The organism is Bacillus sp. BB081 (assembly GCF_008368895.1).
Lineage (GTDB): Bacteria > Bacillota > Bacilli > Bacillales > Bacillaceae_G > Bacillus_A > Bacillus_A wiedmannii.
In genome coordinates this window covers 1-115343 of record NZ_QOZX01000005.1, presented here as the reverse complement: position 1 = coordinate 115343, position 115343 = coordinate 1, and the positions used below count along the sequence as shown (strand labels likewise).

127 protein-coding genes, 19 tRNA genes, 1 rRNA gene and 5 riboswitches (1 of these 152 running past the window's edge) are annotated in these 115343 nt (G+C 36.2%); of the genes, 41 read left to right on the top strand and 106 right to left on the bottom strand.

The genetic code is table 11. The annotated features are described in order from the left end of the window. A protein-coding gene (locus DN394_RS03590) for a YheC/YheD family endospore coat-associated protein (RefSeq protein WP_097917964.1) crosses the window boundary here: on the top strand, positions 1 to 1199 show its 3' portion. Its footprint begins 262 nt before the window's first position; the window shows 1199 of its 1461 coding nt (coding positions 263-1461); its start codon lies off the left edge, out of view; its stop codon occupies positions 1197 to 1199. A gap of 16 nt (positions 1200 to 1215) precedes the next feature. Here the strand turns inward: DN394_RS03590 and DN394_RS03585 are convergent, their stop codons facing one another. After that, a complete protein-coding gene (locus DN394_RS03585; protein WP_000510464.1) occupies positions 1216 to 1461 on the bottom strand; it encodes a hypothetical protein in 246 nt (81 codons plus the stop codon). 441 nt (positions 1462 to 1902) lie between these two features. Between DN394_RS03585 and sasP the strand changes: the two genes are divergently transcribed. Then, positions 1903 to 2106, top strand: a complete 204-nt coding sequence (gene sasP / locus DN394_RS03580) for a small acid-soluble spore protein, SasP family (protein WP_000013339.1) — start codon at positions 1903 to 1905, stop codon at positions 2104 to 2106. A 51-nt stretch (positions 2107 to 2157) separates the two neighbouring features. Here sasP and DN394_RS03575 read toward each other — a convergent pair whose 3' ends face one another. The 5 genes from DN394_RS03575 to DN394_RS03550 form a co-directional block, all read right to left on the bottom strand. Then, a complete protein-coding gene (locus DN394_RS03575; RefSeq protein ID WP_000623593.1) occupies positions 2158 to 2892 on the bottom strand; it encodes an amino acid ABC transporter ATP-binding protein in 735 nt (244 codons plus the stop codon). A gap of 28 nt (positions 2893 to 2920) precedes the next feature. Next, positions 2921 to 3619 (bottom strand): amino acid ABC transporter permease, encoded by a 699-nt coding sequence (locus DN394_RS03570; protein ID WP_033657688.1) that lies wholly within the window; start codon positions 3617 to 3619, stop codon positions 2921 to 2923. Beyond that, a complete protein-coding gene (locus tag DN394_RS03565; protein WP_097917963.1) occupies positions 3606 to 4403 on the bottom strand; it encodes an amino acid ABC transporter substrate-binding protein in 798 nt (265 codons plus the stop codon). The genes DN394_RS03570 and DN394_RS03565 overlap by 14 nt, the downstream gene beginning before the upstream one ends. 271 nt (positions 4404 to 4674) lie before the next feature. Next, positions 4675 to 6675, bottom strand: coding sequence for an ABC transporter ATP-binding protein (locus tag DN394_RS03555; protein WP_097917962.1), 2001 nt, complete (start codon positions 6673 to 6675; stop codon positions 4675 to 4677). After that, complete coding sequence (locus DN394_RS03550; protein WP_098208761.1) at positions 6672 to 8432, bottom strand: ABC transporter ATP-binding protein; 1761 nt, start codon at positions 8430 to 8432, stop codon at positions 6672 to 6674. The genes DN394_RS03555 and DN394_RS03550 overlap by 4 nt, the downstream gene beginning before the upstream one ends. Positions 8433 to 9055: 623 nt before the next feature. On the opposite strand from DN394_RS03550, the gene gapN reads away from it, so the two are divergent. The 5 genes from gapN (at position 9056) to DN394_RS03515 (ending at position 14942) form a co-directional block, all read left to right on the top strand. Further along, entirely contained in the window at positions 9056 to 10495 is a 1440-nt protein-coding gene (gene gapN / locus DN394_RS03535; protein WP_087979566.1) for an NADP-dependent glyceraldehyde-3-phosphate dehydrogenase, read from the top strand. A gap of 178 nt (positions 10496 to 10673) precedes the next feature. After that, positions 10674 to 10860, top strand: a riboswitch (Lysine riboswitch). Between the two features lie 146 nt (positions 10861 to 11006). Continuing rightward, complete coding sequence (locus DN394_RS03530) at positions 11007 to 12431, top strand: amino acid permease (RefSeq protein WP_149293612.1); 1425 nt, start codon at positions 11007 to 11009, stop codon at positions 12429 to 12431. 60 nt (positions 12432 to 12491) lie between these two features. Then, positions 12492 to 13691, top strand: a complete 1200-nt coding sequence (locus DN394_RS03525) for an ABC transporter permease (RefSeq protein ID WP_149293611.1) — start codon at positions 12492 to 12494, stop codon at positions 13689 to 13691. A gap of 277 nt (positions 13692 to 13968) precedes the next feature. Continuing rightward, complete coding sequence (locus DN394_RS03520) at positions 13969 to 14484, top strand: type 1 glutamine amidotransferase domain-containing protein (RefSeq protein ID WP_098208763.1); 516 nt, start codon at positions 13969 to 13971, stop codon at positions 14482 to 14484. A gap of 254 nt (positions 14485 to 14738) precedes the next feature. After that, positions 14739 to 14942: a hypothetical protein gene (locus DN394_RS03515; protein ID WP_098208764.1), complete on the top strand. Its 204-nt coding sequence runs from the start codon at positions 14739 to 14741 to the stop codon at positions 14940 to 14942. Positions 14943 to 14992: 50 nt separating this feature from the next. Here DN394_RS03515 and DN394_RS03510 read toward each other — a convergent pair whose 3' ends face one another. Continuing rightward, a complete protein-coding gene (locus DN394_RS03510) occupies positions 14993 to 16255 on the bottom strand; it encodes an MDR family MFS transporter (protein ID WP_149293610.1) in 1263 nt (420 codons plus the stop codon). Between the two features lie 105 nt (positions 16256 to 16360). Between DN394_RS03510 and DN394_RS03505 the strand changes: the two genes are divergently transcribed. Then, positions 16361 to 18100: an SgrR family transcriptional regulator gene (locus tag DN394_RS03505; protein ID WP_149293609.1), complete on the top strand. Its 1740-nt coding sequence runs from the start codon at positions 16361 to 16363 to the stop codon at positions 18098 to 18100. 180 nt (positions 18101 to 18280) lie between these two features. After that, positions 18281 to 18799, top strand: coding sequence for a general stress protein (locus DN394_RS03500; RefSeq protein WP_097917956.1), 519 nt, complete (start codon positions 18281 to 18283; stop codon positions 18797 to 18799). Between the two features lie 54 nt (positions 18800 to 18853). Here the strand turns inward: DN394_RS03500 and DN394_RS03495 are convergent, their stop codons facing one another. Next, on the bottom strand, positions 18854 to 19402 hold the full coding sequence (locus tag DN394_RS03495) for an NAD(P)H-dependent oxidoreductase (protein WP_098208766.1): 549 nt from the start codon (positions 19400 to 19402) through the stop codon (positions 18854 to 18856). 19 nt (positions 19403 to 19421) lie between these two features. After that, the gene (locus DN394_RS03490; protein ID WP_098208783.1) at positions 19422 to 19961 is read right to left on the bottom strand and encodes an ester cyclase; all 540 of its coding nucleotides are present in this window, start codon (positions 19959 to 19961) and stop codon (positions 19422 to 19424) included. Positions 19962 to 20130: 169 nt separating this feature from the next. On the opposite strand from DN394_RS03490, the gene DN394_RS03485 reads away from it, so the two are divergent. Beyond that, positions 20131 to 20469 (top strand): winged helix-turn-helix transcriptional regulator, encoded by a 339-nt coding sequence (locus tag DN394_RS03485; RefSeq protein ID WP_001059466.1) that lies wholly within the window; start codon positions 20131 to 20133, stop codon positions 20467 to 20469. Positions 20470 to 20502: 33 nt separating this feature from the next. On the opposite strand, the gene DN394_RS03480 is transcribed toward DN394_RS03485, so the two are convergent. From DN394_RS03480 to DN394_RS03460, 5 genes are all read right to left on the bottom strand, one after another. Continuing rightward, positions 20503 to 21705 carry an MFS transporter gene (locus tag DN394_RS03480; RefSeq protein WP_098628806.1) on the bottom strand — a complete coding sequence of 401 codons (1203 nt, stop codon included), beginning with the start codon at positions 21703 to 21705 and terminating at the stop codon, positions 20503 to 20505. 211 nt (positions 21706 to 21916) lie between these two features. After that, positions 21917 to 22495 carry a TetR/AcrR family transcriptional regulator gene (locus tag DN394_RS03475; RefSeq protein WP_149293608.1) on the bottom strand — a complete coding sequence of 193 codons (579 nt, stop codon included), beginning with the start codon at positions 22493 to 22495 and terminating at the stop codon, positions 21917 to 21919. Between the two features lie 151 nt (positions 22496 to 22646). After that, positions 22647 to 22961, bottom strand: coding sequence for a DMT family transporter (locus DN394_RS03470; RefSeq protein ID WP_000539670.1), 315 nt, complete (start codon positions 22959 to 22961; stop codon positions 22647 to 22649). 2 nt (positions 22962 to 22963) lie between these two features. Beyond that, positions 22964 to 23308: a DMT family transporter gene (locus DN394_RS03465; RefSeq protein WP_000796014.1), complete on the bottom strand. Its 345-nt coding sequence runs from the start codon at positions 23306 to 23308 to the stop codon at positions 22964 to 22966. Positions 23309 to 23725: 417 nt separating this feature from the next. Continuing rightward, entirely contained in the window at positions 23726 to 24082 is a 357-nt protein-coding gene (locus DN394_RS03460; RefSeq protein ID WP_098953809.1) for a MerR family transcriptional regulator, read from the bottom strand. A 137-nt stretch (positions 24083 to 24219) separates the two neighbouring features. Between DN394_RS03460 and DN394_RS03455 the strand changes: the two genes are divergently transcribed. Next, a complete protein-coding gene (locus DN394_RS03455; protein WP_098953810.1) occupies positions 24220 to 24990 on the top strand; it encodes an SDR family NAD(P)-dependent oxidoreductase in 771 nt (256 codons plus the stop codon). A gap of 68 nt (positions 24991 to 25058) precedes the next feature. Here DN394_RS03455 and DN394_RS03450 read toward each other — a convergent pair whose 3' ends face one another. Both DN394_RS03450 and DN394_RS03445 read right to left on the bottom strand, forming a co-directional pair. Further along, positions 25059 to 25514, bottom strand: coding sequence for an N-acetyltransferase (locus tag DN394_RS03450; protein WP_073518840.1), 456 nt, complete (start codon positions 25512 to 25514; stop codon positions 25059 to 25061). A 128-nt stretch (positions 25515 to 25642) separates the two neighbouring features. Further along, positions 25643 to 26137 (bottom strand): Lrp/AsnC family transcriptional regulator, encoded by a 495-nt coding sequence (locus DN394_RS03445; RefSeq protein WP_098208768.1) that lies wholly within the window; start codon positions 26135 to 26137, stop codon positions 25643 to 25645. Positions 26138 to 26342: 205 nt separating this feature from the next. On the opposite strand from DN394_RS03445, the gene DN394_RS03440 reads away from it, so the two are divergent. Then, positions 26343 to 27254 carry a DMT family transporter gene (locus DN394_RS03440; RefSeq protein WP_097917948.1) on the top strand — a complete coding sequence of 304 codons (912 nt, stop codon included), beginning with the start codon at positions 26343 to 26345 and terminating at the stop codon, positions 27252 to 27254. Positions 27255 to 27287: 33 nt separating this feature from the next. Here DN394_RS03440 and DN394_RS03435 read toward each other — a convergent pair whose 3' ends face one another. The 9 genes from DN394_RS03435 to DN394_RS03390 all read right to left on the bottom strand — a co-directional run bounded on the left by DN394_RS03435 (position 27288) and on the right by DN394_RS03390 (position 35287). Beyond that, positions 27288 to 27773 (bottom strand): PRK06770 family protein, encoded by a 486-nt coding sequence (locus tag DN394_RS03435; protein ID WP_097917947.1) that lies wholly within the window; start codon positions 27771 to 27773, stop codon positions 27288 to 27290. Beyond that, on the bottom strand, positions 27773 to 28174 hold the full coding sequence (locus tag DN394_RS03430) for a nuclear transport factor 2 family protein (protein ID WP_149293607.1): 402 nt from the start codon (positions 28172 to 28174) through the stop codon (positions 27773 to 27775). The genes DN394_RS03435 and DN394_RS03430 overlap by 1 nt, the downstream gene beginning before the upstream one ends. 156 nt (positions 28175 to 28330) lie before the next feature. Continuing rightward, positions 28331 to 28735 carry a DoxX family protein gene (locus DN394_RS03425; RefSeq protein ID WP_001077749.1) on the bottom strand — a complete coding sequence of 135 codons (405 nt, stop codon included), beginning with the start codon at positions 28733 to 28735 and terminating at the stop codon, positions 28331 to 28333. Between the two features lie 160 nt (positions 28736 to 28895). After that, complete coding sequence (locus DN394_RS03420) at positions 28896 to 29960, bottom strand: DUF871 domain-containing protein (RefSeq protein WP_097917945.1); 1065 nt, start codon at positions 29958 to 29960, stop codon at positions 28896 to 28898. Positions 29961 to 30008: 48 nt separating this feature from the next. Next, complete coding sequence (locus DN394_RS03415) at positions 30009 to 31373, bottom strand: PTS transporter subunit EIIC (protein WP_000711311.1); 1365 nt, start codon at positions 31371 to 31373, stop codon at positions 30009 to 30011. A gap of 23 nt (positions 31374 to 31396) precedes the next feature. Continuing rightward, positions 31397 to 32281: an N-acetylmuramic acid 6-phosphate etherase gene (murQ, locus tag DN394_RS03410; protein ID WP_097917973.1), complete on the bottom strand. Its 885-nt coding sequence runs from the start codon at positions 32279 to 32281 to the stop codon at positions 31397 to 31399. Between the two features lie 296 nt (positions 32282 to 32577). Next, positions 32578 to 33441, bottom strand: a complete 864-nt coding sequence (locus DN394_RS03400; RefSeq protein WP_061677853.1) for a MurR/RpiR family transcriptional regulator — start codon at positions 33439 to 33441, stop codon at positions 32578 to 32580. Between the two features lie 17 nt (positions 33442 to 33458). Further along, a complete protein-coding gene (locus tag DN394_RS03395) occupies positions 33459 to 33788 on the bottom strand; it encodes an outer surface protein (RefSeq protein ID WP_097917944.1) in 330 nt (109 codons plus the stop codon). 275 nt (positions 33789 to 34063) lie between these two features. Next, positions 34064 to 35287 carry a cation:proton antiporter gene (locus tag DN394_RS03390; RefSeq protein WP_149293637.1) on the bottom strand — a complete coding sequence of 408 codons (1224 nt, stop codon included), beginning with the start codon at positions 35285 to 35287 and terminating at the stop codon, positions 34064 to 34066. A gap of 180 nt (positions 35288 to 35467) precedes the next feature. Here DN394_RS03390 and DN394_RS03385 point away from each other — a divergent pair, with 180 nt between their 5' ends. Then, positions 35468 to 36871 carry a branched-chain amino acid transporter BcaP gene (locus tag DN394_RS03385; RefSeq protein ID WP_097917943.1) on the top strand — a complete coding sequence of 468 codons (1404 nt, stop codon included), beginning with the start codon at positions 35468 to 35470 and terminating at the stop codon, positions 36869 to 36871. Positions 36872 to 36899: 28 nt separating this feature from the next. On the opposite strand, the gene DN394_RS28865 is transcribed toward DN394_RS03385, so the two are convergent. The 4 genes from DN394_RS28865 to DN394_RS29285 all read right to left on the bottom strand — a co-directional run bounded on the left by DN394_RS28865 (position 36900) and on the right by DN394_RS29285 (position 40314). Then, complete coding sequence (locus DN394_RS28865) at positions 36900 to 37070, bottom strand: hypothetical protein (protein ID WP_001174855.1); 171 nt, start codon at positions 37068 to 37070, stop codon at positions 36900 to 36902. A 12-nt stretch (positions 37071 to 37082) separates the two neighbouring features. Then, positions 37083 to 37286, bottom strand: coding sequence for a hypothetical protein (locus DN394_RS03380; RefSeq protein WP_000391504.1), 204 nt, complete (start codon positions 37284 to 37286; stop codon positions 37083 to 37085). Positions 37287 to 37366: 80 nt separating this feature from the next. Beyond that, a complete protein-coding gene (locus tag DN394_RS03375) occupies positions 37367 to 39829 on the bottom strand; it encodes a LamG-like jellyroll fold domain-containing protein (protein ID WP_149293606.1) in 2463 nt (820 codons plus the stop codon). A gap of 287 nt (positions 39830 to 40116) precedes the next feature. Continuing rightward, positions 40117 to 40314, bottom strand: coding sequence for a hypothetical protein (locus DN394_RS29285; RefSeq protein ID WP_240515144.1), 198 nt, complete (start codon positions 40312 to 40314; stop codon positions 40117 to 40119). Here DN394_RS29285 and DN394_RS03370 point away from each other — a divergent pair. Continuing rightward, positions 40220 to 40609: an S-Ena type endospore appendage gene (locus DN394_RS03370; protein ID WP_252197123.1), complete on the top strand. Its 390-nt coding sequence runs from the start codon at positions 40220 to 40222 to the stop codon at positions 40607 to 40609. The genes DN394_RS29285 and DN394_RS03370 overlap by 95 nt on opposite strands. Before the next feature lie 57 nt (positions 40610 to 40666). Here DN394_RS03370 and DN394_RS03365 read toward each other — a convergent pair whose 3' ends face one another. The 4 genes from DN394_RS03365 to DN394_RS03350 form a co-directional block, all read right to left on the bottom strand. Continuing rightward, positions 40667 to 41011, bottom strand: a complete 345-nt coding sequence (locus tag DN394_RS03365) for a DUF3992 domain-containing protein (RefSeq protein ID WP_000525802.1) — start codon at positions 41009 to 41011, stop codon at positions 40667 to 40669. 20 nt (positions 41012 to 41031) lie between these two features. Next, positions 41032 to 41400, bottom strand: coding sequence for a DUF3992 domain-containing protein (locus DN394_RS03360; RefSeq protein ID WP_001277528.1), 369 nt, complete (start codon positions 41398 to 41400; stop codon positions 41032 to 41034). Between the two features lie 110 nt (positions 41401 to 41510). Beyond that, positions 41511 to 42116, bottom strand: a complete 606-nt coding sequence (locus DN394_RS03355; protein WP_098092197.1) for a DedA family protein — start codon at positions 42114 to 42116, stop codon at positions 41511 to 41513. Positions 42117 to 42133: 17 nt separating this feature from the next. After that, entirely contained in the window at positions 42134 to 42415 is a 282-nt protein-coding gene (locus tag DN394_RS03350) for a YkvA family protein (RefSeq protein WP_000733844.1), read from the bottom strand. Positions 42416 to 42753: 338 nt separating this feature from the next. On the opposite strand from DN394_RS03350, the gene ku reads away from it, so the two are divergent. Next, on the top strand, positions 42754 to 43566 hold the full coding sequence (gene ku / locus DN394_RS03345) for a non-homologous end joining protein Ku (protein WP_060629664.1): 813 nt from the start codon (positions 42754 to 42756) through the stop codon (positions 43564 to 43566). Positions 43567 to 43583: 17 nt separating this feature from the next. Here ku and DN394_RS03340 read toward each other — a convergent pair whose 3' ends face one another. Then, complete coding sequence (locus DN394_RS03340) at positions 43584 to 44363, bottom strand: DUF2935 domain-containing protein (RefSeq protein WP_098208772.1); 780 nt, start codon at positions 44361 to 44363, stop codon at positions 43584 to 43586. 14 nt (positions 44364 to 44377) lie between these two features. Continuing rightward, positions 44378 to 44791, bottom strand: coding sequence for a VOC family protein (locus DN394_RS03335; RefSeq protein ID WP_098208773.1), 414 nt, complete (start codon positions 44789 to 44791; stop codon positions 44378 to 44380). A gap of 48 nt (positions 44792 to 44839) precedes the next feature. Between DN394_RS03335 and DN394_RS03330 the strand changes: the two genes are divergently transcribed. The 4 genes from DN394_RS03330 to brnQ2 all read left to right on the top strand — a co-directional run bounded on the left by DN394_RS03330 (position 44840) and on the right by brnQ2 (position 47443). Continuing rightward, a complete protein-coding gene (locus tag DN394_RS03330; protein WP_046957262.1) occupies positions 44840 to 45055 on the top strand; it encodes a spore coat associated protein CotJA in 216 nt (71 codons plus the stop codon). An 8-nt stretch (positions 45056 to 45063) separates the two neighbouring features. Further along, the gene (locus tag DN394_RS03325; protein ID WP_000194492.1) at positions 45064 to 45327 is read left to right on the top strand and encodes a spore coat protein CotJB; all 264 of its coding nucleotides are present in this window, start codon (positions 45064 to 45066) and stop codon (positions 45325 to 45327) included. A 12-nt stretch (positions 45328 to 45339) separates the two neighbouring features. Further along, complete coding sequence (cotJC, locus tag DN394_RS03320) at positions 45340 to 45909, top strand: spore coat protein CotJC (RefSeq protein WP_098705641.1); 570 nt, start codon at positions 45340 to 45342, stop codon at positions 45907 to 45909. 217 nt (positions 45910 to 46126) lie between these two features. Beyond that, positions 46127 to 47443 carry a branched-chain amino acid transport system II carrier protein BrnQ2 gene (gene brnQ2 / locus DN394_RS03315; protein ID WP_098705642.1) on the top strand — a complete coding sequence of 439 codons (1317 nt, stop codon included), beginning with the start codon at positions 46127 to 46129 and terminating at the stop codon, positions 47441 to 47443. A gap of 44 nt (positions 47444 to 47487) precedes the next feature. Here the strand turns inward: brnQ2 and DN394_RS03310 are convergent, their stop codons facing one another. The 3 genes from DN394_RS03310 to DN394_RS03300 form a co-directional block, all read right to left on the bottom strand. Next, entirely contained in the window at positions 47488 to 48492 is a 1005-nt protein-coding gene (locus DN394_RS03310) for an ABC transporter permease (RefSeq protein WP_098208774.1), read from the bottom strand. A gap of 1 nt (position 48493) precedes the next feature. Further along, positions 48494 to 49360 (bottom strand): ABC transporter permease subunit, encoded by an 867-nt coding sequence (locus DN394_RS03305; RefSeq protein WP_060487606.1) that lies wholly within the window; start codon positions 49358 to 49360, stop codon positions 48494 to 48496. 88 nt (positions 49361 to 49448) lie between these two features. Further along, positions 49449 to 50183, bottom strand: coding sequence for a YwaF family protein (locus tag DN394_RS03300; RefSeq protein WP_149293604.1), 735 nt, complete (start codon positions 50181 to 50183; stop codon positions 49449 to 49451). 211 nt (positions 50184 to 50394) lie between these two features. Between DN394_RS03300 and DN394_RS03295 the strand changes: the two genes are divergently transcribed. From DN394_RS03295 to entC, 4 genes are all read left to right on the top strand, one after another. Then, positions 50395 to 51498, top strand: a complete 1104-nt coding sequence (locus DN394_RS03295) for an efflux RND transporter periplasmic adaptor subunit (RefSeq protein WP_097917934.1) — start codon at positions 50395 to 50397, stop codon at positions 51496 to 51498. After that, positions 51495 to 52169 (top strand): ABC transporter ATP-binding protein, encoded by a 675-nt coding sequence (locus tag DN394_RS03290; RefSeq protein ID WP_000609098.1) that lies wholly within the window; start codon positions 51495 to 51497, stop codon positions 52167 to 52169. Before DN394_RS03295 ends, DN394_RS03290 begins: the two co-directional genes overlap by 4 nt. A 26-nt stretch (positions 52170 to 52195) precedes the next feature. Beyond that, positions 52196 to 53347: an ABC transporter permease gene (locus DN394_RS03285; protein ID WP_416241297.1), complete on the top strand. Its 1152-nt coding sequence runs from the start codon at positions 52196 to 52198 to the stop codon at positions 53345 to 53347. A 447-nt stretch (positions 53348 to 53794) separates the two neighbouring features. Continuing rightward, positions 53795 to 55204: a cell wall-binding protein EntC gene (gene entC / locus DN394_RS03280; protein ID WP_149293603.1), complete on the top strand. Its 1410-nt coding sequence runs from the start codon at positions 53795 to 53797 to the stop codon at positions 55202 to 55204. A 270-nt stretch (positions 55205 to 55474) separates the two neighbouring features. On the opposite strand, the gene DN394_RS03275 is transcribed toward entC, so the two are convergent. From DN394_RS03275 to DN394_RS03245, 7 genes are all read right to left on the bottom strand, one after another. Beyond that, positions 55475 to 56560 (bottom strand): DUF871 domain-containing protein, encoded by a 1086-nt coding sequence (locus tag DN394_RS03275; protein WP_149293602.1) that lies wholly within the window; start codon positions 56558 to 56560, stop codon positions 55475 to 55477. Then, positions 56550 to 56828 (bottom strand): hypothetical protein, encoded by a 279-nt coding sequence (locus tag DN394_RS03270; protein WP_046957271.1) that lies wholly within the window; start codon positions 56826 to 56828, stop codon positions 56550 to 56552. Before DN394_RS03270 ends, DN394_RS03275 begins: the two co-directional genes overlap by 11 nt. Further along, positions 56804 to 58114 (bottom strand): PTS sugar transporter subunit IIC, encoded by a 1311-nt coding sequence (locus DN394_RS03265; RefSeq protein WP_001013048.1) that lies wholly within the window; start codon positions 58112 to 58114, stop codon positions 56804 to 56806. The genes DN394_RS03270 and DN394_RS03265 overlap by 25 nt, the downstream gene beginning before the upstream one ends. 82 nt (positions 58115 to 58196) lie before the next feature. Then, positions 58197 to 58502: a PTS sugar transporter subunit IIB gene (locus tag DN394_RS03260; RefSeq protein ID WP_000275649.1), complete on the bottom strand. Its 306-nt coding sequence runs from the start codon at positions 58500 to 58502 to the stop codon at positions 58197 to 58199. Between the two features lies 1 nt (position 58503). Beyond that, a complete protein-coding gene (locus DN394_RS03255) occupies positions 58504 to 58824 on the bottom strand; it encodes a PTS lactose/cellobiose transporter subunit IIA (RefSeq protein WP_046957273.1) in 321 nt (106 codons plus the stop codon). Between the two features lie 110 nt (positions 58825 to 58934). Continuing rightward, complete coding sequence (locus DN394_RS03250) at positions 58935 to 60875, bottom strand: BglG family transcription antiterminator (RefSeq protein ID WP_097917929.1); 1941 nt, start codon at positions 60873 to 60875, stop codon at positions 58935 to 58937. Between the two features lie 76 nt (positions 60876 to 60951). Beyond that, on the bottom strand, positions 60952 to 62040 hold the full coding sequence (locus tag DN394_RS03245; protein ID WP_098208777.1) for a DUF871 domain-containing protein: 1089 nt from the start codon (positions 62038 to 62040) through the stop codon (positions 60952 to 60954). Positions 62041 to 62358: 318 nt separating this feature from the next. Between DN394_RS03245 and DN394_RS03240 the strand changes: the two genes are divergently transcribed. Together DN394_RS03240 and DN394_RS03235 are read left to right on the top strand one after the other, a co-directional pair. Next, on the top strand, positions 62359 to 63561 hold the full coding sequence (locus DN394_RS03240; RefSeq protein WP_141503312.1) for an MFS transporter: 1203 nt from the start codon (positions 62359 to 62361) through the stop codon (positions 63559 to 63561). 332 nt (positions 63562 to 63893) lie between these two features. Further along, positions 63894 to 65549 (top strand): Na/Pi cotransporter family protein, encoded by a 1656-nt coding sequence (locus tag DN394_RS03235; protein WP_149293601.1) that lies wholly within the window; start codon positions 63894 to 63896, stop codon positions 65547 to 65549. A 35-nt stretch (positions 65550 to 65584) separates the two neighbouring features. Here the strand turns inward: DN394_RS03235 and DN394_RS03230 are convergent, their stop codons facing one another. Then, positions 65585 to 66583 (bottom strand): YhdH/YhfP family quinone oxidoreductase, encoded by a 999-nt coding sequence (locus DN394_RS03230; protein WP_097917926.1) that lies wholly within the window; start codon positions 66581 to 66583, stop codon positions 65585 to 65587. A gap of 314 nt (positions 66584 to 66897) precedes the next feature. On the opposite strand from DN394_RS03230, the gene DN394_RS03225 reads away from it, so the two are divergent. Together DN394_RS03225 and DN394_RS03220 are read left to right on the top strand one after the other, a co-directional pair. Then, a complete protein-coding gene (locus DN394_RS03225) occupies positions 66898 to 68106 on the top strand; it encodes an LCP family protein (RefSeq protein WP_097917925.1) in 1209 nt (402 codons plus the stop codon). Positions 68107 to 68254: 148 nt separating this feature from the next. Beyond that, the gene (locus DN394_RS03220; RefSeq protein ID WP_000642361.1) at positions 68255 to 68695 is read left to right on the top strand and encodes a hypothetical protein; all 441 of its coding nucleotides are present in this window, start codon (positions 68255 to 68257) and stop codon (positions 68693 to 68695) included. A gap of 33 nt (positions 68696 to 68728) precedes the next feature. Here DN394_RS03220 and DN394_RS03215 read toward each other — a convergent pair whose 3' ends face one another. The 11 genes from DN394_RS03215 to DN394_RS03165 all read right to left on the bottom strand — a co-directional run bounded on the left by DN394_RS03215 (position 68729) and on the right by DN394_RS03165 (position 76426). Further along, entirely contained in the window at positions 68729 to 69493 is a 765-nt protein-coding gene (locus DN394_RS03215) for a sulfite exporter TauE/SafE family protein (protein ID WP_000060746.1), read from the bottom strand. 33 nt (positions 69494 to 69526) lie between these two features. Further along, positions 69527 to 70006, bottom strand: a complete 480-nt coding sequence (locus DN394_RS03210; protein WP_149293600.1) for a DsrE/DsrF/DrsH-like family protein — start codon at positions 70004 to 70006, stop codon at positions 69527 to 69529. A gap of 72 nt (positions 70007 to 70078) precedes the next feature. Next, complete coding sequence (locus tag DN394_RS03205; protein ID WP_149293599.1) at positions 70079 to 70375, bottom strand: rhodanese-like domain-containing protein; 297 nt, start codon at positions 70373 to 70375, stop codon at positions 70079 to 70081. Positions 70376 to 70389: 14 nt separating this feature from the next. Then, positions 70390 to 70749, bottom strand: a complete 360-nt coding sequence (locus DN394_RS03200) for a rhodanese-like domain-containing protein (RefSeq protein WP_001092310.1) — start codon at positions 70747 to 70749, stop codon at positions 70390 to 70392. Positions 70750 to 70779: 30 nt separating this feature from the next. After that, the gene (locus tag DN394_RS03195; protein ID WP_046960279.1) at positions 70780 to 71010 is read right to left on the bottom strand and encodes a sulfurtransferase TusA family protein; all 231 of its coding nucleotides are present in this window, start codon (positions 71008 to 71010) and stop codon (positions 70780 to 70782) included. A 27-nt stretch (positions 71011 to 71037) separates the two neighbouring features. Next, positions 71038 to 72168: an MBL fold metallo-hydrolase gene (locus DN394_RS03190; RefSeq protein ID WP_046960278.1), complete on the bottom strand. Its 1131-nt coding sequence runs from the start codon at positions 72166 to 72168 to the stop codon at positions 71038 to 71040. A 38-nt stretch (positions 72169 to 72206) separates the two neighbouring features. Further along, positions 72207 to 72782, bottom strand: coding sequence for a sulfurtransferase TusA family protein (locus DN394_RS03185; protein WP_149293598.1), 576 nt, complete (start codon positions 72780 to 72782; stop codon positions 72207 to 72209). A 73-nt stretch (positions 72783 to 72855) separates the two neighbouring features. After that, on the bottom strand, positions 72856 to 73119 hold the full coding sequence (locus DN394_RS03180) for a metal-sensitive transcriptional regulator (RefSeq protein ID WP_000456206.1): 264 nt from the start codon (positions 73117 to 73119) through the stop codon (positions 72856 to 72858). Between the two features lie 130 nt (positions 73120 to 73249). Continuing rightward, positions 73250 to 74914, bottom strand: a complete 1665-nt coding sequence (gene cdr, locus DN394_RS03175) for a CoA-disulfide reductase (RefSeq protein WP_149293597.1) — start codon at positions 74912 to 74914, stop codon at positions 73250 to 73252. Positions 74915 to 75122: 208 nt separating this feature from the next. After that, positions 75123 to 75707: a DUF3238 domain-containing protein gene (locus DN394_RS03170; RefSeq protein ID WP_149293596.1), complete on the bottom strand. Its 585-nt coding sequence runs from the start codon at positions 75705 to 75707 to the stop codon at positions 75123 to 75125. 134 nt (positions 75708 to 75841) lie between these two features. Beyond that, positions 75842 to 76426 (bottom strand): DUF3238 domain-containing protein, encoded by a 585-nt coding sequence (locus DN394_RS03165; RefSeq protein ID WP_149293595.1) that lies wholly within the window; start codon positions 76424 to 76426, stop codon positions 75842 to 75844. Between the two features lie 84 nt (positions 76427 to 76510). Here DN394_RS03165 and DN394_RS03160 point away from each other — a divergent pair, with 84 nt between their 5' ends. After that, a complete protein-coding gene (locus DN394_RS03160; protein WP_097917917.1) occupies positions 76511 to 76981 on the top strand; it encodes a MarR family winged helix-turn-helix transcriptional regulator in 471 nt (156 codons plus the stop codon). Between the two features lie 121 nt (positions 76982 to 77102). Here DN394_RS03160 and DN394_RS03155 read toward each other — a convergent pair whose 3' ends face one another. The 3 genes from DN394_RS03155 to DN394_RS03145 all read right to left on the bottom strand — a co-directional run bounded on the left by DN394_RS03155 (position 77103) and on the right by DN394_RS03145 (position 80564). Beyond that, the gene (locus DN394_RS03155) at positions 77103 to 78365 is read right to left on the bottom strand and encodes a neutral/alkaline non-lysosomal ceramidase N-terminal domain-containing protein (RefSeq protein WP_098208782.1); all 1263 of its coding nucleotides are present in this window, start codon (positions 78363 to 78365) and stop codon (positions 77103 to 77105) included. Between the two features lie 108 nt (positions 78366 to 78473). Next, on the bottom strand, positions 78474 to 79889 hold the full coding sequence (gene spoVR, locus DN394_RS03150; RefSeq protein ID WP_001202707.1) for a stage V sporulation protein SpoVR: 1416 nt from the start codon (positions 79887 to 79889) through the stop codon (positions 78474 to 78476). Between the two features lie 114 nt (positions 79890 to 80003). Further along, the gene (locus tag DN394_RS03145) at positions 80004 to 80564 is read right to left on the bottom strand and encodes a nitroreductase family protein (RefSeq protein ID WP_097917972.1); all 561 of its coding nucleotides are present in this window, start codon (positions 80562 to 80564) and stop codon (positions 80004 to 80006) included. A gap of 237 nt (positions 80565 to 80801) precedes the next feature. Here DN394_RS03145 and DN394_RS03140 point away from each other — a divergent pair, with 237 nt between their 5' ends. The 9 genes from DN394_RS03140 (at position 80802) to DN394_RS03100 (ending at position 87507) form a co-directional block, all read left to right on the top strand. After that, positions 80802 to 81398, top strand: coding sequence for a hypothetical protein (locus tag DN394_RS03140; RefSeq protein ID WP_141475224.1), 597 nt, complete (start codon positions 80802 to 80804; stop codon positions 81396 to 81398). Positions 81399 to 81523: 125 nt separating this feature from the next. Beyond that, positions 81524 to 83041: a spore germination protein gene (locus DN394_RS03135; RefSeq protein WP_097917914.1), complete on the top strand. Its 1518-nt coding sequence runs from the start codon at positions 81524 to 81526 to the stop codon at positions 83039 to 83041. After that, complete coding sequence (locus DN394_RS03130; RefSeq protein WP_097994537.1) at positions 83038 to 84120, top strand: Ger(x)C family spore germination protein; 1083 nt, start codon at positions 83038 to 83040, stop codon at positions 84118 to 84120. Before DN394_RS03135 ends, DN394_RS03130 begins: the two co-directional genes overlap by 4 nt. 16 nt (positions 84121 to 84136) lie before the next feature. After that, the gene (locus DN394_RS03125) at positions 84137 to 85246 is read left to right on the top strand and encodes a GerAB/ArcD/ProY family transporter (RefSeq protein WP_097917912.1); all 1110 of its coding nucleotides are present in this window, start codon (positions 84137 to 84139) and stop codon (positions 85244 to 85246) included. Between the two features lie 45 nt (positions 85247 to 85291). Beyond that, the gene (locus DN394_RS03120) at positions 85292 to 85801 is read left to right on the top strand and encodes a PCYCGC domain-containing protein (protein WP_088294119.1); all 510 of its coding nucleotides are present in this window, start codon (positions 85292 to 85294) and stop codon (positions 85799 to 85801) included. Between the two features lie 120 nt (positions 85802 to 85921). Further along, complete coding sequence (locus DN394_RS03115; protein WP_001195461.1) at positions 85922 to 86170, top strand: YhdB family protein; 249 nt, start codon at positions 85922 to 85924, stop codon at positions 86168 to 86170. 164 nt (positions 86171 to 86334) lie between these two features. Next, a complete protein-coding gene (locus DN394_RS03110) occupies positions 86335 to 86754 on the top strand; it encodes a disulfide formation protein C (RefSeq protein ID WP_000532270.1) in 420 nt (139 codons plus the stop codon). 12 nt (positions 86755 to 86766) lie between these two features. After that, positions 86767 to 87219 (top strand): thioredoxin family protein, encoded by a 453-nt coding sequence (locus DN394_RS03105; RefSeq protein ID WP_098706845.1) that lies wholly within the window; start codon positions 86767 to 86769, stop codon positions 87217 to 87219. Between the two features lie 72 nt (positions 87220 to 87291). Continuing rightward, positions 87292 to 87507, top strand: a complete 216-nt coding sequence (locus DN394_RS03100; protein WP_001115398.1) for a DUF1540 domain-containing protein — start codon at positions 87292 to 87294, stop codon at positions 87505 to 87507. Between the two features lie 33 nt (positions 87508 to 87540). Here the strand turns inward: DN394_RS03100 and DN394_RS03095 are convergent, their stop codons facing one another. From DN394_RS03095 to DN394_RS03085, 3 genes are all read right to left on the bottom strand, one after another. Next, positions 87541 to 87792: a hypothetical protein gene (locus DN394_RS03095; protein ID WP_000834190.1), complete on the bottom strand. Its 252-nt coding sequence runs from the start codon at positions 87790 to 87792 to the stop codon at positions 87541 to 87543. Between the two features lie 102 nt (positions 87793 to 87894). Further along, entirely contained in the window at positions 87895 to 88659 is a 765-nt protein-coding gene (locus tag DN394_RS03090) for a L,D-transpeptidase (protein WP_046960268.1), read from the bottom strand. Between the two features lie 68 nt (positions 88660 to 88727). Then, the gene (locus DN394_RS03085; RefSeq protein WP_088082147.1) at positions 88728 to 89594 is read right to left on the bottom strand and encodes an SDR family oxidoreductase; all 867 of its coding nucleotides are present in this window, start codon (positions 89592 to 89594) and stop codon (positions 88728 to 88730) included. A 201-nt stretch (positions 89595 to 89795) separates the two neighbouring features. On the opposite strand from DN394_RS03085, the gene DN394_RS03080 reads away from it, so the two are divergent. Next, positions 89796 to 91097: an NCS2 family permease gene (locus tag DN394_RS03080; RefSeq protein WP_149293594.1), complete on the top strand. Its 1302-nt coding sequence runs from the start codon at positions 89796 to 89798 to the stop codon at positions 91095 to 91097. Positions 91098 to 91208: 111 nt separating this feature from the next. Here the strand turns inward: DN394_RS03080 and DN394_RS03075 are convergent, their stop codons facing one another. Next, positions 91209 to 92063: a patatin-like phospholipase family protein gene (locus tag DN394_RS03075; RefSeq protein WP_097917911.1), complete on the bottom strand. Its 855-nt coding sequence runs from the start codon at positions 92061 to 92063 to the stop codon at positions 91209 to 91211. Positions 92064 to 92191: 128 nt separating this feature from the next. Next, positions 92192 to 92641, bottom strand: coding sequence for a MarR family transcriptional regulator (locus DN394_RS03070; RefSeq protein ID WP_002006951.1), 450 nt, complete (start codon positions 92639 to 92641; stop codon positions 92192 to 92194). A gap of 152 nt (positions 92642 to 92793) precedes the next feature. On the opposite strand from DN394_RS03070, the gene DN394_RS03065 reads away from it, so the two are divergent. After that, complete coding sequence (locus tag DN394_RS03065; protein WP_097994538.1) at positions 92794 to 93975, top strand: MFS transporter; 1182 nt, start codon at positions 92794 to 92796, stop codon at positions 93973 to 93975. Between the two features lie 22 nt (positions 93976 to 93997). Here DN394_RS03065 and kdpDN read toward each other — a convergent pair whose 3' ends face one another. The 19 genes from kdpDN to tenA form a co-directional block, all read right to left on the bottom strand. Continuing rightward, positions 93998 to 95152, bottom strand: coding sequence for a KdpD-like non-kinase potassium sensor (kdpDN, locus tag DN394_RS03060; protein ID WP_149293593.1), 1155 nt, complete (start codon positions 95150 to 95152; stop codon positions 93998 to 94000). Positions 95153 to 95208: 56 nt separating this feature from the next. Further along, a complete protein-coding gene (gene kdpC, locus DN394_RS03055) occupies positions 95209 to 95790 on the bottom strand; it encodes a K(+)-transporting ATPase subunit C (protein WP_098705560.1) in 582 nt (193 codons plus the stop codon). 16 nt (positions 95791 to 95806) lie between these two features. Further along, positions 95807 to 97897, bottom strand: coding sequence for a potassium-transporting ATPase subunit KdpB (gene kdpB / locus DN394_RS03050; protein WP_141475228.1), 2091 nt, complete (start codon positions 97895 to 97897; stop codon positions 95807 to 95809). A gap of 13 nt (positions 97898 to 97910) precedes the next feature. Further along, the gene (gene kdpA, locus DN394_RS03045) at positions 97911 to 99578 is read right to left on the bottom strand and encodes a potassium-transporting ATPase subunit KdpA (RefSeq protein WP_097917906.1); all 1668 of its coding nucleotides are present in this window, start codon (positions 99576 to 99578) and stop codon (positions 97911 to 97913) included. A 19-nt stretch (positions 99579 to 99597) separates the two neighbouring features. Continuing rightward, the gene (kdpF, locus tag DN394_RS03040) at positions 99598 to 99678 is read right to left on the bottom strand and encodes a K(+)-transporting ATPase subunit F (RefSeq protein ID WP_046960258.1); all 81 of its coding nucleotides are present in this window, start codon (positions 99676 to 99678) and stop codon (positions 99598 to 99600) included. Then, a complete protein-coding gene (locus DN394_RS03035) occupies positions 99675 to 99779 on the bottom strand; it encodes a SipW-dependent-type signal peptide-containing protein (protein ID WP_046960257.1) in 105 nt (34 codons plus the stop codon). The genes kdpF and DN394_RS03035 overlap by 4 nt, the downstream gene beginning before the upstream one ends. Before the next feature lie 94 nt (positions 99780 to 99873). Beyond that, a riboswitch (cyclic di-AMP (ydaO/yuaA leader) is annotated at positions 99874 to 100019 on the bottom strand. Positions 100020 to 100119: 100 nt separating this feature from the next. After that, entirely contained in the window at positions 100120 to 100251 is a 132-nt protein-coding gene (locus DN394_RS29280; protein ID WP_076535694.1) for a hypothetical protein, read from the bottom strand. 26 nt (positions 100252 to 100277) lie between these two features. After that, the gene (locus tag DN394_RS03030; RefSeq protein WP_046960256.1) at positions 100278 to 100508 is read right to left on the bottom strand and encodes a hypothetical protein; all 231 of its coding nucleotides are present in this window, start codon (positions 100506 to 100508) and stop codon (positions 100278 to 100280) included. 15 nt (positions 100509 to 100523) lie between these two features. Beyond that, a complete protein-coding gene (locus DN394_RS03025) occupies positions 100524 to 100910 on the bottom strand; it encodes a hypothetical protein (protein WP_046960255.1) in 387 nt (128 codons plus the stop codon). A 93-nt stretch (positions 100911 to 101003) separates the two neighbouring features. Beyond that, positions 101004 to 101151, bottom strand: a riboswitch (cyclic di-AMP (ydaO/yuaA leader). 85 nt (positions 101152 to 101236) lie between these two features. Continuing rightward, on the bottom strand, positions 101237 to 102058 hold the full coding sequence (gene thiD, locus DN394_RS03020) for a bifunctional hydroxymethylpyrimidine kinase/phosphomethylpyrimidine kinase (protein ID WP_098109820.1): 822 nt from the start codon (positions 102056 to 102058) through the stop codon (positions 101237 to 101239). A 6-nt stretch (positions 102059 to 102064) separates the two neighbouring features. Next, entirely contained in the window at positions 102065 to 103084 is a 1020-nt protein-coding gene (gene thiF / locus DN394_RS03015; protein ID WP_098705562.1) for a thiazole biosynthesis adenylyltransferase ThiF, read from the bottom strand. Further along, positions 103077 to 103847, bottom strand: a complete 771-nt coding sequence (gene thiG / locus DN394_RS03010; protein WP_000931990.1) for a thiazole synthase — start codon at positions 103845 to 103847, stop codon at positions 103077 to 103079. The genes thiF and thiG overlap by 8 nt, the downstream gene beginning before the upstream one ends. Before the next feature lie 2 nt (positions 103848 to 103849). Continuing rightward, positions 103850 to 104053, bottom strand: a complete 204-nt coding sequence (gene thiS / locus DN394_RS03005; RefSeq protein ID WP_001049512.1) for a sulfur carrier protein ThiS — start codon at positions 104051 to 104053, stop codon at positions 103850 to 103852. Positions 104054 to 104068: 15 nt separating this feature from the next. Next, positions 104069 to 105178 carry a glycine oxidase ThiO gene (gene thiO, locus DN394_RS03000; RefSeq protein ID WP_149293592.1) on the bottom strand — a complete coding sequence of 370 codons (1110 nt, stop codon included), beginning with the start codon at positions 105176 to 105178 and terminating at the stop codon, positions 104069 to 104071. Continuing rightward, entirely contained in the window at positions 105171 to 105791 is a 621-nt protein-coding gene (tenI, locus tag DN394_RS02995) for a thiazole tautomerase TenI (RefSeq protein ID WP_087985841.1), read from the bottom strand. Before tenI ends, thiO begins: the two co-directional genes overlap by 8 nt. Positions 105792 to 105801: 10 nt before the next feature. Next, entirely contained in the window at positions 105802 to 106803 is a 1002-nt protein-coding gene (locus DN394_RS02990; RefSeq protein WP_098110422.1) for an ABC transporter substrate-binding protein, read from the bottom strand. Further along, on the bottom strand, positions 106800 to 107555 hold the full coding sequence (locus tag DN394_RS02985; protein WP_176542354.1) for an ABC transporter permease: 756 nt from the start codon (positions 107553 to 107555) through the stop codon (positions 106800 to 106802). The genes DN394_RS02990 and DN394_RS02985 overlap by 4 nt, the downstream gene beginning before the upstream one ends. Next, positions 107552 to 108301 carry an ABC transporter ATP-binding protein gene (locus tag DN394_RS02980; protein WP_001256807.1) on the bottom strand — a complete coding sequence of 250 codons (750 nt, stop codon included), beginning with the start codon at positions 108299 to 108301 and terminating at the stop codon, positions 107552 to 107554. The genes DN394_RS02985 and DN394_RS02980 overlap by 4 nt, the downstream gene beginning before the upstream one ends. After that, on the bottom strand, positions 108270 to 108965 hold the full coding sequence (gene tenA / locus DN394_RS02975) for a thiaminase II (RefSeq protein WP_098110423.1): 696 nt from the start codon (positions 108963 to 108965) through the stop codon (positions 108270 to 108272). The genes DN394_RS02980 and tenA overlap by 32 nt, the downstream gene beginning before the upstream one ends. Positions 108966 to 109047: 82 nt before the next feature. Continuing rightward, a riboswitch (TPP riboswitch) is annotated at positions 109048 to 109150 on the bottom strand. 60 nt (positions 109151 to 109210) lie between these two features. Then, positions 109211 to 109322, bottom strand: a riboswitch (TPP riboswitch). 269 nt (positions 109323 to 109591) lie between these two features. Between tenA and DN394_RS02970 the strand changes: the two genes are divergently transcribed. Together DN394_RS02970 and DN394_RS02965 are read left to right on the top strand one after the other, a co-directional pair. Continuing rightward, positions 109592 to 110746 (top strand): SH3 domain-containing protein, encoded by a 1155-nt coding sequence (locus DN394_RS02970; protein WP_046960248.1) that lies wholly within the window; start codon positions 109592 to 109594, stop codon positions 110744 to 110746. A gap of 5 nt (positions 110747 to 110751) precedes the next feature. Further along, on the top strand, positions 110752 to 111090 hold the full coding sequence (locus DN394_RS02965; RefSeq protein WP_149293591.1) for a hypothetical protein: 339 nt from the start codon (positions 110752 to 110754) through the stop codon (positions 111088 to 111090). A gap of 228 nt (positions 111091 to 111318) precedes the next feature. On the opposite strand, the gene DN394_RS02960 is transcribed toward DN394_RS02965, so the two are convergent. The 22 genes from DN394_RS02960 to rrf all read right to left on the bottom strand — a co-directional run bounded on the left by DN394_RS02960 (position 111319) and on the right by rrf (position 115254). Beyond that, positions 111319 to 112470 (bottom strand): DUF3965 domain-containing protein, encoded by a 1152-nt coding sequence (locus DN394_RS02960; RefSeq protein WP_046956752.1) that lies wholly within the window; start codon positions 112468 to 112470, stop codon positions 111319 to 111321. A 296-nt stretch (positions 112471 to 112766) separates the two neighbouring features. Beyond that, positions 112767 to 113186, bottom strand: a complete 420-nt coding sequence (locus tag DN394_RS02955; protein WP_000199000.1) for a CBS domain-containing protein — start codon at positions 113184 to 113186, stop codon at positions 112767 to 112769. Positions 113187 to 113316: 130 nt separating this feature from the next. Next, positions 113317 to 113388, bottom strand: a tRNA-Glu gene (locus tag DN394_RS02950). Between the two features lies 1 nt (position 113389). Further along, a tRNA-Asn gene (locus tag DN394_RS02945) sits at positions 113390 to 113464 on the bottom strand. 8 nt (positions 113465 to 113472) lie between these two features. After that, positions 113473 to 113549 (bottom strand) — tRNA-Ile (locus DN394_RS02940). An 88-nt stretch (positions 113550 to 113637) separates the two neighbouring features. After that, positions 113638 to 113710: transfer RNA gene (locus DN394_RS02935), tRNA-Thr, on the bottom strand. Between the two features lie 9 nt (positions 113711 to 113719). Next, positions 113720 to 113795 (bottom strand) — tRNA-Phe (locus DN394_RS02930). An 8-nt stretch (positions 113796 to 113803) separates the two neighbouring features. Beyond that, a tRNA-Asp gene (locus DN394_RS02925) sits at positions 113804 to 113879 on the bottom strand. A 3-nt stretch (positions 113880 to 113882) separates the two neighbouring features. Continuing rightward, positions 113883 to 113959 (bottom strand) — tRNA-Met (locus DN394_RS02920). A gap of 23 nt (positions 113960 to 113982) precedes the next feature. After that, positions 113983 to 114075 (bottom strand) — tRNA-Ser (locus DN394_RS02915). A 58-nt stretch (positions 114076 to 114133) separates the two neighbouring features. Then, positions 114134 to 114226, bottom strand: a tRNA-Ser gene (locus DN394_RS02910). A gap of 20 nt (positions 114227 to 114246) precedes the next feature. Continuing rightward, positions 114247 to 114319 (bottom strand) — tRNA-Ala (locus tag DN394_RS02905). A 15-nt stretch (positions 114320 to 114334) separates the two neighbouring features. Next, positions 114335 to 114408: transfer RNA gene (locus DN394_RS02900), tRNA-Pro, on the bottom strand. A gap of 10 nt (positions 114409 to 114418) precedes the next feature. Then, positions 114419 to 114492, bottom strand: a tRNA-Arg gene (locus DN394_RS02895). 3 nt (positions 114493 to 114495) lie between these two features. After that, positions 114496 to 114584: transfer RNA gene (locus DN394_RS02890), tRNA-Leu, on the bottom strand. A 16-nt stretch (positions 114585 to 114600) separates the two neighbouring features. Continuing rightward, positions 114601 to 114675: transfer RNA gene (locus tag DN394_RS02885), tRNA-Gly, on the bottom strand. A gap of 29 nt (positions 114676 to 114704) precedes the next feature. Next, positions 114705 to 114785: transfer RNA gene (locus DN394_RS02880), tRNA-Leu, on the bottom strand. Positions 114786 to 114799: 14 nt separating this feature from the next. Next, positions 114800 to 114875 (bottom strand) — tRNA-Lys (locus tag DN394_RS02875). 4 nt (positions 114876 to 114879) lie between these two features. After that, positions 114880 to 114954 (bottom strand) — tRNA-Gln (locus DN394_RS02870). An 11-nt stretch (positions 114955 to 114965) separates the two neighbouring features. Continuing rightward, positions 114966 to 115049, bottom strand: a tRNA-Tyr gene (locus DN394_RS02865). Between the two features lie 8 nt (positions 115050 to 115057). Then, positions 115058 to 115133 (bottom strand) — tRNA-Val (locus tag DN394_RS02860). Between the two features lie 5 nt (positions 115134 to 115138). Continuing rightward, positions 115139 to 115254: ribosomal RNA gene (gene rrf / locus DN394_RS02855) — 5S ribosomal RNA — on the bottom strand. Positions 115255 to 115343 lie beyond the last annotated feature (89 nt).

Below are 115343 nucleotides of genomic sequence, written 5' to 3'. Positions count from 1 at the left end.
TCGGGATTTTTACAACTGGTTTTAACGATGACTCTTCTAATCCTTTAGGAAACCGTTCAACTTCTCTTGGCGAGTTACTAACGCCACCATTCACCTTGCGACCATTTGTATTCGTTTTTGGTGTGCAACATATAAACTGGGAAGACGAAACAATTGAAGGATATTTCTTTCAAGAGGAACAGTGGATAAAGAAAAAAGTCCCTTTACCGAATGTCATTTACGATCGATTACCAAATCGTAAAGCCGAAAATTATAAACCGATCGTAAGAGCAAAAAGAAAGTTAGAGCATGACTACTCCATTCCTTGGTTTAACCCAGGCTTTTTCAATAAATGGGAAGTGCATCAACTTCTTGTGAAAGATGAATCCATTATGCCTTTATTACCAAACACAGAAACATTTCAACACTTCGAACAAGTAGAACGATTTCTCGGTACGTATAAATCTGTTTACATGAAACCGATTCACGGCAGCTTCGGTAGAAATATTCATCAACTATTTTATTCTCAAACAGAGAATTGCTACTACTGTCGTTATCGCGAAAATGAAGAAAATAAACTAAGAAAGTACCAATCGTTAGAAACACTTCTGAACCATGTGTTAAAAGGACATGATTTAAAAAAATTTATCGTACAACAAGGTATTTCCTTACTTCGCTTCGATGGGCAACCTGTTGATTTTCGCATTCATACAAATAAAAATCATTTCGGCCAATGGATGGTCAGTGCAATCGTTGCAAAAATTGCTGGCAAAGGTAGCTTAACAACGCATGTAAATAGCGGTGGCGATACAAAATTACTGCAAGAACTTTTTCCAGATTCAACGAAACAAGTTCAAATTGAAAATAAATTAAAACATACAGCCTTACAAATCAGTTACGCGCTCGATGAACAAGTAACCGGAAATATTGGAGAAATTGGTTTTGATATCGGTTTAGACACGCAGGAAAACCCGTGGCTCTTTGAAGCAAACTCTAAACCTGGGCGAACTGTATTCCAAGATGAAAAGTTAAAAGAACAAAGTGAACTGACGCGCCAATTATTTTACGAATATGCCATCTACTTAACTGAACATTCTTTGCGCGATGCAAAAGAAAAAATGTCTCAAATAAAATCCGGAACTCCATCAAACACCGAACATATCCCATCCCCTATGATTCACTCACAAATACAAAAACAAAAACTTCCACCTCATTCATAAGGTGGAAGTTTTCTATTTACACAAGTTTCACTACAACCTCTGTTTCCACATTACACATCACGCAATAAAAAACATGATTGCAGTACTCTTGTGAATTACTATGTGTTAAACCATCTACTGCACTTAATAATTCTTGATCCATATACGCACTATAATCGTCTATGTAATCTACAGTTTTTCCATAATCTTGGAGTATACCTTGGCAATTTTGACAAGAATATGTTTGTGATTCTAATGCGTTGCAAAGCGGGCAAATTCCCATCACGATTCCTCCATACGTTATCATTTACAAGCAGATTGAAGAGAGCATCTAGCCGTGCATAGGAGCGTCCTGTCCCACCCCTACTTAAAATAGAACTATAAAATTGCTGCCGATTTAATTTTAGTAAGTCATAAATAAGAAGTTAATGATTTGCCCCACAATAGCGGGATACAAAAAGAAAAACATATTTCATATCGCTCTTAGTTTAGCCTTCTTTCTAAAAAATACAACGATTACTCTTATTTCATAATTTACGAAATCACTAAGATTTTTTTACAAAATTTACAAATTATTATTTCGTATATCTTTCTAGGTAACATCCATACTATGAGTACAAACTTAATTACCGATGGATTAGCGCCAAACGGGGCGATAATCTGGTTCAAATCCAGCTAGTCCAACCAAAAAAAATTTTTATAACTCTAAGGAGGATATATTCCTATGGCAAACCAAAATTCTTCAAATCAATTAGTAGTACCAGGAGCAACAGCAGCAATCGACCAAATGAAGTACGAAATCGCTCAAGAATTTGGTGTACAATTAGGAGCAGATTCTACGGCTCGTGCTAACGGTTCTGTTGGTGGAGAAATTACAAAACGTCTAGTTGCAATGGCTGAGCAAAGCCTTGGCGGATTCCAAAAATAAATATATATGGCAAAAAGGTCTCAAGGCATATGCCTTGAGACCTTCCTTCATTTATTGCAACATTTGTAAAAACTTCTTCGTACGTTCTTCTTTTGGATTTGTAAATACATCTTCTGGTGTACCTTGTTCGACAACGACACCGCCATCCATAAAAATAACACGGTTCGCAATTTGATGTGCAAAGCGCATTTCGTGCGTTACAATAACCATCGTCATGCCTTCTTTAGCAAGTTCTTTCATGACTTTCAGAACTTCTTGAACAAGTTCAGGATCAAGTGCTGACGTCGGTTCATCAAATAGTAATACTTCCGGCTCCATCGCAAGCGCGCGAGCAATTCCAACGCGCTGTTGTTGTCCGCCTGATAATTGGAACGGATATAAGTCTACTTTATCCGCAAGACCAACTTTTTCAAGGAAATAGTTTGCTTTTTTCTTCGCTTCTTCTTTCCCCATCTTTTTCACTGTAACGAGCCCTTCCATTACATTTTGAAGTGCTGTTAAATGAGGGAATAGATTATGGTGCTGGAATACCATACCTGTTTGCGTACGAAGATTGACAATATCTTTCTTCGATACTTTTTGAGAGAAGTCGAGCTCTTTATTACCGATGCGAATATTACCAGCGTTCGGCGTTTCTAACACGTTGAGACAACGCAGGAATGTCGTTTTACCAGATCCCGATGGCCCGATAATAACAACAACCTCCCCCTTCTCAACTGATAAATCTATATGTTTTAGTACGGTATTATCTCCGAAACTTTTTTGTAAATGTTGAATTGAAATCATAAAAACAAAAACTCCTTTTATGAAAGGGTTATTTTAGAGTGTAACGTTCTGAACGTTTTTCTAATATTTGTTGCACAATAGATAATAAGAAGCAAATTGCCCAATAAATTAGACCTGCTTCGAAATAAACAATTAAAAACTCATAGTTCATTGCCGCAATTTCCTGCGCTTTTCGGAACATTTCTGTTACTAAAATTAACGATGCTAATGAAGTATCCTTCACTAAACTAATAAATGTATTCGAAAGCGGCGGAATAGATACACGCGTTGCTTGCGGTAAAATAACACGTTTTAATGCTTGCGGGTATGTCATCCCAATTGTGTAAGCTGCTTCCCACTGCCCTTTCGGGATTGAAAGGATAGAAGCACGAATAATTTCAGATGCATACGCACCAACATTTAATGAAAATCCAATAACTGCTGCTGTATATGGCTCAACTTCAATATTAAGAGTTGGAAGACCATAGAAAATAATAAATAACTGTACAAGAAGTGGCGTTCCGCGAATGATAGATACATAGATACGAGCAATCCATTGTAAAATACGACTACCTGAAATACGTGCAAGCGCTGTTAACGTCGCAAGTATAATCCCGATAATAAATGTAATAAGCGTTAATGGAATTGTCGTAAATACAGCTTCCTTCAGCATAGGCATGAAGGAAGACTGCATAATATCTATCCAAGTAGACAATCGATCTGAAACCAACGCACTACTTAGATACATTTTCACCGAACCATTTTTTCGCTATTTTATCGTACGTACCATCTTTTTTCATATCTTCTAACGCTTTATTTACTTCTTGTACTACCTTGTCGCTACCTTTACGGAATAAGAATCCACTTTGTGACGCTTCTTTTTCTGTATCTACAATTTTAATTTTTGCATCTTTTTTCGTTTCTAAATAGTTTAGCACTGATAATTTATCATTAATTGTGAAATCAACGCGTCCAGTATTTAATAATTCTGCCGCTTGACTAAAGCCTTCTACATTCGTAATTTCTGCACCATTTTTCTTAGCGATATCTGCATAGTTACTTGTTAAAGATTGTGCTGCTTTTAATCCTTTTACATCAGCAAATGTAGCAGGTTTATCTTTATCCTTCGCAATAACTAATACCGCTGAAGATGAAACATATGGGCTAGAGAAGTCATATTTCTTTTGACGATCTTCACGAATACCAACTTCATTCGCAACCATGTCGAAACGTTTTGCATCTAAACCAGCAAGTAAGCTATCCCATTGTGTTTCTTTAAATACAGGTTTTACACCTAAACGTTTTGAAACTTCTTCTGCTAATTCAACGTCAAATCCAGTTAATTTATTACTTGAATCGTGGAATGTGAACGGTGGATATGTACCTTCTGTTCCAATTACAAGTTCACCACTTTGTTTTATCTTTTGTAACGCATCTTGACTAGCTGTATCTTTTTTCTCTTCTTTACCGCAGCCCGCTACAATCCCGATCGCTAATGTAGTTACTGCAAGTACTGAAAATAATTTTTTCATAATGGTAATCCTCCAAGTATTCTGATAGGAATTTAAAAACTATATTGATTGTATGCAATCTTGAACAATTTTTCAATGAAAATGTTCTTATTTAGTTTATCCTTTTTCTTCATAATCAAACAAAAGGGGAAAATAACGCTACATACAAAAAATAAGTAACATTTTTTAATATAGCATTTATAAAGAAAAAGGTAAAACAATACTTCTTATTTAACTGCCCTGATTCACTAAAAAAGAACTTGTGAAAATCACAAGTTCTCCTCCATACATATTAAGCGCTCTGGTTTCCTTCCATTTGCGTTTTATACATATCATAATAACGCCCACGCTTTTTCATTAGTTCATCATGAGAGCCTTTTTCTAAAATTGTTCCTCTATCAAGTACAATAATTTGATCTGCACTTTTAATTGTTGAAAGACGGTGAGCGATAATAAATGTCGTTCTTCCTTTTTTCACAACTTCTAACGCTTGTTGGATCATCGCCTCTGTTTCTGTATCAATACTAGACGTTGCTTCATCTAAAATTAAAATGGCTGGGTCAAAAGCGAGTGCCCTAGCAAACGAAATAAGCTGACGTTCTCCAGTGGAAAGCGTGCTTCCCTTTTCTGTAATTTCTTCATCTATATTGTTCGCAAACCGTTCCGCACCAACATCACGCAATGCTTTTACGATGCGATCTTTTGAAATTTTTTCGTTCTCTAAGCTTACATTAGAAGCGACCGTCCCGCTAAATAAAAACGGATCTTGCAGTACGATTCCCATATGTTCACGCGTTGCTTGTTTCGGCATCGCTTTTACATCGTGACCATCAATCGTAAGCTTCCCTTTTTCAAACTCATAAAACTGGAAGAGTACATTCATAATGGAACTTTTTCCTGATCCAGTATGACCGACAAGTGCCACTGTCTCCCCTTGTTTCGCTTCAAAAGAAATATTTTTTAGTACTTCATCTTTTCCATTGTAAGAAAATGACACATTATCAAACTTCACATTTCCTTGTAAGCGAGGCATACGTTCCTCTTCTACTGCTTCCCCTTTTTCCTCTAACAATTCAAAAACACGTTCTGATGCAACACGCGATTGTTCTAAGTTAGCAAGCTGATTTACCATATTTGTAATTGGTGAGAACAATCGTGTTAAATAATCAACGAACGCATACAGTATCCCTAGAGAAATGACGCCTGAAGCACTTAATGAAGCACCACCGAAATACCAAATCACACCTGTGAAAGCAATATTTCTTAATACAGACACTAAGTTATGAGAAGTTGCTGCATTTAAATTCAAAATTTTATTTTGATATTTAAAATAATCGCCATTTAATTCTTCAAACTCTTTCTTCGTTTCACGCTCTTGACGAAACGCTTGAATAATCGGCATCCCTTGAATAGATTCATTCACTGTTCCGTTAATATCAGATAAACGTGAGCGCATTTTATGATTGTATACAGACGCATACTTTCTATAAAGAATCGCCCAAACAATTAAAATCGGGATGATAAGTAAACATAACGTCGCCAATTTTACATCGAGTAAAAATAGCGCAGCGAATATCCCGATAATATAAATGATACTAGAAACGAATGTCGCCAGTACCGTTACGTATAAATCACGAATGGCTTCCGTATCATTCGTAACACGCGATACAATTTTCCCTGCTGGTAAATGATCGAAATAACGAATCGGCAACGTTTGAATATGAGAAAACACATCTTCCCTCATAATTTGAATAATTTTGTTCGCTGCCTTCTGTAGGAAAAATTGCTTTCCGTATGCAAATAATGAGACAACTACTAATAAAGCGAAATAACCACCACCAAGTAATAATAGGGGATTTATTTCTGGTTTATAAAACGCAAACACTTCTTCTTTCGTTAATGCTTTTGCTTTATACACTTGCACCGCCTTACCATTTTGAACGGTAATCATATCACCTTTTACAGTACGTGATCCTTCCAGATTTACTTTATTCGGTACAAAATAATATTGAAAACCAACTTGCATCACACGTACTTCTTTTCCTTTTTTCTCCCCTTCTCCAAAGCGATCACTTCGCTTATAGAAGGTGCCATTATACGAAACAGCCTCTTCACTCTTTTCTGTTTCATACCACGGTTTCTCTATTCCAACGATATGATCGTCAATCATCGTTTTCGCGACGAAAGGACCAGCAAGCTCTGCGATGACGAAAATAAATAACATTAGCATCGCTGCAAAAATCGTCCCTTTCACTTTCATCGCATATTGAAACAATCGTTTTGAAACACTCATATTTTCACCCCACTATCCGCACTTTCACTTTCACCTTGTTGTCTTTCAAACTGCTCCGCATACCAGCCTCCGCTTTTGATAAGCTGATCATGCGTACCTTCTTCTATTACTTCACCTTCATCCATAACGAGAATCCAATCCGCATGTTGTACGGCAGATAAACGATGCGTCGTAATAATTGTCGTCTTTCCGCTTCTTTCTGTTCTTATATTTTCAATGATTGCTGCTTCCGTACGAGCATCAACAGCTGATAAAGAATCGTCCAAAATTAATATTTCCGGATTTTGAATAACAGCTCGCGCAATCGAGATCCTTTGTTTTTGCCCTCCCGATAAAGAAACACCTTTCTCTCCAACGAGCGTTTCTAACCCTTCTGGTAAAAACTCTAAATCCTTTTTAAACGCCGCGATTTCAATCGCTTTCTCGAGTTCTTCTTCCGTCGCTTCCCTATTTCCGAATAAAATATTTTCCCTCGCTGTTTTTGAGAACAAAATATGTTCCTGAGGTACATACCCAATCCAGCCGAGTACATTTTCATTCGTCATTTTATCTAACGTCACATCAGAGACTGCAATATCCCCATCTCCAAGCGGATATTGACGAAGAAGCTGACGTACGAGCGTCGTTTTTCCGCTTCCTGTTTTTCCAACAACCCCAAGCGTTTCCCCTTGTTTTAATGTAAACGAAACCTTTTTTAAATTTTCTCCAGTCGATGAAGGATATGAAAAGGAAACATCCTCAAACTGAATATAATCCGGCTCTTGTACAAGCTTTGGATTTTCCGGATTCTTTACATCCGGTTCGTACGCTAACGTTTCATTCACACGGTCTAACGAAGCGTTTCCTCTTTGCATAACATTAATTAATTCGCCAATTGCAAACATCGGCCAAATCATCATCCCTAAATACACGTTGAAAGAAACGAGTTCGCCAAGTGTTACCTTTGATTGAAATACAAGATACGCGCCGTACACTAAACCAATTAAATAACTAAGGCCAACAAGCATTTTCACCGTCGGCTGGAATAATGCATCAATTCTCGCTACTTTCATATTTTTTTCGTAGACGTCATCTCCTAAATGATGAAACCTTCCCACATCTGCATTTTCCTGTACGTATGCACGAATAACGCGCACACCAGCGATCGATTCAAGTACTTTATCATTCATATCTCCGAACGCATCTTGCGCAACTGTAAATCTCTCATGCAATTTCTTTCCATATATGTTCATCGCATACGCCATAATCGGAAGCGGTATAAGCGCCGCAAATGTAAGCTCCCAACTGATTGTAAATCCCATCATAAAGACAATCGTAAGCATATATAAACTCGAATCCACGAGCGTTAATATACCGAAACCAGCTGTCATAGCAATTGCTTTTAAATCATTTGTCGCTCTCGCCATTAAATCACCAGTACGATTTTTATGATAAAACGTCGGTGTCATCTTAAGTAAATGCCCCATAAATTTAGAGCGCATCGTCCTCTCCAGTACGAATGCACCACCAAACAGCTGATGTTGCCAAACGAAAGTAAGACCATATCCAATTACCGTAACCCCTATTAAAATGAGAATAAATTGCATAATCGCTGCATTCGTTAACGTTCCTGTTTTTATATTATCAATCGTAACCCCTAACACCTTCGGGGGAATAACTTCAACTATATTCACAATTAAAAGAGCTCCAATGGCGATACTATATCTCTTCCAATGCTCTTTAAAAAACCATTTTAACTTAAGTAATACTGATAACAATGTAACCTCTCCCTTCTCGTTCTCGTTTCACTCTCATTTCTTTACCCACTATCCAGATCCATCACATTTACATTTCGTAATCCATACAATCTCATCACATTTTTCCACCTTCCAAATTTTTATATAGTAACGTGGAAAATAAACAAAAAAAAGCATACCGCCGCTTGACGATATGCACAAAAATGCATAAAAGCGTACGTTACGATATACGCAACGTACGCTTTTTATAAGACAAAGATGCCTTATATATCCGCACGGGTTGCGTAATGATATGAATGTTTTCTGCCATTTGACAGAGCTAAGCCCATTACATTTACGATTACAATCATTACGCACACCCCCTTCATTTATTTTCCATTTATAATCTTACAACTTTATTGAGTATTCTGTCAATTGTTTTTTTAGCTATAGAATAAAATAATCTTTTATCACAAAAAAATGAAGGGGATTCATAATACGATACATCCGTTTGAAATAAGGGAATCTTCTGTAAGAAAGGGCATACAAAATAAAAAAAGAATAAGAAATCGTTTTCACAAACATTTCATTTGAAAAATGTTATCAAACCCCCTACAATCACCTTATACTCACTCTTACAAGTTGCTATTTTAGGAGGACTAATCATGACAACTAGCAATACGTACAAATTTTATTTAAACGGAGAATGGAGAGAAACCTCTTCAGGAGAAACAATCGAAATTCCATCTCCATACTTACACGAAGTAATTGGACAAGTACAAGCAATTACTCGCGGAGAAGTAGATGAAGCAATTGCATCTGCAAAAGAAGCTCAAAAATCATGGGCGGAAGCTTCTCTACAAGATCGCGCAAAATATTTATATAAATGGGCTGATGAGCTCGTAAATATGCAAGATGAAATTGCCGATATCATTATGAAAGAAGTCGGTAAAGGATATAAAGATGCGAAGAAAGAAGTTGTTCGTACAGCTGATTTCATTCGTTACACAATTGAAGAAGCTTTACATATGCACGGAGAAAGCATGATGGGCGATAGCTTCCCTGGCGGAACGAAGTCTAAACTTGCGATCGTCCAACGCGCACCACTTGGTGTTGTATTAGCAATCGCACCATTTAACTACCCAGTAAACTTATCTGCTGCAAAACTTGCACCAGCATTAATTATGGGTAATGCTGTTATTTTCAAACCAGCAACTCAAGGTGCAATTAGTGGTATTAAAATGGTTGAAGCACTTCATAAAGCTGGCCTTCCAAAAGGTCTTGTAAACGTAGCTACAGGACGCGGTTCTGTAATTGGTGACTACTTAGTAGAACACGAAGGTATCAATATGGTATCGTTCACAGGTGGTACAAACACAGGTAAACATTTAGCGAAAAAAGCTGCAATGATTCCACTTGTATTAGAACTTGGTGGTAAAGACCCTGGTATCGTTCGTGAAGATGCTGACTTACAAGATGCTGCAAACCATATCGTAAGCGGTGCATTCTCTTACTCTGGTCAACGTTGTACAGCTATTAAACGTGTACTTGTACACGAAAACGTAGCAGACGAGCTTGTTAGCTTATTAAAAGCGCAAGTAGCTGAACTATCAGTTGGATCTCCAGAACAAGACAGCACAATCGTTCCGTTAATCGACGACAAGTCTGCTGACTTCGTTCAAGGCTTAGTTGACGACGCTGTTGAAAAAGGTGCAACAATCGTTATCGGTAATAAACGTGAGCGTAACTTAATTTACCCAACATTAATCGACCACGTAACAGAAGAAATGAAAGTTGCTTGGGAAGAGCCATTCGGCCCAATCCTTCCAATCATCCGTGTTTCTTCAGATGAGCAAGCAATTGAGATTGCTAACAAATCAGAGTTCGGTCTACAAGCAAGTGTCTTCACAAAAGACATTAACAAAGCATTTGCAATTGCTAACAAAATCGAAACTGGTTCTGTTCAAATTAACGGACGCACAGAGCGCGGCCCTGACCACTTCCCATTCATCGGTGTAAAAGGTTCAGGTATGGGCGCACAAGGTATTCGTAAGAGCCTTGAGTCTATGACACGTGAAAAAGTAACAGTATTAAACTTCGTTTAATCTTATATGTAGAAGCTGATCTAGTTTTAGATTAGCTTCTTTTTATATCAAATAATTACTCATTCCTAATAACAAACTCTTCTCTATAATCTGATTATTACTATATCCATTGACGTATAAAAATACATTTGTTACTCTTAACTACGTTAATTTAATATTTAAATCCTCATTCGTATCTCGGTGAGGTAGAGGTTGCAATCATTAAGAGTATCGTTTCAGGAGATGTAGTGGCATTGATGAAGGAATGAGAAAGGAATGATTGCCGAAGTAAGTCGTGTCCACCATGCACGCTTGCTGGGTCTGCATTTAATAAGTGCAGAACTGTCACAAACGAAACGTTTCGTTTGTGGAGAGCTATCGAGAGGTATGTCGTGGGTTTCTTATAAGATAGAAAGCATGTAGCGGCAAATTACGTGCTTTTTTTGTTTTGTTTGGAACTTTTCTTCTCTACTAGGAAGACATACATATCTCCTCGCTTGACTTGGTTATACTAACTTTGGAGGTATTTTCTATGCAACAAAAAAAATGGGGCTTTTGGGTACTAACAGCTTTCGTTGTCGGTAACATGGTTGGCGCTGGTATTTTTATGGTGCCAAGTACGTTAGCACAAACAGCAAGCCCTCTCGGTGTCACTTTAGCTTGGTTAACAACAGGGTTTGGTGTTTTAATGCTAGCTCTTGTTTTCGGTAATTTAGCAATTCGTCGTCCTGATTTAACGACAGGACCACAAAGTCATGCATATGCTTTATTCTCATCACCAAAAAAGAAAAAAATGGCTGGTTTCAGTATGGTATGGGGATATTGGGTTGCAAACTGGGCAAGTAACGTTGCCATCATTACGTCTTTCGCGGGGTATTTATCACTCTTCTTCCCAATTATGAAAGATACACGACTACTATTTTCAATCGGTTCTTTTAACATAGAAGTCGGAAAACTAATTACATTTACTATTTGTTCCATCTTACTTTGGGGAACTCATATTATATTAACAAACGGTGTAAGCGGAGCTGGAAAGCTAAACTTCTTAGCAACAACAACGAAAGTAACTGGATTCCTTTTATTCATCGTCGTTACGTTATTTGCATTCGAAGCTTCTAAGTTTGGACAATGGTACACACCGATGATCGATAAATCAGGTGTATCACACGGCCTTCTTTCACAAGTAAATTTAGCCGCTCTTACAACGCTTTGGGCATTTATCGGAATTGAATCAGCAGTACTTTTATCAAATCGTGCTACCTCTCCTAAAACAGTAAAACGTGCAACAGTTGCTGGATTACTTATTACAGTTGCGATTTACTTAGGAATTACAATTTTAACAATGGGTGTACTTCACGTTGATAAATTACAAGCTTCTGAACGTCCATTAGCAGACGCATTAAACGCTGCAATGGGGCATGGCGGCGGGAAACTGATGGCATTACTTGCTCTTACTTCCCTATTCGGTTCTATATTAGGCTGGATTTTATTAAGCTCAGAAGTACCATATCAAGCTGCAAAAGAAGGTTTCTTCCCTTCCTTCTTCACGAAAACAAATAAAAAAGGAAGTCCAATTTATTCATTACGATTAACAAACATTATGTCGCAAGTGTTCTTATTCTCAACATTATCAGGAACCATTGCGGAAGCTTATACATTCGTTATTACCGTATCAACACTAGCCTACCTCATTCCATATCTCGTTTCACCAGTCTTCCAGTTAAAACTAGTCGCAACTGGTGAAACATATAAAAATGAAATGCGGGCAAGAATTACAGATGGTATAGTCGCAGTAATCGCACTTTGCTACGCACTATGGGTTATTAAAACCGGCGCAGCCGATATAAAAACGTTCCTTCTCGGAATTGGTTTATTCGTAATCGGATTTGCTTTCTATCCATTAATGAATCGTGATGAGAAAAAAAATAACGAAAAGAAAAACGGGCAAGTTGCATAACGCAATTTGCTCGTTTTTTCTTTTATAAAACATATATAATAGAACAAAGAGGTGAAAAACATGTCAATTGAATCACTATGGAGCAGCCGCTTCCAACAACATATTCAAAATATCATTACATACTTTGCACGTATGATTAACGGTTTACTATATAGCTTTATCTTCGTTGCCTGTATAGGTGCTTACTATTACGCAAAGTTTCTTAAGACAGCGCCTTCTAAAGGACTATCTTTATTACTTATTACAATCGTCCTAACAGCGATTATAACGAGATGCCCTATCCGTACATTTATTCAAAAACCTGATGCTGTCTATTTGCTTGCATTAGAAGAGAAACTAACATCTTATTTTAAAAAATCTCTTCTATATAATTACATCATTCAGCTTTTCCCATTATTATTTACGTTCCTTATTCTCGTTCCACTTGCAATGCAATCATTACAATTAACTGTACCTTTTTTATGTACAATCTTTATCGTTTTAATGATTACGAAAGCTTGGAATATATACACACATTGGATGTGGCGTGATGGTCATGAAAAAAACATATGGTTAATTATTCGTATTGCTTGTAACGCCTTAATCATTTACATGCTGTTTTACTCGGCACATGTTCTCATATTAGGCGGATTGCTCTTACTACTTGCTTTCCTACTTCTATACACGAAAAAACAGCCTACAAAACGAATACCGTGGGATTACATAATTGAACAAGAAGAAAAAATGGACGTTCGTTTTTATCAATTTGCTAGCATTTTCACCGATGTTCCGCAACTGAATAAGCAAGTAAATAAAAGAAAATGGCTTACAAATTGGATTGAACCTTTATTACATAAAAAAGGAGCAACTTTCTTCTATTTACATACACTAGCATTTTTACGCGGGAATGATTATTTCGGTATATATATTCGTTTAGGGTTGATCGGTACCTTCGCCTTATATTTTATACCAAACATATACGTAAAAGGTGCTATCGCTTACATCGTCCTATATATGATCTCTATGCAGCTCCGTTCCCTGTGGAAATATTTTTCGGGAAATATTATCGTAGCATTATATCCCATTGATACTGAGAAACGAATGAATCAATTTCTTCGCTTAATCTTTATATTACTAAGCATTCAACTCATTGTATTTTCAATTGTTATACTCATTGCTACAGGACAATTTTTACATAGCCTTATCATTATGATTATCGGGTTACTCTGGATCAAATTTATTATTGTACCAAAAACGAAGCAACGCGTTTCTTCGTTTTAACGAAAAGAATTATCTTAAAAGCCAAGGAGAAAATAAATTACCTCCTTGGCTTTTTTATTTTTCTTCCTCAAACAAGAATCACTGAAACAACCGATATTTTATGATTTTCACATACAAAAGCGATAATACATGTTTACGTCCTAATAAAAAGGGTATGTATTAAATTAACAGGGCAAAGAAACTGGAGGGAATGAAAAAACATGAATTAAAGTTGCACTTTATAAAAGGCATTACCCAAAGATGATTCTGGAACCGATAATATAAGGAGCTGATTGCAATGAGTAAAAAAATCGCTATTTTAATAACGGATTATTTCGAGGATACAGAATACACAGAGCCAGTAGAAGCTTTTAATCAAAGGGGATATGAATTAACAACTATTGAAATGGAAAAAGGTAAAACGGTACACGGTAAACAAGGAAAAAGTGAAGTCGTAATTGATAAAAGTATTGATGATGTTTCTCCAGAGAACTTTGATGCCCTCTTCATACCAGGCGGATTTTCCCCAGATATACTTCGTGCAGATGAGCGTTTTGTTCACTTTAGCAAAGCATTTATGGATGCGAAAAAACCTGTTTTTGCTATTTGTCACGGCCCCCAATTGCTCATCACTGCACAAACACTTGAAGGACGCGATGTGACTGGATATAAATCCATTGCGGTCGATTTGAAAAATGCCGGTGGAAATTTTCATAATAAAGAAGTGGTTGTATGCCAAAATCAGCTAGTAACAAGTAGACAACCAGAGGACATCCCAGCGTTTATTGAAGAATCGTTGCGTATATTAGGATAGTTATTATAGGTTAACCAAAGTAGCTAAATAACTACTTTGGTTAACCTTTTTATTTATAAAAATCGAAATTAACACCATATGAAATATTTCTTCATCTTTAATAATTTTTCGAGACACCTTCTTGTCTCGCCCCAAAATTTCTAATCACTTTTCATAGGCAGTTCTCATATAGTGAAAATGACTATATAATTCCTATCCATAAGTTAAATAATGATTTGACACATATATAAATACAAAAGATGGGAGCCTTATTTATGAATAACAATCCACCTTCAATGCCCCCAAATCCAACGGAAACGAATAATAATGAAGTGAGCTTACAAACGTTACGCGTCATTGGGCTTATTGTACTGATTAGTGGCTACATATTAGTAGCTCTTTCTGAAGTAGGAACGTTAAAAAATCTTTTACTACAACCTAGCACTACTCCAAATTTAGCTGAAGTTGATCCGTTCTAAAAATTATATAAAAGCGAGTCCAAATATAACTGATTCGCTTTTATATAGTTTCATCCAATCTGAGAAACATTTCTCTCATCCTCATACTTCTCTTTCCCTATCGCCTTCATAAATAATAAAATACTGCTCATACCAACGATAAAGTACAGAGCACTCATCCCCCAAGATGCAATAAATGAACCTAACATAACACCCAATGCTCCGTTCATTTTTGCCATTTGAAAGACCATCCCGTTAATCGCCATATAAGAACCTCTTGCCTCATTTGGCACCATATCTGCCATAATAGATTGACGAACCGGTACATACATCATCTCACCTACCGTTTGGAAAAGCCCTGCAATTAATAAGATCCATAAACTATTGCTCGTTCCGAGTATTGTAAATCCAATTGTGTAAATGAATAAGCCTACATATAAAATTTTCAAATCGTTGAAGCTTTTTAGTATTTTAATAAGAAGTGCTGAACATAACACAACTAAAATTGTATTTTCCGCTGATATCCAGCTCAGCATTCGAATACCTGTTAAATCAAACGTAAAACCATTCCCGAATAAAAAGTGCACCGTTTCAAATTCCTGCTGCAAACGTACCCCTAAATAATTATTAATTTGAAACTCTAAAGATAATGTACATATACTTGCTGCGCAAAAAATTAAAAACGTTCTATCTTTCATCACGACTTTATAACTATCCGCCATATCTTTTAATACATTTTTCTTCTCTACTACTTTTCGTGCTACATACACTTCTTCCATATATACAGCCATCACATATAAAGTAATAACTGCAATAACTGTTAATCCGATAAACAATTGTAATCTATAGTTTTCAAATAGTAATCCGCCAAATATCGCTCCAATTGCAATAGATAAATTAATCGCCCAGTAGTTAATGCTGTACATCACTTTTCGATTTTCAGGTGTACTCACATCGATTAACATCGCTTCCGTCGCTGGATTCATAAGTCCAGACCCTAAACTATTCACTAACATAAACACAAATGTTAGCCACGGCGAATCTACATAATCCGAATTTGCAATCCCCATACAAGCGATGGAAATGGCTTGTATACTTTGACCGATAATCATTACTTTTTTACGACCGAGCCGATCCCCAACATACCCACCGTATAGACCAATTACTAATGAAGCTATTACATTAATGAGTAGTAACGCACCAGCCATCGCACTACCTAACTTTATTGAAAAATAAATCGCCATAAACGGAAAAATCATCGTGGACACAGTACGTGTTAAAAACGAAGTTATAATTCTAATTTTTATATTTCGATGCATACTCCAAAATCCCATTGTTTCCCCCTCCTTATGCTTACTTATTTTACTTTGAAAAAAAGGAAGAAAAAGGTTAGAATATTCTAAAGAGTTTCCCCTTTTATTATAGAAGGAAGTGTATATATGAAAATTATGGACTATTACATTCGGTTAAGATTACATGCGCAAGATCAGCAACATATACGAAATAGCTTACAAGAGTTAGCAGATATTTTATATTGCAGTACGAAAAACGTAAAAATTTTATTAAAGAAGATGAGTGAGGAGAAATTAATTCGCTGGACTCCCGGGCGAGGCCGCGGGAATAAAACGGAAATCCTATTTATACATAATTTCGTAGAAGCGATTGAGTCCTATACAGATGAACTGTTAACGCAAGAAAAGTTAAAGGATATTTTTCTTCTTTTAAAAGAGCCCCTACCCTTTGCACTTCAAAAAAAAATAGAAAATAAACTACATCATCATTTTGGATACGAACCTTCAAATGATATGTATGACATATTAAAGATTCCTATATCAAGAAAGATATTCCCATTAGATCCGGCTTTTGTCGCTGTAACTACAGAGAGCCATCTTACGAGTCAAATTTTTGACACGTTAGTCGTTTATAACGATGTTACTGAAAAAATGGAACCACACATTGCACATACGTGGGAATTAAGTGAAGACGGGCTTACGTGGACCTTTTATTTACGAAAAGATATATATTTTCATAACGAAACAATTTTAACTTCTAAAGATGTACAATTTTCATTTGAAAGACTAAAAGAAGTTCACTCTCCTTTCGAATGGTTAACAGAAGAAATTGTTCAAATCGAAACACCATCACCACTACAAATACGGTTCCATTTAGCAAAACCCAACTTTTTTTTCTTACATTATGTAAGTTCCATGCAACTGGCAATTTTGCCGCGTGATGCTAGTATTCAAAATCATCACTACATAGGAACAGGACCTTTCAAACTTGCTCATTACTCTGAAGATAATATCGTCCTCGAAGCGTTCACCTATTATTTTAAAGAGCGCGCGTTATTAGACCGTATTGAATTTTGGGGTATTCCTGATCATGTGCAAATAGATGCTGATTATGAACTACCAAATGAAGAAGAAAATGAAAGGCATGATATACAAATAGAAGAAATAGGTTGTATTTATGCTAGCTTCAACTTAAAAAAACCTGGTCCTCATCATGACATATACTTTCGAAAAGCTTGGAGAGAACTATATGACGTTGAAACGATACTTCGTAGCATAGAGGGTAGACGGACAATTGCTGCATCAAGCTTTTTCCCTGAAAGAAGCCGCAAAGCTACTAAAAGGTCCTACTCTTTAGAAAAAGCGAAAGAGTATTTAAAAAAGAGCACCTATAATGGCGAAACGATACATATTTACTTCTTCGCATTTAAAGATAGTGCAAATGACGCACATTTCCTAAAGGAACGTTGCGAACAATTAGGAGTACACGTAGAACTTCATCCATTTCTCGTTTCAGATTATATGGATCATTCTATTGATAAACACGCCGATATTATTTTCATGGGAGAAGTGTTTGCTAGCGATCATGAACTTGCATTCTTAAATGTATTTAAAAATAAAAGTTGCTTCGTAAACCGGTTCATGGACCCGCACTATGCAAAACAAGTTAACTGTTTACTTGATACCTTTTTATTAGAAGAAAATAAAGAAAAACGCTATGAGCTCATGTATGAGATCGAAGAATTTGTACAAGCAGAACACATCATTTTATTTAACTATCACGTTTTAAAAAGAAAAACATATCCCTCTTCCTTAAAAAATGTAACAATTGATTCATTCGGCTGGGCAAATTTTGCGAAGTTATGGATACAGCCATCCACGTATTAAAATGTGAGTTTTTATAAAGTGAAACTTTAATCAGTGGGGTTTTGTTCATCCCCACTGATTATTAGTTGAACCAATCGGGCTTTTACGGGCAGTTGATCCCCCACCTAACTTCTTTGCTTCCGCTGAATTTTGAGGTGGGGGTCTTACTGCCCGTTAATGCGGGGTAAAAGGAGATGAACCATGAAACACACCCTAGAAAAAAGACTTTCCTATCTATACACAGGTGAGTTATTTTCAATCATTACTTTTATTTTCACAAGTTACTTACTTAATCATGCTTATCCTACGTTACATTTATATTCCCTATATTCTTTTTGGGTCTCATTTCTTCTTTTAGAGTTTATCTTATTACAAGGAACAATTTACTGGTACGTAAAGTGGAAACGACTAAAAAAAGAGAAAACATCTATTACACCTATTAGGATGCTTCAATATTTAAAAATACTTAAAAAGATAAATATAGCATTGATGATCACGGGATTAATTACGTTTACTATCGATTTTGTAATTTGGTATTCCCACTTACCTTTAGGCGGGCTATCATTCACTCTATTTATTTATATTTTTGCATTACTTGAGTACATTAACTATTATCATACTCAACTTTCATACGATAACATCTCTGATATTAAGCATTTAATCAAATCAAAAAAACTAAAACAGTCCTGTATAAATAAAGATTTTCAACGTATTTCATGAAAGAGAAGGTACTACATCCTTAGTAGTACCTTCTTCGCATACAGGTGCAAACTACTATTTAATTACTCCATCTAAATGATCTCTCAAGTTCAATAAATACTGCTCAATATTCGGATGCTTCACCACATCATAACAAGCAAAACTCTTTAACGGACTCATGCCAAGAAACTTTTGCACGCGGTGTAAATGGCTAAGCGCTGATTCTAAACTTTCCCCTTCAAAGAACTTCGTCTTATCTCCAAATGCCTTTTCAGGTGCATTCCAAGTTGTAGAAAACATATACTGCTTCTCTTTTAATAAACCACCTGTTCCATATTCATCAACACCTTTAAAGAACAAACCGTATTCATATACTTCATCCATATATGTTTTAAATAGTCCAGGTACACTAAACCAATAAATCGGTGTTTGATAAATCACAACATCAGCCCATAAAAATTTATCTTGTTCTTCTTTAATATTGTAACCATCTTGAATGGTTGTTGTTTTCACATGATGCTTCTCGCTTAATACAGTTATCATATAATCAACTAACGTTTTATTTAATCTGCCTTCCTTTGTACCGTATTTTTCATGTCCATTTATAATAAATATATTTTTCATCGCTTTTCTCTCCCTTATTTTACTCCTCAGCTATTAACCCCAGTTGCTGTTTCAGCGTAAGATTATCTTCTAAATGCCAGTCTTCTGTGATTTTTCCATCTTTCACATGTAAAATATCAATTGCAAAAAAATTGATTTTCTTATCCTTATGCGTTCCTGTAAAAGAAAGACGAGCTGTTACTTTATCACCGACGACTAATAAATCTTCAATCTCGCAATGTATATTAGGAACGACTTTACGAAAATTTTGCGCTGCAAAATTTAATCCTTCAGTTCCTTGCGGTCGCCCTTTCGGCAATGTATTATCGGAAAAATTTTTAGAAACAGTTTGCAGAATAAGTTCCTCCTTACCTGTATCCCAAAATGCATAAAAACGCTGCGCTGCATGAACCATTTCGGTCGCTTCCTTTTTACTTAGTGAGGGATCGATTGTCATTGCTTTTGGCTTCGGCATTTCTTTTAATAACTGGACTTCCGTTTTTTCTTCCACACCGCATGCTACAAGTACAATACAAACAACAAATAAACTAAGGAATCCAAACAACTTTTTTATCCCTATGAAAATCACCTCCTCCTTCATACAAACCCTTTATATTTCATATTACTATTGTATATGCACTAACTTCCTTTATGGAAGTAGTGATATTTTTTTCATATAGTTACCAAAAGTATAGTTTTGTGATACTATAAAGCAAATTCATCAAAAAAATTTTATGGAGGCTAGTTCCATGAACAATATAGATCCAGTTGAACTAACGAAAGGTTTACCAGGCATACCTTGTCCTATCGCTAAAACCCTTGATGTAATTCGTACAAAATGGACATTTTTAATCATTCGCGACCTTCTTATCGAAGGAACATTACGCTTTAGTGATTTACAAAAATCAATGGACGGGATTAGTCCGAAAACATTATCACTTCGCCTAAAAGAATTAGAAGCACAAGGGATTATAACGAGAAAAGTATATCCAGAAGTTCCGCCTCGTGTAGAGTACACATTAACGGATAAAGGAAAGCAATTAGAGGGGATTTTCATTGAATTAAAACGGTTTGGATTAAGCTTATAAAACAAAACCCCCTTACCGTCGTAAGGGGATTTATTACTTCGCAAAACTTTCAGCTAGCTGTTTCTCTCTCCACATAAATGTAATGCCGAGACCAACTATTAAAACAACTCCTGAAAATGCATATGGATAATGAATATTCATATCAAATAATATTCCGCCCATCGCTGGTCCTGCTATATTTCCTAAACTCGTATAAGTCGAGTTCATACCAGCAACGAATCCTTGCTCTTTTCCAGCTGCTTTTGATAAAAACGTCGTTAAAGCTGGACGAAGCAAATCAAATGCAAGGAAAATGAAACAAGTAACGAGAAGTACAATCCAATAATTAAAGACTACAGTTGAAACGAAAGCTAATACTGCACCTACAATTAAACATATTTGAATTAATACTTTTTCCCCGAACATATCAACCAATTTACCAAACATAAATACTTGCACAACTACCCCAAAGATGGAGCTAATCGTAATAATTGCCGCAATATCTTTCGGTGTAAATCCAAATTTATGATCAGAAAATAGACTAAACACAGTTTCATACGCTGATAATCCGAATGCGAGTACAAATACGATAATAAATGCAATTGCATACATTGGATGTAATGATTTCTTTAAATCACCAATAAAACTTGATTCTTTCGTGTTAGCAGAAATCTCTGCAAGTTCTTCTTTCGTTAACGGTTCTTTTAAAATAAAGATCGAAATTACACATGCTATAAAGGCAATTGCTGCTGCAACGAAAAACGGCACACGTATACCATACTCTGCAATAAACCCGCCAATTCCAGGCCCTATAATGAATCCAGTACTAATCGCTGCTGATAAATACCCCATCGCCTTTGGACGTTCCTGCATAGAGGTAATATCCGCAACATATGCCGTAACACCAGGCATAATAAACGCGGCACTAATTCCGCCTAACACCCGTGCTGCATAAAGCATCCACACATCTTTTCCTAATCCAAAAAGAAGTTCTGAAACACCAAAAATAAATAATCCAATGATGATCATTTTCTTCCTACCGTAAAGGTCAACCCACCGGCCTGTAATAGGTGACGTAATGAGCTGAGCCATTGCAAATACTGCAACGAGATAACCCATCGTCTTCCCTGTTAAACCCATATCATTCATAAAGGACGGCATAACCGGAATGATTAATCCAATCCCTAAAAAAGCGATAAATATATTACTCAAAAGAATGACCAATACCATCTTTTGTTCTTTTATTGGTTTCTTCACTTTTTAACACCTCTTCCCGTAAGTTCCTCAAAAAAATAATGCCCAAGAAGCTTTTTCTTTATCCTGCTATTTGTGGGCTAATCATGAGTAAAGATGCCTCCACTCATTAGAATTTCACTCTATCCTTCCACACATACATAAGTATTAGATGAATGACTATCATTCAGTTTTCCTCAAAAATGAACCTACCTTTTCAGACAGGTTCACCTTACTACTTGTTGATATGTAATGCATGTGTTAAAAAATCTAGTACTTCTGCCTTTTGTAGCTCGACTTGCTCATCATCTTTATGATCATATAAATAAACTTGTTCCGCTGCTGATTCAACAAGAGCGATAAATAACTTCGCTGTTCGCTCTGCATGAACCGAATCACGAATTTCACCAGCTTCTTTCGCCTCATTTAAAAACTCGCTTAGCCACATATAAAGAGGCTCATACACAGCTTCCCATTCTTTTATATGTTCTGTAGATGCAAGACCCGCATACATTAAAGCTTGTATTTCACGATATTCCGCTATAAAGTGAAACACCGCATCTATTACTTGCGTCACTTTACTTGAGAAAGGCGCATCATTTTGCACTTTTTCTTTCACTGCAAGTATCATCTTTTCAACCATTACTTCTGCTATTGCAGGCATAACAGATAACTTAGAAGGAAAATATAAATAGAAAGTTCCTTGTGCAATGCCAGCCAATTTCACGATATCAGAAATCTTCGTTTTTTCAACGCCCTTTTCCTGAAACACTTCAATAGCTGCATAGACAATTTTTTCTTTTTTATTCATCATCTAAACCCTTTCACACACATATTGAATGACTGTCACTCATTTTATAAGATAATCGATTGTACTGTCAATGATAGTGAACTCTAAGAGGAAATCATTTTTTAATAATAAAAATCTCCTAATAAACCATTAGGAGATAAAATACAATATATCTTTAAGAAAGAGCCTTTAATCCTGTCACTCCACATACAATAAGAGCCACACTAATGATACGTGCCTTACTTTTCGACTCACCAAACAGGAACATGTTTAATAAAACGGCACCTGCTGTTCCAATACCAATCCAAACCGCATACGCGACACTTACTTGTAAAAATAAGAAAGATGTATACAAGAATGCAAAGGATGTAGCAAATCCACCTATATAAATCGCACCATTTGCTAATGTCTTATCTTTACTATACATTTTAAGACCGATCACACCGACTATTTCACTAATTGCAGCACAAAATACGAAAAACCAACCCATCTTTAAGCAGCTCCTTCCACAGTTTCTTCTTTATTATCAGCTAGCTTTAAACCGATAACGCCGGCTACAACCATCACGATAAAGAATAATTTCCCTACACTGAAACTTCCACCGAAAAGGAATACATCCATTAAGAAAGTACCTACCGTACCGGCTCCGGCAAAAATGGCATATACAGTGCCTGTCGCAAGATGTTCACATGCTTTAGAAAGGAAGTGAAAATCAACAGCGATAACTCCTAAAATAATAATCCAATGCCACCAAGTATCGGCTGTATTAAAACCAAACACCCAAAAAATTTCAAAGATACATGTTAATATGACATATAACCAAGCTCTATTTTTCATACCTCTCACCTCTTATGACTGACTATCAGTCATTTTTGTTTTAAAAAAATATACTCTTTCATCACTACTATATATAAAACAACTATCATCCTCATTTACCATTATATTTGTTCCATTTCCAAGCTAACTACATCCTTTTATAGAAAATGACTGAATGTCATTCATAAACATTGTACATGAATATTTTAAAAACTGTCAATGTCGAAAAGTTATTTAAAATTTATTTCCTCCAATTTGTATATTTCCTAATAATCTGCCAATACTGCTAGTAACATAATATTTTCTCCACTCCCCCTTGGAGAGATCCCTTTAATAGAGCAGTTAGCTTTTGCTAGCTGCTCTTTTTTATTTGCCGGCACACTATGAGATCAAATCCAGTTTTATCATAAATAATTAAGAGTCGGATTATGTTTTCTATTAACTTTCCAAAGAGGCCTTATATGCAATAATTTTATTCTCAAGCATCTTTTCTGTAATGACTAAGTTTTCTCTTTGCATCTGAATAGATTTTCTATGATCTTCTAGGAGCTGTAAACGAGCTTCGGTTGTATGCTCCCCTTCTAAATATAACCTAGCGTATTCTCTTATTTTCGCTATTGGCATTTGCGTTTGTTTTAATTTCATGACAAACTGCAACCACTTTATATGTGACTCTTCATAAAGTCGATTCCCATTTGTATCACGATTTGCAATTAATATATTTTCCTTTTCATAATAACGCAGTGTATGTGTGCTCACTCCTATTAATTTAGCCACCTCACTAATTGTGTACATACTTTAACTCCCTCCACGTGCTTACCCTCATACATTTTATAGCCTTATCAAATTGATAAAAAACATTTGACTTAGAGTATACTCTAACAAATAAAATCTAACCATAATACATTTATTTGAACTTAGGAGGATTTTATATGAAATACACAGTTATTACTGGTGCTAGTTCTGGAATTGGCTATGAATCGGCTTTAGCCTTTGCATCTCGCGGAAAGAACTTAATACTTGTAGCTCGAAGACAAGAAGAATTAGACGGATTAAAATTAAAAATTAACGAAATGAATCCAGAATTGGATGTTGTTATTCGAAGAACAGATTTATCTATTACGGAAAATGTTTATAAACTTTATGAAAGCCTACAAGGCTTTCAAATTGAAACGTGGATTAACAACGCAGGGTTTGGTAATTTCGCCTCAATTGCTGAACAAAATTTAAATAAAATAGAAACGATGTTACATGTAAATATAGAAGCACTAACAATACTCTCTTCTCTCTTCGTTCGAGATTATTCCACGGTTGATGGCACACAACTTATTAACGTTTCATCAGGCGGTGGATACACAATTGTTGCTGATGCTGTTACGTATTGCGCTACGAAATTCTATGTAAGTGCATTTACAGAAGGTTTATCACACGAACTGAAAGAACAAGGCGCGAAACTGCAAGCAAAAGTTTTAGCTCCTGCTGCAACTGAAACAGAATTTGCAAAACGTTCATTTGATATTGATGAGTTCCAATACGATAATGTTGTACCGAAATTCCACACTGCAAAACAAATGGCACAATTTATGCTTGATCTTTACGACAGTGATAAAGTTGTAGGGATTGTCGATGGTTATACTTATAACTATGAGCTTAAAAATCCCATTTTTAATTTTGCAGTGAGAAAAACGAATTCAAGTTCTTAATTTCCCACTAAAATATAGAGTCCCACTATTACGTAAATAATAGTGGGACTTTTTTCTCTCTGAAAATTTCACCCAACATACCGAATCATCGCCACCTCATCACAATAATCAACCTTTGGACAATGTCTACAATCAATCCATACTTTCTCTGGTAACGCCTCTCTATTCACAAAATCAAACCCGCACTTTTGAAAAAATTCCGTTTCATATGTTAAAGAAATGACTCTATTCACTTTTATTTTCGCTGCCTCATTTATTACATGGTTCACTAACATGCGACCGATTCCTTTCCCTGCATATGTATGCGAGACGACTAACGACCGGACTTCTGCAAGGTCCTCCCCTAACACATGTAAACCAGCAACTCCAACGATTTCTTCCCCTTCTTTCATAACATATAAACATTGTAAATATTGATAGAGAGATAAAAGAGAACGTGGTAAAACTACTCCTTCTTTTGCATAAGCTTCAATAAGACTATAAATTTCTTTCACATCACTCGTAACCGCATTAAAGATTTTCATATTATATCCCCTTGTCCCCGATATTAATATTTACAACCTAAATTGAATTTTAATACATAATTTTATATAATAATACCTCTCTCCTTTCCCCTCGTCAATCACTTTATACAAACAAAAAACCAAGCAATCTAATCGATGCTCGGTTCCCCATTTCGTATAGGTAATACTGTCGAATATTTAATTTCACGAAGTGCTAAACTCGTCTGTATCCTTGTAATACCCAGCTTATTCAACTTTCTAATAAACTGCTCCAGCTCTTTACGATCGCGATTTGCAACCTTTAATAAATAATCATACTCCCCTGTTAAACAGTGACATTCTAACACTTCCGGCATCGATTCTAATTCTTTTTCCAACACGTCAAGTTTATCCGATTGATGAATATTCGTACTCATAAAAATGAAGCATAACAAATCAAAACCAAGCTTTTCTTGATTTAAAATGGCTACTTGCTTATCAATGAACCCTTCTCCATCTAATCTTTTTATTCTTGCATGCATCGCAGCTGGTGATAAATTAACGCGTCGCGCAAGCTCAGCATTACTTACTTGTGATTCTTTCTGCAATATATCTAAAATTTTTACATCTAAATCATCCAACACTTTAATAACAGACGACTCCATTACAATTCCCCCTTTTTTCTTACCGATGATTATTCGAAAAAACACGCCTTAAATTACATAAAACTGAATATTTTTCTGTAAATAGTATTAATAACAAAACATTTTATCTACTTTTATCCATTATACAAAATAATATATTGCACAATAAAGAAAAATGCTAAAATTATTTACAATTCGTATCGATTACAACAAAGGGGATTTTAGTATGCCTTATTTTTATGTCTTTTTACTATTACTAACGAGCTTATTATGGGGAGGAAATTTCGTCGTTGGAAAATCGCTCGTTGATCACGCGTCTCCGATGACACTTACAAGTTTAAGATGGATGATTGCGATCGTTTGTTTATTACCGATCGTATGGTTTAAAGAAAAGAAAATCATTCCACCTCGTGCCGCAATACTTCCGTTAATACTAATGGGGATCTCAGGGGTCGCTCTTTTTAACATCTTTCAATTTTTAGCACTAGAAAAAACATCCGCAACGAATGTAGGGCTTATTTCTACATTAAATGCGATTTCAATTGCATTATTTTCTGTTTTATTTCTAAAAGAAAAAGTAAATACACTTCAAATCCTATCCATGGTTCTTTCATTCTTTGGGGTTATTCTTGTCCTATTAAAAGGTAACTTTGCACTTTTATTTTCACTACATTTTAATAGCGGCGATTTATGGATGATTGCGGCTGTTTGTATTTGGGGAATGTATTCTGTTTGTAGTAAATGGGCAACAAAAACAACGACACCACTCATGGCAACATTATACTCAGGAATTTTCGGCGTTATTCTATTACTGCCCTTTAACATAGGGAGCTTCACTGTTACAAACATAAATACTTCTTTCCTAACATCACTTTTATATACTGGGCTTATTTCCACAGTTCTTTGTATGGTGTTTTGGAATATTGGCGTACAAAAATTAGGTGCAACTACATCTGGTATTTTTCTAAACTTCAATCCGATTTTTACAGCTATTTTAGCATTCCTTTTCCTCGGAGAAGAACTAACGTGGATACAAATTTTCGGGACAATGATCGTTGTGACAGGATGTTATTTATTTTCTCATTTCAAAACGGTTACTGTTCAGCCAACTGGAGCTTTAATACGAAAGCATTCTTAATGAAAAAACATCGTCATCCAAGTGGCGATGTTTTTATTTACTCTTCATTTCTCTTATATACTGCTTTTCCTCTTCTGGTGTTAAACGTTCCGTCGCCTTGCCAGTATCTCCACCTTGAAGGCTCCATAAAAAGTTATGCTCCTCAACAGTTTGAGAAAAATCTCCTTTTCCCCATCTATTTACAATAGAAAATAACTTCATTTTATATTGAAAACCTGTACTATTTTCAATATCTCTTTTCACATTAGAAATTTCCTTATTCGTCATTTCTACAAATCCCCATTTTTCAGAGGATTTTACCTTTTGATGCACCATTTTATGCATAGTAGAAATAATTTCACCTTCACTAATTTGTGGAGCTTCTTCTGCAACTTTCTTCTCTTTTTCATTTGCCGCTTGCTGGGTTTGAATATTTTTATTTTCTTTTTCCACATATGCAAGCAATGTCTTTCCGCCAACTATAGACGAGATAATTACTATAATTGTAATGCATATACCTACGATCCATTTAAAAAGCATTAGCTTTTCATCGCTTCCCTAACAATATGACTATCTACATACTGCTTAAACTTCACAATTTTTCCGTTCTCAAGCTGCCATACATGAACAAACTCTGCTTCAAATGATTTTCCCGTTTCTTTATAAACTCCTGAATAAACACCTTCAACAATAATTACACCTTTTTCGTTTACTTCATGATACATATTTACACTCGCTTTATAATCATCCCATTCTGATCCTAATCGGCTAAATACATTTTCCATTATTGCTTCTACACCTATATAAGTTCCCCCGTACGGGAATCCTTCTGCCTCTGTCCATTCTACTTTTTCAGAGAGGGCTTCTACTAAATGTTTTGCATTTGAAGAAGCTGACCCTTCATACGTGCTTCGAATAATTTCTAAATTTGATTTAAGCATATTAACTTCCTCCCGTTTTATTTATTTTTTACACAAGTTGTAACTATCACCATTACAACTCGTGCAAAAAAATATTTAAATTGTTTTATTCTTAATCCAATAGTTGTAATCATTATAGTTACAATAATGATTCAAGTCAACAATTTATAAATAAGTTTACTTCGCTTTCATTACTTTCTCTTTTACGAAACGGTCTACATATCCTTCTGCTTTTACAACAAATAAATACGCACCCATTGCTAATAATGCAAGATCTAATTCATATCCTGGATTCTTTCCATCTCCTAATAAACCTGCTGCTCCATTTACCTTTACGATAGCTCCAGCTAAAATAAGAGCGAATAACAATCCTACATATCTTACGCCTAAACCGATAATTAATAATATACCACCAACTAATTCAACTGTTGCTACGCCGTATGCAAGACCGCCTGGTAAGCCGATGCTTGTAAACCATCCCGCTACGTTATCGATACCTGATTGAAACTTCGCTAAACCGTGTGCAAAGAACGTTACTCCTAACACGATACGAATAATTAAATTCCCAATATATTGGTTCATTTTGAACTCTCCTTTTTGTTTTGTTATGGTAAACTTTTATTCACAAGTCAAAACAATACGGTATTTCATTTCATTCGTCAAATACTTTTTTTAAGAAAACAAAAAACATTATCCCTTTTACGGATAATGTTTTCTTACAAAATAGCGCTAATTCAAGCTTTTACTCTATCGCACAAAAAAGTTGAAACATTTTTCCAGCGCCAACATACGGCAATAAAGACAAGTCCTCTTCTACAACCATTCCAACAACATTCACTTTCTCATCCTTAGGCAAATCATGTGTGGCAACTTGCATCTCTCCTGCATATCTACCGTACAATTCATTATCAATTGTAATGCTGCCTTTCTTTCTTGCAATTGTATGCATTGGCTGTAACACGACTTTATTTTCTTCTCGTGATTCTACAGAACGAATGACATCACGGGCTGGATCTAGTCTATTTGTATGCACTTGTTCTACCATTTTTAACACTTCACTTTTCTCTATCAATGGCTCGTATCGCAGCGGAATAATCCCTCTACTCGCACTCGCTATCTCTTGTACACTTTCTATACTTCCGCTTATATCCCCGATTAACACCTTATCAACACCACAATCTTGTACAAGTTCTAAGTACGCTTCAAGTGGGCGCATATTGCGGTGCTTTTCTAACGTTGGTAAACCTTCACATAGCGGACCACGTTTTTCACCATCTCCCGGAATAAATGCCATCGTTTTTATTCCGCACTCATGTAAGTATTCGTTTTGTTTTTGTAAGAAGGACTTTGCTAGTCCTGTTTCTGGACGCGGATAAAAATTATGCCAAGCTTCTACATTCTCTACTTTTATATTTTCTATGATTAACTCTTTCCAAAATGAATCTGTAATCGTACTCGCATTTAAAGCTACTTTCATTTTATGAGATACGCGTGCGATTTCTTTCGGCGTGATGCCATAGTCCATTCGTAAACCAGTAATGCCCCATTCCACTAACTCTTCTACATTTTCGTAAGTTATCCCTAAATGGTGTAACGATTTTGGAGAAACATCGACCATTAATTCCATTTCATATTTGAGCGCTTGTTTCCCAAGTATTTGAATTAGCTCTTTATACGTACCAGGATCATCTTCAGGAATGTGAAGTGATGTAAAAATAGATGAAAACCCATTTTCCTTCGCTACTTTTAACCACTCTTCTTGCTTCTTTACTCGTTCTTTTGAAAGATAAATTGAAACTCCTATCATATGAATCTCCCTTTCTATGAATAGAAAAAGAGAAAGGAATCCCTTTCTCTATATGTTTTCTGCCATTTCTTCTTTAAAGCCAAAGAAGTACGTAAAAATGAATCCGAAAGTATATGCCACTACTAATCCAAGGAAATATAATAAATATTTATTATCAGCAATTAACGGAATTAATGATAATCCTGATACACCGATTCCGAGTGCGGCTGTTTTCATAACTGCTTGGAATGCACCGCCAACTGCTGCACCTAAACAAGCTGTAAGAAACGGTTTCCCAAGTGGTAATGTAACCCCGTATAATAACGGTTCGCCAATTCCTAAAAATCCAACTGGTAATGCACCTTTAATTACGTTACGAAGTCGTTTGTTTTTTGTTTTTACATAGATGGCAATCGCTGCTCCTACTTGCCCAGCGCCAGCCATTGCTAGTACTGGTAATAAAGGCGTTACGTGCGTTTGATTAATAAACTCCATATGAATTGGTGTTAAACCGTGATGCAATCCGACCATAACGAGAGGTAAAAATGTTCCCGCAAGCACTGCTCCAGCAAATGCGCCGCCAATACTTAAAATACCATTAATTCCGCTTGTAATTCCTTCAGATAAGAAACCTGCTACCGGCTGAATGGCTAACATCGTTACAATACTTACGACTAACACAGTAATGAGCGGTGTCACGATAATATCAACTGCATTTGGCACTGCTTTTCGAACTTGTCTTTCTACTACAACCATAAGCCATGCTGCAAAAATAACTGCAAACAATCCGCCCCGTCCGGGTACGAGCGCTTCACCAAATAATTTTACATTTGCCATCGCCGGGTTAAAAATTAAAATACCCGCAATCGCCCCAAGAACTGGTGTCCCGCCAAATTCTTTCGCTGTATTCCAGCCGACTAAAATTCCTAAGAATGTAAAGATACCGCCACCAATGAGTAGTAGCATTTGTAGCCACGTTGCATTCGGATCAGCACCTGCGTTTTTGGCAAAGTTAGCGACCCCGTTTATAATTCCTGAGGCAACAAGACCTGGAATTAACGGAATGAAAATACTTCCTATTTTTCTTAAAAAGTTTTTCACTGGTGTATTATTTTTCTTCTTAATCTCTGACTTCATTTCTTGCCCAAGGTCTTCAAGGTGATGATCTGCCACCTCACCGATTCGCAGTCCCGTTAAACCTTCCATTTCAGCTGCGACTTTATTTACCGTCCCTGGGCCAACAACAACTTGAAGCGTCTCATCTTCAATAACGCCCATAACCCCTTCAACCTTTTTCAAAAGGTCCATATTCACTTTACTTTCATCATGAAGCGTTAATCGCAGCCTCGTCATACAATGAGCAATGCCGCGAATATTTTTTACTCCCCCAAGTTGCTCCGAAATTTCTTTGGCCATTCTCTCTTCTTTCTTCATAATAGAATCCCCCTCCCTATTACTTATAACGCCTTCTTCACAAACCCTTTCGCTTCTTTTAGTTTCTCCAGTGCTTCCCCATACTCACACTGCAACAACACCATAACAATCGCAGCTTTCACATTACGTTCTGCTTTTTCATAACACTCTGCTGCTATTTCATAGCTCACACCTGTTGCTTCCACAATAATGCGTTTTGATCGTTCTACTAACTTTTCATTTGTAGATTGAACATCTACCATTAAGTTTTTATATACTTTCCCCACACCAATCATAGAAGCTGTTGAAATCATATTAAGTACTAATTTTTGCGCTGTACCAGCTTTCAAACGCGTTGAGCCTGTTAAAATTTCTGCGCCTGTTTCTACTTCCACATTTAGTTTTGCATATTTACTTATTTCAGCATTTTTATTACAAGAAATACTCGCCGTGCTCGCTCCCACGCTAGCCGCGTACTTCAAACCGCCAATTACATAAGGAGTTCGACCACTTGCCGCAATTCCAATCAATGTATCTTTCTCGTTTAATCCAATACTTTTTAAATCTTCTTCTGCTAACTCTTCGCGGTCTTCTGCACCTTCCACCGCCTTAGTAAACGCTTTCAATCCACCTGCTATAAATCCTTGTACCATTTTATCATCTGTGCCAAATGTCGGCGGACATTCCACCGCATCCAAAATACCTAAACGGCCACTCGTACCAGCCCCAATGTAAATTAATCGTCCCTCATCTTCAAAGGATTTAATGACAATCTGTACAACCTTTTCAATTTCTTCTATTTCATTTTCAACTGCTAACGCAACAGTTCGATCTTCTTCATTCATACTTTGTAACACTTCTTTTATACTCATCTCATCTAAATTCATCGTCTTCTCATTACGATGTTCTGTCGATAAATTTTCTAACATATTATCACCTGCTTTGAAATTTAATTTCATACTTTCATTATATCTCCAAGAAATTTAAAATCAATATTACTTTATTATTTTATGAAATTTTATTTCTTTTCATGACGAATTTATCCCACTTTAACTGGCAGTAAGACCCCCACCTCAAATTCAGCGAAAGCAAAGAAGATAGGTGGGGGATCAACTGCCTGTAAAATTCCGATTGGTGAGGGCTGATAATAAGTGGGGGATGCCCCCCACTTATTAAAGTTTCACTTTATGTCAGTACGCAAAAAAAGATGGGTTTCCCCATCTTCTCATTTTAACTTCCGTAACCGTAGAGCTTCTTCCCTTGTCTCCATAAATTGATCCAGCACTTTATTACCAATACGATTAAAAGTAATCACATATAAAGCATCTATCATATTCAGTTGAGTCATTCTCGAAGCAATACTTGCAATGCGATGATCTTGTTCTACATCTGGCATACAAAGACGAATATCCGCCTCTTTATATAACGGTGATGATTGATCAAGCTTCGTAATTGCAATAACTGTTGCTCCTTGTCTCTTCGCATATTGCGCCATTTCAAGTACATCTTTCGTACGACCAGATGTTGAAATCGCAACAAATATATCGCCCTCTTTTAAATTCGTCACAAGCGGCAACATCATATGAAAATCAGATAGCATCATCGCTGTAAATCCGAGCCTTGTAAATTTATAAGCCCCGTCCATCGCTGGAGTAGCTGATCCGCCTACTCCGTAAAATATAATTTTATCCGCATTTACAATCAGGTCTGCTGCTTTTTCAAGTTCTTTTTTATCTATCGCCGTAACACTCGCCTCAATTGCAGCTTTATTCACATATGTAACTTTATTAAACAAATCGTACGGGCCATCTTCCGTATTCATCACTGAAAAATCGTTAATATTATAATCAGCAATCGTTAATTCACGAACGAGCGCGATTTTAAATGCTTTAAAGCTTCCAATTCCAATCGATTTACAAAAGCGAACAACACTCGCCTCACTTGCGCCTGCATTCGTTGACACTTCTTTCGTCGTTAAGTTCGGAACAATCTCTGCATTCCCCATTATGTACATGGCAACCTTCTTTTCAGCTGGTGAAAATTGATCCATATTACTTTCAATTTTAAATAGTAACGTTGAAGCTTTCACTATTTAACCTCCACTTCTTACGGTTGCGTATATTCTCCACTATCATTTACACCATATAGATAAAAACCATCATTACCAGGTGGATGGTGAACAATTACAGTTCGATCCCCTTTTTTATATGACGTTATTTCACCTTCAGATCGCTGCTTTTCCCATCCATGTATCCAAATCGCAAAGTCAGGTACAAAAGCAGTGTATTGATAGTCTTTCGGGTTTTCGTCTTCTACATAGGAAGAAAAAATAGAAACTGGAAAATCTTTCACTTTTGACTCTTTCCATGCAACAAATGGTATACATAATGCAATAAGTATGATTACACCTATAAGCTTCCCCTTCGTAATCCTCACACATTTTCTCTCCTCAACTTATCATATACGTAGATTTTACCATAATTACAACCTATTCACGCTATATGACTATTGCTTTTCCAATAAAGTGAAACTTTAATCAGTGGGGGGTTTTGTTCATCCCCACTGATTATTAGTTGAACCAATCGGACTTTTACGGGCAGTTGATCCCCCACCTACCTTCTTTGCTTTCGCTGAATTTGAGGTGGGGGGCTTACTGCCAGTTAAAGCGGGATAAAAAAAGAGCTTACCTACATTAGATAAGCCCTTCCTCACTATACAAAATACTTCTTCAAAAGCGGTGGTGTAATAATCGTCGTTAATATAACAACAATAACAATCGCTGTGAAATTTTCTTTCGCCAATAAATTCGCTGTAAGTCCATTCGCTGCGATGATAAGCGCCACTTCTCCGCGTGAAACCATCCCCGCACCAATACTAATAGAAGATTGAAGGTTGAACCCTGTCAGTCTTGCTCCTAAACCTGATCCGATTAACTTTGTAAAAATTGCAATAAGCGTCATGATGATAATGAACCAAAGCTGGCTTCCGATACCTTGAAATGTAATTTCCATTCCGATACTTACGAAGAACACCGGTACAAATATTGCATAAGCAATCGGTTCAATTTTATGTTCTACTTCGTGCTTATACTCTGTTTGCGAAATGGCAATTCCGGCTGCAAATGCCCCAATAATACCTGCGATCCCCATCATTTCACTGTAATACGAAAATGAGAAACAAATAATAAGAGCTGCACTAATTAACGCTTCTGTTACGCGAAGTGGTACGAGCATTTTCATAATCCATGGAACAACTTTCCAAGAGATGAAAACGATACTTACAAAAAAGATAATTTTCTTTGCAATGACAAGCGTTACATTTACATCTTGTGTACCTAAAAAACTCATCACAAATGCTAATAAAATAACAACAATTACATCATCAAATACAGCTGCCCCTAAAATCGTTGTACTTTCTCTCGTATTCATTTTCCCTAAATCTCTTAGTGTTTGAACAGAAATACTAACCGAAGTGGCACAAAGTAATAACCCTAAAAAGATCGCATGCGACTGTAACATTCCAAACGCAAGTCCTGCTAAATACCCACCAAGGAATGGGAAAATAATTCCTCCCATCGCTACTGCGAATGCAGATTTCAAATTTCGATTTAACTCTTCTAAATCTGTTTCAAGCCCTGCCATAAACATAAGTAGTAAAACACCTATCTCACTCAGTTCATCAATGAGTTCAGAACTATTAATAATACCAAGTACAGCCGGACCGATAATAATACCGACAATTAATTTACCAAGTACAGAGGGCTGGCCAAGTCTTACGCTAATATCACCAGCTAATTTTGTACAAAGTAAAATGACGACAAGTTCAAAATAAAATAACATAACATCTTCTCCTACTTTATAAAGTGAAACTTTTATGAGTGGTTTTGTCACTCTGTTAATCCTTGTCCATTCCTGCCAGTAGTTTCCCCTATTCATTCGCATTTTATTTGTCATATTTTTATTTGACAAAATATTCTGAATTATAATAAGATTAATCCAGCAATTTTAAAAAACTACCTACCATAACTGTACCTCCATTTACTTACATACTCTTTTCTAGTGGGCTCATACTATATTCGCAGTTATGGAAATGAAAAAACGGGGGGAGAGTCCAAAGTGAAGTCATTATTACGAAAAAAACCGCTTAGTACTGAATCACCACGGCAGTTAGAGAGAACATTAACTGCACTTGATTTAACATTTTTAGGAATTGGCGCCGTAATTGGGACAGGGATCTTTGTATTAACAGGTATTGTCGCAGCGAAACATTCTGGTCCTGGTATTATGCTATCATTCCTTATTGCTGCATTTACTTGTGCTTGTGTAGCCTTTTGTTATGCCGAATTTGCTTCTTCTATTCCTGTCTCAGGAAGTGTGTACACTTACGCATACATGACAGTCGGAGAAGTCGTCGCCTTCATCGTCGGCTGGTGTTTAATGCTCGAATATTTACTTGCAGTCGCGGCTGTAGCTGTCGGTTGGTCTGGTTATTTACAATCTTTACTACAAGGGTTTAACATCCATCTGCCCGCCATAATCGCCTCGGCCCCTGGCGTAGGAAAAGGCGGCATTATCGATTTACCAGCTGTTTGTATTTTACTACTCATTACGGGCCTTTTAAGTTTCGGTATACGCGAAAGCGCACGCATTAATAATGTTATGGTTCTTATCAAGTTAGCTGTTATTATCGCCTTTATCGTAGCAGGCGCAAAATATGTAAAACCTGAAAATTGGACGCCGTTCATTCCATTCGGATACGACGGTATCATTACTGGAGCTGCCACTGTATTCTTCGCCTTCTTAGGCTTTGATGCAATCGCCACCGCTGCAGAAGAAACGAAAAAACCACAGCGCGATTTACCAATTGGCATTATCGGTTCCCTTCTTATTTGTACTGTTTTATACATGATTGTATCTTTCGTTTTAACAGGTATGGTTCCATATACACAATTAGATGTTTCTGATCCAGTTGCGTTTGCCTTACATTTCGTTGGCGAAGATACAATTGCAGGACTTCTCGCTGTTGGCGCGATGACTGGAATGACAACCGTCCTCCTAGTCGTTATGTATGGACAAGTTCGCGTTTCTTATGCGATGAGCCGCGACGGACTACTTCCAAAAGCGCTAGCACGTGTAAATAAAAAAGTAAAAGTCCCTTTATTAAACACATGGATCACTGGTGGTGTTGCCGCTTTATTAGCAGGACTTCTAGACCTACATCTACTTGCTAATTTAGTGAACATCGGTACGCTAACAGCCTTTACATTCGTTTGCTGCGCGGTACTCATTTTACGAAAAACACATCCTGATTTAAAACGTGGATTCCGCGCACCTTTCGTACCTGTATTACCAGTTGTCGCAATTCTTTGCTGTTTATATTTGATGATTAATTTGTCTAAAACGACATGGATTAGCTTTATAGCTTGGCTTATAGTTGGCTTATGTTTCTATTTCTTCTACTCTAGAAAACATAGTCATTTAGCTACTGAAAAAACAAATGATGAAGAGAAAAAAGCATAACAAAATAGCTCGCCGATAAAACGGTGAGCTATCTTTCCGTATTATTATATTTTTTCGTTAACGATTGTAAAATGAAAAATATGCCGATGCAAGCTGTAAACGATGCCCAATTTCCTATCGGTGTAGAATATTTTAAAACGCCAATACCTACAAGCACTATGAAAAGAATCACCTGATATATGAGCTTCCACTTTTGCATATATTCCCTCCTTTACTTCGTTCCCTTCTTTTTCTTCTTCCATGCATTTAGACTATCAAAGAAGAAATTAATAAATAACGTGCCTAAACCCGCTAATAAAAACGTCATTAAAAATAGAACCCATATACTTTTCTCTTTTAAGAAATAATATCCTACAAGGAGCACAACCGCGATCCATACATATTCAAGAATTCTTTTTAGCTTTTTCTCTTCCAAATTATTCGCTCCCTCATTCTATGCTATTTTTAGTATAACAAAAAAGAAGCCTATCATGATAAGCTTCTTTTTCTTCTCTCTTATTTGTTTATGCTTTTTTCAACGAGTGAAATCGCATATTCCAACGTACGATTCATCGTTTCTACTTGTGCATCTTTTACTTTCGCATCTTTTAACACAGATTCTGCCACTGTAATTTTTTGGCTCAATGATTTCACTGAACCGTCCGTTACATTTGCAGCTTGCGCTTTTTTCACTACTGCTTTTGCAGTTTCAATATTGATTTGTAATTTTTCTTTCGGTGTTTTCGGTTGTTCTTCTGCTACTTTAGATTGTACAAATGTTACATTAGCTGTTTTTAATTCGTTATACGCTTGAACGATTTGCTCTCCAGTACTTCCTACATTTTCAAATGCTTGCTTTGCAGTGTTATAGCTTTTCTCTAGTGCTTGAAATGCTTCCTTTGAATATTGACCTGGTTTGTCACCAAACTCATACGTACCAGCTAACACTTCTTTTACTTTTCCAAGCTCTTCATATAGCACGTTTACTTGCTCTAACTTTGTACGGTTAGAAAACTCATTGTACGCTGCTAATACTTCTGAAGAACTTAATGCTTTACTATATAATTTCGCAAGCGCAATTTGTCCGTTTAACGGAATACCGCCATTGCCATTACTATCAGGGTCAGCTCCAAATGCAAACGGTACGTTCGGGTGAGACACTTTCCCTTTAGCTGGTTGGCTATTTACTTTTTTACCATCGACATAAATAGCTACTTCACTTCCGTTATACGTTCCTGTTAAGTGATACGTTTTGTTTGCTTCTAATTGAACGCCAACACGTTTATAGCTGCCGCCAATGTGAGCCCATAATTCAACATTTCCACTTCCTGTAGATTCAAAACCAATTCCGCCACTCTCTGTATTTTGTAAAATACCTTGTCCGCGAATTTCATTCATTGAAAATACAGTTTCTAACGTGAACGTATTTGCTACTTTCTCTTTTTGTGCTGCTGAAAATGGAAGGTATCCAAATGTATTAGCTTGTCCATTCAATTTCATTACATTTGTTTTTAAAGCTTTATCATATGCAATAGATACATTTCCTTTCACATCACCTTTTACTCCAAACGGTGAGTTATCTTTAAATGTACCGTCTAAGAAATTCACATCAAAAACGTCCGCCTTTGGTACTTTCACATTCGGATCAATATTATCTTTCTTCGTAGTAACTTCTGCTGTTAACGATTGTGTGCTTTCATTACCAAATGAATCAATTGCAACAACTTCAAGCGTATATGTTTTTCCGCCATCTAATCCTGCTAATGTAAATGTAAGGTCTTTCGGCACTGGGTCACGATAAAACTCTGAGAATGCTAACAACTTATTCTTAATTTCTCCTGTTTGCTTATCTCTAGCTTGTACACGATAAGAATGAACAAGAAGGTTATCCAACGCTTGGTGGAATGTTACCGTTGCCGCATTTTCTGTTACATTTGATACCATAAGCTTTGCATCCTTTGCAAAGTAAGGCTTTTCTTTATCACGATCTTCTACATGTGTAAATGTGTCTTTCTTTGCTGGTAATTTAATTTTCCAAGGCTCGCCTGTCCAAGAATTCGTATGGAAATCACGACGATTAATTGTTACTTCTTTATCGTCTACTTCTACTAATAAACCTTGGCTTAATGTACTAGCTCCTGGCGGGATATTCCCTTGTACTTTACCACCTTCAACCTCCATATAACTTACTGAAGATGTACCAACTGATGTAAAGTCTTTTTGATGAATTGATCTTGGATCGTCTAGCGGATAATGTGAATGACCTGAAAACGTAATAGCTTGCGGGTATTCTTTTAATACCGCATTAATTTTTGCGCTATCTTTTGTTCCCCATTCATGACTACCGTAAACTGTCTCTTTAATGTGTTGGTGTAAAAATACGAAAATTGGTTTTTCTGGATCATCTTTTTGTGCTTTTGCCATTTCTTCTTTTAACCAATTAATTTGCTTGTCTGAATAATATCCATGAGTTGTCCCGTCCTCCGGAGACATAACAAGGAAGTGATACCCTTTCACCACTTTATGATAATAAATCGATTCCATTCCTGTTTTTTCTAAGAAACGCTTCTGCGCGCCCTCTACAGATAAACCGTTCCAATAATCATGATTTCCTAGAGAATTCATTCGTACTGCATCTTTATTTGCATTTTCGTTATACACTTGCATGAAACGATCATATTGCTGCAGGGACCCTGTATCTGTGAAATCACCTACGATAACAAATGCATCTTGCTTTGGTGCAAGCGTATTGAACTGTTCAATCGCTCGTTTCCAGCGAAACGTATCATCCGTTCCACTATTTTTAATATGTACATCACTTACAACTGGAAAAACTATCTTCTTTTCACTTGGTGCCTTTTCTTGCTTCTTCTCTTCCGCTTTAACTGATGTACTCCACGGAAATGATACGAATGCTAATACAAAAACCATTAATAATCCAATAAGACCTTTTACTTTTCGTAAAGCTGTTCTTTCCACGTGAATCCTCCTCATAATAATTAATTCATTACAAGGGCTATTTTATCTAAAACATATTAATGTTGTTTAAATAACAAATGAATTTTATTAGATTTTTGTAAATATATAGTTAATTAGAAGTGAAGTCCAACATTCCTTGTATTATCTTATACAACCACTTTTTGTCTAAAAGAGTCCGATCATTCTTTTCCCATGTCTATTCACATATAATCTTTTCTATAACATGAATAATAATTTAAGTTTTAAGCCTATTAGACAATCTTAATTTTTAACATTTTCTTCTTTTTTTAACACATCGGCCATGCTTCTACATTTAATAGTAGTAAAAGACTACTTAAAAAGGAGGGGGTTGTATTGAAGAATAAAAAAAACATTGGCTGTTTTGCTCCTTTGTCTATCATTTGCCCAGACCCTTGTCCACCGCCCCCTCCCCCAAATCCAAATTGTGAGCGAGTAACAAATGAATTTGCAGGTAATTTCCTCATAACGAATAACACCATTCCCTCTGCCAAAGATGCATCACAATCAATGATACTGTGGCAAAGTGATGGAATACTACCTATATCAGGTACTGTCTCGGTTTACAATAGTACTAGCAGCACAGAAGCAATTACTATTGAAATTGTTGGGGCAGTAACCAACATTTTCACTGTGTTTCCTGGTAATACAATATCGTACACAGGAAAAGACTTACAGTCAGTCAGTATTACTAATATACAAAATAATCCTTCACTATATTTAGAAGGCAAGTACTGTTGCCAATTTACATGCTGCTTATAGAATACCAATTTCATTACTTTCTTAATTAAAAAAGCATACCATTTACGGTATGCTTTTTTATGAAATCGGATAACGTACTGTAATACAAAACTCACCTTGATTAACAGTTGTTCCTGTTGTAGTAATTCGAACAGTCGTAAAATATCGTACAGTGAAAGTACCACTACTTTGTGGTTGTACAGTAATTGTATCAACTACTGTAGCACCTACTAAAAAATCAACTGTAATCGGAGCTGCCCCTACATCATATTTCACGTAACCTGAACCATATACTTCTTGTGTAATATTATTCGTATATACAATTTGAGTACCAGCACCTGTAATAGACCAGTCTGTACATACTTGATCTTGCACAAGTGTTTTATTAGAACAACAAGACAAACCGGAACTTCTCATTCCCATTTTGATCCTCTCCTATTCTGCTATGAAAGTGAATAACGTGTTGTAATACAAAATTCTCCCTGATACGTTCCAGCAGGTGTTGCAGGTAACACAACTTGTATACTATCAAAGCGACGATACGTGAAAGCAATACTCGTTCCTGGGTTTAATGTTTGTGTATCAATTGTAGCCCCAGCAGAATCAAGCGCTTCTACAGTAATTGGACCTGGACCAACATCATATTTAACAAAACCAGTACCAACTACATTTTGGTTAATATTATTTGTATAAAGAACATTATCAATTGCTGTTGCAACTACAGTAGCAGACCATGGACTACACACTTTATCTTGCACATAATTTTTATCTGGACAACACGTTAATGCCGCCCCTGAGCATTCACAAGACATAGAAGTTTCCCCTCTCTCTTACTTATTCCTTATATGTGTATGTCCTTCAGAGTCTTTTGCCTGTACTATTCATCTATTTTCAAAAAACAAGACAACTCCTGTACTAATAACTAGACAGATTCCGTTCTGTTTCTTTTTTTCATAAATTTATAGATTAAAATACCACCTACAACAATAACCACAACTAGTAATATCGGTAGCATATATTGTCCAACAACATCCGCAGCCTTTGCCCAATGCGGACCTAATTTCATTCCAAAATAGACATATAAAGTCGTTAACGGGAACATCGCTACAAATGTATATATACTAAATTTCCATATGTTCATTTTCGCCATACCACATGGAACGGAAATAAGCGTTCGAACTCCCGGCACAAAGCGTCCAACAAACGCTACAACTGGCCCATACTTCTCAAAGAAATCATCTGCTTTTTGAATTTGTTCTTCTTTAATAAAGAAGTATTTCCCGTATTTTATTAATAGAGGACGACCACCGTAATAACCGAGTGCGTATAACGTTAATGGTCCTGTCGTTCCACCCAGTGTTCCAGCTAATACAGCTAGCCAAAAATTCATATCACCCTCGTATACCCAATACCCAACCATCGGCAAAACTACTTCTGCTGGAATAAATTCAAACGTTAATGCTAACACAACTCCAAAATAAGAAAACTGCTTTAAAAACTCGATTATATCTAAAATAATTTGCTCCATATTTTCTCCCCCAACTCCTATCCTACGTTTACGTTATGCTTTTCTTGTAATTGAACTGGCGCCATTTTTACAATTCGGTTCAAAATGAATAACACAATTCCGATATCATCTAAAATACCGATAAACGGTAAGAAGTCTGGAATTAAATCGAGCGGCATCGCTACATAACCAACTAAAAAAGCAATAGATAAAATTTTCTTCTTTATTGAAACCTCTTTTGAAGTAAAAAAGTCAAATAGGAATGGAACAAATCGGCGAACATGAAATACAACTCTTAATCTACTAATAAGTTTTTTCATTTTTATATCTCCTCTCCTTGTATACAAAAAGGCCCCTACCAAATATGGTAAGGGTCCTAAAAAAGACAATAAGGGGCCTTTACCATTGCTGGTAAAGGTCTCACTAACAACGAAACGTTGCCAATAAAGCCGAGGGTTTCTCCCTGTAATGACGACTTTACTGTAATAAGTTACTCCCCTTTATACACAATTTTATACACTCACATTAAAATATTTCGGAGGGCTTGTCAATATATTTTAAGTCTCAAGCCCTTCACTAAAATACAAATACACGTATAGGAAATTTCTTACTATCTCATAATATACATAATCATTTTTGAATGAAAGGAGAGGTTTCATTGCATACCGTATGGAAAGGTGCACTTTCACTTGGACTATTAAATATAGGAATTAAACTATATAGCGCCGTAGAAGAAACCGATATAAAATTTTTAAGTCTCCATAAAGAATGCTTAACACCTATTAAATATAAAAAATTTGCTCCTGATTGTACAGATGAAGAAATTGATGATAAAGATATTGTAAAAGCCTATGAATATGCACCCCATAAATACATCATTATTGATGAAAAAGAATTAGCTGCTTTGCAAAAAGCTCACGAACCACGATCCATTCGTATTATATCTTTTGTCCAAAATAACGAAATTGATTCAGTTCTCTATGATCGTTCTTATTTTATAGGCCCTACTCCAGGACACGAAAAATCATATTTATTATTAAAAGAAGCTCTTGAACGTACAAATAAACTTGGGCTGATTCATATTTCCATTAGAAAAAAACAACATTTAGCTATTATCCGTAACTTTGAAGATGGACTTATGTTGCAAACCATTCACTACCCTAATGAAATTCGCGATATAACAAATACACCTAACTTACCAAGTAATGAAAATTATCCTATCCAAAAACAAGAACTCACCGCAGCAATTAATTTAATCCACCACCTTACAAATCCTTTTGAACAAGAAATGTATACAGATGAATATACAGAAGCCCTTACCGAATTAATCGAAAATAAAGTTGAACAACAGGAAAAAACGGAAACAATCTCTCCTGCTCCAAACATCATCAATATTATGGAGACATTACAGGCAAGTATTGAACAAGCACAAATAAAAAGAGAAAATAAAAAAGAACAAGAGGCCAAATGATATCGGCCTCTTGTTCTTTAAAGCGGATTACATTTCGGCATTTCAAGTCCAGATGATTGAGCTAATTTTAATAAATAATAACATTCCTCTCTTGCCATATGGTCTGCCATTCTCGCTGATAATGCACTTAATATTTCATTCGACAACTCCAGCTCTTCAACCTCATGGAGAAAATGTGAAAATAATTTCAATTCAAGTGAAACATCTTTTGTAAACTTCTTTAACGCTGGAAAATGATGAAGCTCTGTCCGTAAATACCCAGTCATCTCAACTGCCTTTAAGTAAAATTGTTCAAAATGCTTCGTAAATTCTTCGCTTTTCTCTTTTAATCTTTTTTCAACAAGATCTAGCCCACCAGAAATAGAGCCCGCATGACCAGCCGCATCCGTTAACCAAACGAGATGATAATGCAATTCATGAAAAACAGGCGGAACTTCCCCTTTCTTCAAAAACTCTAAAACCGTTATATACTCTTCCACTTCGTTTACCATATGATTAATAAAAGTTGGCGTAAAATGAATAGTAATTTTCCCTTCCAACTGCTTCTGTATAATACTTAATTTAAACGTCCGAATTTCCTTAGCAGCTTGCTCTGCCTCTTTTGAGAATGCCATCAGATTCACATTCCGAACTTTATTTAACAGATTCGTAAATGTTTCAACAAAGTAAGCAGCTTTCTTTATATCCTCTTTTTCCTTCGGAGCTAATGCATCAAGTAAAAATTGTGCATGATCAGTAAGTACCTTTAGCCAAAATTGATGCTCAAACAACGCACTTTCTTCATAATTTCTCTCCACTAAATCCCCTCCGTTTATTCATCCTTCTCTACTACTTGAAGTTTATATCCATCTGGGTCTTGTACTACAATACTTTTCTCACTTTTATTTTCTGTATATACAATTTTATAAAATACTAACCTCTTCTTTACATTCTCTATGTTAGAAATTGAAAACGTTAGAACATCAACTGAGTCCGCAACACTCTTCTCACGCCCGCCCAAACTGCGATTCATAACGAAACTAATTCTCGTTGAATCGGTATCATACCAAACCCCTGTAATATCTAATTGCGGCCTCTCTGAACTAGGTGTTATTCCTAAAATCCCTTCGTAAAAATACAGAGTTTCCTTTAAGTTCTTTACTTCTAACACAATTAAATTCTTTACATTCTCCACATTCATTCCCCCTGTACTTATTACTTTTTTATATGTGTCATAAATGCTCATTATGTCTGAATACAATACGTAGTAATGAACATGTAAGGAGGTTTATTCGTGAATAAATATATGAGATCATTCGTGCCCTATCATAGTCCTCTCGATCCTTGTCCTCCTATTGGAAAAAAATATTATTCTACTCCTCCTAATTTATTTTTAGGCTTTCAACCGCCAAACTTACCACAATTCACGCCAAAAGAAGCGCTACAAAAAGGAACTTTATGGCCTATTTTTTATGACTATTATGAAAATCCTTATAAAAAAGGGCGGTGACTACTGACGTGACTCAATCGCTACCAGAAGAATACTATCAGCTTTTACTGGAGCTTCAAGAACTGGACTTTGTACTAGTTGAACTCACTCTTTATTTAGATACACATCCAGATGACACCGCTGCGATTAATCAATTTAATGATTTTTCCTATAAACGAAGAGTATTAAAACAAAAGATGGAAGAAAAATACGGGCCACTCCAACAGTTTGGAAACAGCTATTCTAATGCTCCTTGGGAATGGAGCAAAGGTCCTTGGCCATGGCAAATATAAAGGAGAGAAACTATGTGGATTTATGAAAAGAAATTACAATACCCAGTTAAAGTGGGAACTTGCAATCCAGCACTTGCAAAATTATTAATTGAGCAATATGGTGGTGCAGATGGAGAGTTAGCTGCCGCACTCCGTTACTTAAATCAGCGTTATACAATTCCCGATAAAGTCATTGGCCTACTTACTGATATTGGTACGGAAGAATTTGCTCACCTTGAAATGATTGCTACGATGGTTTATAAACTAACGAAAGATGCAACTCCTGAACAAATGAAAGTTGCTGGACTTGATCCCCATTATGTTGATCATGATAGCGCACTTCATTACCATAACGCTGCTGGTGTTCCATTTACTGCAACCTATATACAGGCTAAAGGTGATCCAATTGCCGATTTATACGAGGATATTGCGGCTGAAGAAAAAGCACGCGCAACATATCAATGGCTCATTAATTTATCCGATGATCCAGATATAAATGATAGTCTACGCTTCTTACGTGAACGAGAAATTGTCCATTCACAACGTTTCCGAGAAGCAGTTGAAATTTTAAAAGAAGAACGTGATAAAAAAATATTTTTTTAAAACACGTATCCTAGCGATATGTGTTTTTTTACGTTAAAGATTAAATCCTTCTTATTAAACATACAAATAGTATATTTATTCGATTTAATGTATTATTTTTTAATATTTTCAAAATTCCCTATTGCTTTCTAGTCATCAGACCTTTAAAATAGTAACAGTTACTCGACAAATTATTTGAATTTTCGACAAAAATACTCATTAGGAGGATTTTCTTTATATGCGTACAACTTTAAAGCCAGCGCAAATACTTTCGATTAGTTTATTACTATTCGCAGTTTTCTTCGGTGCTGGTAATATGATTTTTCCGCCCCTTCTCGGTCTTTCTTCCGGAGAAAATATGTGGGTCTCCATTACAGGATTTATTATTACAGACGTCGGTTTATCTTTACTAGCTATCGTCGCTGTTGCCCTTGCCGGTGGTAGTTTTAACACTTTAGCAAGCCGTGTTCATCCAAAATTCGCAGCAATATTCGCTATCATTATTTATCTTTCAATCGGCCCACTATTTGTTATTCCACGAACTGGATCTGTATCTTACGAAATTGGGATTGCACCACTTTTCCCGGACCAATGGTACTCTATGTTAATCTTTAGTGCGATTTTCTTTACAGTCGTTTACTTCTTATCATTAAATCCATCAAAATTAGTAGATCATATTGGAAAAATATTAACGCCCATTTTACTTGGAATTATTGCAATTATGGCAACAAAAGCGATTCTTTCACCAGGAACGTTTACAGAACCTATTGGTGACTATAAAGAAATTCCATTTTTCAAAGGATTTCTTGAAGGATTTTTAACGTTAGATGCAATCGGTGCTCTCGTATTATCAACAATTGTTGTAAATGCAATTCGCCAAAACGGTATACAAGAGAAAAAATCAATTGCGAAATATACAATTATTTGTGGAAGCATTGCAGCCGTATTCTTAACAATTGTTTATTTCTTACTTGGTTATATCGGCGCTTCAAACGGCAACTTGGGACAATTCAAGAACGGTGGTCAACTGTTAGCTACTGTTATGTACCAATTCTTTGGGACAAGCGGTAATGTTTTATTAAGTATCGCCATTATCTTCGCTTGTTTAACGACAGCAATTGGTGTTGTAAGTGCATTCGCCAACTATTTTGCAACAGTATTAACAAACGTTTCTTACAAAAAGCTCGTACTATACGTTTGTATTTTTAGCTTCGTGATTTCAAACTTAGGATTAAGTTTATTAATCAAAATTACATTACCTGTATTAATTATTTTATATCCAATTACAATCATTTTAATTTTCGTATCATTTATTGATAAATATACGAAACGTAAACCTTCTGTCTACATCGGAGCAATGATCGCAGCATTCCTTATTAGCTGTATTCATGCACTTGATAATGTGGAAATGATACCAAGTTTTATTGCGAATATTGTACACACCATTCCTTTTTACAACTTAGGAATCGGTTGGATCGTTCCAGCAATAATCGGTGGTCTAATCGGATACTTTATTCCGCAAACAGAAGCTGAAGGTGAAGTTTCTACAAAATAAAGAAAAGAAGCAAGCATGAAATCCGTGCTTGCTTCTTTTTATCTTCACATCGTATGTTTAAACGTAAACAGCTCTTCTTTTGACTGTACAGCAGATTGTTTCTCTTCTACAATGTCCTTCTTTATCTCTCCTCCTAACCTTACTTTCATCATCGCCTCTTCTATACTTTTTACAATCATATTTCCTGAAAAAATAGTAAGTCCAAAAAATGTAATGGGAACGAGAGGAATCCACGGATTCACTGTTAATGATCTAAAATAGACTCCAATTAACCCTGACCATTCATGTGTATAAGATTCTATTTCTTCTATCGGTCCTAGAAACTTAACCGTTCCGCCAAAGAATATTTCTAGTAACCCTAAGTGCATTAAAATAGTAAGAGTCTGCGTAAACTGCTGAAAAAATACAAGTATAAACGTCATATAGAGATGCGGGAAAAGATGCTTTATAACAATATGTCTTCTCGATCCACCTAATATGCGTGCGGCATCAACAAATTCTTCCGTTCGCAATTTACGAACTTCCTTCGCAACATAGAGTGCAATAACTGGCATTACAAGCATTACAAGTAAGACAACTTGAAACGAAGCTCTTTCAAAAAAGGTTGTTGTTTCCTCTCCGCTTCCAAATGTATTTGCAAATTGAAGGAAGAAATAAGCAATCATAATTGTTGGAATAACTGTAAAACTATCAAAAAAAGCCTCAATTTTTGAAAATCCTCTTTTTATGTACGTTCCGAGTACGACACCAAAAAACACACCTATTACCATTCTAAGTGCCGCAATTAAAATAGATATACCAATCGTCCACTTCGCACCCTCAATGACTAAATGTAAAAGATCATATCCTTTCCGATCTGTCCCAAGTAAAAATTGTAATGAAGGTGAAAACGGTGGTACTTGTGGATTTTCATCCGCATCATATTGCAATGTAACTTGTCTAATGTGTCCATCATTCCATATCGTATTTCCGATGCTCAAAAGAACTAATAGGAGAAAAAACCCAATGCTTATCCAAAATCTTTTATCACGTTTTATATACGTCCACATATTATAATCTCTCCTTCATCGCAGCCGGAATGAGATAATGAAACAATTTAAATAAAATAAAAATCGGAATATAAATAAGCAGTACACTCACGATGAAAACCTCAACTCTAATACCCTCATACGATTTCAAAAACATAAAAATACCACCCGTATTAAAAATCCATTCTATAATATATAAATTAGATAACATAAAAAAGATATTCGTTTTCGCAAAGAATAGTGTACTAAGCAACACATTTCGTAAAATATGACGATTTAAAATATGAAAGCGCCCCAGCCCTTTCGCCTTAGCAAATAGTACATAATCTTTTTCTAGTTCATTTTCAAAACGAAGCACGACCATTTTTACAAACATAATCGTAGTCGGGATGCTCAAACAAAATATCGGCAACCCCCTAATCGACTCGCCTCCAATTGAAGCAATTTTAAAAGGTAAAAAACCTGTTTGTTTAAAAAACCATACAACTAAAATTTGTGATACTAAAATAAGAAAAATATCTGGAATGGATTCTAGGAAGATAAGAAATGATTTAATTCGATGTTGTATACGCGGTGAACTACTCATAATTACATAAACAATACAAAATGCTACAAATAATGAAATGAAAAAAGCAGCCAAAAAAATAATAATCGTTTCTTTATAATGGACGAACAACTGTGGAAATAAAAATTTACCTCTCACATATTGCAAATTGGAAATATCCATTAAGTTCACAAACACTTCTTTTAAACTCTGTATGTACTTTGATACATCCAGCTTAAATCCATAAAACAATTTCGGCAGAGCCCCTAACATAATAATCCCCAAAATCGAAATAAGAAATTGAATCGTCACTTCCATTCCATTCAGAAAAACTTTTTTGACCACGTTTTCCCTTCTCTCTTTATATAATTTACCCTCTAATTTTATTCTTAATTTTCTGAATTGTAAATATTCAAATAAAAAAATCACTAGGTTATGATCCTAGTGATTCTTTATGCGCATGTCTTTCTCTTTTCGCAAACGGCATATACAAAATAAAACATCCGATAAGCGCAGCTATTTCTAATGAAATAATATAGTAAGGGTGTGGCCCTAACATATCGAGTAATGAAGCAGTTTCTGGCTTACGAGCTAAAAACATATAATTGCCACCTGTTTTGTAGTTCACAAAAGAAACGATTGGAATTATTATGTTTAAAAATATCATCGTACGCTTAATTGATTGCAAGGTCGGTCTATATCCTTCTACCCACGTCATAAAGAGTGGTGCCCAAATGAGTAATACATGTGCAACGAAGAATTCTATAAAGCGAAAATGCGGAAAAGCATATTGCACGTTCGGCGTTAAAATAGCTTGTGATGCACCGATAATCCCTGTAAAAAATACAATCTCATATATGCGGTAACTTTTCGTTACAATCATAATCGATGCTAACAATAAACTAATCGTACATAGCTCAAATGGTAATGAAGTGCCTAGTTCAAAAATCCCCGCTTTCCATTCCCACATATGGAGCCCAATTTCACTCCCAACAAATAAAAATGCAATCGCATATCGAACCGTTATATTCCACTCACTTTGCCGTAATATATCTTGGTATTGATACAGAAAAAATATCCCCACCAACATAATAAATAATATAAGGACGTGTTGCCTTGAGTATGGAATAAATGGTTTTAATGGATGCACACTAAAATAAGCTTCCATCTTCCTTCCTCCTCTCCTTCATACAATATTATTGTAAGAAAGAAACAACGAGTCAATTCATTTGCTTACACTAGGACAAGCTCTACCTTACATTTACATATTCATACCTTACAAAACTGTAAGGTTATTGTAAGCTAAAACGATTTGTCAGATTCTTTACCTCTTCTATACTTAATGTAGATACTAAAACGAGCGAAAAGGTGATAAATAGATGAAGAAGAAAAATAAAGTGTTAATTACTAGTGTAGTAGCCATCGGTATTGCAGCTGGATCATATTTTGCATTTGCTGGCGGTAGTTCAGAAGTAGCAACGGCATATAGCGGATATAAAGTAACAGAAAAACAAATTGAAAACGCGCAAAAATTTGGCGGTGAAGTCATTCCAAACGGCATCGAAACAATTTCATTTGATCCAACAAAAGGTACGTATGAATTAGCTGTAAAAAAAGGTGATGAAGTGAAAAAAGGGCAACTCCTTTTTAAATATAATGACCCTACTGCGAAACAAGGTGTAACGGAAGCAGAAATGCAAAAGAAAATCGCACAAAAAGAAGTAACATTGTTCCAAAAGCAAATTGATGCAGCGAAACAAAAATTACAAAAAGATAAAAATGCAGGCCTTCCCGCTGAAGCATTAAAAGCATCGGAAGTCGAAGTGCAACAATTAGAATCGCAACTTGAAATGAAAAAGTTTGAAGTTGAAAAATCTGATGAAATGATTAAAGCAGCAAAAGAGAAAGTAAACACACTTTCTGTAACAAGTCCTGCTGATGGCGTAATTGATGATATCGTGAAAACTGCTGATGAAAAAACAGGTATGAGCGGCATTACACTTCGCCACGCTGGGCCATTTAAAGTAAAAGGTCAACTTTCTGAATATGAGCTTGCTAGTATGAAAGTCGGGCAAGAAGTAACTGTTTCATCAAAAACGGTCGCTGGTAAGACTTGGACAGGAAAAGTAACAGAAATCGGTTCTACACCATTAAAGAGCATGGATGAAAACAAAACAGTTTCTAACTATCAATTCACTGTCACATTAGATAATAGTGAAGAATTACAAAACGGCTTCCACGTTTACGTAACAAGTAAATCTGGCGAAGCAACTGGTACGATTGTTCCGAAAAGCAGCATCGTGAAAAAAGGTGACAAAAATGTTGTCTTCGTTGTAAAAGACGGTAAAGCGAAAGAACAAGCTGTTACTGTTGAATTCGAGACTGATAGCGAAGCAAAAGTTTCTGGAGTGAAAAAAGGAGAGCAAATTATCTCTAAGCCTGAAAAAGACTTAAAAGATGGTATGGAGGTCGTCGCCCGATGATTAACTTAAAAGGCATCACGAAATCATTCCAAAATGGTGCAGAATCCGTTCAAATATTACACGGAATTGACGTAACACTGAACCAAGGAGAATTCACTTCTATTATGGGACCATCTGGTTCTGGTAAATCAACATTAATGAACATTATCGGTTGCTTAGATAAACCAACGACAGGTGCGTATGAACTAGCTGGTCAAAATATTTCAAACATGTCTGAAACAGAACTTGCACGCGTTCGTAATAAAGAGATCGGGTTCGTATTCCAAAACTTCATGTTATTACCGAGACTTACAGCACTTCAAAATGTAGAGCTACCCCTTATTTACGCTGGAGTCGATAAAAAAGAAAGACGCGAGCGCTCATTAGCCGCTTTAACAAAAGTAGGTTTAGCTGATCGTGCTACTCACCTACCGAACGAATTATCAGGTGGACAAAAACAGCGTGTCGCAGTCGCACGTGCAATCGTAAATAATCCAAAGTTCATTTTAGCCGATGAACCGACAGGAGCACTTGATACGAAAACAAGTACACAAATTATGGACCTCTTTTACGAATTAAACAAACAAGGCTCAACAATCATTATGATTACCCACGATCGTGAAATCGGGGAAGCTGCAGCAAGGCAAATTGTAATTCGTGACGGAAATATCGTCCAAGATTGGAGAGGTTAATTTTGAACACGAGTGAAAATATACGCATGGCCCTTTCCTCTATCTTTGCCCACAAAATGCGTTCTATCTTAACGATGCTAGGAATTATTATCGGTATTAGTGCCATTATTACTATTATTTCAATGGGTGATGGTACAAATGCAAAATTCAAAAAAGAGTTAGGCCAAGGAAAAGATAATGAAGTAACGATTTACTACAACAATCCCGATTATGGAACAGATAGTGCCAAAATCACACCTGATATGCTAAACCGTCTTCAAACTGTGCCAGGCGTTAAAGATGTGTATCCAGATGTAAGTATGAAAGTAAAAGCATCTGCTGGTTCAAAAGATGTAAATCTTGATTTAAAAGGTGGAACAGGCGCCTTTATGACAGATTCGAAAATAAAATTAGTTCACGGTCGTGAATTAAACGACAGTGAATTAAACCAAGCAATCCCTGCTGTTATATTAAATGAAGAAGCTTTCAACAAATTATTTAGTGGTTGGGAATCAAATCAATACACAGATATAAAAGGAAAGCCGTATAAAATAGTCGGTGTATACGAAACGAAAAACGACTTTGGAATGCCTATGCCTGAAGGTTATACGTCACTTGAAAACGCGCCTGTCATTTCAGGAGTAAATGAGTATGACTCTGTAAGATTAACGATGACCTCTCCGACAGAGCGTAAAAGTGTAGAAAAACAAGCCGTTTCTGTTTTAAACGAAATGAAAGCTCCGAAATTTGAGCACAAATTCGAAGCACAAGACTTAGGTGAATTTACGAAGCAATTAGACGAATCCATTGGTATGATGAAAATGGTATTCGGTGGTATTGCTGCTATCTCCTTACTTGTTGGTGGTATCGGCGTAATGAACATCATGCTTGTATCTGTAACAGAACGTACACGTGAAATTGGTATTCGTAAAGCACTTGGTGCAACTCGCGGTAAAGTGTTAACACAATTCTTAATTGAATCTTGTATTTTAACAGGACTAGGTGGTTTCATCGGATTCATGCTCGGCATCTTCTTCGCTTGGATCGTCTCCATCTTTGCCGGATGGCCACTTGTTGTCTCAAAAGAACTTGGACTTCTTGCAGTAGGTATCTCTATGTTAATTGGTATTATATTCGGTCTACTACCAGCTAACAAAGCTGCAAAACTGGATCCAATTGAATGTTTACGATATGAATAAACAAAAGCGTAGGAGTTTACACTTCTACGCTTTTTATTTATCTATTAAATCGTGTTTCTTCTATTATATATGTTTCACGTTATCAACATCTTTAATTATTTTAACCTACTAAAGCTATTATAGAATCCTATTATTGCAAAAATAATATGTGATGACCTAAAATCAAGGCGTAATTTTTTCCATACCTCGACTTATTTTGTAACAATTATTGCGATATTTCATTAAATTTCACCTCATTTCAATCTCTCCACAGCGAAAATAGTTATTTTTACATAACTAATCACCTGTTCTAACAGCAAAATACGCCATTTTCGTAACGATTACGAAATGATTACGTAATGCTACAGAAATATTATTAACCTATTAGAAATTGAAATACTCTCATTTTTATGCATCACATGCTCTAACCTCCCCTAATAACTATAAGAAAGCGCTTCCAGGATATTACTGGAATTATTACAGAATATTAATGACCCGTTACGAATGCTTTGTAGTTTTGTGTTTTCCGCAAATAAGAAAATAATGGTTGCTATAATGAGGTCAACGAAAACAAATGCAATGGAGGCTATTATGAAAAAATTTATGGGTATAGCAACAGCAGCGGTTTTTGGTCTTGGGATTTTCACAACATCTGCTAAAGCAGAAACAATCGTAACGACTGATGTACTAAATGTACGAGAAAACCCAACTACTGAATCACAAGTTGTCGGAAAGTTATTAGATGGATATAAAGTTAACGTTTTACATACAGAAAACGGATGGTCAAAAGTGAAATTGAATAGCGGTAAAGAAGCTTTCATTAGCGCTGACTATACAAAAGACACTTACTACGTAACAGCAAACGTATTAAACGTACGTGCTGGTGCAAACACAGACTCAGAAATTCTTGGTAAATTGAAACAAGATGATGTAATTGAAACAACACACCAAGTACAAAATGACTGGATTCAATTTGAATATAACGGAAAAACAGCTTATGTTCACGTTCCTTACTTAACAGGTAAAGCTCCAGTTAAAGTTCAGCCAGCAGTTAAAGTTGAAAAAACAACTAAAGTTCAAGATACAGCTAAAGTTCGTGAAGCAGTTAAAGCCGGTGAGGTAGCTGAAACTCAAGCAAAAGCTAAAGCTCAAGAAGCAACTAAAGCTCGTGAAGCAGCTGAGGCTCAAGCAGAAGCTAAAGCACAAGAAGCGGCTAAAGCTCGTGAAGCAGCTAAAGCTCAGGCAGAAGCTAAAGCTCAGGCAGAAGCTGAGGCTCAAGCAGAAGCTAAGGCCGGGGAAGCGGCTAAAGCTCGTGAAGCAGCTAAAGCCGAGGCAGCAGCTGAAGCTCAAGCAGCGGCTAAAGCTCAAGAAGCAGCTAAAGCTCGTGAAGCAGCTAAAGCCGAGGCAGCAGCTGAAGCTCAAGCAGCGGCTAAAGCTCGTGAAGCAGCTAAAGCTCGTGAAGCAGCTAAAGCTCAAGAAGCAGCTGAAGCTCGTGAAGCGGCTAAAGCTCAAAAACCAGCTACACAACAACCTGTTGCAAAAGAAACTGAAACAAGTGCACCATCATCTTCTCGTGAGTTACGTGTTGTAGCAACAGCTTACACAGCAGATCCACTTGAAAATGGTTATAAAGCAGGCGACCAAGTAAAATCAGCTTTAGGTCACAACTTAACAGCTAATCCAAATATGAAACTTATTGCAGTTGACCCAAGTGTAATTCCATTAGGTTCAAAAGTATGGGTTGAAGGTTACGGAGTAGCAATCGCTGGTGATACTGGTGGAGCTATTAAAGGAAATAAAATTGACGTTTTAATGCCTGATAAAGGTACATCAAGTAACTGGGGACGTAAAACAGTTACAGTTAAAGTATTAAACTAGTTCGTATAAAAAAGGGTCAGTCTCATTGAGGCTGACTTTTTTTGCGTTCCTTCTAAAGGAAAATATACTCTACCTGAAATTATATCCACGATTTTTCAAATATATCTATCGTAACCTACAATAATCAACGATTTTCCGAATATATCTATCGTAACTTATAATATATCAACGATTCGACAAGGAATATCGATTTACCGACAAACTTTGACATTGAAAAGTACTTTATGATAAAAAGGCTGCCCAAAATTCGGACAGCCCCCCTATACTTCCCTATTCCACACAAGTAAACTGCGTCCAAGCTCCTACATAATCTAGTAAGAATAACTCTTCTTCTGCAATTGTACCGACAATATTTTTCCGTTCATCTATCGGCATCTCTTTTAGAATGATTTGCAGTTCACCTTTATACTTACCGAATGAGTTGTTACCTATTACAATTTGCCCTCTTTCCTGTAATACACTTTCGCGCACTGGGAAGTCATAGTCTTTATACTTTTTACGTACTTCTGTAGAACGCACCATATATTCTGTTATGTCGCCGCGTCTTACGTGTAACTCTTGCAGTGTCGCTTTCTTCTCTACTTCCGTCGCTTCGTCTACAAAGTGTACCTTTAGCTGTAACATGTAACGATTTAAGTTTCCTAGTTTCTCTAACTCTTCTTCACTCGCATAAGCATTTCCGATAATAACATCATCAATAAGCCCTGTTGCCCATAAATGTTTCGCTTGTACTTCAATCGGTAAGTTACGATGTTGTTCTAACGTACATAATCCGTCATTAATATCCCATGGACCAATGTCAGCTACATGTGACGTAATAAATGCTGCCGTGCGAATACCGTGTTTTTTAAAGCGTTCACTACAGCGGATAAAATAGTCGTACGGAAGTCCAGTAAATTTTTGTGGATAGAAGTTATGACAACCAATTAAAGCTGGTTTATTCGCCTGATGCGAAAGAATATTTTCTAAGTATGCAATATCGTTACTTACGTTCAGTTCAATTTTTAAGCCATACGGATTATTCGTCATTTTCGCTTCTGTTAATCCATCAAAACCTAAATCTAAACGAATACCATCTGCACCTAACTCTGCAAAGAATGATAGATCGCTATAGCTAATACCGAGTTGATCGAATACCGCCGGAGCTACATCTAAAATAACTTCCATATTGTTATCTTTTGCATGATTAATAATTTCTTTAAATTCAGCTACAATTTCTTCTTTTGGACGATTCACAGATAATAGACATGTGAATATTCTTGAAAAACCGTGGCGTGCCGCTGCCGAAATGTATGCCATATCTTGTTCTTTCGTTGAATGCTCTGGATAAAGTGAAATTCCTAATTTACGCTCCATGCTTTTGCATCTCCTTCACACGTTGTATTAATGCCATGCTCGTAAATCTATATTTTGCAGATAAACATGTTGCACATAAAATCGTTGGTACAATAATTACGTACGGTGATTGCAAGTTTAGCATTACATATGCACCCATTGAACTACCGATAAATAAAATTGATATGAGTAGTAACACTAATAAAGATTTACTTTGTACCCATTTTGAATAATGTGCAATACACTGCCCCGCTACGAATGTAATTAAGATGATAATTGCTCCGAGCATTCTGTTTTCTCCTCTCCTGCTAATTGCTGTTTCTCATACATTTTGAAGAATGGATAGTAAATAACGAATGAGATCACAAAGTTAACAAGTACAAGTACACCAGCCATTATTGTCCAGTCTGTACTAATAATCGCTGCAATTGGTGCTAACATCGTAAATGGCAACTTCGCCATCATGAGCGGAATCATGCCTGAAACAACTGCGAAATATGATACTGTCGTTGTCACTAACGGTGTAATAACGAATGGAATAATTAAAATTGGGTTCATTACAATTGGTGCCCCGAAAATAATCGGTTCGTTAATATTGAATAAACCTGGCACGAATGATAATCTACCTAACTCTTTTAGGAATTTAGATTTAGAGAACATAAACATAATAACTAAAGCTAATGTTGAGCCTGATCCACCGATCCATACGAACCATTGAATAAATTGCTCTGTAAATAAGTTTGGCAATTGATGTGCATTTCCTGTAGCTGTGAATACTTCCATATTTTCAAGAATTGCTGAATCCCACATCGGACGAATAATTGGTCCTAAAATCGCTGGGCCATGTATACCGAATGACCAGAAGAACACGATTAAGAATACTGTTAATAAACCGCCGAATAAATTATTTCCTACTAATACTGATTTTAGTGGTGCGATTAAATATGTGATTGTTGTATTTACATCAAATTTTAAACCGTAACGAATACCCCAGAATAAAAGAATAACGACTAAAGTTGGAATTAATGCTGCAAACGAGTTTGCAACTGCTGGTGGTACACTATCTGGTAATTTAATCGAGATATTATGCTTAATCATAAAATGATAAATTTCTACTGCAATTAAAGCTGTAACAATTGCGCCGAATAAAGACGTTGCACTTAATGTTCCTACTGAAATATATCTTCCCGCATCAATAACACCTGGTACAGCTTTCGTAATTTGAATTGGTTCAACTGATGCTAGTAAAAAGGCGAGTACAGATAACAACCCTGCACTTAACTGATTGAGCTGATAAAAGTTTGCGAGTGAAGCTCCCACCCCAAATGCTGCGTATAACGCCATTAAACCTACTGTGAATCGGAATGGAATATCTAAAATATGGCGAAATGGTGCAATCCACTCCATATACGCATCAATTGGTAAATTTAAAAAGATAACGAAAAATGATCCGACAATCGTTAACGGCAATGTAGAAATAACCCCGTTTCGAATTGCTAATAAATGTCGTTGTCCTGCAATCTTTTGCGTTGTTGGCATAATCTTTTGTTCCATAAAACTCATAAAACCATTCATCAATACCCCTCCTCTTTCTCTTCACTACGAAAGAATGAAATAAAGTTATAACATTATAATGTTTATATTTAAAAAAATATAATTATGCTAAAACTAATTGTTCTGCTTGTTTCAGTACTTTTAAACCGTCACACATCCCATAATCTCGTTGTTCTATTATTGCAACCGGTATATCGTATGATTTCGCAAGAAACTGTACCGCTGGAAACAAATACTTCACCTGTGGCCCGATTAAAACAACATCAGCATTTTTTATTTCCAGTTTCACAAGTTCTGAATCAACTGCTTTAATTTTATAATCCTTCCCTTGTTTCATTGCCTCTTCTTGCATTTTTCTTACAACCATACTCGTTGACATGCCTGCTGCACAACATAATAAAATGTACATCTTATACTGTCACTTTCTCTTCTACTCGTTTATGAAGAGTAATAAATTCTTCAGCAAGTTCTTTCACTGTAATTGCATTCATTAAATGATCTTGTGCATGCACTAACAGTAAACTGATTTCTGCATGATTTCCTCTTGCTTCTTCTTGAATTAAGTCTGTTTGAATGCGATGAGCTGCTGAAATCTCTTCACTAGCAAGTGTCATCTTTTCACTCGCATTCTCAAAATCTCCTTGTCTTGCAAAAGCAATTGCTTCAAGCGCCGCGCTTCTCGCATTGCCACCATGTAAAATTAACGCAAATGGAGTTTGCATATCATTCATTTTAAATTCCCCCAAGCTATCTTTTTTCTATATTTTTATCTTATTATGAAAACGCATACAATTAAACATAAAAAACTTCCGTTGTGTAACGGAAGTTTTTATATACTTTTTCAAAACGATAGTAAAATCTCTTGAAATTCTTCAATCATTCCAGCCTGAGTTAATTTCTCTATCGTATGCTGACTAGACATAATATCATATAAAAAATCATAAAGCCGTTGTAAATCTTCATTATTATTACGTTTTACACTAAATAAAATAATAACTTGTACTTTCTTATCTCCCCAGTCAACCGCTTTATTAAGTGTACAAAACATCAAAAATGTTTTCTCACTTAATAACTGCATCGGATGAGGAATCGCAACTAAATTCCCAACCGCTGTCGGAGATGTATTTTCTCTTTCCATAACAGAATCATAAAAGTTTTCTGGTACATAGTTTTTCTCAGCAGCTTTCTCACATAAAAACTGAATAACCTCTTCCTTCGTAGAAGCGCTATGATTTAAAAAGATTAAATCTTCCTTTATATACTGCTGCACACTAGTATTCACATGCGTAAACAACTGCTGACCGATTGACTTAATCTCTTTATCATCAAATATTGAGTTCACTTTTATAACAGGCACAGGCAAACCACTCGGTATATGAATCGTACTAATAATACAATCTATTTTATCTTTATAAAGGTCTTCCACTTTCAATTGATAATAACCTGTAATCCCTACAATCTCTAATTTATCTCGGAACTGTGATAAAATTTTATATTTCAATAGCTGAGCGCTTCCTTGACCAGTCGCACAAACTAGTAAACATCGTTTCTTTTGATTCTGTTCCTGTAAACGACTCATCGCTCCGCCGAAGTGAATCGCAATATAACCAATTTCACTTTCCGGAATCGATTCTCCCGTATATTCACCAATTATATCTCCTACGAGAACCGCAATTTCAAAAGCATACGGATAATTCTTTTTCACTTCTGCCAATAGAGGATTTCTCGTATTTAACTTATACTTCAAACGGTTTAATAACGTTTTTAAATGAACACCAAAACCAAATAATAATTCTTCATCATAATAAAAAATAAGATTCCGTTCTTCCGCTACTTTAAAAAGAATATGTTGCATAAATGCATATAGATCTTTCCCTAATAGCTCTTCCACATTTTCATAACGATCTCTCGCTGTAACAGCAGTACTTAATAAATGCATCGTCACATATAAAACTTCTTCTTCTGGAAATAAAAGATGCAACTCTTTCTCTAAATCCCCTAAAATCTGTTTCGCAATTGTATATTCTCTCTTTATGATAAGTTCTGATTGCTCCGCATTTAGTCCTTTCATATAATGTTGATCTTCACAACGCCTTAATGCAATTGCAATATGAATGACTAAATTATCAATTTCAATATCTGATAAATATATCGTTCCTCCCTCGATATACTTTAATATAACCGAACGGATAAGCGGTATATGAGGTAACGATAAATATGTATCCCTCTGTTCAAATTGCTCATGAAACGGAGTATGATCATAACGCGGTAAACCATATTGTGATAGACAAGAACGAATATGAAACTCCTCTCCCACAATACGTATACCATAATACGGTCTCTTTTCGATTTGTAATTGATAGCGACCACATATATCTGTAACATCTTTCATAATTAAATTCACAGTCGATTTACTCACATAAATCTCTTCTGCTAACTGTGAAAGCTTCACATACCCCTCTGTCGTTACAATACGTTGCAGAATGTACGCTATCCTTTCTTCATAAGAAGTTGGGATCCTTTCCGTCTGTTTTTGAAATAGGTCCACGCAAAACTCTTCAAACTTCTTCGTTTGTATAATTTCTAGTTCGTATCCAGTCCCTCTTTGCGATTCAATTTTCGCCCCGTTTTCTTCCAATATATCATTTAATAATTTTATATCTTTTTGAATCGTCTTCGTTGATACATGTAAACGGCTCGCTAAAAACGCTCGATTTAACATCGACTTCTCTTCTAAAAACTCCTCTAAAATAGAAATTAATCGCTGATGCACTTTTGTCATAGCTCTTCCTCTCACAATTTATATATAAAAAGGAAAAAGCTGCTGAAGTCAGTAGTTTTTTCCTTTTTCATTTTATCTATTTCTTTAATGTAAATCCGAATTTATCCCATGCTTGTAAATAATCTAATAAGAAAATTTCTTCTTCCACAATTCGGCCAACTACATTTGTTTTTCCTGTGTTCATCATATCTTTTAACGCAATTTGCAATTCACCTTTATATTGGCCATACTGTTCATTATCAATTAAAAGATCACCGCGTTTAATTTCGCGTGTATTATGCGGTTTGAACTCTTCTTTCTTATATTTCACACGACTTTGTGTCGAGCGAATCATATATTCAGATACATCTCCGCGGTAAAAATGAGGCTCGTCTAATACGATAATTTTTTCTAGTTCTGTTGTTGTATCATATAATCCTATATCAAATGTTTGTTTCTCTTTATTTAATGCACCTAGTGCTTGTAATTCTTTTTCTGATGCATACGCGTTCGCAATAATGACATCATCAATTAATTCTGTCGCAAATAAATGCTTCGCCTGTGTTGTCATCGGTAATTCACGATGCTGCTCTAACGTACATAACCCTTCTGTTACTGGCCAAGGTCCGTACGTTGCATCAAATGATGAAATAAAAGCAGCCGTTCTCATACCGTAGTCTTTAAATTGTTTCGAGCATTTAATGAAATGATCGTATGATAATCCTGAATAACGATGCGGATAAAAATTATGGCAACCAATTAAATTTTCACGATTTGGTCTATGGCTCATAATGTTATCTACATATTTCGTACCGTTACTCATATTAATTTCAATTTTTAAGCCGTATGGATTGTAAGTCATAATCGATTCTTCTAAACCAGAGAAACCGACATCTAAACGAATGCCGTACGCTCCTAACTCATGGAAGAACGATAAATCATTATATGAAATACCTAATTGTGTAAAGACAGACGGACTAATATCAACTAATACTTGGAACCCTAATGCATTTGCATGAGAGACTGTCTCTTTAAACTCTTCTATAATTTTCTCTTTTTCTCCATCTACAGACAATAAGCATGTGAATACACGAGTAAATCCGTATTTACTTGCTAATGTTAAATATTCCTTATCTTTCTCTACCGTTGAATGTTCTGGATAAATAGAAATACCTAATCGTCTCATATGTACACGCCTCTTTCTTCATTGTTTTGTAAACCTTTTCAAATATATGTAGTAAAAAAGTATATATCCCCTTCTCATTCACTACTTTTTGAATCCGCTTTCTTTAAAGAAAAAACAATTTCTATCATTCATAATAACTACAAGTCTATACATCTATACTTTACAACTTTTTTTCATAGTTGTGTAGCTTTTACACAAATTTGTCAGTTTTTCCACCTCGAAATTGTTATACGTTTTCAAGGCACCTTCCTTGACTGTTACATTGACCAATACATATACTCGAAAGAAAAGAGAAAATTTTATATAGGGGATGAATATATGGGAGAAGCAATACTCGTAAAACGAGAATCGTTATGGACGAAAGAGTTTGTCGCTTTAATTTTTGCAAACTTATGTATGTTTTTAGGGTTTCAAATGTTAATTCCTACTTTACCTGTTTATGTGAAAGAAATTGGCGGCACAAGTTCCAATATCGGATTTGTTGTAGGCATGTTTACCGTCGCGGCACTTTTTGTTCGACCACTAACTGGAAACGCCTTGCAAAAATTCAATAAAAAAATCATTTTAATGATCGGTACTGCTATTTGTTTACTCGCTATGGGTAGTTATCTTTTCGCTTCAACCGTCTTCCTATTGCTTGCCGTGCGAATTTTACACGGAGCTGGCTTTGGTATTACAACGACTACATATGGAACTGTCGTTTCAGATTTAATTCCGCAAGCTCGTCGCGGCGAAGGCATGGGATATTTCGGTCTTTCTGGAACGATTGCAATGGCGCTCGGTCCACTTATCGGACTTTGGCTTATGCAAACATATAACTTCACGGTTCTTTTTTTATGTGCACTTTCATGTACAATTGTTTCATTAATATTAACGAAACTACTTCAAATCAAAAAATCGCCGCAACCACCACAGCAAATATCTGGTACTTTTCTCGATGGATTTATTGAGCGCAAAGCTTTACTTCCTTCATTATTAATATTATGTATTACATTAATGTACGGAGGAATCGGGAGCTTTATTACATTATTTGCTACGGAAGTCGGAATTGCTGATATAAGCCTCTTCTTCTTATTTAATGCACTTGCAATTGCTGTCACTCGTCCGTTTTCTGGAAAGTTGTATGATGCGAAAGGCCATGCATTCGTTATTATTCCAGGAGTTATCATTACGTTTATAGGTATTATTTTATTGTCGTATACGACTACCATTCCAAGCTTAATTGTTGCAGCAGCATGCTACGGAAGTGGTTTCGGAGCGATTCAACCGGCACTGCAAGCATGGATGATCGACCGAGTAGCACCACATCGACGAGGAGTTGCTACAGCTACATTCTTCTCAGCATTTGACCTCGGCATTGGCGCTGGCGCAATTATATTTGGATTCATTGCACATTTTACAAACTACGCAACTGTATATCGTTATTCCTCTCTATTACTTATTGCTTTCCTATTCATTTACATTACAAGTATAAGAAAGCAAAAGCATGGAGATAAAAACAGAGAAAAAGCTGCTGGATAATTTCAGTGGCTTTTTTTATCGTATTTTTTCTGTTATAAAACTACATGCATTTTCCTACATATTTTTTTAACTTTCATCAAAAAATATACGATGAACTCGCAGACGCTTTCCTTCATATCCACCTGAACAATACTATTCTAAAAAGTGTGATTTATTTACAAAATTAAGATTTATACAAGATAAAAACTAATAAAACACAGGTGTTTCTTTAAAGAATTGTAAACTTTTTGCCCCTTTGTAAAGTTAGTGTAAATTTTACTAGCAAACCGTTTACAGTGCCTCAAGGTTTAGTTAATAATTACAGCGTACATGAAATTTAAGGAGTGGAATGCGTGGAATATAATGTTCAAGATATGATCTTCCAGTTCGTTGGTGGATTAGGTATTTTCTTATTCGGGATTAAATACATGGGCGATGGACTGCAACAAGCAGCTGGTGATCGTCTTCGCGATATTTTAGATCGATTTACAACAAACCCACTTATGGGTGTACTAGCAGGTATGTTAGTTACTGTATTAATCCAATCAAGTTCAGGAACAACCGCTTTAACAGTCGGACTTGTAAGTGCCGGATTTATGACATTAAGACAAGCAATCGGTGTTATTATGGGTGCGAACATCGGAACGACAGTTACTGCATTTATTATCGGAATTAAAATCGGAGAATATGCGCTCCCAGTTATGGCAGTTGGAGCGATTTTACTATTCTTCTTTAAAAATAAAAAAGTACATTCTGTAGGTCAAGTTGTATTCGGTTTTGGTATGTTATTCTTCGGTTTAGAATTAATGAGCGCAGGTATGAAACCTCTTCGTTCTTTAGAGTCATTCCAAGAGTTAATGGTTAGCATGAGTGATAATCCAATTTTAGGAATTATTGTCGGTACAGTGTTCACTTTAATTGTACAAAGCTCAAGCGCAACAATTGGTATTTTACAAGAACTATTCGGTCAAGGTGCAATCGATTTACAAGCTTCTCTTCCTGTATTGTTCGGTGATAACATCGGTACGACAATTACAGCAGTATTAGCAGCAATCGGTACTTCAATTGCCGCAAGACGTGCAGCATTAGTTCACGTTATCTTTAATATTATCGGTACCATTATCTTTACAATTTTATTAGTACCATTTACAAGTTTAATCCAATATTTCCAAACGTCATTAAACTTAAATCCAGAAATGACAATTGCATTTGCACATGGAACATTTAACGTAACAAATACAATCATTCAGTTCCCATTTATTGCAGTATTAGCATGGATCGTAACAAAAATCATTCGTGGTGAAGATTCATCTATTAACTTCAAACCGCAACATTTAAATCCAATCTTTATTGAGCAATCTCCAGCTATTGCTTTAACTGAAGCTCAAAAAGAGGTTGTGCGTATGGCTGAATTTTCATTACACGGCTTAAAAGAAGCGAATCAATATTTAAATACACAAGACAAAAAGCACGAAAACATGGCTACTCAATTAGAAGGAGCTATTAACAATTTAGATAAAAAAATTACCGAGTATTTAGTTTTACTATCAGAAAAGCCGCTTTCACCTTCAGACTCTGAAAAACACTCCGTTTTAGCTGGTGTTGTTGGAGATATTGAACGTGTCGGTGATCATGTAGAAAACCTTGTAGAACTTGTAGATTTCCAAATTTCAAATCGTGTTTCTCTATCAGACGAAGCACTAACTGAATTAAATGAAATGCTTGAATTAACAATTTCAACATTACAAGATGCAATCAACGCTTTAACAAACTTCGATACTGAACTAGCACAAACGGTTATTGCAAAAGAACGTAAAATCGATCAAATGGAACGAGTTCTTCGTAAACGTCACGTATTACGTCTAAACGAACGTAGCTGTTCTGGCGATGCAAGTATCATCTTCGTTGATATGGTAAGTAACTTAGAGCGTATCGGTGATCACGCTGTAAATATTGCTGATGGTGTTTTAGGTGAACAAGGTAAAATCAATTTAAAACAATCATTATAATTAGGAAAGAGACGCTAGTTTAAGCGTCTCTTTTTTCATTTCATATTTACAACTGTTCTTCCTTTTAACTTTCCTTGCAATATAAGTGTAAACTTTTCATCTAACTCTTCTAATGTACATTCTTCTGTATAAGATAGTAGCTCTTTATTTTCCCATTCACTTGCTAAAAGCGTCCACACATCTCTTCTTACATCCACTGGGCATTGCACAGAATCTATTCCTAAAAGACTTATGCCTCGCAAAATAAACGGATATACTGTTGTTTGTAATTCCTGCCCTGCCACATTACCGCATGTCGTTACACAACCACCATACTTTACCGTTTTTAAAGCGGTTTCTAGCATATGTCCACCTACAGTATCGATAACCCCGGCGTATATCCCTTTTAACATTGGTCTTCCTGATTCATCATTCAACTCTGTGCGATGAATCACTTGTTTCGCTCCTAGACGTAGTAGCATCTCTTCCTCTTCCATTTTCCCTGTCGCTCCTACTACGTTAAATCCTAGCTTACTTAAAATACTAACAGCTACACTCCCTACGCCGCCTGTGGCACCCGTTACTAAAACATCTCCCATACTAGGTGTTATGCCTGCTCCAATAAGCTTATATACTGATAAAGCAGCTGTAAAACCTGCTGTCCCGTACATCATACTTTCCTTTAATGACATGCCCTCTGGTAAAGGGATGATCCAAGATGCTGGCACGCGAATATATTCTCCGAAACCACCAGAAGTATTCATACCTAAATCATAACCCGTTACAATGATTTGATCGCCTACCTTAATGGTTGCATCTTCACTACTCACAACTTCTCCTGCAGCATCAATTCCTGGCGTATGAGGATATGTCCTCGTAACCCCTTTATTACCCGTGGCTGAAAGCGCATCTTTATAATTTAATGAAGAATAATGAACCTGTATTAATACGTCCCCCTCAGGTAAACTACTTACTTCTTTCTCTACAACGTTTCTTACAAACTGCTTACTTTCTGTTTCGTTCACAACGATTGCTCGGAATGATGTATGATTCACTATGCCCTCTCCTTTATCCGTAAAATTCTTCTTTATTATATAGAAGAAATAAGTGACTCTACTCATTTCTTCTTGGCTATATTTCAACAAATCTTACTTCTCTATTACTTTCTCACAATACATATTTTCATTTCTACTAAAACAACTTATACTTATTCTACATCTTAAAAATAAAATATAGAAAATCTAACTTTTTATAAATAAATTGAATTTTTACGAAATGTAAATGATTTGTAATGTTTTTTTTCGTCAAATTTCATTATAATAAGTGGATATGAGTGTCGTATTTCAATCCAAATGAAGGAGTACAGTAAATGGAGCAAAACCCATCTTTGCAAGAAAATACACGCAGTAAACCGAAAAAAGGTAAGAAAAAAACAAAAATTATTATAAGCGTTATTCTATTCTTTTTAATAATAGGTGGCGGTTATACTTGGTTTTTAGTAAATAAAGCATCTTCTGCTGTTCGAAATGCCGCACACGATTTAGCACGCGGTGATAAATCTGATTTACGTGATAAAGCTGTAAAACCTATCGCAAATAATGTCTCTGTCTTAGTTATGGGTGTTGATGAAAGCGATGTCCGCGGGAAAGAATATGGTGAAGCTATAAGAACGGATGCACTATTACTTGCAACGTTTAATAAAGATAGCAAAACTGTAAAACTATTAAGCATTCCACGAGATACATATACTTATATTCCAGTGGAAAAGAAAAAAGATAAAATTACACACGCCCATGCATACGGTTCTACTAAAAACGGAAAAGATGGTGGACCACAAGCAAGTATTGATGCAGTTGAAAAATTAATGAATGTTCCTGTCGATTACTTTGTAAAGTTTAACTTCAAATCATTTATGAAAATTGTCGATGATTTAGGCGGGATTGAAGTCGATGTACCAGTTGAATTTACTGAACAAGATAGCAATGATAATGCTGATGCAATTCATCTGAAAAAAGGTGTTCAAAAGCTAAATAGTGAAGAAGCTCTTGCTCTTGCTAGAACGCGCCACATCGATAGTGATGCAATGCGTGGACAACGTCAACAACTCGTTATTGAAGCTATTTTAAAGAAACTAACAAGCGTTGGATCTGTAACAAAAGTTGGTAACATCATTGATGATATTAACGGACAATTCGTTACGAACTTAACATTCGATGATATGCTTTCATTCTATAAGTACGGATCGGACTCGGAAATTGAGAAATTACAAATTCAAGGTGAAGACTGCTATATGGAAAAAGGTGACGATACATGTAGCAAATCTGCTGGTGGCGGCCGAACGTATTACTACAATCCAGATAAAAAAGAATTAGCAACTGTTACAAACGAACTTCGTGCTCACCTTGGATTACCTGCATATACAAAAACAGACTCTAATTCAAAGAAAACAAGCACAGAGAAAACAAAAGAATCTAAGTCGGAAAATTCAAGTGAACGTGAATCAAGTAACAATGAATCTAAAAATAAGAATAAAAATAGCAGTGAAGATACAAAAACATCATCTAACGACAATGAATAAAAAAGAAGCAGTTCTCTATGGAGGTAGAGTGCTGCTTCTTTTTATTTCTTCGGAACCAAAAATCAGAACTTTCTAACTATCTTTTTTAATATTTTTAAATTATAATAAATAGTAGCAATCTATTCCAATTATCAGGGGGCTCATACATATGAAAGCTGCAGTAAAACATAACATCTCAGATTTTAAAGACTACTTAAAATCCAACGATATATACATGGAAGAAAATATAGATGAAAATGACGGTTCTGTTCATTTTTCGGTAGGATTAGAGACCGAAGCTGGCGCAAAAATTCAACTTATCGCTGCATTCCAAAACGAACATCCTACTGTGGATATATACTGCTTCAATGTTGCTCACGTACCTGATGCAACATCAACAAATGATATTTTGCATGTCATCAATGAATTAAACACATCTTACCGATTTGCAAAATTCACGTTAAATAAGCAAAATGCAATTGATATTTCAGCATCACTTGCATTCTCAGAACCAAATTTCAATCCAGCACTTGTCTTTGAACATACGAGAATGCTATATAAATTAGCAAATGACGAATATAAAAACTTAATGAAAGTTATTTGGGCATAAATAAAAGGATGGGCTGCAAGCAGCGCCATCCTTTTATTTCGATAACATATCAATCCACATCTTAACAGCAGTGCCTACAATCAAAATCGATAACATATATTGCAATGCTTTTTGATTGATCCTCTTCCCAACTCGTGCTCCAAGCGGCGCAGCAAAGATACTTGCAATCGCAATAATAAGAGCTGGAATTACAACTACTTGCCCAGTTATCACTTTTCCAGTCGTAATCCCTATTGAGGAAATAAACGTAATAGCGATAGATGTTGCTATTGTTGTACGTATCGGCAATTTTAAAATAACTAGCATAATAGGAACTAATAAGAAAGAACCTCCAGCACCTATAATGCCTGATGCGCCTCCTACAATAAACGCTAACAAGCTTGCTAACCATTTATTATATGTCACTTCACCACTATTATTTCGTTTCGGTACGAACATCATAATAGCAGCTATTGTTGCTAACGCTGCATAAACAACATTGACCGTATGTTCCGCTAATACGTTAGCACCAAAACTCCCTATGAAACTTCCTATTAATATACTAGCTCCCATATACACAACTAGCGTTTTATCCATATCATTACTTTTCCGATAGGCCCATGCCCCTGCAAAAGTTGCAAAGAATACTTGAACCGCTGTAATACCACTTACTTCATGTGACGTATAACTAGTAAATCCTAGCAATACCGGAATGTATAGGATCATTGGATAATTAATAATCGCACCGCCAATTCCAACCATTCCTGATATAAACGATCCTATAAACCCAATTATAAAAAGTAATACGACTAAGCTCATCTTACATCCCCTCCCTTCTAAAAAGAAGGTGAATTAAATGAATAAGTTTACATTCCCATCCGAAGCATCTGCTAAATAAGCTCCTACTCCTGCAAACTCTACCCCTTCCATAATCTCTTCCTCTTTTAACCCTAATAAATCTACTGTCATTTGACAAGCTACAAGTTTAATCCCCTGTTCTTTCGCCAAATCGATTAAATCTGGTAAAGGCATAGCATTATGTTTTTTCATAATACCTTTAATCATCTTTGGTCCCATACCCGCAAAATTCATTTTCGATAATCCCATCTTGTCTGCACCACGCGGCATCATTCTTCCAAATACTTTTTCTATGAAAATTTTCTTCACCTTCACATGCTCATCTTTCCTTAAAGCATTTAATCCCCAAAAAGTATGAAAAATAGTTACCTCTTGATCATACGCCGCTGCACCATTTGCAATAATATAAGCAGCCATCGCTTTATCATAATCTCCGCTAAATAAAACGATTGTTGTTTTCTTCTGTTGTTCCATGTTGTTCTCCCTCCGATTACCTATAGGGGTATTTTGTCATTTATAAAAAAGCTCAAATCATTTATCTCTGTACTATATGATTTTACCTTCCCACGCTAACATACCACCTACCATATTGATTGCTTGAAAACCGTAGCTCTCTAAAAACTGAACTGCTCGTGCACTTCTTCCGCCAGAACGACAAACGATAATATATTCTTTGTTTTTATCCAACTCATGCATTCGAAACTCTAATAGTCCTAGTGGAATGTTACTTGCTTCTGGAATTTTCCCCTCGGCTACTTCTTCTACTTCACGTACGTCTACGATATTTACTGCTTCTTTACGTAACAATTTTTCTTCTAATTCTTTTACTGTCATTTCTTTCATTTTTAATTCCCTCCTCACAAACCATTCATACCACCTGAAACATTGATAACGTGCTGAAACCCTAATTTCTTTAATACCTTTGCTGCTTGCTTACTTCTCATCCCGCTCTGACAAATAACGATTACTTCCTTATTTTTATCTAATTGATTTGCTTTACTAGCTAACTCATTTAATGGGATATTCTGAAACCCTTTCATATGATTTCCTCTATATTCACCTACTGTACGAACATCGATAAATTGCTTCCCCTTTTTTCCCGCTATACTCTTTAATTCTTTTCCACTTATATTTTGAACACCTTTTACCGGTAAAAAACGTGAAATAACAAATCCTGCAGCCAGTACAATGAAGAGCGTACTTAATATTGTATTCATATAACCAACCTCTCTACATTTATGAAACTACTACGCCTTCTTAATCCAAAACTTCAGCACATCAGCTTCTTCTACATGCTTTACGATGTCATGACCACCTTTATTTGCCCACGCTGGAATATCCTTAACTGACCCTTTATCCGTTACATGTACTTCTAACACTTCCCCAGTTTGTAAAGTATCCATCGCTTTCTTCGTTCTTACAATCGGCATCGGACATGCTAAACCTGTCGCATCTAATACTTGTTTTACATCCATCATCTATTCCTCCATTTTTTATTTATTTTATTATTCATGAACTGCACAACGATTTGGACCAATTTCCATTTCACGCTCTTCATCTACACTCGGATGAATCTTCCCCATATTCGTTTGACGAATTTCTTCGTAAGCATTCGGCTGAGGTGGTAAATTCTCCGTTACAACTTTACGAAACTCTCCCTCATCCTCAATATTTAGTCCTGCATTATACGCAAATAAATCTTTTAACTTTGCGCTCACAACACCATTCTCATCCATTTCACTTATTTTTGAATAATGAGCTGGTAACACAATTAAACTTTGAGATAGCTCTTTATATCGGCTATATAAAGTATTACGTAAATCACTTACCCAATCTTCAGCCTTTCCAGCAAGATCTGGACGCCCAATTGAATCTACAAATAAAATATCGCCTGATAATAAATAGGAATCATCTACAATAAATGATGTACTTCCAATCGTATGCCCGGGTGAGTATAATGCATCAATTTCAATTTTAGTACCCCCCACCGTAATGACGGATCCTTCAACGAGCGGTTTATATGAGAAAACAACTTCCTCTGCATCTTTTGGCGGTAACCAATACGTGCCACCTACTTTTTCAGCTAACTTACGTCCGCCAGAAATGTGGTCTGCATGTAAATGTGTATCCATTACATTCGTAATCGTAACGCCATGCTCTTTCGCAAACTCTTCATATGCTTCAACTGTTCTTACTGCATCAATAACTGCTGCTTCACCATTTGAAACGACCATATAAGATAAACAGCCTTTTCCAAGGCGGTTAAATTGATATATACTCCCGCCATTTTTTAAATCTCCAACTTTTATAGGCTTTACATATTCACTCCATGCCTTCATACCACCAGCTAAATAATAAATATTTTCTAATCCAGCCTCTGTTAATTGCTCTGCCACAAATATAGAAGACCCTTCTTTTGCACACACTACTAAAACATCTTTATCTTTAGGTAATTCACTTACAATATGATCTACACCATCTAACAAATCAAAATACGGTTTATTTATAGAAGAAACTTGTTTCCCTTCAATTTTCCAATCTTCATAATCCGTCTCATTTCGAACATCTAAAATAAACAACTCTCCGAATAAAACTTTCTCTGCAACATCTTTTGCTTGTAACGATTTAACGTTCATCTTCTTACCCCCTGAGGTATATTTTCGTTTAAAAAAATTTAATTCTCTATATCCCCTTGCCACTCTAACATACCTGGAATGACATTTGTCACATTTGAATACCCTTTATCTTTCAACATTTGGCAAGCTACATCACTACGGTTACCAGTTCGGCAAACAACATAAATTTGCTTCGCCTGATCTAATGCTGCTCTGTCTAATTCTCCTAACGGCACCGAAATGGCTGAGGGAATATGACCAAAAGCGAATTCCGCCTCTTCACGAACATCTACTACAATACACTCTTCACCACTTAATAATATCTCTTCCAATTCCGAATTCGTAATCGTATGAGGATATTTCACTACTTCATTCACTTCATGCTCGTGTGCTTTTCTAACGTAATGCATCAATAGATCTCCTTCGTGTTTCGTCCCGATGTACTGATGACCTACTTTACTCGCCCAACTTTGTATATCTACAGTAGACCCTTTATCTGTTGCCTGAACTTCAATCACTTGCCCTGATGTCAAACCTTCCATCGCCTTCTTCGTCTTCACAATCGGCATCGGACAGGCCAAACCTTTACAATCTAAACTCATATCCACTTTTATACTCATAGTCGATTCCTCCATAATTTATATACATATACCTGTAGGGGTATATTAAAATGTTTTTGAAAATCTGTCAACACTTATGTTTGACAGATTATCGGCTTTTTACAAGTAATTGAACAGCTTCTTTAATTAACTCTTCATTTGAACCATTACCGCTTTCAAACTGCTCACGCAAACATTGCTCTAAATTTGTTCCCACAACAAGTCCAATTGTACGATCAAGTGCGGAACGAGATGCCGTTAACTGTGTAATAACCTCTCGGCAATCTTTTCCTTCTTCCATCATACGAAGTACACCACGAACTTGCCCTTCAATACGTTTCAATCTATTTTTCATATCTTGATTATATTCCATTGTATAATCACCTCATTACCATTATGTCACCATTTATAACTTATGACAATATATTATACCCTATAGGGTATTTTGCAAACCCCTATTTTTAATGTTTATCTTATATGTTCACAAAACAAGAAGTGAAACCTTAATATACAACACGTTCTGGTAATACTGTCCCATACAATTTAAAGCCACCATCTACATTCTTTACCTTATATCCTTTTTCCATTAACATACGCGCTGCAACATACCCTCTCATACCAAGTTGGCAAGTAATATATATTTCTTTATCTACCGGCACTTCATCCAAACGATCACGTAATTCATCTAACGGAATATTAATAGAGCCTTTAATCATTCCTTGCTTTAGTTCATTAGGCTCTCGAACATCAATAAGATATCCACCATTTTCAACAATACGATCTATTTCATGCCATTGTACTGTGTCCACAAAACCATCCACTATATTACTTGCCGCATACCCTACCATGTTTACCGGATCTTTTGCAGAAGAATAAGGCGGAGCATATGATAATTCTAAATCTGGCAAATCAATTACAGTTAAATTTGCTTTTATGGCTGTTGCGATAACATCCATACGCTTATCTACACCGTCACGTCCTAACGCCTGCGTTCCATAAATTTTTCCACTATCTTTATTAAAAATTAATTTTATTAGCACTGGCGTAGCATTCGGATAGTATCCCGCATGCGAATTTGCCTGTACATGTACTACCTCATAGGGTATATTTAATCGTTTTAATATTTTCTCATTTACTCCCGTCGAAGCAACTGTTAAATCAAAAACTTTAGCTATAGAAGTTCCCATCGTACCTTTATATAAAGAATCCGTATGACCATGAATAATATCTGCTAACATACGACCTTGACGATTAGCCGGCCACGCTAAAGGAATCATCGTTTCTGTTTCAGTAACAAAATCTTTCACTTCAATCGCATCACCAATTGCATATATATGTGGATCCGACGTTTGAAATTTTTCATTTACTTTTATCGTTCCTCTAACTCCTAGGGTTAATCCTGCATCCTTCGCTAAACTACTCTCTGGTTGTACACCAATTGCTAAAATAATCATATCTGTTTTTATAATTGAACCACTTTTTAAACGTACAACAGTCCCGCTCTTTTCTAATGCATCTACACCATCTTCAAAAACAAGCTCAACATTGTGATTTTTCATATGCTCATGTACATATGCTGCCATTTCATAATCGATTGGTGGCATCACTTGATTTGCCATCTCTACAAGCGTAACATCAATTCCACGTTCTCTTAAATTTTCAACCATCTCCACGCCAATAAATCCGCCACCAATAACCGTCGCATGACTTGGTTTCTGCTCATCAACGTATGCTTTAATACGATCTGTATCAGGTACATTTCGTAACGTAAATAACGCCTTCGCTTCTTCAATACCTGGAATAGGTGGAACAATTGGTTTTGCTCCTGGTGACAGAATTAACACATCATATTCCTCGTTATATGTTTCATTTGTCGTTACATTCTTTATAGTAATTGTTTTCTCTTCTTTATTAATCTGTACGACTTCGCTCAATACACGTATATCTAAATTAAAACGCTTAGACATCTTTTCAACAGTCTGTACTAATAATTTTTGTCTTTCTGTAATGACATCGCCAATATAGTATGGTAATCCACAATTTGCAAATGAAATATATTCACCGCGCTCCACCATAATAATTTCATCTTCTTCACTTAAACGACGAAGTCTTGCAGCTACTGATGCCCCGCCGGCAACTCCACCTACTACTATAATTTTTCTAGACATATTTCAAACCTCCATCTTATTTATTATTGAATTTTCTCATATATCACATACACGAAACCTATACCTGTATGGGTATATGATAAATTATAAAAAATGTAATTTCAATCAATATGTCTTTCTTTCACAAATTTGAAACAAATAAAAAAGAACTTAGACATCTCCAAGTTCTTCACGAATGAAGCAAGCAATCGCTCCATTGTCATACTTCCTATAATTTCTTTGTAAAACTATAATCCATGTCTCCACCTAATGCTATAGCTGTATCACCAGTTTCTCTAAAATCATGTGTATATATTTTTTCAAATGAACCGAAATCTACTTGCTTATAAAATTCAAAACAAGGGAAACCATCATGCTCTCCTTGAACATCAATACTGCCGTCCTTTTTCACACATACATTTAATACATAATCCACAGGAGGCGCATATACATTTAATGGATTACTTGCACTCGCACTCATTTTGAATTGCACACCGTCAGAATTCCATGTGATATTAGTACACACAATATTTTCTGTACTTGCTTTCCCTGTTCTTTTACTCACAGAACCATCTGGACTTGTAACCTTCTCGGTCGTAATACCCGTGTTCGCATATGAAAACACTTCTTCTTTATAGAAATCAACTACTACCTCTTGCTCAACTCTAGAGCGCATCGTATTTACCGCATGTGGTGTAAATTCACGCGAATCACCTTCGAATTGAATTATTTTTCCTGTTTCCATATCCTTCTTAGCTTCTGTCCAAGAAATTGGAATAAAGACACTGGCTCTAATTTTTACGATATTAGTCATAAGAAACACCTCTATAATTTTATTTTAGATACTGAATACTATTAAATAAAACAAGCCATAATTTCAATCCTAAAACCAATAGATTTCTCTTTTACTTTTCTACTTCCTTCTAAAAAATAGTGCTATATTTACGTTTAGACTGTCATTTTAAAGTTATATTCCATCTCTCCAGCTAGTGCTGCTGGAGTATCATTTGTTTCTCTAAAATCATGTGTATATATTAATTCAAACGAACCAAAATCTACTTGTTTATAAAATTCATAGCAAGGGAAACCATCATGTACACCTTCAACATGCACAGTACCATTTTTATTAACTCGTATAGCCAACAAATAATCAGCTGCAGGTGCTGCCGCATTTAACGGATTACTTGCACTTGCTCTCATTTCAAATGAAACTTCATCCTCGCCCCATACGATATTAGTACATACAATATTTTCTGTACTTGTTTCTCCCTTTTGATACTCAATTGAGCCATCTGGATTTGTAATCTTCACTGTGACGATACAAGCATCTGCATATGTGAAAATTTCTCTTTTATAAAAATCAATATTCACTTCTTGTTCTAATCTTGAACGCTTTGCGTTCACAGCGTATGGTGTAAACTCACGTGCATCTCCAGCATATTCAAATGATCTTCCTGTTGCAGGATCCTTAATAGGTTCCAACGATGCATATGGTGCAAAGACACTCCCTCTAATTTTTACGATATTAACCATGTGAAACCTCCATTGATTCTAATGTTATACAATAGGTATTACATATAGTCAACTTAATTGACTACAAGCGCGGAGGTTATATACATGGATCAAACATTTAACAAGTTAGATCTTACTTCACTTTTATCATTATCCTTTAGTACATTAATTACTGAGCTACATGACAGATTAAGTGAATTGGGATTTGAGGATATTAGACCAGCACATGGATTTATGTTTAAACGCATTCTTCCTAATGGAGCGACTGGTATAGAACTAGCTGAGTATTTAGGGGTTTCTAAGCAAGCTGTAAGTAAAATGGTCGATTCTCTTGAGAATAGTGGCTACGTTACACGTAAAATACACCCTACTGATAAAAGGGGTAAAATCATTATTTTAACCGAACGTGGTTTAGCAGTAATGAAAGCAAAAGAAGAAATAGTAGCTGAAATAGAGCAGCGATGGATTGAAAACATAGGTACAGAACGAATGCAAATGCTAAAAGAAGATTTAACAACATTCGTTACTAAAGAAAATACAGAGAAGTTATCATCAAATATACGACCTGTCTGGTAAACAAAAACTCCATATAAAAAACGAATCCATTTTGATTATTCTTTTTCAAAATGGATTCGTTTTCTATAGCTGTATTAAAAATCATTAATTTCTTTAAATTTTATTCTACTGAATATATTTTTTACGCGTTATATAATTCCATAACTCTCTTCGCAACCAACTCCGCAGTATTCTCCCCCGGTGGCATCAATAAATTCGTAACCGGTCCATACACAACAGGGCTTAATTCCACTTCATATCCACCATATTCAAACTCTTCCCTTGTCGGTAAGTAACCAATATATCCATTCATATATCCACCAAAGAAAGCTAGTTCATTTTGAAGACTTTCTTTCATTTCTAACGCAGTTTCTGAAAAAGGTTCCAGTGGTATACCAGCGAACATACCATCATTAACTTGAAACAGTTGAACTTCTAAATCAATACGTAACTGCCGAATACCTTGCTTATATTTCTCTAAAACGATAGTAAGCCATTTATCCGTATTCACACCCCACTGCTTCTCCGCCAATTGAGCCATGCTTCGTATCTCATTCATTTCAGGAATATCTTTCAACTTCATTTGCATCGTACTCGAAACTGTTCTTAAATTTACAATTGGGCTATATGTAACTGTTGGCAACATCGTTAATACATGTCCACTAACTGTGTAAGCCATTTGCTTTACTGCTTCCCTTGAACCGCGATACTTCGCATTTACATTACCAGCAGCTCCTTGCACAATAATAACAGGGCAATTTACTATTTTCTCAAGAATCTCCCTCGTCATTCCAGGATAATCCGCTGATAATACATCGCTATCACCTTTTAAAACATTCGGATGCGCAGTACAAAATACTACAATCCCAGATAGCTCCTTCGTTTCAGCATTTCTTATCGCTAACATGCCAATTCGTTTATCTACAACACCCTCTATATTTGTTCCCATCTTCGCTCTTCCATCAGATGTTCTCTCTCTTCGGTTGACACCAATATCACCTGTCGTAACACCCCATCCAACTTCGCACAACTTCAAATTGTTATTCGCAGTAACAGCACCTTGCACTACATTATTTACTAAAATCGTTTTATACGACTTTACTAAAGGTTGCTCACCAACAGTTTCCGGACCAGAGTGTGTATGTGTATAAACAACTGTTATTCGCTCAAATGGCACATGAAGCCTACTCGCTACTCGCTCACGAATCATATTCGTATCTTCTACTAACATCCCAATATTATCAATACTTATAAACACAGTTTTCATTTCATCTTTTTCAAATACAAAAACTGTCCCATAAATACGCTCTTCAATATTATTTATTCCGGTCTCTCTATGGTATCCGACAAAATCAATCCCGACAGGCGGCGTAATCTCCACCTTGCATACCCCTATTCTGCTCATTTGAATCGCTCCATTTCTCTATGTAATTCCCTTTTTTCAAGAATAGCATATTTGACCTTGTTCCAAATAAAAAAGAACGGACATAGCATTCTATGTCCGTTCTTTTCATCACACATACTTCCGATGCACCATCTTCCCATCATAAGAAAATACTACGCCCTTACTCTCCACAATGGACTCCATATGCACCGTTCTTCCCCAAAGCTGATGAAGATATGGTAATACCTTTTCTAAGTATTTTAAATCGAGCTCGATTCCTTCGTAACTATGTTTAATGTACAATTCTCCGTTCTTTAAGTAGTCTCCGTCTTCTACTACTAAGTACGGGAAGCCACCATTTGTACGCATATTTACGAGCTGATCACGTACATGTTCCCACTCTTTATCTATTACTTTATATTCTTTTCCTTGGCGCTGGAATAAGTACATATCTTCTCTCATTACGAGGTCTTTATTTAAGTAGTTTCTTAAGAACGATACGTCCCATTCAATTTCGCGTACTTCAAAGATTTTATCACGACCAGACCCTGGTTTTACACCGCGTCGCTTCATTTCTTCTGTCGGGTTATTGTAGCGTTCTTCAATATCTTCGAACATTTTAATACCCAGGTAGTATGGGTTAATGCTTGTTTTTGATGGTTGAACTACACCTGCATTAAGCTTTGCGAATTCAATCGCTTCAGAAGATGTTAAGTCCATTTCACGGAGTATGCGTTGATGCCAGTACGAAGCCCAACCTTCGTTCATGATCTTCGTTTCAAGCTGCGGCCAGAAATATAACATTTCCTCGCGCATCATCGTTAATATATCGCGCTGCCAATCTTCTAGCTCACGGCTATATTCTTCAATAAAGAGTAGTAAATCTTTCTCTGGTTGCGGCGGAATTTTCTTCTTTTTATGCATATTAGGTCGTTCTCTCTTTTTGTTTCGATCATCTAAATTCCATAAATCATCGTACTGTGATATCCTTTTCTTTTCTACATCCTCTTCTAAATCTTCAATACTCCACGCAAGTTTCGGACGCATAAGCGATGGATCAATATGCTCTTGAATAGCAAGTACGGCATCCAAAAATGTCTCTACTTCTGCCTTTCCATACTTATGCTCATATGCTTTCACACGTTCAGCTGTTGCAGACATACTTTCTACCATATCTCGCTTCGTATTTGAAAAACGAATATTATTTTTAAAGAAGTCACAGTGTGCTAAAACGTGCGCTACAATTAATTTGTTTTGAATTAACGAGTTCGTATCTAATAAAAAGGCATAACATGGATCAGAGTTAATAACGAGTTCGTATATTTTACTAAGACCTAAATCGTATTGTAATTTCATTCTGAAAAATTGTTTTCCAAAACTCCAATGTGAAAACCTCGTCGGCATCCCATATGCACCAAATGTATAAATAATTTCCGCTGGACATATTTCATAACGCATCGGATAAAAATCAAGCCCAAATCCAGTCGCAATTTCCGTAATTTCCGCAATCGCATATTGCAGTGCTTTATCGTCACTTGCTCTCATTATTTTCCCTCCTTACACTTTCCCTTAAGAAAGTGTATGATTGGAAACAAGCTTTCATGAGGATTGATTGCATAATAAAAAGACATCCTCATAAAAACGAGAATGTCTCATCTATTACCCTTCAATAATCTCCATCTTCTCCGTAATCGGTGTACGAGCTTTTCCTTCTGGTGCTTTATCGAAATAGCCAATGTGAAGAATTCCAACGATGCGTTGACCTCTTGTTAAACCAAGTCCTTCTATAAATAATGGATTGTAGTTTAATCCGCCTGATTTCCAAACACAACCTAACTCACGTTCCCAAGCAAGCAGTTGGAAGTTTTGCATAAATGCACATGTTGCAGCGTAATCTTCGTCGCGTTGAATTTGACGTGGATCTTCATTAATATAAACAACAATTTGTGCAGGCGTGCTTAAGAAACGATCTGATAAAATTTTACCGCGTTTCGCTCTTTCTTCTTCTGTGAAAGAGTTTAATACTGCATCTACTAATTTCTGGCGGCCTTCTCCAATGTATAATTTACAATTCCATGGTTCACGGTGTTTATGATTCGGTGCCCACGTTGCGTCGTTTAATAATTCAATTAATAACTCTTTATCTACTGCTTTATCTGTAAATGTACGAACAGAACGTCTTTCTTTAATCACATTTGCGATGGAAGTATATGTAGTCATAGTCATATTTTTCTCTCCCTTATTTTCATCTATATGTATACGTTTGTTATTGATATTGATTTTCAATTTCGATTATACCCTAGTTTTTTACTATTAATCAATGTTTTATGTTGGAAAACTTTCAAAACATCATTTCATACTGTGAATAAAAAAACTTAGCTTGTTCACAAGTTTTTCACATTTTATGGAAATGATATGTGTACAGTTTTCCACATTATCTATCTAGGAGGAATTTACATGTACAAAAAAATCGTAGTAAGTATGACTATGGCAGCATTATTATGCGGGATATCTACCTTCCCTGCTTCCGCTGCCACGCCAAAAGAAGTAACATTCCATCATCATAAACCAATTTCAGAAGAAGAAATGCAGTCGCTCGAAAAACTCGGCTATAACAAACATGAAATTTGGAAAGCTGCCCACATTGCAAAAATGAGTAAAAAAGAAATGAAAGACGTTTTAGCTTACTATAAGCAAAATAAATCTTGGGAGACAACAGCCGAGCATTTCGGTGTAGATCCAAGTAAGTTGAAAAAGCATCATATGAATAAAGAAACAAAAAAAGCACTATTGCAAGAATTAGCAAATATGCAAAAATCTACACCAGACGGACTAAAGCAAAAAATGAAAGAATATAATATCGGATTACGTCAGCTCACGGTATTAACAATAATCTCTCAAAAAAGTAATACTCCCCTTGATGATGTGCTAAAAATGAAAAAAGACGGAATGGATATGAAACAAATTGCTGAAAAATTAAATGTAAAAAAAGAAGATGTACGAGCAGAAATGATTAAATTAGTAAAGTCTATTAAGGAAAAGAAAACAAATTAATACACCAAAAAGGAAGAGATTTTCAATACTCTTCCTTTTCTTTATGAACTTTCAATTTTCAAGTATAAATTCCCGTCTTTCCCAAAAACTAACACAAGTAAATGATATATGTTAGGGGTGAGAAAATGTTTCGTTTATCATCTAAAAAATCTAAAAAGACTACTACAAAAACAATTTGTTCTATTCCAGAATTTATATACACCATGAAAGAATCTACCGACTTTGTTTCTTATAACATACTTGAAGATGAAACGTTATGCTTGTTTTATTATAAATCTGTCGTGGAAGCACTTATTATTAAACAATTCATTTTAACTCCTATAAAAAAGAAGGCAGAACACATTCAAAATATCTCTGATTTATATAATATTGTGTCTATTGAAGATATCATTACCTCTCCTTCTATTAATGATATTCGCGAAAAATTATTAGGTGGATATATATTAATACGTTTAAAAAGCAATTCGAATCCCGATCAATATGCCTTAATTCGTGCAGAGAGTACCGTTTTAGGAAAACGGTTATATAATGACACAGAAAATGAGTATAGTGTAATTGGTCCTAAAGTTGGTTTCGTTGAAAACCTTGATACAAATATACACTTATTACGCCGAAATATCGTAACAGAGCAACTCATTTTTAAAGAAGTTACCGTCGGATCTATGTCAAAAACGAAAGTAGCAGTTGCTTATATAGAAGGAGTTACAAATGAACAATTTATCAACACCGCAATACAACGGCTAGAAGACATTGACTTTGATGTCCCGTTTGATGCGACTATGATTGAGCAATTTATTAGTGATAATAGCAATTCACCTTTTCCTGTTCTACTACCTACAGAACGATTAGATCGAGCAATATTTGCATTAATTAGCGGGGAAGTTTTAATTTTAACAGATGGCTCTCCCTATGCTTTATCAGGCCCAACAACGTTACTAGATTTTTTTATTTCGCCAGAGGACTATTATTTACCGTGGATGATTGGTTCATTCTTTCGTATCATTCGTTTTTTCGGGGCTATATTTTCTCTTTTTTCCTCTGCCATTTATACAGCAGCTTTAACATATCATTATCAAATGATTCCTGCCGATTTACTTGGTCCTATTATTTTCTCGAGAGCTAACGTACCTTTCCCGCCTATTCTAGAAGCACTTTTTTTAGAAATTACAATCGAATTGCTGCGTGAAGCGGGAGCACGTTTACCCACAAAAGTCGGACAAACAATTGGGATTGTTGGTGGAATTGTAATTGGGCAAGCATCTGTTGAAGCTGCTTTAACGAGTACGATCTTATTAATTGCAGTTGCTTTATCTGCCCTTGCATCTTTCACAACACCGACTGTAAAGATGTCTTCTACTATCCGTTTGTTACGATTTCCACTTATTCTTTTAGCCGGTGCATTCGGAGGATTAGGTCTTATTGTCGGATTTGTATTTATTTTAGCTCATTTAATTAAATTAAAGTCACTTGGATCACCTTATTTATTACCTTTATATCCATTTCGTGGTTTAGGTGCAGCAGAAGGTTTTTTCCGCTTACCATTTAGCCAAACGGCACAAAGGCCTTCTTTTCTTAGACCAAAATCTAAATGGCGCTATAATCCAAACCAAGCGAAGCAAAAACGTGATGGTGATGGTCAATGAAAAAATTCTTATTGCACCTTATCATTATCTTCTTTTTTCTACAAACCGGCTGTACACAAACGTATATAGTGGATGCGCAGCGTATTATTCATGTCGCTGGATTTGACATCACAAAAAACAAAAGATTCCAAGGAACTATCTTATTTCCAGAATATACACATGGTGTAAAGTCTAAACCAGAAACTCAATCAACATCTGCCCGTTCACTTGAAACTATTGCTTCACGATTAAATGCGAAATCTCCTCACAATGTTGTTGTAGGTCAAATGCGTGTCGTCCTATTTGGAAAAACTCTAGGAGAACGAGGAATGGGGGAAATTATTACTAACTTACAACGTGATCCAAATATTGGGCGTGATATACAACTAGCAATTGTAGATGGGTCAGCTGAAGATCTTTTAAATCATGGAAAACAAAATGGTTCATTATCCATTGTTGATTTACTCGAGCAAAATATACGAAATGAGAACATTCCACAAACCTCATTGAACGTTTTTTTATATAATTACTATTCTTCTGTATGTGATGCCTATGCCCCATATATTGAAACGGACGCTAATCATTCCGTCGTTGTCAAAGGACTTGCTTTCTTAAAAGACGATAAAGTGGTCATGTATACAGATAAAAGACATTCTGTTTTAACAAAATTACTTATTAATCCTACGAAAAATGGACGTTACGAAGCAGCTATAAAAAAGAATAAACATAAAGGCATGGTTGTCATACAAGATTTAGCTGGGAAAAGTAAATATGATATAGATCAAACTGGCGACATACCAAAAGTAAAAATTCATTTAAAATTAGATGGATTAATTAAAAACTCTCCTAATTGGATTGATTTAAGAAAAAAAACAAATATCAATTATATAAAAAAACAAATTGAGCGAAATGTTGAAAAAGACTGTGAAAGGTTAATCAAGCAATTTCAAGAAAAGGAAATTGACCCTTTAGGAATACGCGATGAAATTAGAAGTCATACGAGAAAATGGAATATAAAACAAATTCGAAATATGTATCAAAATATAGCTGTGGATGTAAATTTAGATATTAATATTGTTCAATCCGGAATCGGGGAATAGTGAGGTGAAATAAGCAATGAATACAATGAATAAAACAAAAACAGTCTCTCCATATTTTGCATTTATTTTACTGCATTCTCTTCAAATCGGAATAGGAATTCTCGGATATCAACGTGTAATTTTAAAAAATGCAGGTTATGATGCTTGGATTTCTCTTATTATTGCGGGGTTTGCAACTCATATTGTACTGTTTTGTATGCTAAAAATGCTTGAAAAAGACGGAGATTTAATTAGCATTCATACAACAAGCTTTGGAAAGTGGCTTGGATCCATATTTTCTGTAATTTTCACTCTTTATTGCTTATTATTTTGCCTTACTGTTCTTCGTACATATATGGAAGTAATACAAGTTTGGATTTTCCCTACCATTAAATTATGGAAACTTACCCTTATGTTTTTATTAGTGACTTACTACATTATAAAAGGCGGATTTCGCTCTGTGACAGGAATATGCTTTTGGGGAGTCATTCTTCCTATTTTCGTTGTATTCTTTTTAATTTATCCAATGAAATATGCACATTTCCGTAATATTTTACCCATCTTTACACATTCACCTTTTGACATACTTATATCGGCAAAACAATCTGCATTAGAATTTCTCGGTTTTGAAACAATCCTTATCTTCTATCCATTTATTGAAAAAGGAAAATCTTTAAAAAGATGGGCCCATGCAGGAATTGTTTTTAGTACCTTAATTTATGTAGTTTTAGCCATCGTGTCCTTTATGTATTATAGCGAGGGACAACTAAATCGTACTATATGGCCTACTTTAACGATGCTAAAAATAATTAAAGTCCCTTTCATTCAACGCTTTGAATACATTATTATTTTCGTTTGGTTTTTAATTATTTTGCCAAACCTTTGTTTAACCATTTGGTCATCTTGTCAAACGATGAAGCGTTCCTTTCATATTTCATTTAAATTTACATTACCATTTTTTATTTTCATCGTCTTTATAGCTTCTTTATTTTTCACAAACCGCGAAAGTATCAATGCATTAAATACGGTACTGTCTCAAGCTGGCTTATATATTGTATACGCTTATATCCCAATTTTATTTCTATTCCATTCACTACGATGGCATTTCAAAAATCGGTCGAAAAAATCTTCACCCGACACATCGTAATCTCTGATACAATTTGATTAATACATTTGTAAAGGGGACAAGCGTATGAAGAAATATGTATTTTCTTTACTTGCAGTACTGAGTTTAATTCTTGCTGGTTGCGGAAGCACTGGTACAAACGAAAAAAAATCATCTGAATCAAAAGAAGAGCATGACCACGCATCGCATACTCAACAAGCTGACATTCAAGAAAAAACAAAAGGAGTCGACACACTTCCTACCTTCCTAGACAAGCTTGATCCACAAATGAAAGATATATACACTGTCGCTGGGCAAAATGCAGAGCTATTAGATTGGATTCCATGTTACTGCGGTTGCGGTGAGAGTGTAGGACATAAAAATAATAAAAATTGCTTTATTCGTGAAATTAAAAAGAATGGTGAAGTTGTTTGGGATTCCCATGCAACGACTTGCGTCAATTGCCTAGAAATCGCAGTTGAATCTGCTTCGATGAAACAAAAAGGAAAATCAACGCTGGAAATTCGCAACTATATTGACAATAAGTATAAAGAAGGATATGGAAAACCAACACCTACGCCAATGCCAAAAGCTTAAAAACGAGGATACACCTCGTTTTTTCGTTTCATTCACTTTTTTTCTTAACAAATTCTTTCAAGTGTATTTCTCCTTACTTGTCACACACTATATATAACTCCTCAGTAAGGAGGGTACACAGTGCAAACATATAACGACTATGACAAAGCTCTCTATTACACATATAGCTGTAATTGGGATAAATTACTCGTTCTTATGGTTCAAACGAACGATCAACTATTTTCTAAGCGTATTGAACATTTTTTACACGCTTATCAATACAGTAAAGAAATGCCAGAAGTTGATAAACAATTGCAGCTCCTATTTCAATATATTGACCACGCATCCCAAAAGTCACATATAGAAGAAGTAGAGCAAATTCAAATGTAAAATATAGCGCTATTCTCTTCAGGAGAATGGCGCTTTTTTAAATATCGATATCAATAAAAGTTTTTCCTTATAAAACTTTTATTGATAAACATATTTTTTCTTTCTTTTCTGTGCCACTTCATACTATAATTTAGTATGTAACTATTATAAGAGAGGTATAAAATATGGGACGAGAAAAAAAGCAAGAATATGCTTTACTTACCGCATGGGGAGCTTCTTTTATCGCTACACTAGGAAGTCTTTATTTTTCCGAAATCATGAAATTTGAGCCTTGTGTACTTTGTTGGTATCAACGTATTATTATGTATCCATTCGTTTTATGGCTTGGTATCGCTGTAGCAAAGAAAGATTATCGCATCGCAAGTTATTCTTTACCAATTGCAAGTATTGGTGCTTGTATTTCTTTATATCACTATGCAATTCAAAAAGTCGCTGCATTTTCAGCAGCTGGGGCAGCTTGCGGCCGTGTACCTTGCACCGGAGAATTTATAAACTGGTTTGGTTTTATTACAATCCCGTTTTTAGCACTTATCGGCTTTATTACAATCGCTGTATGTAGTTTTATTGTAATAAAAAACAAATAAGGAGATGAATCCATGAAAAAAATGCTTATATTTGGTGGTATTATTATCGCCCTGTTTGCAGCAATTTTCGCTGTCACACAAATGGAAGAAAAAAATGCTACTAGCCAAAAAATTGATAATGCTACTGAAAGTAAGACAAATGGCCCTGACTACTATGCAAACAAAATCTCTCTTTCAGATCTTCAAAAGAATTTAAAAGAGAACAAAGAAGAAACAGTATACTTTTATCAAACATCTTGCGTTCATTGTCAAAAGCTATCTCCTGTCGTAGTACCAATGGCTAAAGACTTGAACGTTGATATGAAAGTTATGGATATTGAAAAACTAGATGCTCCTTGGGATGAATATAAAATTAAAGGAACTCCAACAATCATTCACTTTAAAGATGGCAAAGAAGTAAGCCGTATTAGTGGTGAACAACCGAAAGACAAATTAAAAGAATGGCTTGAGCAAACGAAGAAATAACGAGAAAAGGAAACTCCTTCTACACATGAAATGGGCATAAAGTCCCAAACTAATGTATAAGGAGGGGGTTTTATGCCAGAAGTGAAATGTTCTGTTTCCAATTGCTCATTTTGGGGACAAGGTAACTTTTGTCAAGCAAGTGCAATCATTGTTCAACCAGATGCACAAGAAACTGGTTCGGATACAAATGATTCATATACAAGCGCGGTTTTAACAAACGAGACGTTAGAAAGTTCTGTAACAACGAGTGTAGAGACTTGTTGTCATACATTTAAGCCAAAATATTAAACAAAAAAAGCATACGAGTACTCGTATGCTTTTTTACATTCCTCTCCAAAAATCATGCATGATAAAAAAGTACAAAATAACGAGAACAACTGTCCCACATAAGGTAATGCGCCGATATATACTCTTCTCTCCTTCTCTTGCTTTCACAAATGCCCAAATAAATCCGAAGAACAATATTAAATCAACATATGGAACATAAAAAGAAAAAACGAGAAACGCATACAAATACACGATAAATAAACAGGTCGTTACTAAGAAAATTTTAAAAGCAAATTCACTTTTCATAATGTAACCGTCCCCCTATCTGTACTGTATTATATTCAGCAAAATACAATAGTTGCAGTTAAACTCGAAGTAGAAATAAGCTACCGTCTATAATACGGTAGCCTATAACGGAACATTATATTTCCGTTTATATATATTACTTAAAACCGAAGAAGGAATTTGCTCATAACGAATTTTTTCTCCTGTTTCATCCACAATATACAAATTGTTTCCTATATAATATATTCCATCTTTTCGTTTTGAATACACTGGATATCTTTCGTTTGGCAATACCGTTTTCACTTTTGTTAACTGCCCATTTGGTTCTTGCCAATATATATCGGCACGGTCTACTAACGTAAGCATGCCAATTTGCTCTTCTTCTACTTTACGACCATTCCAGCTCACAACGCGGTAACCAAGCTTATTCGCTTCATATTCGGGGCTCGTATGAAAACGAGAAATGATCACTTTTGTTTGCAATTGGACTCGGTCATATAACCATTGTATATCCCTGTCATGCATGCGAATACAGCCATTCGATTCTCGGCTTCCAATCGTCCATTCCCGATTTGTTCCATGAATCGCGTACTCCTTTTTATCCAAACCTAACCAACGCGTACCGAGAGGATTATTCGGTGCACCCCCAGCTATTTTTTTTCGATGATATTCTTTATTTTTAAATTTAGTTATAATACAAAAACTACCTTCAGGCGTAGGTGTACGGTCTCTTCCAGTTGTTACGGGGAATGTCTTTGTATAATTTCCATTTTCAAAAAAAGATAATTGGTTTGTCGTAAGATTCACTAATATTAGATGATCTGTATCAGCAAAAGCACTAACCGGTAGGATGAAAAATAATAGTATGACGAAACATAATTTTTTCATCTATATCCCTCCCCTAGCGCTCAATATAATAAGTGGAATTAGCTTTACTTTGCTCTTATAAATGAAAACTATCCATTTACAATAACGCCCCCATTTACATGTATCATTTGTCCGGTAACATAGGATGAATCGCCAGACGCTAAGTATACGTATGCTGGCGCTAATTCATATGGTTGACCAGGTCTTTGCATCGGGACATTGCTTCCAAACTGAGAGACTTTCTTCTCATCAAAGCTTGACGGGATAAGTGGTGTCCAAATTGGTCCCGGCGCAACACCATTTACACGAATTCCTCTTTGCACTAACGACTGAGAAAGTGATCTTGTAAAAGCTACGATTGCTCCTTTCGTTGCCGAGTAATCAATTAACGTTTCATTTCCTTCATATGCAACGATAGACGCCGTGTTTATAATGACATCGCCTTGCTTTAAATGAGAAAGTGCTGCTTTCGTAACGTGAAAATAAGAAAAAATATTAATACGAAAAGTCTTTTCTAGCTGTTCTGCTGTAATATACTCTAATCCTTGCTGCGGATATTGCTGCGCGACATTATTTACTAAGACATTCAAACTACCTAGCTGCCGAACGGTCTCTTCGACAATATCTTTACAATGCTGTTCATTACTTAAATCACCCGGCAACAACACACACTTTACCCCTTCTTGTTCTACATGTTGTTTCGTCTCATTTGCATCTCCATCTTCATCTAAATAAGCAATCGCGATATTTGCTCCCTCTTTTGCAAAAGCGATGGAAACAGCTCTTCCAATCCCACTGTCTCCTCCTGTAATTAATATATTTTTTCCTTTTAACTTTTCACTTCCTTTATAATTTGGATCTTCAAACTGCGGAAGTGGATTCATTAATGATTCAATACCAGGCTGTTTATTTTGATGTTGCGCAGGCATTGTTACAAAGTTTTTTTGCTGTGGCATAGCTTCTTTCAACTCCTTTTCCTTATAATGCGCACAATAAAAACTGAAATTCGCACATCGGTTTACGATTAATATTCGAATTTAAGACACAAAATATGAATTGTTATAAACTTTTTATGCAAAACTATTGCAAAATAGTTAAAAAACGAATATTATATATAACTGTTGTGAAAATCATTCGTAAACAGAAAGGATGTTTATATGTTTAACCTTTCAAAACATAAAACTTCTATTAAAACTGAAATTATGGCAGGTATTATTACCTTCTTAACAATGGCATATATCATTGTCGTAAACCCTGTCATCCTTGGAGATGCAGGAGTTCCATTTGAACAAGCATTTACAGCAACAATTATCGCTGCTGTTGTCGGAACATTATTTATGGCGATCTTTACAAACTTACCAATCGCAATTGCACCAGGTATGGGATTAAATGCTTACTTCTCTTACTCTGTTGTAAAAGCTCATGAAGGCATGACTTTCGCAATTGCATTCTCTGCTGTATTCGTAGCAGGTATGATTTTAATTTTGTTATCATTCACATCTTTCCGTACAAAATTAATGGAAGCAATTCCTGAAAACTTAAAACATGCAATTACTGCTGGTATCGGTCTTTTCATCGCCTTTATCGGTTTACGTTTAACAGGTATCGTTACAAAAAATGAAGCAAACTTAGTTGGACTTGGTGATCTTCACTCTGCTCCAGTACTACTAGCATTAGCTGGACTTGGAATTACAATTGTCCTTATGTCTTTAAATGTAAATGGTGCACTATTTATTGGAATGCTATTAACTGGTATTATCGCTTACTTCACAGGACAATTAACATTCTCAAACGGCGTTACATCAATGCCTGGATTACCAGAAGGAATCATCGTTTCCAATCCAATGACTGCTGTATCTGATGTAATTAACTACGGATTATACGGCGTTGTATTTTCATTCTTCCTTGTTACATTATTCGATACAACAGGTACATTACTTGGCGTTGCTCAACAAGGTGGATTTATGAAAGACGGAAAGCTTCCAAAAGCTGGACGAGCTCTTCTATCTGACTCATTCTCAGCAACAATCGGTTCTATGTTCGGAACAACACCATCAACAGCTTACATTGAATCATCTGCTGGTGTTGCAGCTGGTGGTCGTACTGGTTTAACAACTGTTACAGTAGCTGTTTTATTCGCACTAGCAGCATTCTTCGGACCATTAGTAAGTGCTGTTTCTGGTGTATCAGCTATTACTGCACCATCATTAATTATCGTTGGTAGTCTTATGATGGGATCAGTTCGCCACATTGATTGGGATGCATTTGATGAAGCATTCCCAGCATTCTTAGTAATATTAAGCATGCCACTTACATCAAGTATCGCAACAGGTATCGCACTTGGATTTATTTCATACCCACTTATGAAAGTCGCAAAAGGTAAATTCCGTTCTGTTCACCCACTTGTGTATGTATTCGGAATCTTGTTCGCTTATCAATTAGTTTTCTTACCACATTAAAATCCCTCATAAAGAGGGATTTTTTCATAAATAAAAAAGTAGAGCATCGAATTCGATGCTCTACTTTCCTTTTGCAACAATCATACGAAAGTCTTCTCCACAGCCTAATACTTATTTTTGTAAAAACGACTGTAAATCTGCAAACTGTCTCTTTGCATCTTCATAGCCTTGCTCATATAGATTTTGTAGTTTTGCTGTATCTTTTTCCATACGATCTACTTGAAGCGGCACTTCCGGACGAATAACAAATAAATTCCCAGCTTGTTCTTCTTTTTCAATGTAGTGAAGTGTTTCATTATACACTTCATAACGATTCAACATCGTGTTAACAAGGTTCGGATATTTTTTATAAGCTTTCGATGCAATCCAGCCAAATTTTGATTTTTTCTTCGCATAACCATGGTTTCTCGTCAAGATAACGACTGATTTTTTAAACCCATCTTCCTGTGCTTTACGAACTGGAATCGGATCAGAAATCCCGCCATCTAACAATTGCTTACCTCGGTAATTTACTACTGGTGCAATGAAAGGTAATGAACTAGATGCTTGTAATAAATTTAGTGCATCATCATTCGTTCCTTCTTTTTCAAAATAAATAGACCTTCCTGTTTCACAATCCGTCGTCCCTACAAGGAAACGCTCTGGGCTATTAAAGTATGTTTCAAAATCAAACGGTACATGCTTTTCTGGAATCTCATGAAAAATGAAATCCATATCAAATAGCTGACGTTTTCTCCATAAGTTTTTATATGATAAATATTGTGGGTGTGATGCATAATCAATATTGACCGTTTTATTTCTATTTCTTTGTCTGGAAAGATACGACGCTGCATGACAAGCACCAGCTGATACACCGATTACATATGGAAAATATAAATCTTGTTCCATAAAGTATTCTAATATCCCGCCCGTATATACACCACGCATACCGCCGCCTTCTAATACTAACCCCGTATTTTCAAGCATGTTATTCTCTCCTCTTTATATATTGACTCTTTAATTATTCACCATGTTAAGTATCTTTTTCTATTATATATGAGTTCTTTTAGAAATTATATTCAAAAGTCTTGAAATGAAGGAGTTTTTTCTTCCAATTATATTTCCAAATGACCGGAGACATCCTTTATAAACCTTTGAATAAAATCTTGCTCTTCTTTCGTATATCCATCTAAAAGTAACAGCCACTTTTCTTCAGCTTGTTTATGCAATTTATCATGAGCTTTATATATTTCATTTCCGCTTTCTGTTAAGCGAAAGAAAATTTCTTTTTGATTATCTAACATTTGCATCTTCTCAACGAATTGCTTTTGAAACAACTTTGTACAAATTTTAGAGATTGCCCCCTTCGTCATCCCCATTTCTGTCGTAATAGCAGTTACATTCATCAGAGCATTTTTTCCGATACACTCGATCACATGTAGTTCAGATAAAGACATACCACTTATACCTGTTTCACGAAGAAACTTCTCATTTTGCCCTTTCAAATGTTCTTCTTTTTTATGCAAAAGTGTACGAATGTCCGAAAGTATTTCCACTTGTTTCATTGTACGTTCCAATCCGTTCGCCCCCTAGGTTTCCAAAGAAACAATTTAACTATATACCATTTTAAAATCATTTTTTCATATTTACAAGTGAGAAAATTATGTTAAAATAAATTTAGTTTCCAAGGAAACTAAAATACAAGGAGGTTAACATAATGAAAAAATCCAAACTACATTTCATTTTATACGTTGTCTGTATGAGTGCCTTACTCGGTTCCTTCGCTCAAAATATTTACACACCTATTTTGCCTATGATTCAAGCTTCTTTTCACACTTCTCTTTATCTAGTAAATTTAACAGTTTCACTATTCACATTCGTTCTTGCAATTATGCAGCTCATATATGGACCTTTAATTGATACAAAAGGGAGAAAATCTATCCTTATCCCTAGTTTAATCATTAGTACAATTGGTTCAATCGGATGTGCTTTTTCGGCGAACGTTTATTTATTTCTATTTTTTAGAACTGTTCAAGCTATAGGAATAGCGGCTATACCTGTAGTCGCAGCAACGATTATAGGCGATTTATTTGAAGGAAAAGAACGCGGAGAAGCAATGAGCCTTTATCAAATGTTACTTGCTCTCGCACCTGCGATTGGCCCTCTCATTGGTGGTTATCTCGGCAGTATAAATGGCCACGTATCCGTATTTCTGTTTTTATCTATACTTGGCATTCTCTTATTAATTATAAACATTTCACTACTTCCAGAAACAAAACCAACTGTAATTAAGCAACCGCAAGCAAAAAAGAAGTACTCGTTTATCTTAAAAAATAAAACTGGATTTTCTATTACTCTTATTGGCTTTATTCAATTTTGTATTTACTTTTGCTTCCTCGTTTTTTTACCGAGTATTTTAACAAATTTATTTCACTTAACTATAAGTAAAATTGGTCTTATATTTGTACCAATGTCCCTTTCCATCATGTTAGGATGTTATTGCTACAAGTTTTTGCAAAAAAGCCTCACGACAAAGCAAGCTTTATTCACTACTAGTTTCTTCAATATTATATGTGTCACTTTATTCTCTTTCACATATAGCATCAACATCCCATTCATCATTATCGGCACCTCTTTATACGGTTTTAGCATGGGACTTTCTATGCCAACTCACACTACTTTATTAACGGAAGAATTCGTACAAGAACGCGCAACAGCCATCGGTATGTACAACTTCATCCGCTATCTCGGTATGGGCACAGGGCCACTTGTAGGTGGATTTCTTGTATTTAATCAAAATTACTTTTGGATTTTCTTCCTAGGTGCAATTACATTTCTATTTATCATTTTATGCACAATGAAAATGATATGTTTTCAGGCTGTACAAAAAGCAAAATAGAGACCTATAGATGGTCTCTATTCTAAACTCTTTGATCTGCAACGATATGAATATCAATATACTTCGTTTCTCTCATAATTTCATTTACAATTGAACCTTTTCGTATTTCTTCCCAACGTGTTCTTGCCGATTGTCCGAGTAAAATTTGTGTTACTTGTAGTCTTTTCGCGACTTCAATAATAACATCCGCTGGCTTTCTTCCTTTTGCCTCTTCTAAAACAAAACTCGCATCAAATTGATTCGTTAGCAACTCCCACTCTTCAATCGTTTGCTTTTTCCCTGCTGAAAGGGACTCTATATTTTCTCTTTCAACATTTAATACATACAATTCAGCGTTTAACCGATCCGCCATGCGCCATCCCCGTCTTATTAATTTCTCCGCTGTTGAACTGTATTGTACGCAAACGAGAATTTTTTCTTTCACACCAATCGGTTCTATAACGGTTTGGCTAATTTTCTCGTCCATATCATCTGCCACTTCACGAAGCGACAATTCTCTTAGTGCCCCTAAATTATTAAGCGTAAAGAAATTTTGTAAGCTTTGCTCTATTTTTTCTTCTTTATATATCTTTCCGTCTATTAATCTCTTCCTTAATACTTCCGGCGTTGCATCAACGAGCTGAATTTCATTTGCCTTTTGTAAAATAAAATCTGGAATACGCTCTCTTACTTTTACATTCGTAATTTGAGCTACAATATCGTGAACACTTTCTAAATGTTGAATATTAAATGCTGATAATACTGATATACCAGCCTCTAGTAATTCCTGTACGTCCATATAACGTTTCTTATTTTTAGATCCAGGAATATTACTATGCGCGAGTTCATCCACAACAACTACTTGTGGTGCACGTTTTATAATTCCTTCTACATCGAGTTCATAAAATACTTTCCCTTTATAATCTATTTCTTTTAAAGGAACTTTTTCTAAATCAGCAATTGCTTCTTCTGTCTCTTTTCTTCCATGCGTTTCAATTAAACCAATTACAATATCCATACCGTCTTTTTTCATCTCTCTTGCATCAAAGAGCATTTTATAACTTTTCCCTACTCCTGGAGCTGCTCCTACATATAGCTTTAACTTCCCGCGGTTTTGCTGACGAATATATTCTAAATACTCTTCTGGTGTTCGCCTTTGAAACGTCGGTTTATAGTCATCCGCATACAACACATTCACAACCTTTCTTTCGAAACAACGCTACCTCAATCCGTTAGATTGAGGTAGCACTGTTACTATTTCATTAGTTTCTTTAATTCTAAATTTAACTTTAAGACGTTCACGCGGGTTTCTCCAAATAAGCCAAGTGCCGCACCTTCCGTTTGATTCTTAATCAACTGATTTAGCGTTTCTTTCGGAATATTCGTTAATTTAGAGATACGATCCACCTGCACAGAAGCTGCCTCTGGACTAATATCAGGATCTAGCCCTGAACCTGAATTCGTCACTAGATCGATCGGCACTTCTGTAACTGGAACAGTTGGGTTTTGTTTCTTCCACTCTTCAATACTTGTCTCTACTCGTTTCCCTAAATCTGGATTAGACGGTGCATAGTTATTTGAACCAGATGCTTCTGCCTTATATTCAATACTAGAAACACGCCCATGAAAATAACGTGGATCTGTGACGTTTTGACCGATTAATTTAGAACCAATCACTTCATTTTTATCATTATATATTAAACTTCCGTCCGCATTATCCTTCATTACCGCTTGTGCAATACCAGTAACAATAAGCGGGTATACAAGGCCGCACAACACTAAAAATGTAAAAGTAATGCGGACAATTGGTGATAGTATACTTTGTTTCTTCGCCATCTTTTTCCCCTCTTCCTTATATGAACAAGCCGACAATTATATCAATTACTTTAATTCCAATGAACGGTACAATAACCCCACCAAGTCCATAAATAAGTAGGTTTCGGCCAAGTAGTGCATTCGAACTCATCGGTTTATATGCGATACCTTTCATCGCCAATGGAATGAGTAATGGAATAATAACTGCATTAAATATTAATGCTGATAAGATTGCTGAAAGTGGTGATGTTAATTTCATAATGTTTAATGCTTCCATTTGCGGAATTGCAAGTGTAAACATTGCTGGAATGATTGCGAAATATTTCGCTATATCATTCGCAATACTAAACGTCGTTAACGCACCGCGTGTCATTAACAATTGCTTACCAATCCCTACTACCTCAATAATCTTCGTTGGATTCGAATCTAGGTCAATCATATTTGCTGCTTCTTTCGCAGCTGTCGTACCACTATTCATTGCTAATCCAACGTCCGCCTGCGCTAATGCCGGAGCATCATTTGTACCATCACCTGTCATCGCTACAAGTTTCCCTTTATCTTGCTCTGCTTTAATAACCGCAATTTTATCTTCTGGCTTACACTCAGCAACAAACTCATCTACTCCTGCTTCTTTTGCAATCGTTGCTGCTGTTAACGGGTTATCCCCTGTACACATAACCGTTTTAATCCCCATTTGGCGCAGCTGTTCAAAACGATCACGCATACCTGGCTTTACTGTATCCTTTAAATAAATTAAACCGTAAATACGATTATTCACTGCAACTACAAGTGGTGTTCCACCCTCTTTTGAAATGAAATCCGCTTTTTGATTTAAATCTTTTGGAATTATCCCACCTTGTGATTGAACCCATTCAATCACGCTACCTACAGCACCTTTTCTCACTTTCGTTCCGTCCTGTAAATCGACACCACTCATTCTCGTTTCTGCTTTAAACGGAACAAACTCACCTTGTTCTGCAATTTCTCGATTATATGATATAGATTTCATTTTTACATATTCTATAACTGATCGACCTTCTGGTGTTTCATCTAAGACTGAACTAATCGCAGCCCATTTCCCTACTTGCTCAATCGTCTCATTTCCTACAGGAAGCAATGTATGTGCCATTCGGTTCCCGAAAGTAATCGTACCTGTTTTATCTAAAATGATTGTATTAATATCACCCGCAGCTTCTACTGCTTTACCCGACATCGCTAACACATTGAACTTTGTCACGCGGTCCATCCCGGCAATACCAATTGCTGATAATAAACCACCAATTGTCGTTGGAATTAAACAAACTAACAACGCTACAAGTACAGCTGTATCAATTTGAAACCCTAAATAGTTTGTAAAAATCGGCAACGTCACAACAACGATTAAGAAAATAAGCGTTAAACTCGTTAATACTGTATTTAAAGCAATCTCATTCGGCGTTTTTTGACGAGCAGCTCCTTCTACTAACGAAATCATTTTATCAATAAATGATTCACCAGGATTACTCGTAATGACAATTGTAATCTCATCACTTACGACCATCGTCCCGCCTGTTACGGAACAAAAATCGCCGCCCGCTTCTTTTATTACAGGAGCTGATTCCCCTGTAATCGCAGATTCATCAACAGACGCTAATCCTTTAATTACTTCCCCATCACTCGGAATCATTTCTCCTTGTTTTACAATAACAACGTCATCTTTTCTCAGATCAGTTGCTGAAACTTGAACAATGTCTCCATTTTCTTTTACAACATTTGCAAACACATCTTTCTTCGACTGTTTTAAAGAATCGGCTTGCGCTTTCCCCCGTCCTTCCGCTAACGCTTCTGCAAAGTTAGCAAATAAAACTGTAAATAATAGAATGAGAGAAACTGTTATATTAAACCATCCTGGTACACTACTAGAATGACTTGGAAGAAACGATAAAATGAACGTAATGATAAATCCAATTTCTACAACGAACATAATCGGATTCTTTATCATGACTTTCGGATTCAATTTCGCAAAGGATTGTTTCATCGCATGTGTCACGATATCACGATCCATCGTTTTCGCTTGTCTAACTTCATCTTCTACAGCATGTATTTGTGACTGATTTACTTGTTTTTCTTTTACTACTACCGGTCTCATCATTTACCCTCCATTACTTCAATGTAAGAAATTCTGCAATTGGGCCAAGTACTAACATCGGGAAAAATGTTAACGCACCGACAATTACAATCGTTCCGATGAAGATACCTCCAAATAAACTATTATCTGTACGAAACGTTCCGACTGTTTCTGGCACTACCGTCTTCTCTTTCAACGAAGCTGCCACAGCTAACATCGTAATTAAACTGAAATAGCGCCCTAAAAACATAACTAAGCCAGTTGTAATATTCCAAAACGGTGTATTATCCGCTAACCCTTCAAATCCAGATCCGTTATTCGCAGCTGACGATGTGTATTCATATACCACTTGCGTTAAACCGTGGAAACTAGAATGAGAAATGGCATCCGTTCCTAAACTTGTTGAAAGAGCTAATGCTGAAAACCCTAAAATAAGCAGTGGATGAAATAGTATCGTTACCGCAATTAATTTCATTTCCTTGCCTTCAATTTTCTTACCTAAAAACTCGGGTGTCCGTCCAACCATCAATCCAGATATAAAGACTGCGATAATCGCATACATAATAATGTTCACAAAACCTGCTCCAACGCCGCCATACACTGTATTTAACATCATATTTACGAGTGGTACTAACCCGCCAATTGGTGTTAACGTATCATGCATCGTATTAACGGCTCCTGTTTCAGCAGCTGTCGTCACTGTTGCGTATAGGGAAGAAAATACTGTTCCAAATCGTACTTCTTTTCCTTCTGTACTCCCTTGTACATGTTCGATGCCCATTCCATTTAACGCTGGATTCCCATGTAATTCAGATGTAGTAATCGTTATAAACCCTAGTAAAAATACCATGAATAGTGATACGAAAAGGATACGACCTTGTTTTTTATTTCCTACCATTCGTCCGTAAGTAAATGGAAGTGCTGTTGGCAATAACATCATAAGCATCATTTGTAAAATATTACTCATTTGCCCTGGATTTTCGAAAGGATGTGTAGAGTTTGCTCCGAAAAATCCACCGCCGTTATTTCCGAGTTCCTTAATGGACACGAATGATGCAACAGGCCCACGTAATATACTTTGCTTTGCCCCATCGATTGTTTGTGCTGTAACGGCCCCGTCTAACGTTTGTGGTACACCAAGTGCGACAAAGACTAGTGCCGCAATAAATGCGATAGGAAGAAATACTCTCGTTAGTGCTCTCGTAAAATCAAAGAAAAAGTTACCGAGTTCCTTCCCAGCAAGCCCTCTTATAAACGCCATTACAAGTGCTAAAGTCGTTGCTGGTGCTGCAAACATTAAAAATGTAATTCCGATTAATTGTGATAAATAAGATAAACCATTTTCACCGCTATAATGCTGTAAGTTTGTATCAGCCATAAAACTAATCGCTGTATTAAAAGCAAGCGTAGGCTCCATCCCTTCAATGTGTGCTGGATTTAATGGCAATACTCCTTGTAGTCTGAAAATGAAATATACGACAACAATCATAAATCCATTTAATAAAACTAATGACAATGCGTACTGTTTCCACGTTTGATTGTATTCTTTTACACCCGTAATTTTAAAAATAAGTTTTTCAAAAGGCCCGAATACTTTATCTAACTTTTTACTACCTTGAAAGGCTTTCTCTAAATAAATCCCCATTGGCTTTGCCACAAGAATAAACAACAGCATGGTAATAACAACTGCGACCCAAATCATAATGAATGATTCCCCCTAATTAAAACTTTTCTGGATTTAATAATGCATACACTAAGTACACCGTAATTGCTGCAACAATAACCGATAAGGCAGCCGTCATGATTGCTTCCCTTCTTTCACAACTTTATCTGACCAACTTGCAAGACTTACCATCGATGCGACTAACACAACAAAAATCCCGATCATTACAAAATCTAACATAGCTACCCCTCTTCCTTGTAAAAATTTACCATTTAATTATCAAAAAAAGAACACTAAGCTCTACTTAGTGTTCGAAATGAACAACACAAAGTAAACCTCCTCTCTAAACGCTTACGAGGTTAGCTGTCGGATTCGGGCCTAAAGAGTAGCCCTACTTTCAAAACTGAAAGATTCACCCCAAGTGACGATGCACAAAATTGGTTCCCCCGCTCCATTTCTGGAACTCAGCGATTTTAGGTTTTTTTGGAAATTTTATGAATGATTTATGAGAGTAAATATACTCCTCTATATTTAACTTGTAAAGAGCCAAATTACTGAAAATAAGAAAATATCCATCTATTTAAACGCTTACATTGAGTGTTATTAATATGATTTCATCTGTTTTCTCATCTTTTCTTTCTTTTTCACAGAAATGATCTTTTAAATACGAAATAAAAAGAGCGAATGACATGAAGCGCATAGCTTGTTGCACTCAGCATTCGCTCTTTTTTTCACTATTTATTCTCCACGCAAAAACGCGCGCAAATTTCTCCCGCGAATATAAACTTGTGACAATTCTGCATGTAGCTGCTCATATTCGATAACATCTGTTTTTAAATATAAAGCTTCTTTCGATGGCAATATGATATAGGGCCTTGGAAAAATAGGATCAAGCACCACCAATTCTTGAACTCGCTCTACTGATACCGCCCAACGATTCGCTATATCTCCTAGTAACAACACCTTCATCTTTTTTCCCCCGCCCTATTCAAAAAATAAAAAAGAAATATTATTACAATTCGTAAACACGACAAATGTAGCCCCAATTGTTTCATAGAGCCTCGCTGGATATCGTTTATTCCTTGTAACAACAGTAATAGGTGCTTGAAAAGAAAAGCGAATGTGTTCTGTGAAGAAACTAATGATTGGAAGCTCATCCCCTAGTAAAATCACCTTCTTAATACACTCACAAATACTAGTAAAATCTTGCGCCTTACTACAGCTATAAGTCCAATCAAACCCACAATTCCTAACTTCAGCAGCTATCTCTTCATTTGCTGTAAAAATAATTAACTCATGTTGAAACGCTACTAAATCTCTTAAACTATTTACCTTGCTTTCTTCCCCAACACAAATAAGTGTTAATTCCATGTACCTCATCCTCCTTAGCATAAAAGAACTCAAACATAGATTGATATTCCCCTATACTAATCAGATCGATGAAGTGATGTATCCATCATGGCACCGTCCTCTCTCAAGACGCTTACGAAGTTAGCTGTCGGATTCGGACTTTGAGAGTAGCCCTACTTTCAAAATTGAAAGATTCACCCCGAGTGACAATGCACAAATTGGTTCCTCCGCTCCATACAATTGGACTCAGCGTATTACAAAAAATGTATTCTGGCTGATATATTACTCCTGTAATTGGAAAAAGTAAACAGAAAAAAAGCCAGTTACAAAACTGACTTTCCCCTTACTTATACACGCGTTTTATTCAATTTATACGCAAAATGATTCGTCGGCCCATGACCACTTCCAATATTCAATGGCTCTTCAATTGCTATACTAATAAATCGTTTTGCTTCTTGAACTGCCTGTTCAATCGAGTATCCTTTCGCAAGTCCTGCTGTAACTGCAGACGCAAATGTGCACCCGCTTCCATGCGTTTGCTTTGAAGGAATTCGTTCACTTCTAAATTCGATAAATTGCTCACCATCAAAGAGTAAATCAATTACTTCATTACCTTGATACTCTGCATGGCCGCCCTTCATAAGCACGTATTTCGCACCTAATTCATGCAGTACTTTCGCAGCTTCCTTACTATCTTCAACATTATGAATTTCCATCCCAGTTAACACTTCTGCTTCAGGAACATTCGGTGTTACAACGGTTGCTACTGGTAATAAATATTCTTTTAATGCTTGTACTGCTTCTTGTTGTAATAATGATGCACCGCCCTTAGCAATCATAACAGGATCTAGTACAATATTATTCCACCCAAATTTATTAATATGTTCTGCTACAATTTGAATAATTTCACTGCTAAATAACATTCCTAGTTTCACAGCATCTGGTGTTAAATCCGTACCAATTGAATTCAGCTGTTCCGTAATACCTTCTAACGGAACTGGATATACCCCTTGAACGCCAAGCGTATTTTGAGCAGTAATTGCCGTAATAGCCGTCATCCCATACACACCAAGCTCTTGGAATGTTTTTAAATCTGCTTGAATGCCGGCACCGCCTCCACTATCAGATCCTGCAATTGTTAAAGCTTTATTTACTTTCATCCCACTCATCCTTTTCTATCCAAAATAGCGATGATAAATTGTTTTTGCTTCGCTTATATCTTTCGTTCCATGTACGAGTACACGTCCATCTTTGAAAGCAACTAATCTCTTTTCTTCAACTGAAAATGATAATAAATATGGATTTACATTTAAATCATTTACGCGATCTTTCAGCAGCTCTTTGTATCGTTCAAAATCCATTTCTTCTTTATGAGGTGGCCTAATTTGAACTGTATTTCTCCCGCATAAAACTGCTGTTTTCGATGTGTTTTCTTTATTTAAATACGGGTATATCTCATTCTCTCCGCACGAAGGACAATTATGCTTACGAAGCTTTTGCACATTCATACATGAATATTCATTCTTCCACACATCAAACGACACAAGTCCATCTCGAAGTGATTCATAATCTTCCACTAACAATTTAAGAGCTTCCGTTACTTGATGAGAAACGACGAGAGATACAGCAGGTGATATAATGCCCGCTGTATCACATGTCGCCCCGCCAAGCGGAATCGATTGTAATAAACAAGATAAACATGGCGTTTTACTAGGAAGAATTGTGTAAGAAAGGCCGTAACTCCCTACACATGCTCCGTAAATCCATGGAATAGAATGTTTTTGCGCTATATCATTCACAATAAAACGTGTTTCGAAATTATCAGTTGCATCAATCATTACATCTACGTTTGTAACAAGCTCTTCTAATTCCTCAGCTGTTACATCTTGAACGAGAGCCTCTACTCTTACTTCACGATTGATCTCTGCTAGACGTTTTTTTGCCGCTACAGCCTTCGGAAGATTATTTTCTACATCACTCTCTGCGTACAATTGTTGCCTTTGTAAATTACTCCAATCGACATAATCTCGGTCAACAATCGTTACTGTGCCAACACCTGCTCTTACAAACATCTCTGCATTTGCACTACCTAATGCACCTGCACCGATAATGAGTACATGCTTTTCTCTTATCTTTCGTTGCCCCTCTTCTCCAATTGGAGAAAATAATTCTTGGCGAGAATATCGATTATTCAACTACGCTCATTCCTTCTAAAGGACTGCTTGCTGTTGCACAACGTTTACGTGCAATACGCCCCGCTTCAAATCCTAATCGTCCTGCTTCAATACTTAATTTCATTGCTTGTGCCATTTTTATTGGATCTTTTGCTCCCGATACAGCCGTATTTAATAACACACCATCCGCTCCTAATTCCATCGCAAATGCCGCATCAGCCGGGCTACCGATACCAGCGTCAACGATAACTGGCACTGTCGCTTGTTCAATAATGAAACTTAAATTTAATGGATTTACAATACCAAGCCCTGAACCGATTGGTGATGCTCCTGGCATAATTGCATGCACACCTAGTTCTTGTAATTTACGTGCTAATACAACATCATCAGATGTATACGGAAGAACGATAAATCCTTCTTCTAGTAACATTTCAGATGCCTTTAACGTTTCTACTGGATCAGGTAATAACGTTCTATCATCACCAATAACTTCTACTTTGATCATATCGCAAAGCCCCGAAGCTTTTGCTAATTTTGCAATACGAACAGCTTCTTCAGCATTTTTTGCTCCAGCTGTATTCGGTAATAACTTATATTTTTTCACATCAAGTTTCTCTAATAAATTAGGCTGCTTTGCATCAAATATATCCATACGACGTACTGCGAACGTTAAAACCTCAGCCTCAGATACATCAATTGCCTTTTGCTGTACATCAAAATCAGGGAATTTCCCTGTTCCTAATAAAAGTCTAGAATGAAATGAAAATGGTCCAATGTTTAACATAATCAACCGCCTCCTACGAAAGTTACAATCTCAATTTGGTCTCCATCAAAAACAGATGTATCTGTATGATCATCTTTTTGTAAAATATCTTTATTACGCTCTACTACTACAATTCTGTTATCTAACTCTAAATGTGTAAGTAGCTCAGCCACTGTTTTTACACTCTCTGGCACTTCCATTTGATTACCATTAATTTTTAAATTCAAACCTCCATCCCCTTTCTAAACCGGTTTAGAAAGCAATGCATCTAGCAAGTGATTCTCCTGCTTTCCTTCTATTAAATCAGCCATATACTGACCAGAAACCGGGCTTAATAAAATGCCATTTCGATAATGTCCAGTACAAGCATATAAACCTTTTATTTCTTCATGCTCTCCCATATAAGGAGCTTCGTGATTTGATTGTGGCCTTAATCCTGCCCATGTGCTTTCCCACTCTGCTTCTTTTAAAGCTGGCAATATTGTATAAGCACGCTCTAATATAGAAGTAATACTTTCTGGTTGCACTGTTTTATTAAACGTATGAGGCTTCATCGTTGCTCCAATTACGTAACGTCCACCACGCTTTGGGGCAATGTAAAATCTTTCTTGGAAAATAGGCGCCTTTAAAAGTGGTTTTCTACTTCTTACCGCTACTACTTCTCCTTTAACTGGATATGTACCCCATTCGCGGTGAAAATAACCTAGTAACTTCGTGCTCCATGAACCACCCGCAATCACGACCTTCTCGCACGCGATAATACCTTCGCTTGTAACAATCCCAGTCACTTTATTATTTTCAATACGAATATCGAACACTTCTGTCTGTTCATATATATCAGCACCCGAGAATGATGCGGAATGTGCGAATGCTTTCGTAAGCTCCGGTGCAATAACATGACCGTCTTTTGGATAATATACAGCACCTATAATTGACTCCGATAGAAACGGCTCTTTCTCTCGTAAAAGGTCTCCTGTTAGAAAATAAGAATCTTCACCTGTTTTCTGCTGCCAATCCATAATGTGAAGAATTCTTTCCTTCTCATCTTCATTTTGGGCAATGCGATAAATGCCTTTCTCTTCATATCCAATATCGATGCCTGTTTTTTCACGCAAAACTGCTGCAAGTTGTGGAAATATAGCACGGCTTTCTCTCGCAAGTTCAAATAGTGGGTCATATGCATCCCATTCTGCCTGAACCCCAAGTAAACCAGCGGCTGCTTTCGAGGCTTCAGATGCAATTCTTTGCTTCTCTATAATCGCTACTTTATGTCCTCTTTCTGCTAGAAAATGTGCAACTGAACTACCGATTACACCACCGCCAATTATCGCTACATCATACTTCTTACACATGTTTTTCCGCCCACTTTCTTATTGATTCCTTATAAGATTTCGCTTTGCTATACGGGTTATTACTACTTATAATCCCAGACATAACAGCAATACCACTGACACCGTTAGCAAGAACATCACCAGTGTTTTCCGTGGTGATTCCTCCAATTGCTGTAATCGGTATAGATAAACACTTTGCAATGACTGAAATTTCTTCAAGCCCTCTCGCTGGTACACCTTTTTTACAATCTGTCGGAAATACATGACCATAGACGAGTGAATCCGCTCCATTCTTAAATGCATCGATCGCTTCTTCTAAAGAATGCACAGAATAACCGACATGCAAATAAGAAAACTTTTCTTTCACCGACCTTACATTTGCGCTTCGATATCCGAGCTGCACGCGCGGAATGTTTAATAAAATAGCAATATCAATTCGATCATTTATTACTATCTTCGATGCTGGAAAGCCTTTCTTCAAAAGACTTTCCACACCTTCATACAAATCCTTCGTACTTTTCTCACGCTCACGAATATGCAAATAATCAATCTCACTCTCAATTTGCATCGCTACATTCACTAACTCTTCGAATGACATGTGACCATTTGAGATTACATGAAGCTCATTTTTCATATTCATTCGCCTACTTTAAAATGTTTTCGAATAATTCCTCAGCCGGAACGATTTCTTTCGTCATTCCTTTATCTTTCAGCCATTTATTTTGTTTCTCCCATGACTCTTTTGAATCCGATAAGAATGGCTCATCTTTCGTTTCCATCTTCTCTAATAAAATTTTCATGCTCTCTTTTTCAACTTCTGGTACAAGCGGGAAGTTTTCTTTTTCTTGATGGTTTAATAAAATATTTAATGCTTCATCTGGATTTTTCTTCATGAAATCATAGCCTTTTTTCGTACCACGTAAGAAAGCTTGTAACGCTTCTTTATCTTTTTTCAACGTTTTATCACCTGTTACAAATACAAGCTCATGGTAATTCGGTACACCGTAATCTGCTGGGTTAAAGTACGCTGGTTCATGACCTTCATGACGCATAACAGGTACTTCATGGTTAATATATGCCCCTGTTACCGCATCCACTTTTTTCGTAATTAATGCCGGTACTAAATCAAAGCCAACATCGACTACTTTCACTGTATCTGGATTACCACCAGCTTCTTTTACCATCGTTTTTAAATACATCTCACTTAAAGGTGTTCCAGAATAGCCAACTGTTTTCCCCTCTAAATCTTTTGGCGATTGAATGCCTGCTGATTTCAGCGATACAACATGATTTAATGGTGAACGTACGACAGCTCCAATTGATTTCACTGGAATTTGTTCATTTGCTTTTGCCATGACAACGTCTGGCTGATAATATAAGCCAACCGTTACTTTTCCTGCAGCTGCTAAAGTTAATGGATCAGTCGGATTAGAAGGGAATTTTATATTCACCTTTACTCCTTCTTCTTTAAAATAGCCTTTTTCAATTGCTGCATAAATAAAGCTATGTACCGCATTTGGGTACCAATCAAGCATGACCGTTATTTCTTTTTCCTTTTTCCCCTTATCTGACGCTGAATTACTAGAACATCCAGTAATCATTGCAACTAATAATGTCAACACAAAGATGCGTTTTAAAAATTTCATGAATACTTCCTCCAACTAATAAATTTCTTTTCTAATACTGAGATAAGTATGACGAAGAAAATAGCTAATAATGATAACAATACAATGGGTGCAAATACACCTGCTCCGTCTAACTGCGTCATCATTCTTTTACTGAAATATCCAAGCCCAGCTTGTGCACCGAGCCATTCACCGATTGCTGCCCCAATTACACTAAGCGGAACTGCAATTTTTAAAGCTGAGAAAAAATAAGGAAGAGCAGACGGCAATTTTAATTTAAGAAAAACATCTTTTTTCGTTGCCCCATACGTAAATAATAGCTCCTCCCATTCTTTTTTCGTACTGCGTAGTCCATCATACGTATTGACCGCAATTGGGAAAAACGTAATTAAAACAGTAACAACAACCTTACTCCAGATCGTATATCCAAACCATAAAACAAAGAGCGGAGCAAGCGCTGTAATCGGAATCGTTTGTGAGGCAACCAATAGTGGATAAAATGCTCTCTCCATCCAATTACTCGCATTCATTAACATCGCTAGCCCTACCCCAAGTACGATAGAAATAGCCACCCCTATTAAAACGACGGATAAGGTTGCCGGCAAATGAACCGTAAATAATATATCTTTTAGTTTCCAGATCTTCATCACAATTGCAGACGGTGACGGTAAAATGTACATTTCGTCTACGATTCTTGCGCCTACTTCCCAAAAGGCAAGTAAAATACTAGTAAGTGTAAGGGCAGGTAATAGCTCCTTCAACCGGTTAATCATACGAGTACCTGCCTTTGTAACATACTAAGAAGCTCATCTTTAAGCGCTAACACTTCAGGCTTATATAAATCTTTTCTTGTTCGATTACGATCAAGTGGTACGACCCTCTCGGTTAAAGTAGTTATCGGTTGCTGCTCTACTACTAAAATTCGATTAGAAAGAAACAACGCTTCTTCCACATCATGAGTGATAAATAAAATTGTTTTTTCCCACTCTTTCCATTGTTCAAACAGCCATTCTTGCAAAGATGCCTTCGTTAAAGCGTCCAACGCGCTAAACGGTTCATCTAACAACAATATCTCCCCGCCTGTTAATAAAGTTCGAATAAAAGATACGCGTTGTCTCATACCACCAGATAAATCTTTCGGATATTTTGTCTCATACCCTTGTAAGCCAAATTTATGTAACAGTTCCTTTGCCTTTATTTGTGCTTCTTTCTTCTGTACACCTTGGCACTCTAGCGGTAGGGCAGCATTCTCAATAATCGTTCTCCATGGCAGGAGCATATCTTTTTGGGGCATATACCCTACAGGATGGCTCTTTGTTTCTGTCAGCTCTATCTGTCCCGTACTTGCTTCTTCTAAACCTGTAATAAGGCGAAATAGAGTACTTTTGCCGCATCCACTCGGTCCAATAATACTTACAAACTCTTTATCTTGTATAGAAGCATTTAATTCATTGATGATTGGTTTCTCATCATAATGAAAAGAAACATTATGAAACTGTAGTATGTTCTTGCTCCTCAAATCCCCACATCTCCTTACGATAGGACATATCCCAGAATAAATATTCAAATCGACTGGAATATAGGAATATCTCCTCTAATCGATCTAGCTCTTTGTCAGACTTTCCAACTGCCATTTCATTTAATAAATCGATTAACCAAATACAAAGGCTACCGTATTCTTCCGAACTATATCCTTGAATCCACTCACCAAAGAACTCATGATCTCTTGCTCCAGGAATATCGTTTAAACGCTTTCCAATTTCCCAGTAGCTCCACATACATGGAAGAAGTGCTGCTATTAATTCCGCAAGTGTGCCATTTTGAGATACAGACATCATGTAATTTGTATAGGCTAAATTTTTAGCAGATGGTTTTGCAGATTCTATCTCCTCTATAGAAATACCAAGTCTTTTTGCATATTGTTTATGGATCGTCATTTCTCCATTTAATATGCCATCAATTTGTTCAGCAAATTTCCCCATTACTTGTGGATTCGTTGCTTTTACAACACCAATCGCATATAGCTTTGCATAATCTAACAAATATAAATAATCTTGAATAATATAATACTGAAACTTATCTTTTTCTAACGTGCCATCTCCCATACCTACTACAAACGGATGATTATGACTCATCTCCCAAACTTGTTGTACAGTTTCTAATAATCTATCGCAAAATTTCATTTCGCTATCCCCTTTCAATTTATATATCTAAATAAAAAACCACTTCTAAATAAGAAGTGGTTACAGCAAATAAAATTATAATTTATTCGTTGCTCCACTTCCCTTCGCTAGTATTACCTAGATCAGGTCTGTAAGGGTTAAGGATTATTCCTCTCTCAGCACAACAAGCACCCCTAGTGGTTTCAATATGAAATTTTCAAACAAAAAAGCCCCGTTTCTATACGCAAAGAAACGGGGACTCATTATTAGTGTCCGTATTGCTTCCCTACGCTAGCATAATCTAGATCAGGTAATGAAAAGGATCAAAGGCTTACGGCCTACTCTCAGCTGGCAACACCAGCTCTCCTAGCAAACTATGAAATTAACACTGTCAGTATAACACCGTAATAAGACATCATCAACTATTTTAATTTTCTCAATTGTCAACAAAATAACAAAACTATATAATACTTATATTCTATCTTAGAAATTATTATCCTAATTAATTGGATAAAAAGGAATCATTATCCTCAAAAAATTTATTTTTATATTGATTTCATATTACATTTATGTGAATACACCCACTATATTATATCTTTATACTATAATAAAATTACAACTATACAACTAGAGGAGGTCTCTATTATATGAATATGAAAGCTACTGCTTTAACAGCAACTACTGTCGCAATTGCCTCTTTACTTCCTTCTATGGGAGAAACAAATGTACAAACAGCCAACGCTGAACAATTATCTAATGTGAAAACTGGATATGTCAAAGTCGATCAAGTAGCCTTACATACAAAAGATAACGCAAATAGCTCATCAATTGATACAATTCGCTTTAATACGAAAGTAAACATACTTGAAACAACTAATGGCTGGTATAAAGTATCTGTTAATAATAAAGTAGGTTACGTACAAAAAGATGCTATTCTACTAAAAAACAAACTTCAATCTAATAATCAATACATCGTTAATGCCAATGCATTAAACGTTCGTTCTGAACCTAATTTAGAATCTTCAATTTTAGATGTATTACCAAATGGAAAATTCGTTACCATTCAAGAAGAACAAGGCGAGTGGTATAAAATTTTACATAATGGCAAAACAGGTTACGTACAAAAAGCATTCGTGTCTAATGGTTCACAACCTTTAGTAAAAGGCATCACAGTTCAAAATAATACGAAATACACAGTTGCAACACCTAAACTTAATGTACGTGGCAACGCTAGTACAAGTAGTGCACTACTTGGTTCATTACAAAATGGTACACAAATACAAGTAGTGGAAACTGTAGGAACTTGGTATAAAATTCGTTTTGGCACAGGATACGGATACGTAGCAAAACATTATGTGATGCAAAATCAATCACAAGCTCAAACGGCTCAACCTACTTCCATTCCAGCAGTTTTCAAATTCCCTACTCAAGGAAGAATTAGCTCAACCTTTGATATACGCTGGGAACAAATGCATTATGGTATAGATATTGCAGCTCAAGGTAATGTCTCTATCCAGGCGGCAGCTGCAGGTAAAGTTGTGAAATCATATTATTCAGCTAGCTATGGCAATGTTGTGTTCATCGCCCATCAAATAAACGGGAAATTATATACGACAGTCTATGCTCACATGAAAGATCGCACTGTACAAGCTGGTGATCAAGTACAAGCTGGACAATTAGTAGGTCATATGGGCAACACAGGTCATTCATACGGGCAACATCTTCATTTTGAATTACACAATGGAGAATGGAATTTTGAAAAAACAAATGCAGTAAACCCACTGCCATATTTAGTTAGGTAAATTGTATGCAACGCAATATCAATATACCTCTCTTAATTGAATACTTAGCCTTTTTAGGTTTAATCTGTTGTTTAATCATTTACAATACAAACACTGTATTTTTATCTATTATCATTGCTTTTGTGGCTTTAGAAATTATGATGGAATCCTTTCAAGTACAACTAAAACAAAAAATTGCCCATATATGTAATGCCATCTTTCTATTAAGTGCCCTAATAACAAATATTATTAGTAATGGTTTTTATTTATCTACCGTATTTCCTGTATTCTTTATGGCTGTTTTATTATTCATAGCTAGATACATTCACGTCCCTACTAACAAAAAACACGAACAAAAAGCTTAGAAAGAGGAGACACTGTGTACCGATCTTTCAAAGATAATCCGATAAAATATATATTGAATTTATACACGAAAATAAATACTTTTTTTGGTATACAAGGAAGTAATACGGCACAATTTCTCCTTTATGGAATGTTATTTCTCGTCTTAATTGCGTTCTCCTTGCTTTACTAATAAAAAAAGGATCTCACATAAACTTGAGATCCTTTTTAATTTATATAGAAAATGCTCTTTATCCACAAGCATATTTTTCATAAATAAAGCTAAGATTATATTTTTTCTCTAAGCTCATTCTTTGTTCATCATCACACCAATAGAACAGAATATCATGAATTGTTGCATAACGTTTATTTTTAAGAAATAGTTTAAAGAATGATGGTAAACAATCATGTAATTGTATAAATATATAATTGCGTAATATTTCTTCTTTATATTCAATGCCCTTACAAATATACAGCAATTCTTCACAATAATATGCATGTTGTGGAACTTGAATCATTTCGAAAAATGGCACATATGATAATAACTTCCCGATAAAATGATCATATCGATCCATTATTCCTATCGTCATATGCTCCATCATTTCTTTCATTACATATAAATAATCATCTACATGAGTAGTTTTCAATGGGTCTAATCGATCTGAAATTTGAGAAAGTACAGCTCTTTGACAAGCTAACACCGCTTGACTAGGTCCATAATATGATAGGAAGTCTGTACACTTACGATATTTTCGTAATAAGTCATGTGTGTATAAGTCATACACAAACGTATTACAATACATCGCTAGACTCATCATATCACTATTTAATTGCTCTTTTGATAGTAATTTAGCTCTCTTACACATATAAAAGAATGTAAATTCTAATACTTCTTTATGAGATAATAGATGTTTACAATCCGTTATACATTTCTCATTAAATTTAACCCTATCCCAAATTTCTACATCCCCATCAGTCAATTCACCAATACGATATTTAATAATTAAATAGTTTAAAGCAACCGCTTGCGTCAACAGATCCCACGTTTCATATTCCAATGAAGTGTGAACAAACTCAGCTAGTCCTTGAGTTATCATAAAAGTATTTGCTTCTTCATACCAACCAATCTCTTGGCATAAACGAAGAATACGTACTAAAGTTGGAATTTCATCTTTATGAAACTGCGGCAAATTCTTTACTTTATCCATTCCATATACGATAAATGCCGCTAAATTTTCTTCTTTATAAAATTCTTTTTCTTTCCACACTAATATAGTTCGTTCTTTCCCTTCGCCTTTTGGATGACAAGGTACAAGCAAAGAAAATAATTCAGCGAAATTATTTGGTTCTATATATGTATCTGTAACCAAATTCCAATTTGGATCGCGCTGTACAGCCCTCATATAATTCCCCTTCCCTTTTGTCTACATAGGAAATATTAATCCATTATTACATCATTAACGATGAATATTGTTATATTCGAAATCTTTCATAATACTTATATCTATCAGTATATCATTTTTTCTCTTATTAAAAATTAAGAATGACAAATTTAAAAAAAACTGTCGAAATTACTAACCATATATTTATTATATAATGTCTCAGATACATCATGCTAACATATTAGTTTAATCCATATATACTAGAATAATGCATCTGATTTTTATACGTAACTTATTCCACTAATTAAAATCTCTCTTCATTCCGTATGCTCCGAGATTTCACTTAAAGCGAATCCCGCTTGATCATCTGCCAATTCTCTTATAGCTAAATCACCTAGTGCTAGCATCCCAACGAGTTGACCACCCTCAACTACTGGTAATCGTCTAATTTGATACTGTGCCATTAACTCTGTAGCTTTTTCAATAGAATCATCTGGAGAAACTGAAACAATGTTTGTTGTCATTACATTTGTAATTTTATTAGATCCAGGATGTTTCTCAGCAATCCCACGAACAACTAAATCTCGGTCCGTAACAAGCCCAACAACTTGCTCATTTTCAACAACTGGAATCAATCCAATCGATTCTTCTTTCATCTTTACAGCAGCCTCATATACATTGTCTAGCGGTGTGCAATGTACAACATGAGTACTCATAAAGTCTCTCACTCGTGTCATTTTTGTCTCCTCCTTTTTATACATACCATAGCTTTTCCTAAATCCCTTTATTTATTTCAGGAAAATCGGTTGATAAAGGAGGATTCCACAAAATAAAAAAGAGCCAGCATATTGCTGACTCTTTTTTTTATGACCCGTACGGGATTCGAACCCGTGTTACCGCCGTGAAAGGGCGGTGTCTTAACCACTTGACCAACGGGCCATGGCTCCGCAGGTAGGACTCGAACCTACGACCGATCGGTTAACAGCCGATAGCTCTACCACTGAGCTACTGCGGAATAATATATGGTGGGCCTAAATGGACTCGAACCATCGACCTCACGCTTATCAGGCGTGCGCTCTAACCAGCTGAGCTATAGGCCCATACACTTTTACAGGGGCATTATTTAATCAACCCACACTGGAGGTTTTGGAGACCTCAGTTCTACCTTTAAACTATGCCCCTAAAGGATGCCGACTAGAGGACTTGAACCCCCAACCTACTGATTACAAGTCAGTTGCTCTACCAATTGAGCTAAGTCGGCATAAAAAAATGGTGGCTCGGGACGGAATCGAACCGCCGACACGAGGATTTTCAGTCCTCTGCTCTACCGACTGAGCTACCGAGCCAACATAAATGGCGGTCCCGACCGGGGTCGAACCGGCGATCTCCTGCGTGACAGGCAGGCATGTTAACCACTACACCACGGGACCATTTGGTTGCGGGGACAGGATTTGAACCTGCGACCTTCGGGTTATGAGCCCGACGAGCTACCGTGCTGCTCCACCCCGCGACAATATAATGTTTTTTAAAAAATGGAGGAGGTAGAGGGATTCGAACCCCCGCGCGACTCTCGCCGCCTGTCGGTTTTCAAGACCGATCCCTTCAGCCGAACTTGGGTATACCTCCATGAAGGAAAAAATAAAAATTTTATTATTATATGTATCTAAACCATTTAAAAAGAAAATGGAGGAGGTAGAGGGATTCGAACCCCCGCGCGATTCTCACCGCCTGTCGGTTTTCAAGACCGATCCCTTCAGCCGAACTTGGGTATACCTCCGAGACATATAATAAATAAAGTGGAGCCTAGCGGGATCGAACCGCTGACCTCCTGCGTGCAAGGCAGGCGCTCTCCCAGCTGAGCTAAGGCCCCATGTTTTTGGGAATATCGGGAAGACAGGATTTGAACCTGCGACCCCCTGGTCCCAAACCAGGTGCTCTACCAAGCTGAGCCACTTCCCGTTAATAAAAGCGCGCCCGAGAGGAGTCGAACCCCTAACCTCTTGATCCGTAGTCAAACGCTCTATCCAATTGAGCTACGGGCGCATATGGTGCCGAGGGCGGGGGTCGAACCCGCACGGTGGTCACCCACCGCAGGATTTTAAGTCCTGTGCGTCTGCCTGTTCCGCCACCCCGGCATGTCATATTGAAAATTGGAGCGGAAGACGGGATTCGAACCCGCGACCCCAACCTTGGCAAGGTTGTATTCTACCACTGAACTACTTCCGCAAGACATGTTTGAGTTATTTTATTAAAAGTGCGGGTGAAGGGAGTCGAACCCCCACGCCAAAGGCGCTAGATCCTAAGTCTAGTGCGTCTGCCAATTCCGCCACACCCGCATATTTTGTTAAAATGGTGAGCCATGAAGGATTCGAACCTTCGACCCTCTGATTAAAAGTCAGATGCTCTACCAACTGAGCTAATGGCTCTTAATGGCTGGGCTAGCTGGATTCGAACCAGCGCATGACGGAGTCAAAGTCCGTTGCCTTACCGCTTGGCTATAGCCCATTAATTAAGAATGGTGGAGGGGGGCAGATTCGAACTGCCGAACCCGAAGGAGCGGATTTACAGTCCGCCGCGTTTAGCCACTTCGCTACCCCTCCGACATATATGGTGGAGGATGACGGGATCGAACCGCCGACCCCCTGCTTGTAAGGCAGGTGCTCTCCCAGCTGAGCTAATCCTCCATTTTGCCTGGCAACGTCCTACTCTCACAGGGACAAGGTCCCAACTACCATCGGCGCTAGAGAGCTTAACTTCCGTGTTCGGTATGGGAACGGGTGTGACCTCTCTGCCATCATTACCAGACTATATTCATTTAAGACAAGAATCATTATAACTTATTTAACTTTTAAAGTCAACAAGTTTTTTATATTCTTTCAAAACTAGATAACATT

Excerpts from the sequence above, each read along its gene's own strand:
- DN394_RS03205 (WP_149293599.1), bottom strand. The coding sequence starts at position 70,375 with ATGAAAGAAATGACAGTAAAAGAATTAGAAGAAAAATTGTTACGTAAA.
- DN394_RS03520 (WP_098208763.1), top strand. The coding sequence starts at position 13,969 with ATGAGTAAAAAAATCGCTATTTTAATAACGGATTATTTCGAGGATACA.
- DN394_RS03135 (WP_097917914.1), top strand. The coding sequence starts at position 81,524 with ATGTTTCGTTTATCATCTAAAAAATCTAAAAAGACTACTACAAAAACA.
- DN394_RS03080 (WP_149293594.1), top strand. The coding sequence starts at position 89,796 with ATGTTTAACCTTTCAAAACATAAAACTTCTATTAAAACTGAAATTATG.
- DN394_RS03255 (WP_046957273.1), bottom strand. The coding sequence starts at position 58,824 with ATGAATGATATGCAAACTCCATTTGCGTTAATTTTACATGGTGGCAAT.
- DN394_RS03250 (WP_097917929.1), bottom strand. The coding sequence starts at position 60,875 with ATGACAAAAGTGCATCAGCGATTAATTTCTATTTTAGAGGAGTTTTTA.
- DN394_RS03295 (WP_097917934.1), top strand. The coding sequence starts at position 50,395 with ATGAAGAAGAAAAATAAAGTGTTAATTACTAGTGTAGTAGCCATCGGT.
- DN394_RS03465 (WP_000796014.1), bottom strand. The coding sequence starts at position 23,308 with ATGAAAAATAGAGCTTGGTTATATGTCATATTAACATGTATCTTTGAA.
- kdpB (WP_141475228.1), bottom strand. The coding sequence starts at position 97,897 with ATGAGACCGGTAGTAGTAAAAGAAAAACAAGTAAATCAGTCACAAATA.
- DN394_RS03245 (WP_098208777.1), bottom strand. The coding sequence starts at position 62,040 with ATGAGACGATTAGGTATTTCTATTTATCCAGAACATTCAACGGTAGAG.
- DN394_RS03065 (WP_097994538.1), top strand. The coding sequence starts at position 92,794 with ATGAAAAAATCCAAACTACATTTCATTTTATACGTTGTCTGTATGAGT.
- DN394_RS03455 (WP_098953810.1), top strand. The coding sequence starts at position 24,220 with ATGAAATACACAGTTATTACTGGTGCTAGTTCTGGAATTGGCTATGAA.
- DN394_RS03145 (WP_097917972.1), bottom strand. The coding sequence starts at position 80,564 with ATGACTACATATACTTCCATCGCAAATGTGATTAAAGAAAGACGTTCT.
- DN394_RS03225 (WP_097917925.1), top strand. The coding sequence starts at position 66,898 with ATGGAGCAAAACCCATCTTTGCAAGAAAATACACGCAGTAAACCGAAA.
- DN394_RS03070 (WP_002006951.1), bottom strand. The coding sequence starts at position 92,641 with ATGAAACAAGTGGAAATACTTTCGGACATTCGTACACTTTTGCATAAA.
- kdpF (WP_046960258.1), bottom strand. The coding sequence starts at position 99,678 with ATGACGGCTGCCTTATCGGTTATTGTTGCAGCAATTACGGTGTACTTA.
- tenI (WP_087985841.1), bottom strand. The coding sequence starts at position 105,791 with ATGAAAAATGAGCTTCATGTAATCTCAAATGGTCACATGTCATTCGAA.
- DN394_RS03095 (WP_000834190.1), bottom strand. The coding sequence starts at position 87,792 with ATGAAAAGTGAATTTGCTTTTAAAATTTTCTTAGTAACGACCTGTTTA.
- DN394_RS03185 (WP_149293598.1), bottom strand. The coding sequence starts at position 72,782 with ATGGAGGAATCGACTATGAGTATAAAAGTGGATATGAGTTTAGATTGT.
- DN394_RS03360 (WP_001277528.1), bottom strand. The coding sequence starts at position 41,400 with ATGTCTTGTGAATGCTCAGGGGCGGCATTAACGTGTTGTCCAGATAAA.
- DN394_RS03275 (WP_149293602.1), bottom strand. The coding sequence starts at position 56,560 with ATGGAGCGTAAATTAGGAATTTCACTTTATCCAGAGCATTCAACGAAA.
- DN394_RS03220 (WP_000642361.1), top strand. The coding sequence starts at position 68,255 with ATGAAAGCTGCAGTAAAACATAACATCTCAGATTTTAAAGACTACTTA.
- DN394_RS03425 (WP_001077749.1), bottom strand. The coding sequence starts at position 28,735 with ATGAACCAATATATTGGGAATTTAATTATTCGTATCGTGTTAGGAGTA.
- DN394_RS03260 (WP_000275649.1), bottom strand. The coding sequence starts at position 58,502 with ATGTACATTTTATTATGTTGTGCAGCAGGCATGTCAACGAGTATGGTT.
- murQ (WP_097917973.1), bottom strand. The coding sequence starts at position 32,281 with ATGTTAGAAAATTTATCGACAGAACATCGTAATGAGAAGACGATGAAT.
- DN394_RS03475 (WP_149293608.1), bottom strand. The coding sequence starts at position 22,495 with ATGATGAATAAAAAAGAAAAAATTGTCTATGCAGCTATTGAAGTGTTT.
- DN394_RS02985 (WP_176542354.1), bottom strand. The coding sequence starts at position 107,555 with ATGATTAACCGGTTGAAGGAGCTATTACCTGCCCTTACACTTACTAGT.
- DN394_RS03210 (WP_149293600.1), bottom strand. The coding sequence starts at position 70,006 with ATGGAACAACAGAAGAAAACAACAATCGTTTTATTTAGCGGAGATTAT.
- DN394_RS02960 (WP_046956752.1), bottom strand. The coding sequence starts at position 112,470 with ATGAGGGCTGTACAGCGCGATCCAAATTGGAATTTGGTTACAGATACA.
- brnQ2 (WP_098705642.1), top strand. The coding sequence starts at position 46,127 with ATGCGTACAACTTTAAAGCCAGCGCAAATACTTTCGATTAGTTTATTA.
- DN394_RS03105 (WP_098706845.1), top strand. The coding sequence starts at position 86,767 with ATGAAAAAAATGCTTATATTTGGTGGTATTATTATCGCCCTGTTTGCA.
- DN394_RS28865 (WP_001174855.1), bottom strand. The coding sequence starts at position 37,070 with ATGCAAAAGTGGAAGCTCATATATCAGGTGATTCTTTTCATAGTGCTT.
- DN394_RS03155 (WP_098208782.1), bottom strand. The coding sequence starts at position 78,365 with ATGAGCAGAATAGGGGTATGCAAGGTGGAGATTACGCCGCCTGTCGGG.
- spoVR (WP_001202707.1), bottom strand. The coding sequence starts at position 79,889 with ATGAGAGCAAGTGACGATAAAGCACTGCAATATGCGATTGCGGAAATT.
- DN394_RS03035 (WP_046960257.1), bottom strand. The coding sequence starts at position 99,779 with ATGTTAGATTTTGTAATGATCGGGATTTTTGTTGTGTTAGTCGCATCG.
- DN394_RS03270 (WP_046957271.1), bottom strand. The coding sequence starts at position 56,828 with ATGCTCGGAGCAATTATCATCTTAATTACATTCGTAGCGGGGCAGTGT.
- DN394_RS03165 (WP_149293595.1), bottom strand. The coding sequence starts at position 76,426 with ATGGTTAATATCGTAAAAATTAGAGGGAGTGTCTTTGCACCATATGCA.
- DN394_RS03300 (WP_149293604.1), bottom strand. The coding sequence starts at position 50,183 with ATGGAAGCTTATTTTAGTGTGCATCCATTAAAACCATTTATTCCATAC.
- DN394_RS29285 (WP_240515144.1), bottom strand. The coding sequence starts at position 40,314 with ATGAGGAAATTACCTGCAAATTCATTTGTTACTCGCTCACAATTTGGA.
- DN394_RS02955 (WP_000199000.1), bottom strand. The coding sequence starts at position 113,186 with ATGACACGAGTGAGAGACTTTATGAGTACTCATGTTGTACATTGCACA.
- DN394_RS03485 (WP_001059466.1), top strand. The coding sequence starts at position 20,131 with ATGAACAATATAGATCCAGTTGAACTAACGAAAGGTTTACCAGGCATA.
- DN394_RS03500 (WP_097917956.1), top strand. The coding sequence starts at position 18,281 with ATGAAACACACCCTAGAAAAAAGACTTTCCTATCTATACACAGGTGAG.
- DN394_RS03585 (WP_000510464.1), bottom strand. The coding sequence starts at position 1,461 with ATGGGAATTTGCCCGCTTTGCAACGCATTAGAATCACAAACATATTCT.
- DN394_RS03495 (WP_098208766.1), bottom strand. The coding sequence starts at position 19,402 with ATGAAAAATATATTTATTATAAATGGACATGAAAAATACGGTACAAAG.
- DN394_RS03505 (WP_149293609.1), top strand. The coding sequence starts at position 16,361 with ATGAAAATTATGGACTATTACATTCGGTTAAGATTACATGCGCAAGAT.
- DN394_RS03570 (WP_033657688.1), bottom strand. The coding sequence starts at position 3,619 with ATGTATCTAAGTAGTGCGTTGGTTTCAGATCGATTGTCTACTTGGATA.
- sasP (WP_000013339.1), top strand. The coding sequence starts at position 1,903 with ATGGCAAACCAAAATTCTTCAAATCAATTAGTAGTACCAGGAGCAACA.
- DN394_RS03195 (WP_046960279.1), bottom strand. The coding sequence starts at position 71,010 with ATGATGGATGTAAAACAAGTATTAGATGCGACAGGTTTAGCATGTCCG.
- DN394_RS03085 (WP_088082147.1), bottom strand. The coding sequence starts at position 89,594 with ATGCCACAGCAAAAAAACTTTGTAACAATGCCTGCGCAACATCAAAAT.
- DN394_RS03420 (WP_097917945.1), bottom strand. The coding sequence starts at position 29,960 with ATGATAGGAGTTTCAATTTATCTTTCAAAAGAACGAGTAAAGAAGCAA.
- DN394_RS03215 (WP_000060746.1), bottom strand. The coding sequence starts at position 69,493 with ATGAGCTTAGTCGTATTACTTTTTATAATTGGGTTTATAGGATCGTTT.
- DN394_RS03090 (WP_046960268.1), bottom strand. The coding sequence starts at position 88,659 with ATGAAAAAATTATGTTTCGTCATACTATTATTTTTCATCCTACCGGTT.
- DN394_RS03525 (WP_149293611.1), top strand. The coding sequence starts at position 12,492 with ATGTCAATTGAATCACTATGGAGCAGCCGCTTCCAACAACATATTCAA.
- DN394_RS03415 (WP_000711311.1), bottom strand. The coding sequence starts at position 31,373 with ATGAAGAAAGAAGAGAGAATGGCCAAAGAAATTTCGGAGCAACTTGGG.
- DN394_RS03110 (WP_000532270.1), top strand. The coding sequence starts at position 86,335 with ATGGGACGAGAAAAAAAGCAAGAATATGCTTTACTTACCGCATGGGGA.
- DN394_RS03240 (WP_141503312.1), top strand. The coding sequence starts at position 62,359 with ATGGGAGAAGCAATACTCGTAAAACGAGAATCGTTATGGACGAAAGAG.
- DN394_RS03140 (WP_141475224.1), top strand. The coding sequence starts at position 80,802 with ATGTACAAAAAAATCGTAGTAAGTATGACTATGGCAGCATTATTATGC.
- DN394_RS03285 (WP_416241297.1), top strand. The coding sequence starts at position 52,196 with ATGGCCCTTTCCTCTATCTTTGCCCACAAAATGCGTTCTATCTTAACG.
- DN394_RS03355 (WP_098092197.1), bottom strand. The coding sequence starts at position 42,116 with ATGGAGCAAATTATTTTAGATATAATCGAGTTTTTAAAGCAGTTTTCT.
- DN394_RS03445 (WP_098208768.1), bottom strand. The coding sequence starts at position 26,137 with ATGGAGTCGTCTGTTATTAAAGTGTTGGATGATTTAGATGTAAAAATT.
- DN394_RS03510 (WP_149293610.1), bottom strand. The coding sequence starts at position 16,255 with ATGGGATTTTGGAGTATGCATCGAAATATAAAAATTAGAATTATAACT.
- DN394_RS03470 (WP_000539670.1), bottom strand. The coding sequence starts at position 22,961 with ATGGGTTGGTTTTTCGTATTTTGTGCTGCAATTAGTGAAATAGTCGGT.
- DN394_RS03190 (WP_046960278.1), bottom strand. The coding sequence starts at position 72,168 with ATGAACGTTAAATCGTTACAAGCAAAAGATGTTGCAGAGAAAGTTTTA.
- DN394_RS03100 (WP_001115398.1), top strand. The coding sequence starts at position 87,292 with ATGCCAGAAGTGAAATGTTCTGTTTCCAATTGCTCATTTTGGGGACAA.
- DN394_RS03390 (WP_149293637.1), bottom strand. The coding sequence starts at position 35,287 with ATGAATAGGGGAAACTACTGGCAGGAATGGACAAGGATTAACAGAGTG.
- DN394_RS03515 (WP_098208764.1), top strand. The coding sequence starts at position 14,739 with ATGAATAACAATCCACCTTCAATGCCCCCAAATCCAACGGAAACGAAT.
- DN394_RS03265 (WP_001013048.1), bottom strand. The coding sequence starts at position 58,114 with ATGAATGGTTTTATGAGTTTTATGGAACAAAAGATTATGCCAACAACG.
- DN394_RS02965 (WP_149293591.1), top strand. The coding sequence starts at position 110,752 with ATGCAACGCAATATCAATATACCTCTCTTAATTGAATACTTAGCCTTT.
- DN394_RS03125 (WP_097917912.1), top strand. The coding sequence starts at position 84,137 with ATGAATACAATGAATAAAACAAAAACAGTCTCTCCATATTTTGCATTT.
- cdr (WP_149293597.1), bottom strand. The coding sequence starts at position 74,914 with ATGTCTAGAAAAATTATAGTAGTAGGTGGAGTTGCCGGCGGGGCATCA.
- DN394_RS03365 (WP_000525802.1), bottom strand. The coding sequence starts at position 41,011 with ATGGGAATGAGAAGTTCCGGTTTGTCTTGTTGTTCTAATAAAACACTT.
- DN394_RS03290 (WP_000609098.1), top strand. The coding sequence starts at position 51,495 with ATGATTAACTTAAAAGGCATCACGAAATCATTCCAAAATGGTGCAGAA.
- tenA (WP_098110423.1), bottom strand. The coding sequence starts at position 108,965 with ATGAAATTTTGCGATAGATTATTAGAAACTGTACAACAAGTTTGGGAG.
- DN394_RS03160 (WP_097917917.1), top strand. The coding sequence starts at position 76,511 with ATGGATCAAACATTTAACAAGTTAGATCTTACTTCACTTTTATCATTA.
- DN394_RS03440 (WP_097917948.1), top strand. The coding sequence starts at position 26,343 with ATGCCTTATTTTTATGTCTTTTTACTATTACTAACGAGCTTATTATGG.
- DN394_RS03435 (WP_097917947.1), bottom strand. The coding sequence starts at position 27,773 with ATGCTTTTTAAATGGATCGTAGGTATATGCATTACAATTATAGTAATT.
- thiD (WP_098109820.1), bottom strand. The coding sequence starts at position 102,058 with ATGAGTGGGATGAAAGTAAATAAAGCTTTAACAATTGCAGGATCTGAT.
- DN394_RS03180 (WP_000456206.1), bottom strand. The coding sequence starts at position 73,119 with ATGGAATATAATCAAGATATGAAAAATAGATTGAAACGTATTGAAGGG.
- DN394_RS03130 (WP_097994537.1), top strand. The coding sequence starts at position 83,038 with ATGAAAAAATTCTTATTGCACCTTATCATTATCTTCTTTTTTCTACAA.
- DN394_RS03450 (WP_073518840.1), bottom strand. The coding sequence starts at position 25,514 with ATGAAAATCTTTAATGCGGTTACGAGTGATGTGAAAGAAATTTATAGT.
- DN394_RS03565 (WP_097917963.1), bottom strand. The coding sequence starts at position 4,403 with ATGAAAAAATTATTTTCAGTACTTGCAGTAACTACATTAGCGATCGGG.
- kdpA (WP_097917906.1), bottom strand. The coding sequence starts at position 99,578 with ATGATTTGGGTCGCAGTTGTTATTACCATGCTGTTGTTTATTCTTGTG.
- DN394_RS03075 (WP_097917911.1), bottom strand. The coding sequence starts at position 92,063 with ATGCTTGAAAATACGGGGTTAGTATTAGAAGGCGGCGGTATGCGTGGT.
- DN394_RS02990 (WP_098110422.1), bottom strand. The coding sequence starts at position 106,803 with ATGAAATTTTTAAAACGCATCTTTGTGTTGACATTATTAGTTGCAATG.
- gapN (WP_087979566.1), top strand. The coding sequence starts at position 9,056 with ATGACAACTAGCAATACGTACAAATTTTATTTAAACGGAGAATGGAGA.
- thiG (WP_000931990.1), bottom strand. The coding sequence starts at position 103,847 with ATGTTAAACATTGGACCATTTTCATTTCATTCTAGACTTTTATTAGGA.
- DN394_RS03170 (WP_149293596.1), bottom strand. The coding sequence starts at position 75,707 with ATGACTAATATCGTAAAAATTAGAGCCAGTGTCTTTATTCCAATTTCT.
- DN394_RS03200 (WP_001092310.1), bottom strand. The coding sequence starts at position 70,749 with ATGAATACAATATTAAGTACGCTCTTCATTGTACTGGCTGCAGGATTT.
- kdpC (WP_098705560.1), bottom strand. The coding sequence starts at position 95,790 with ATGGCGAAGAAACAAAGTATACTATCACCAATTGTCCGCATTACTTTT.
- DN394_RS02970 (WP_046960248.1), top strand. The coding sequence starts at position 109,592 with ATGAATATGAAAGCTACTGCTTTAACAGCAACTACTGTCGCAATTGCC.
- DN394_RS03530 (WP_149293612.1), top strand. The coding sequence starts at position 11,007 with ATGCAACAAAAAAAATGGGGCTTTTGGGTACTAACAGCTTTCGTTGTC.
- thiO (WP_149293592.1), bottom strand. The coding sequence starts at position 105,178 with ATGTGTAAGAAGTATGATGTAGCGATAATTGGCGGTGGTGTAATCGGT.
- DN394_RS03025 (WP_046960255.1), bottom strand. The coding sequence starts at position 100,910 with ATGGAATTAACACTTATTTGTGTTGGGGAAGAAAGCAAGGTAAATAGT.
- DN394_RS03430 (WP_149293607.1), bottom strand. The coding sequence starts at position 28,174 with ATGCTTAAATCAAATTTAGAAATTATTCGAAGCACGTATGAAGGGTCA.
- DN394_RS03120 (WP_088294119.1), top strand. The coding sequence starts at position 85,292 with ATGAAGAAATATGTATTTTCTTTACTTGCAGTACTGAGTTTAATTCTT.
- DN394_RS03030 (WP_046960256.1), bottom strand. The coding sequence starts at position 100,508 with ATGAAGGTGTTGTTACTAGGAGATATAGCGAATCGTTGGGCGGTATCA.
- DN394_RS03575 (WP_000623593.1), bottom strand. The coding sequence starts at position 2,892 with ATGATTTCAATTCAACATTTACAAAAAAGTTTCGGAGATAATACCGTA.
- DN394_RS03350 (WP_000733844.1), bottom strand. The coding sequence starts at position 42,415 with ATGAAAAAACTTATTAGTAGATTAAGAGTTGTATTTCATGTTCGCCGA.
- cotJC (WP_098705641.1), top strand. The coding sequence starts at position 45,340 with ATGTGGATTTATGAAAAGAAATTACAATACCCAGTTAAAGTGGGAACT.
- DN394_RS03335 (WP_098208773.1), bottom strand. The coding sequence starts at position 44,791 with ATGAGCATTTATGACACATATAAAAAAGTAATAAGTACAGGGGGAATG.
- DN394_RS03460 (WP_098953809.1), bottom strand. The coding sequence starts at position 24,082 with ATGTACACAATTAGTGAGGTGGCTAAATTAATAGGAGTGAGCACACAT.
- DN394_RS03310 (WP_098208774.1), bottom strand. The coding sequence starts at position 48,492 with ATGTGGACGTATATAAAACGTGATAAAAGATTTTGGATAAGCATTGGG.
- DN394_RS03555 (WP_097917962.1), bottom strand. The coding sequence starts at position 6,675 with ATGAGTGTTTCAAAACGATTGTTTCAATATGCGATGAAAGTGAAAGGG.